64 protein-coding genes are annotated in these 82,051 nt (G+C 62.0%); 19 read left to right on the top strand and 45 right to left on the bottom strand.

The genetic code is table 11. From position 1 onward, the window contains the following. The 5 genes from B5F40_RS09745 to B5F40_RS09725 form a co-directional block, all read left to right on the top strand. Window positions 1–1,175 (top strand): restriction endonuclease subunit S (locus B5F40_RS09745; RefSeq protein WP_140396473.1); only part of this gene is annotated, 1,175 nt, incomplete at its 5' end. Window positions 1,176–1,243: 68 nt separating this feature from the next. Beyond that, window positions 1,244–1,468 carry a DUF3791 domain-containing protein gene (locus B5F40_RS09740; protein WP_087194139.1) on the top strand — a complete coding sequence of 75 codons (225 nt, stop codon included), beginning with the start codon at window positions 1,244–1,246 and terminating at the stop codon, window positions 1,466–1,468. Continuing rightward, window positions 1,465–1,947, top strand: a complete 483-nt coding sequence (locus B5F40_RS09735) for a DUF3990 domain-containing protein (RefSeq protein WP_087194138.1) — start codon at window positions 1,465–1,467, stop codon at window positions 1,945–1,947. The genes B5F40_RS09740 and B5F40_RS09735 overlap by 4 nt, the downstream gene beginning before the upstream one ends. Further along, window positions 1,944–2,222, top strand: coding sequence for a hypothetical protein (locus B5F40_RS09730; protein ID WP_087194137.1), 279 nt, complete (start codon window positions 1,944–1,946; stop codon window positions 2,220–2,222). Before B5F40_RS09735 ends, B5F40_RS09730 begins: the two co-directional genes overlap by 4 nt. A 6-nt stretch (window positions 2,223–2,228) precedes the next feature. After that, window positions 2,229–5,597, top strand: coding sequence for a DEAD/DEAH box helicase family protein (locus B5F40_RS09725; protein WP_087194136.1), 3,369 nt, complete (start codon window positions 2,229–2,231; stop codon window positions 5,595–5,597). Between the two features lie 158 nt (window positions 5,598–5,755). On the opposite strand, the gene leuS is transcribed toward B5F40_RS09725, so the two are convergent. The 9 genes from leuS to B5F40_RS09675 all read right to left on the bottom strand — a co-directional run bounded on the left by leuS (window position 5,756) and on the right by B5F40_RS09675 (window position 15,776). Beyond that, window positions 5,756–8,470, bottom strand: a complete 2,715-nt coding sequence (gene leuS, locus B5F40_RS09720; protein WP_239442989.1) for a leucine--tRNA ligase — start codon at window positions 8,468–8,470, stop codon at window positions 5,756–5,758. Between the two features lie 245 nt (window positions 8,471–8,715). Then, entirely contained in the window at window positions 8,716–9,123 is a 408-nt protein-coding gene (locus B5F40_RS09710) for a type II toxin-antitoxin system VapC family toxin (RefSeq protein WP_140396472.1), read from the bottom strand. Then, window positions 9,120–9,503: a hypothetical protein gene (locus B5F40_RS09705; protein WP_087194135.1), complete on the bottom strand. Its 384-nt coding sequence runs from the start codon at window positions 9,501–9,503 to the stop codon at window positions 9,120–9,122. The genes B5F40_RS09710 and B5F40_RS09705 overlap by 4 nt, the downstream gene beginning before the upstream one ends. Window positions 9,504–9,572: 69 nt before the next feature. Then, window positions 9,573–10,331 carry a peroxide stress protein YaaA gene (gene yaaA / locus B5F40_RS09700; protein ID WP_087194134.1) on the bottom strand — a complete coding sequence of 253 codons (759 nt, stop codon included), beginning with the start codon at window positions 10,329–10,331 and terminating at the stop codon, window positions 9,573–9,575. 71 nt (window positions 10,332–10,402) lie between these two features. After that, the gene (locus B5F40_RS09695) at window positions 10,403–11,272 is read right to left on the bottom strand and encodes a dimethyl sulfoxide reductase anchor subunit family protein (RefSeq protein ID WP_087194133.1); all 870 of its coding nucleotides are present in this window, start codon (window positions 11,270–11,272) and stop codon (window positions 10,403–10,405) included. Between the two features lie 6 nt (window positions 11,273–11,278). Then, window positions 11,279–11,962 (bottom strand): Tat proofreading chaperone DmsD, encoded by a 684-nt coding sequence (gene dmsD / locus B5F40_RS09690; RefSeq protein WP_087194132.1) that lies wholly within the window; start codon window positions 11,960–11,962, stop codon window positions 11,279–11,281. Window positions 11,963–11,973: 11 nt separating this feature from the next. Beyond that, window positions 11,974–12,603: a DMSO/selenate family reductase complex B subunit gene (locus B5F40_RS09685; RefSeq protein ID WP_087194131.1), complete on the bottom strand. Its 630-nt coding sequence runs from the start codon at window positions 12,601–12,603 to the stop codon at window positions 11,974–11,976. A gap of 120 nt (window positions 12,604–12,723) precedes the next feature. Further along, window positions 12,724–13,344, bottom strand: a complete 621-nt coding sequence (locus tag B5F40_RS09680) for a DMSO/selenate family reductase complex B subunit (RefSeq protein ID WP_087194130.1) — start codon at window positions 13,342–13,344, stop codon at window positions 12,724–12,726. 11 nt (window positions 13,345–13,355) lie between these two features. Next, a complete protein-coding gene (locus B5F40_RS09675; protein WP_087194129.1) occupies window positions 13,356–15,776 on the bottom strand; it encodes a DMSO/selenate family reductase complex A subunit in 2,421 nt (806 codons plus the stop codon). A 227-nt stretch (window positions 15,777–16,003) separates the two neighbouring features. Here B5F40_RS09675 and B5F40_RS09670 point away from each other — a divergent pair, with 227 nt between their 5' ends. Beyond that, on the top strand, window positions 16,004–17,584 hold the full coding sequence (locus B5F40_RS09670) for a response regulator transcription factor (RefSeq protein WP_087194128.1): 1,581 nt from the start codon (window positions 16,004–16,006) through the stop codon (window positions 17,582–17,584). 154 nt (window positions 17,585–17,738) lie between these two features. Here the strand turns inward: B5F40_RS09670 and B5F40_RS09665 are convergent, their stop codons facing one another. The 12 genes from B5F40_RS09665 to B5F40_RS09610 all read right to left on the bottom strand — a co-directional run bounded on the left by B5F40_RS09665 (window position 17,739) and on the right by B5F40_RS09610 (window position 28,907). Next, complete coding sequence (locus tag B5F40_RS09665) at window positions 17,739–18,227, bottom strand: ATP-binding protein (RefSeq protein WP_239442988.1); 489 nt, start codon at window positions 18,225–18,227, stop codon at window positions 17,739–17,741. Window positions 18,228–18,305: 78 nt separating this feature from the next. Then, the gene (locus B5F40_RS09660) at window positions 18,306–19,025 is read right to left on the bottom strand and encodes a zeta toxin family protein (protein WP_239442991.1); all 720 of its coding nucleotides are present in this window, start codon (window positions 19,023–19,025) and stop codon (window positions 18,306–18,308) included. A 64-nt stretch (window positions 19,026–19,089) separates the two neighbouring features. Beyond that, a complete protein-coding gene (locus tag B5F40_RS09655; protein WP_087194125.1) occupies window positions 19,090–19,659 on the bottom strand; it encodes a helix-turn-helix domain-containing protein in 570 nt (189 codons plus the stop codon). Between the two features lie 79 nt (window positions 19,660–19,738). Continuing rightward, window positions 19,739–20,038, bottom strand: a complete 300-nt coding sequence (locus B5F40_RS09650; protein WP_446718591.1) for a ferredoxin family protein — start codon at window positions 20,036–20,038, stop codon at window positions 19,739–19,741. After that, on the bottom strand, window positions 20,035–21,324 hold the full coding sequence (locus tag B5F40_RS09645) for an FAD-dependent oxidoreductase (protein WP_087194124.1): 1,290 nt from the start codon (window positions 21,322–21,324) through the stop codon (window positions 20,035–20,037). Before B5F40_RS09645 ends, B5F40_RS09650 begins: the two co-directional genes overlap by 4 nt. A 16-nt stretch (window positions 21,325–21,340) precedes the next feature. Continuing rightward, window positions 21,341–22,876 carry a class I adenylate-forming enzyme family protein gene (locus B5F40_RS09640; RefSeq protein WP_140396471.1) on the bottom strand — a complete coding sequence of 512 codons (1,536 nt, stop codon included), beginning with the start codon at window positions 22,874–22,876 and terminating at the stop codon, window positions 21,341–21,343. Beyond that, window positions 22,876–24,117 carry a CoA transferase gene (locus B5F40_RS09635; RefSeq protein ID WP_087194147.1) on the bottom strand — a complete coding sequence of 414 codons (1,242 nt, stop codon included), beginning with the start codon at window positions 24,115–24,117 and terminating at the stop codon, window positions 22,876–22,878. The genes B5F40_RS09640 and B5F40_RS09635 overlap by 1 nt, the downstream gene beginning before the upstream one ends. Window positions 24,118–24,138: 21 nt before the next feature. After that, window positions 24,139–25,506, bottom strand: coding sequence for a phytoene desaturase family protein (locus B5F40_RS09630; protein WP_087194122.1), 1,368 nt, complete (start codon window positions 25,504–25,506; stop codon window positions 24,139–24,141). A gap of 30 nt (window positions 25,507–25,536) precedes the next feature. Next, the gene (locus B5F40_RS09625; protein WP_087194121.1) at window positions 25,537–25,995 is read right to left on the bottom strand and encodes a PaaI family thioesterase; all 459 of its coding nucleotides are present in this window, start codon (window positions 25,993–25,995) and stop codon (window positions 25,537–25,539) included. A 29-nt stretch (window positions 25,996–26,024) separates the two neighbouring features. Then, complete coding sequence (locus tag B5F40_RS16410) at window positions 26,025–26,969, bottom strand: FAD-binding protein (RefSeq protein WP_087194120.1); 945 nt, start codon at window positions 26,967–26,969, stop codon at window positions 26,025–26,027. 12 nt (window positions 26,970–26,981) lie between these two features. Further along, a complete protein-coding gene (locus B5F40_RS09615) occupies window positions 26,982–27,743 on the bottom strand; it encodes an electron transfer flavoprotein (protein WP_087194119.1) in 762 nt (253 codons plus the stop codon). An 18-nt stretch (window positions 27,744–27,761) separates the two neighbouring features. Beyond that, window positions 27,762–28,907 (bottom strand): acyl-CoA dehydrogenase, encoded by a 1,146-nt coding sequence (locus B5F40_RS09610; protein WP_087194118.1) that lies wholly within the window; start codon window positions 28,905–28,907, stop codon window positions 27,762–27,764. Between the two features lie 461 nt (window positions 28,908–29,368). Between B5F40_RS09610 and B5F40_RS09605 the strand changes: the two genes are divergently transcribed. From B5F40_RS09605 to B5F40_RS09580, 6 genes are all read left to right on the top strand, one after another. Next, the gene (locus B5F40_RS09605) at window positions 29,369–30,331 is read left to right on the top strand and encodes a LysR family transcriptional regulator (protein WP_087194117.1); all 963 of its coding nucleotides are present in this window, start codon (window positions 29,369–29,371) and stop codon (window positions 30,329–30,331) included. Window positions 30,332–30,563: 232 nt separating this feature from the next. Next, window positions 30,564–32,897: a molybdopterin-containing oxidoreductase family protein gene (locus tag B5F40_RS09600; RefSeq protein ID WP_087194146.1), complete on the top strand. Its 2,334-nt coding sequence runs from the start codon at window positions 30,564–30,566 to the stop codon at window positions 32,895–32,897. Next, on the top strand, window positions 32,894–33,520 hold the full coding sequence (locus tag B5F40_RS09595; RefSeq protein ID WP_342395018.1) for a 4Fe-4S dicluster domain-containing protein: 627 nt from the start codon (window positions 32,894–32,896) through the stop codon (window positions 33,518–33,520). The genes B5F40_RS09600 and B5F40_RS09595 overlap by 4 nt, the downstream gene beginning before the upstream one ends. Next, window positions 33,496–34,338, top strand: a complete 843-nt coding sequence (locus tag B5F40_RS09590; protein WP_087194116.1) for a DmsC/YnfH family molybdoenzyme membrane anchor subunit — start codon at window positions 33,496–33,498, stop codon at window positions 34,336–34,338. Before B5F40_RS09595 ends, B5F40_RS09590 begins: the two co-directional genes overlap by 25 nt. A 383-nt stretch (window positions 34,339–34,721) precedes the next feature. Next, window positions 34,722–35,990, top strand: a complete 1,269-nt coding sequence (locus tag B5F40_RS09585) for an MFS transporter (RefSeq protein WP_162610948.1) — start codon at window positions 34,722–34,724, stop codon at window positions 35,988–35,990. A gap of 99 nt (window positions 35,991–36,089) precedes the next feature. Next, window positions 36,090–37,499 carry an SLC13 family permease gene (locus B5F40_RS09580; RefSeq protein ID WP_087194114.1) on the top strand — a complete coding sequence of 470 codons (1,410 nt, stop codon included), beginning with the start codon at window positions 36,090–36,092 and terminating at the stop codon, window positions 37,497–37,499. Window positions 37,500–37,699: 200 nt separating this feature from the next. Here the strand turns inward: B5F40_RS09580 and B5F40_RS09575 are convergent, their stop codons facing one another. Next, window positions 37,700–39,739, bottom strand: a complete 2,040-nt coding sequence (locus B5F40_RS09575; protein ID WP_087194113.1) for a sigma-54 interaction domain-containing protein — start codon at window positions 39,737–39,739, stop codon at window positions 37,700–37,702. A gap of 28 nt (window positions 39,740–39,767) precedes the next feature. Then, a complete protein-coding gene (gene rpoN, locus B5F40_RS09570) occupies window positions 39,768–41,189 on the bottom strand; it encodes an RNA polymerase factor sigma-54 (RefSeq protein WP_087194112.1) in 1,422 nt (473 codons plus the stop codon). A gap of 186 nt (window positions 41,190–41,375) precedes the next feature. Here rpoN and B5F40_RS09565 point away from each other — a divergent pair, with 186 nt between their 5' ends. Next, complete coding sequence (locus B5F40_RS09565) at window positions 41,376–41,804, top strand: GNAT family N-acetyltransferase (RefSeq protein WP_087194111.1); 429 nt, start codon at window positions 41,376–41,378, stop codon at window positions 41,802–41,804. Window positions 41,805–41,971: 167 nt separating this feature from the next. Here the strand turns inward: B5F40_RS09565 and B5F40_RS09560 are convergent, their stop codons facing one another. From B5F40_RS09560 to B5F40_RS09525, 8 genes are all read right to left on the bottom strand, one after another. After that, window positions 41,972–42,769, bottom strand: a complete 798-nt coding sequence (locus B5F40_RS09560) for a TIGR03084 family metal-binding protein (RefSeq protein ID WP_087194110.1) — start codon at window positions 42,767–42,769, stop codon at window positions 41,972–41,974. A gap of 235 nt (window positions 42,770–43,004) precedes the next feature. Then, window positions 43,005–44,186 (bottom strand): acyl-CoA dehydrogenase, encoded by a 1,182-nt coding sequence (locus B5F40_RS09555; RefSeq protein ID WP_087194109.1) that lies wholly within the window; start codon window positions 44,184–44,186, stop codon window positions 43,005–43,007. A 1-nt stretch (window position 44,187) separates the two neighbouring features. Continuing rightward, window positions 44,188–46,836, bottom strand: coding sequence for an AMP-binding protein (locus B5F40_RS09550; RefSeq protein ID WP_087194108.1), 2,649 nt, complete (start codon window positions 46,834–46,836; stop codon window positions 44,188–44,190). 25 nt (window positions 46,837–46,861) lie between these two features. Next, window positions 46,862–47,683, bottom strand: coding sequence for an enoyl-CoA hydratase/isomerase family protein (locus tag B5F40_RS09545; RefSeq protein ID WP_087194107.1), 822 nt, complete (start codon window positions 47,681–47,683; stop codon window positions 46,862–46,864). Window positions 47,684–47,702: 19 nt separating this feature from the next. Then, window positions 47,703–49,799 carry an oxidoreductase gene (locus tag B5F40_RS09540; RefSeq protein ID WP_087194106.1) on the bottom strand — a complete coding sequence of 699 codons (2,097 nt, stop codon included), beginning with the start codon at window positions 49,797–49,799 and terminating at the stop codon, window positions 47,703–47,705. 25 nt (window positions 49,800–49,824) lie between these two features. Beyond that, a complete protein-coding gene (locus B5F40_RS09535; protein ID WP_239442986.1) occupies window positions 49,825–50,112 on the bottom strand; it encodes a 4Fe-4S dicluster domain-containing protein in 288 nt (95 codons plus the stop codon). Next, a complete protein-coding gene (locus B5F40_RS09530; RefSeq protein ID WP_087194105.1) occupies window positions 50,109–51,401 on the bottom strand; it encodes an FAD-dependent oxidoreductase in 1,293 nt (430 codons plus the stop codon). Before B5F40_RS09530 ends, B5F40_RS09535 begins: the two co-directional genes overlap by 4 nt. Window positions 51,402–51,435: 34 nt before the next feature. Next, the gene (locus tag B5F40_RS09525; protein ID WP_087194104.1) at window positions 51,436–52,704 is read right to left on the bottom strand and encodes an MFS transporter; all 1,269 of its coding nucleotides are present in this window, start codon (window positions 52,702–52,704) and stop codon (window positions 51,436–51,438) included. A 111-nt stretch (window positions 52,705–52,815) separates the two neighbouring features. Here B5F40_RS09525 and B5F40_RS09520 point away from each other — a divergent pair, with 111 nt between their 5' ends. Next, on the top strand, window positions 52,816–53,034 hold the full coding sequence (locus B5F40_RS09520) for a hypothetical protein (protein ID WP_087194103.1): 219 nt from the start codon (window positions 52,816–52,818) through the stop codon (window positions 53,032–53,034). Beyond that, window positions 53,034–53,384, top strand: a complete 351-nt coding sequence (locus B5F40_RS09515) for a hypothetical protein (protein WP_087194102.1) — start codon at window positions 53,034–53,036, stop codon at window positions 53,382–53,384. Before B5F40_RS09520 ends, B5F40_RS09515 begins: the two co-directional genes overlap by 1 nt. A 36-nt stretch (window positions 53,385–53,420) precedes the next feature. Here the strand turns inward: B5F40_RS09515 and B5F40_RS09510 are convergent, their stop codons facing one another. The 3 genes from B5F40_RS09510 to B5F40_RS09500 all read right to left on the bottom strand — a co-directional run bounded on the left by B5F40_RS09510 (window position 53,421) and on the right by B5F40_RS09500 (window position 57,459). Next, window positions 53,421–54,662, bottom strand: a complete 1,242-nt coding sequence (locus tag B5F40_RS09510; protein ID WP_087194101.1) for a CaiB/BaiF CoA transferase family protein — start codon at window positions 54,660–54,662, stop codon at window positions 53,421–53,423. Between the two features lie 136 nt (window positions 54,663–54,798). Then, a complete protein-coding gene (locus tag B5F40_RS09505) occupies window positions 54,799–56,058 on the bottom strand; it encodes an MFS transporter (protein ID WP_087194100.1) in 1,260 nt (419 codons plus the stop codon). A gap of 156 nt (window positions 56,059–56,214) precedes the next feature. Further along, the gene (locus B5F40_RS09500; protein WP_087194099.1) at window positions 56,215–57,459 is read right to left on the bottom strand and encodes a CoA transferase; all 1,245 of its coding nucleotides are present in this window, start codon (window positions 57,457–57,459) and stop codon (window positions 56,215–56,217) included. A gap of 283 nt (window positions 57,460–57,742) precedes the next feature. Between B5F40_RS09500 and B5F40_RS09495 the strand changes: the two genes are divergently transcribed. After that, window positions 57,743–58,543 carry a gamma-glutamyl-gamma-aminobutyrate hydrolase family protein gene (locus B5F40_RS09495; protein ID WP_087194098.1) on the top strand — a complete coding sequence of 267 codons (801 nt, stop codon included), beginning with the start codon at window positions 57,743–57,745 and terminating at the stop codon, window positions 58,541–58,543. 301 nt (window positions 58,544–58,844) lie between these two features. Here the strand turns inward: B5F40_RS09495 and B5F40_RS09485 are convergent, their stop codons facing one another. Next, window positions 58,845–63,665, bottom strand: a complete 4,821-nt coding sequence (locus B5F40_RS09485) for an MBG domain-containing protein (protein WP_087194096.1) — start codon at window positions 63,663–63,665, stop codon at window positions 58,845–58,847. A gap of 1,420 nt (window positions 63,666–65,085) precedes the next feature. On the opposite strand from B5F40_RS09485, the gene B5F40_RS09480 reads away from it, so the two are divergent. Beyond that, window positions 65,086–66,198: a beta-ketoacyl-ACP synthase III gene (locus B5F40_RS09480; RefSeq protein ID WP_087194095.1), complete on the top strand. Its 1,113-nt coding sequence runs from the start codon at window positions 65,086–65,088 to the stop codon at window positions 66,196–66,198. Between the two features lie 112 nt (window positions 66,199–66,310). On the opposite strand, the gene B5F40_RS09475 is transcribed toward B5F40_RS09480, so the two are convergent. The 10 genes from B5F40_RS09475 to rlmD all read right to left on the bottom strand — a co-directional run bounded on the left by B5F40_RS09475 (window position 66,311) and on the right by rlmD (window position 79,293). Then, window positions 66,311–66,985 (bottom strand): biotin transporter BioY, encoded by a 675-nt coding sequence (locus B5F40_RS09475; protein ID WP_239442985.1) that lies wholly within the window; start codon window positions 66,983–66,985, stop codon window positions 66,311–66,313. Between the two features lie 355 nt (window positions 66,986–67,340). Continuing rightward, a complete protein-coding gene (locus B5F40_RS09470) occupies window positions 67,341–68,741 on the bottom strand; it encodes an MATE family efflux transporter (RefSeq protein WP_239442984.1) in 1,401 nt (466 codons plus the stop codon). 373 nt (window positions 68,742–69,114) lie between these two features. After that, complete coding sequence (locus B5F40_RS09465; protein ID WP_239442983.1) at window positions 69,115–70,194, bottom strand: biotin--[acetyl-CoA-carboxylase] ligase; 1,080 nt, start codon at window positions 70,192–70,194, stop codon at window positions 69,115–69,117. Next, window positions 70,191–71,504: a dihydropteroate synthase gene (gene folP / locus B5F40_RS09460; protein WP_087194093.1), complete on the bottom strand. Its 1,314-nt coding sequence runs from the start codon at window positions 71,502–71,504 to the stop codon at window positions 70,191–70,193. Before folP ends, B5F40_RS09465 begins: the two co-directional genes overlap by 4 nt. Then, window positions 71,501–73,852: an ATP-dependent zinc metalloprotease FtsH gene (ftsH, locus tag B5F40_RS09455; protein ID WP_087194092.1), complete on the bottom strand. Its 2,352-nt coding sequence runs from the start codon at window positions 73,850–73,852 to the stop codon at window positions 71,501–71,503. Before ftsH ends, folP begins: the two co-directional genes overlap by 4 nt. A 127-nt stretch (window positions 73,853–73,979) precedes the next feature. Beyond that, window positions 73,980–74,522, bottom strand: a complete 543-nt coding sequence (gene hpt / locus B5F40_RS09450; protein ID WP_087194091.1) for a hypoxanthine phosphoribosyltransferase — start codon at window positions 74,520–74,522, stop codon at window positions 73,980–73,982. A 720-nt stretch (window positions 74,523–75,242) separates the two neighbouring features. Then, window positions 75,243–76,073 (bottom strand): Maf family protein, encoded by an 831-nt coding sequence (locus tag B5F40_RS09445; protein WP_087194090.1) that lies wholly within the window; start codon window positions 76,071–76,073, stop codon window positions 75,243–75,245. 137 nt (window positions 76,074–76,210) lie between these two features. Further along, on the bottom strand, window positions 76,211–77,323 hold the full coding sequence (tilS, locus tag B5F40_RS09440; RefSeq protein WP_239442982.1) for a tRNA lysidine(34) synthetase TilS: 1,113 nt from the start codon (window positions 77,321–77,323) through the stop codon (window positions 76,211–76,213). Window positions 77,324–77,626: 303 nt separating this feature from the next. Further along, window positions 77,627–77,815, bottom strand: coding sequence for a hypothetical protein (locus tag B5F40_RS09435; RefSeq protein ID WP_140396470.1), 189 nt, complete (start codon window positions 77,813–77,815; stop codon window positions 77,627–77,629). A gap of 116 nt (window positions 77,816–77,931) precedes the next feature. Then, window positions 77,932–79,293, bottom strand: a complete 1,362-nt coding sequence (gene rlmD, locus B5F40_RS09430; RefSeq protein WP_239442981.1) for a 23S rRNA (uracil(1939)-C(5))-methyltransferase RlmD — start codon at window positions 79,291–79,293, stop codon at window positions 77,932–77,934. Window positions 79,294–79,685: 392 nt separating this feature from the next. Between rlmD and B5F40_RS09425 the strand changes: the two genes are divergently transcribed. Next, entirely contained in the window at window positions 79,686–80,462 is a 777-nt protein-coding gene (locus B5F40_RS09425; RefSeq protein WP_087194087.1) for a dimethylarginine dimethylaminohydrolase family protein, read from the top strand. A 618-nt stretch (window positions 80,463–81,080) separates the two neighbouring features. Further along, on the top strand, window positions 81,081–81,449 hold the full coding sequence (locus tag B5F40_RS09420) for a phage holin family protein (protein ID WP_087194086.1): 369 nt from the start codon (window positions 81,081–81,083) through the stop codon (window positions 81,447–81,449). The last annotated feature ends 602 nt before the right edge of the window (window positions 81,450–82,051 follow it).

Raw genomic sequence — 82,051 nt, 5'->3', positions numbered from 1 at the left:
GCAAACCCGCGTTTAGCGGGGAGCGGGTGAGGCTGGGGGATGTCGCTATCGTCTCAACCGGTAATATCGCTCCGCATAAAAGTGAGTTCTCCAATGAAGGCACGCCATTTGTTCGCGCTGGCAGCCTCTCAAAACTGCAGGAAGGAAGCAGCCTTCGAGAGCTGGAGAAAATCAATGAAGATACAGCGAAGAAGCTGGGCCTTAAACTATTCCCTTCCGGAACGGTTCTGTTTGCAAAAAGCGGAATGTCGTGCACGAAAGGGAATATCTACAATCTCCCTGAGCCATGCTACGTAGTTTCCCACCTTGCCTGCATCACACCCAAAAAGCCAATATCGAAATACCTGGAACACTACTTTCGTTTTCATAAACCTAACGTGCTGATCGAGAATCCTTCGTTTCCATCCATTAGGCTGAGCAGGATATCTCAGATGGAGATAACCCTGCCGAACGATGAGGAGATCGAGAAGCAGATCGCGAATCTAGACGCTTTAGAAAGCATGATCGCGCAAAGCAATGCGCTCATCTCCCACCTCCAATCCCTGGCCAAATCGCGGTTTGTCGAGATGTTCGGGGATCCGGTCGACAACCCACACAACTGGCCCGTGGAAAAGTTATCAACACTCGGAAATTTAAAGAACGGAATTAACTTCAGATCCACTGAATCCGGTCAAGAAATTCCTTGTCTAGGTGTAAGCGATTTCAAAAACAGGTCGCGGATAGACGACATGAGCCTTATTTCTAGAATTCGAATTGATAACGAACTTGGCGATTCGCAGGTCTTGAAAGACGGTGACGTAATCTTCGTCCGCTCCAATGGCAATAAACAGCTTGTAGGAAGATGCTTGGCGATTTTTCCTAAGTCCCAGAAGGTAACATTCAGCGGTTTTTGCATAAGGTTCAGGTCAACATCAAACAAAACCAATCTTGAATATCTTCTTAGCACGCTCAAAACAAGCTCGATGAGATCGGCCATGATGGGTCGGGGTGCGAATATACAAAACCTCAATCAGAAAATACTCGCCAATCTTGAGATACCGATACCGCCTTTGGAGCTCCAACGGGAGTTCGCGGCCTTCGCCCGCCAGGCCGCCAAATTGGAATTTGTCGCTCGGCAGCAAATCGAGAAGTTGCAGCTGCTTTACGACAGCCTCGCCCAAGAGTATTTTGGGTGAACCATGCCGAGCATCGTTGCGCACAGAAACAGGCGATCCGCTACCGCCAAACCGCCCAGGAGGCTAGCATGACCGAACGGACAGCTCGCGAAATAGATTTCAGCGTCTTCCTCATCCACCGCGTTGCCGAAAGCTGGCAAAAAACCCCTTCGGAAACGTTTCGCCTGCTCGATGATGCGAACATCGTCTCCGAATACATCGTGCCGTTCTACGACGTGCTGCACACCCTCGGCGAGGAGCGCCTCGTGAACGACATAACCGAACTCGCCGAAAAGAGGGGCGTGACTCTATGAGGCTTTTCCACGGCTCCAGCATCGCCGTCTCCAAGCCGCGCATCGGCTTCTCACGGGCCAACCTCGATTTTGGCCGAGGATTCTACGCAACCTCGATACGAACCCAAGCCGAACGCTGGGCCAAACGCAAGGCCTTCCTAGATGGCAGCGACACCGCCATCGTCAGCGAATTCGAACTGGGCGATCTCACCTCTTTGAAAACGTTGGAATTCAAAGAGCCCGATGCGGACTGGGTCGATTTCGTCTGTCACTGCAGACGAGGCGGATCTCGATACAAGGACTACGATCTCATCATGGGAGGTGTGGCCGACGACAAAGTGTACGAAGCCGTCAGCATGTATTTCAAAGGACTATGGGACATGGAGACGACGCTCAACGCACTGCGCTTCTATGAGGTGAACGATCAGTACTGCTTCGTGACGCAGGAGGCTATCGACGAAACCCTTGCCTTCGTCGCATCGTACGAGGTGCGCTCATGAACGTAAGCGAGAACGCCGTCAAAAGCCTCGGGAGCTTCTTGATCGAGCGCCAAGAAGCCGACATCGTCGCTATCCTCGCAAAGAAAATGAACGCGACGGCAGACGAAGCGCTGCTGACGTATTACGAAAGCGACCTGGCTTTGAAAATCGAACAGGGAGAGCTGGGCATCCAGTACCTGCCTGCCGAATACCTGGCCGACGAGGTGCTCAAGCGTAAGGGAAATCCTCCGCATTCGCCCGAAAAGAACCCCTCTGCCAACCCTGATCGGAAGTGACGCTCCATGAACTTCGGCTTTCTCGCCTCCAAGCCTGAATACGCGCTGTTCTCAGATGCGTGCATCGAAGCGGAGCGCACGTTCGCCACCAGTCCCGCCATGTGCGTCGTGGGCTGCCGCAAAGCGCTTGAACTGGCGGTGAAATGGGTCTATGCGGCCGACGAAACCATGAAGGAACCCTATCGGGACAACCTGCAATCGCTTTTGCACGAACCGACGTTCCGCTTCGCCGTCAACCGCACGGTTTGGAGCCGGCTTCCCCTTTTGGTGAAGATGGGAAATACCTCCGTCCACACGAACAAGAAGCTGCAACCGCAAGATGCCGTACTCGCATTGAGGATCCTGTTCGATTTCGTGCAGTGGCTCGATTACTGCTACGGATCGGCCTACGAGCAGCGCGCTTTCGACGAGCGAAAAATCCCCGCCGTCAAGCTTGCCCTCGACGTGAAGGCCATCAAGCAGCGAGAATCGCTCCTTGAGCAGAAAGACGACGAGATCCGAAGGCTGGAGGAAGAGGTTCGCCGCCTCCGCTCGCAATTCTCAACTGCGAAAGCGGAAACCGCCGATGCCGAGCCGTTCAACCCCGACGAAATCCCCGAAAGCGAAACGCGCAGACGCTACATCGACTTCGATCTTCAATACGCCGGCTGGACCGAAGACAGCATCGAAACCGAAGTCGAAGTGGTTGGAATGCCCAACAGCGAGGGCAAAGGATACATCGACTACGTCCTCAACGGCAAGAACGGCAAGCCCCTTGCCATCATAGAAGCCAAGCGCACCATGCACGACCCGAAAAAGGGCTTGCAACAGGCACGGCTCTATGCGGAATGCCTCGAAGCGCAGTACGGATACAAGCCGTTCATCTTCCTTTCGAACGGTTTCGAAACATACTTCTGCGACGACGACGAAGCGCCCGAGCGCCCCTGCTCGGGCGTATTCTCCCGCGACGACCTGCAACGCCTGATGAATCGACGCGGCAGCATGCTCCCCCTTGAAAGCATGCGCGTGGACGACAAGATAGCGGGACGCTATTACCAGATAGAGGCCATCAAGGCGATCTGCTCCCATTTCGAAGAGGGACACCGTAAAAGCCTGCTCGTCATGGCAACCGGCACGGGAAAGACCCGCACCGCCGCCGGGCTCGTCAATGTACTCGCGCGCGCCAATCAGATGACGAACGCGCTTTTCTTGGCAGATCGCGTTGCGCTGGTGAGCCAAGCCAAGCACTCTTTCCAAGAGTACTTGCCCCAGATGAGCCTTTGCAACCTCTGCGAGGCGAAGGACAAGCAGGAAAACAAAGACGCGCGCATTGTATTCTCCACCTATCCGACCATCCTCAACGCCATCGACAACTTGCAGAACGACGAGGGCGAGCGCTTGTACACGCCCGCGCATTTCGATCTGATCATCGTCGACGAGGCGCATCGCTCCATCTTCAAGAAGTACCGCGCCATATTCGACTACTTCGACGCGAAAGTGGTGGGCCTCACCGCCACGCCTAAAGACGAGGTCGACAGGAACACCTACGATTTCTTCGAGGTGGAGCGCGGCGTTCCCACCTACGTGTACGACTACCGTACCGCCGTCTACCAAGATCATTACTTGGTGCCCTATTTTAATATCGAGGTCAGCACCAAATTTCTGGAAGAGGGCATAACCTACGACGAACTGTCGGAAAGCGACCGCGAACGCTATGACGACGATTGGGAAGAGGCCTATGGAACCAACGCCCCGGAGTTTACCCCCTCGTCACAGTTGAATTCATGGGTCTTCAACGAGAAAACCGTCGAGATGGTGCTGCAAGACCTTATGGAGAACGGTATCAAGATTCACGGCGGCGAACTCCTTGGCAAAACGATCATCTTCGCTCAGAACAAGCGTCATGCGGACTATATCGTGGAGCGTTTCGGAAAGCTGTATCCGAGGCTGTCTAAAGGCGGGTTCATCAGGCGCGTTGTGCATGGCGACGACTACTCGCATACCGCCATCGACCAGTTCAAGCTCAAAGAACTGCCCGTGATCACCGTTTCCGTCGATATGATGGATACCGGCATCGACGTTCCCGAGATACTCAATCTGGTGTTCTTCAAGCAGGTCCGCTCGAAGACGAAATTCTGGCAGATGATCGGTCGTGGCACACGCCTTTGCCCCGACATCTGGGCCGAAGATCGCCTTGATGGCGAGTACGCCGACAAACGGCGCTTCTTCATATTCGACTACTGCGGCAATTTCGAATTCTTCCGCCAGGGGAAGAACATGGCCGAAGGAGCGAATCCCGAATCCCTTTCGGAGCGCATCTTCAAACGCGAAGTGGAGCTGGTACACGCTCTGCAACACAGCGCGTTCGCCGATGAAGAGCATCAAAAGCGTCGATCCCGCATGGTGTACGAAGTGGTGAGTTTGACCAAAAGCCTGAAGGAGGAGCCCATCAAGGCTTCGGTCAAGCTCAAAATGCACGCCGTGGAGAAGTTCGGATACGAGTACGCGTTCTCGTCCTTGAGCGACACCGACGTCGGAGAGCTCCAAAACGACGTGGCGCCGCTTGTCCGCATCGACGAGGACGACCAGTTCGCCCTGCGTTTCGACGCTTTGATGTACGGGTACATGATTGCGGCGATCCGCGGAGAAAGCACGTCACTGCACCGGCGCAAGCTCGTCAACATCGCCGTCGCGCTTGAAGGGAAGGCGACGGTTCCCCAGGTGAAAGAGAAGCTTCCGACGATCCAGCGAGTGAGTGCCGAGGGCGTCTTGGACAAGGCGGGCATGATCGAACTCGACGATCTGCGCTTAGAGCTGCGCGGCCTCGTGAAGTTCATCGCAGACCAAAACCCGCGCGCCATCGTCACAACCAGTTTGAACGATCCGATCACCTCGCGACAAGAAGGGGAATTGCTCGACCTCGGCGAAGAGTTCGCCGACTACAAGCTCAAAGTCAACCGCTACATCAACGAGAACGGAGACAAGCTTGTCATCCACAAGCTGCACAACAACCTGCCCATGACCCAAGTCGAATTCGACGAACTCGAGCGCATTTTCACCGAAGAGCTGGGCACGAAGAGGGACTATCGAACCGCCTACGAAGACACCCCGTTCGGATTGCTGGTGCGAAAGATCGCCGGGCTCGACCACGAAGCCGTCATGGCCGCATTCGCCGACTTCATCAACGACGAGGCCTTGAATCCGCGGCAGATGGCCTTCGTCCGAAAGGTCGTGGAGTTCGTGGAGGAAAACGGCTCGATGGAGCCCTCTGCCCTCTCCAAAGCCCCGTTCGACAGACCGACCTCGTTCTTCCGACTATTCGACGACGGTAGGCAGAAGCGGCTCGTCCAGATCATACGACAGATACACGCCAACGCGACCGAACCCGCCGCATAAAATATACCCTGCGCAGGTAGCGGTGAGCCACTCAATTCGTGGCACACCGCGTCACGAATTGAAGCGCAAGAAGAATCTGTGCATGTTAAGTAGGCGGTAGTGTGCCCATGCCAATTCAGGACGCAGTGCGTCCTGAATTGGCAAAGCGAGAAAGAATCCTACTTCGCGACGATGTTCACCAGGCGGCCAGGGACCACGACGACCTTCTTCACGTCCTTGCCGGCAAGCGCGGCCTCCACGGCGGCGAGGCCCGCGGCCCGCACGTCGTCCTCGGGCGCGTCGGCGGCCACGGTGATGCGCGCCTTCACCTTGCCGTTCACCTGCACGGCCAACTCCACCTCGTCGGCTTTCGCCTGCTCGGGGTCGAACTGGGGCCACGGCTGCACGTGCACCGAATCCTCGTGACCCAGGGCGCCGTGCCACAGCTCCTCGGCCCAGTGCGGCGCAATGGGGGCCATGAGCTTCACGATGGCCTCTGCCAGGTCGATGTCGAACGCCTGCGCGTGATCGCACGAGCGGCGCATCCCCTGCGGCACCGTGCGCAGGTACTCGCTCGTCGCGTTGCACAGCTCCATGATGGCGGCGATGGCCGTGTTGAAGTTGTTGCGGTCGAAGTCGTCGATCACCTTGCCCACCACGCGATGGCGCTCGCGCAGCGCCGTCTTCGACGCCTTGTGCGCCGCCTCCACGGAAGGCTCGCCGCCCGCGAAGAGCGTGTCCTCGCCAGCGACGCCCGCCAAATCGCACACGATGCGCCACGCGCGGTTCATGAACTTGTAGATGCCGGCCAAGCCGCCCTCGTCCCACAAAAGGTCCTTGTCGGGCGGGGCCATGAACAGGATGTAGGCGCGCACGGCATCGGCGCCGTACTCGGCGATCATGTCCTCGGGCGCAATGACGTTGCCCTTCGACTTGCTCATCGTCTCGCCATGCTCGTCTTTCACCATGCCTTGGCACAAGAGGTTCTTGAAAGGTTCGCCCACCTCGAGCATCCCCATATCGCGCAGCACCTTCGTGAAGAAACGGCTATACAGAAGGTGGAGGATGGCATGCTCGATGCCGCCGATGTATTGGTCTACCGGCATCCAGCGGTTCGCCTTCTCGGACGCGAACGGCGCAGCGTCGTTATGCGGGTCGGTGTAGCGCAGGTAGTACCAGCTGGAGCAGGTGAACGTGTCCATCGTGTCCGTCTCGCGCCGCGCGGGGCCGCCGCACACGGGACAGGTGCATTGCGCGAACGCCTCATGCGTGGCAAGCGTCTCGCCCGCCGCGAGGTCGATGTCCTCCGGCAGCCGCACCGGCAGATCCTCCTCCGGCACCGGCACAAGACCGCATTCCGGGCAGTGAATGGCCGGAATGGGATTGCCCCAGTAGCGCTGGCGGCTGATGAGCCAGTCGCGCAGACGGAACTCCACCTTCTTGCGGCCCGTGCCCGCAGCCTCCAAATCGGCGATGATGGCGTCCACGGCGGGGCTGTGCTTGCCGCCCACGAGGCCGGTGTATTTGCCGGACTGCACCAGCACGCCCTCCGCGTCGTAGGCGCGCTCCCAGTCCACGCTCGTCACGCGGCGCTCCCGCACGCCGGCGAGCTGCGGATACAGCGGGTCGTCCTCGCCCAAGATGATGGGGATGATGGGCAGGTCGTACTTGCGCGCGAACTCGAAGTCGCGCTGGTCGCCGCACGGCACGGCCATCACCGCGCCGGTGCCGTAGTCGCTCACGATGTAGTCGGCCACCCACACGGGCACCTTCTCGCCGTTGATGGGGTTCACCATGTAGCGCCCGGTGAACGCGCCGTGCTTCTCGCGGTCGCCCTGCGCGCGCTCCACGGCGCTCACCTTGGCGGCCCGCTCCACCACCTCGCGCACGGCAGCCTCGTACTCGGTGCCGGCCACGAGGTCCATGAGGCCCGGATACTCGGGCGCCAGCAGGAAGAACGAGCAGCCGAAGAGGGTGTCGGGGCGCGTGGTGAACACGGTGATCTTCTGTTCCGTCGGCTTATCAGCCGACGGACAAGCCGACGCTGCGGCCGCTTCCGAGGGAGAACCTTGCGGCTCCAAGCCTTCCTCACGTGCAGAAGCACGCTTCGTCAGGCTTTCACCGCAATCTTCACCCTCGGAAGCGGCCTCGCTGACGTTACGAACGAACTGCGCGTCTTCACGCGGAACCAACGTGAAGTCCACTTCCGCACCCTCGCTGCGGCCGATCCAGTTCGCCTGCATCTGCTTGACGCGCTCGGGCCAGCCGTCCAGCTGATCCAGGTCGTCGAGCAGCTCCTGCGCGTAGTCGGTGATCTTGAAGTACCATTGCGTGAGGTCGCGCTTCTCCACCTCGCCGTGGCAGCGCCAGCACTCGCCTTCGGTCACCTGCTCGTTCGCCAGCACGGTCTGGCAGTTCGGACACCAGTTCACCGGGCTGTTGCGACGTTCCACCAACCCGCGCTTCCAAAACTGCAGGAAGATCCACTGGCCCCAGCGGTAGTACTCGGGGTCGCACGCCACCACGGTGCGGTCCCAGTCGTAGGAGAAGCCCATGCGCTTGAAGCTGGCCTTCTGCGTGTCGATGTTGGCGTAGGTCCACTTCGCCGGATGGCTGTTGTGCTTGATGGCGGCGTTCTCGGCGGGCAGCCCGAACGCGTCCCAGCCCATCGGGTGCAGCACGTCGAAACCGCGCATCTTCGAGTAGCGCGCAATGACGTCGCCGATGGTGTAGTTGCGCACGTGGCCCATATGGATGTCGCCCGAGGGATACGGGAACATCTCCAGCACGTAGCGCTTCGGCTTGGAGGCGTCCTCGGTCACTTTGTACAGATCGGCATCGGCCCACTCCTTCTGCCAGCGGGGCTCGATCTCATGCGGGTTGTACTGTTTCATGCTCGCTACCTTTTCGCGTCCGTCAACCTGCGCGCCAATGCGCAATGCTTCATTATACATCAGCAAGACCCTCCCGAACCCGGCAGGCCGGATGCGGCGGCGTGGGCTGCCAACCCAGGTGAACGGGCCGATCGGCAGGCCGAACCGAACGTCGGAGGATACGAGCGACTTCGCAAGGCGGCCGCGCAAGCGAACGTAACGCGAGCCCCAACCCCATTCAGAACGCCAAGGCGGATGCGCGGCGGCTAGAATTCCGCCTCGCACACGCAGTTCACGCCCATGCGCCCGCAGAGGGCGACAAGTTTTTTGTCGGCAGTGAACAGGGTTGCCGCATTGCGCCGAGCAAGCGTGGCGTAGAACAGGTCGTACACCGAATGACCCTGCCGCACCGCCTCGGCAAACGATTCCGCAGCGTTCTCCTCGAGGGGAACGAATTCGTCAACGAGGCCGAGAGCCTCCGTTATATGCGCCTCGGCATCCTCAACGGAGAGCAATCCAGCACGTGTGTACTCCCAAAACGCATTACGCACCTCGGCACAAAACAGCTCCGAGGCAATGACGTGTTCGTTCTTCAGCATCAGGCAGCGAAAACCATAGCCGCGCGAGGTGCCCCGCACTATTTCCGCCGCCGCACTGCAATCGAGCACGATCATCGGATGTGGCTCAATTCGGGAACGATGCGGTCATCGTGCTCCTCGCGCATCTGGCGCACGATCTCCGCCGGCTCGGGAAAATCGTCGGGAACCTCGAACTTCGGGAGCGCGTCGATTCGCTCGAACAGTTTCCTGCGTCGCTCCGAACGCTCTTCAGGAGTTTCCGCAGTTCGACTACACGTCCGAGAAACCGCATCGGGCCTTTCGACAGCAGGACGAACGACCCAGCTAGCAGACCCGCCTCCTTGACGATACGCGTGCAGGTACTCTCGCAGCACGTGGACGGTTTGCTGGGAGATGCTGCGGTCTTGCGCCGCCGCGCATTCACGCAGCTGGTCGTACAGATCGCTGGGGAAATCCTTCACCTGCAAAGCGGGCATGCATTCCTCCTATCAGCATCCGTTTTTCATGCCTATTGCATGATATCATGCTCACGTGTCTGAAGGAAGTTACCCTTGCACGAACACCAGCGTGTCGGCATCCGAGCGCTTCTCATCGTACGCGTAGCCGCTCACGTCGAATACGCGCAGGTCGTCAGGGCGTTCAATGCTGCGTTCGGCGCACCAGCGCACCATGGAGCCGCGCGCGGCCTTCGCAGCCGTCGCGCGCTGGACGAAACGACCGCGCGCGTCTATCGTGCCGAACAGGCAGGTGACCACGCGGCAGCCTGCGCGCCGGGCATGCGGCACGACCGCCTTCGCGTACTCGACCGACGCCAGGTTCACAATGACGTTCGTCTCGGCGGCAATCGCCCGGAACAGCGCATCGCCCCAGAACCCGTAGAGGTCGCGCGCGCCGCCCACCGCCAGCTTCGCCTGCATCTCGAGGCGATAGGACGCCACGCCGTCGAAAGGACGCAGCACGCCGTAGAAGCCCGATAGGATGCGCAGGTGCTCCTGCAGGTAGTCCAGCTGATCGGCCGTCATCACGCGCGCAGCCAAGTGCTGGTACTGGATGCCCTCGTACGCAAGCACCGCCGGCGTGAGCGCGGTTGTGTCGCCGCGCACGTCCATCGTGCGGAAACGCTCGAAGTTGAGCTCGGCAAGCGCGTCGCTGCACTGCCAAAGCGCCTTCGCCTCCTCGTAGGAGAGCGCCCGCACCACGTCGGCCAGCCGCGCGGCCTCGTCAGCGAACATCGGCAACTCGCTCCACCCGAACGCATCGTCCACCACGTTCATCTTCTTAGCCGGGGATATGATGATGCGCATGCCTCGTCCTTCCTCGGAAACCGTCCCAGAAACCACCCTGCAAGCGTAGCACATCGCGCGAAGACGAAGCGCTACAGGCTGATCCCGTAAGTCATGTGCATCATGTAGAAGGCGAAGCGCATCACGAAAATGCCGGCGAGCACGAGCGCCGACGCAGCGGCAGACGACGCCTTCGACACGCCACGCCCGCGCAGCAGCCCCGCCATGTCCACCGCGAGCCCAGCCGCCGCCAACGCGCAAAACGCAACCACCATCGCACCGTACGTCGGCACAAGCTGCTCGGCGGACACGAGGTAGTTCCGCAGAGACAGCACGTTCGCGCCCTGGGCGACATACACGCCCGTATTCGCCACAAGCGCCGCCAGCGAGAGCGCGAGCAGCGCCCAACCCGCCTTCCCTTCAAGCGGCCCCCACCGCGCGAACCGCAGACCAGCGATGGCCAGCACCGGGCCGCCGATCAGCGCGTTCAAACACAGCGCGACGGGAACGAAGGGGGTGTCCCACGTGACCACCGTGCGACTGCTATAGGCGAGCGCCACCGAGACCACGAATGCGAACGAGGCGAGGATGGCAATCCCCATCAGCGCATTCAGCACGCGCAGACGCGCATGTTCGGCGAACTGGTAGAGCCAATGCAAACCCGACGCGCTCAGGAACAGCACGGCTGCGAACACCTCGTTCGACAAAGGGCTGCGCCCCACGCGGGAGAACACGTACAACGCGTTGTCGGGATTGCCGAGATGCGTGGCAGAAGCCACCAAGCCCACAAGCGTCACGAGAAAGGGAATGAGCAGCGCGCGGCCCACCCGCTTTCGTTCGTCGCCACGCGCCCACAGCATCGCCGCGCCCATGATGGCGTACGCCGCCGCGCCCGACGGCGCGAGCGTCGTGAACAAAACGAGCGTGATCTCGTTGAAAGCGGTGGCGAAACCGGTCGTCATGCGCGTCTACCGGTAAAAACGCGGATAGGACACCTCGAGGCCGCGCACGTTCTGGATGCCCTCGAGCGTAGCCTTCGCCAGCCGCGCGAGCCCCTCGTAGAAGGGTTGCCGCGCCGCCTCGGCCAGCTGGTCGAGGAAATGCGACGACCAGGTGAGCAGATGCTTCTGCAGATATTCGTCAAGATCGGCGGGTTGGTTGCGTGCGAGGTGGGCCATAAGCGCCAGCATAAGGCCGATATGGTCCTCGGGCTCCCCCTCGCCCCCCAGGCGTTTAACGCCGTGCTCGCGCATCCATCGGCGCAGCTCCAGCGTGGATGCGCCGAACACCACGCATTCGCGATCAGTGTACACCGAGCCCCACGGCGGGGCCGGCTTGGGCGCGGGACCCACGAACAGGCGGCGGTACTCCCACACGAGGCCGTCAGCCTCCCGACCATCTGCGAGGCCGGCGACCATCAGACCGAGGTCAGCACGCGCCTCGTCCTCGGCAACGAAAGGCCACTCCGCAGCGGCAGCCGCAGGGTCGAGCGCGGCAATCGCCCCGAAGGACGCCTCCGCATCCCCCGTCAAGGGGTCCTGCAGGAAGAACGGGGCCAAAGCGTCGCCCGCGAAGGCGACGGCTTCGAGCACCGCCCGACTCTCGTCGGTTTGAAATTCGCCGTCTCTCGGTTCACCGTTCAGGGCTTCCATGGTCACCCCTTTCATACAAGCTCGCGTACATTGCAAACCATGCCTTCCGCAAACACCCGGTCGGCATCTTCCCCCATGCACGCAGGAAGGCTCAGCACCAGGTTGGGAGCCGTTATCGACGAGTCGGGCAGCGGAGGCATGTCGACTGCCCGGCCATAACGGGCTCGCAACTCGACGATGGGGCCGAAGTCGAGCGCGCGCAGCGGACATGCCTCCACGCAGATGGGCTTTCCACCTGCGGCCACCCGCTCGGCACACCCGTCGCATTTCGCGCTGTGTCCCACGGCGCGGTCGACTTTCGGCGCGTGGTAAGGACACGACAGCGCGCAGTATCCGCAGCCGATGCAGCGGCGCTCGTCCACGCTCACCAATCCCAGCTCGTTTTTCCCCATGGCACCCGTCGGACACACCTCCATGCATGCAGGACTCGAACAGTGGTTGCACGCGCAGGACACGTAGAATGCGAAACAATCGTGCGCCCAGCACCCGCGATCATCCTGCGCCCAACTGCCATGCGCCACCTCGTACACCTGGCGAAACGAAACGGACGCGTCAAGATCGCGGTAGTCTTTGCACGCGAGCACGCACGTTTTGCATCCCGTGCACCTCTTCGCATTGAAATAGAAGCCGACTTGCTCCACCGTATCCTCCCCTGCCGCCAACCGCGCGGATGCGCCATCGCCCCCTGCAACGTGCCGAACGCGACATCGGGTGCCGCGCTTCAGATCGCGCGGCACCCGTTTGGCTACGCTCAGAAGATTTTACGCGATCTCGCGCTCGTTGAGCACCGATCCCGTCTCGTCTCCAACCGGCTTTGCGTTCACGGGCTCGGTGATCACGATGTTCGGCTTCGTCTCGTCGGCGCTAGGAAGCGGAGCAATCTCGGCCACCTCGCCGTACTTCTCGCGCAGTTCGGATACCTCTCCGAAATCGAGCGCGCGCAAAGGACATGCCTCCACGCAGATGGGCTGCTCGCCCTGCGCCACGCGGTCGGCGCACAGGTCGCACTTCATGCCCTTCTTGGTCTCTTCGTTCACCTTCGGCGCACCGTACGGACATGCGGCGACGCACGAGCCGCATCCGTTGCACTTCTCGGGATCCACCGTCACGATGCCCGTGTCGACATCCTTAGAGATAGCCCCCTGCGAGCAGTTCGCCAAGCACAACGGGCTGTCGCAATGATTGCACGCGACGGATACGTAATAGGTGAACGTGTCGGTGCTCCAAAGTCCGTCGACCTGCGTCCATGTGCCGCCGCCGTACTCGTACACGTTGCGAAACGACACTTCGGCAGACAGATCCTTGTTGTCCTTGCACGCCAGCACGCAGGTTTTGCACCCCGTGCAGCGCTTGCCGTCAAAATGAAACCCATACTGAGTCATGCTCTACCCCCTTAGGCCTTTTCAATTTGGCCGATGTTGCTATGCTGCGGATTAGCCTTCGCAAGCGGCGACGGGCGATAGATCGTCAACGTGTTGATGTTGCCGCCGTAGTCGATGCGATCGCCGCTCATATCGGCGTCATGCCACATGCCCTGAGGAATGGCGACCGTGCCCGGTATGATGCGCGGCGTCACCCTTGCCTCGATGCGAATATCGCCGCGGTCATTGAACACCCGAATGGTATCGCCATCTTCTATCCCGCGTTTTTCCGCATCCACCGGATTCACCCACGCGACATGCTGAGCCGTCGCCTGGATGATCTCGTTGTTGGCATAGGAGGAATGCGTGTGCGCCTTGTAATGAAAGCCAGTGATAAGCAGAGGGTATTCATCTGTCAGGTTGACATAGCTTTCAAATCCAGGGTCAAACTCGGGAATGGGGCTAATCACCTCGTCATCGGCCAACTCCCATGTATCAGCAAAACCGGCTAACGTTTCGGAGTATATCTCGATCTTTCCGGACGGGGTTTTAAGCGGATTGGCCTCGGGATCGTCGATGAAATCTTTCAGGCTGATTGTTGGTTCGGGAACGCGCTTCCACACGCCTTGGGCCATGCCCGTGTCCCAATCGGGCAGTTCGGGGTATTTTTCACGCGACTCGTCAAGAATCTGACGCAACCAATCCTCGCGCGTCTTGCCCCCGTCGGTGAACTCGTCCTTGATGCCCAACTTGTCGGCGATGTCGACGCACACCTCGTAGATGCCCCGACGTTCGAATTTAGGCTCATACACCGGGCTTCCGTAAATGAGGGCCTCCATGTTGTCAGCGTATCCGTTGGCAGAAAGGCTGTACTGCTCTTGCAGCGTCAAGTCGGGGATGATGATATCCGAGTACTTTGCCGAGTCGGTCATGAACACTTCGCTGGTCACGATGAACTCGCACAACGACTCATCTTGCAGCAAATCGTGCGTGCCGTTGATATCCGAATGCTGGTTCGTCAGCGTGTTGCCCGCATAGTTGAATATGAATTTGATGCTGGACGACAGCTTTTCAGCTTGCTGGACACCCGCGTTGAGGGCGGTCAGCTCTTCGCCTCTGCGTATGGCATCAGGCCACATGAACGTGGGAAGATTCGTTTTCACCGGATTCTCACCCGCAGGGAAGCTGGAAAGGGCAAACGCCGACTTTCCCTCGCGACGCCCGTCAGAAGTACCTGGCAGGCCTATCTGCCCAACCAACTGGGGAAGCACCATGATGGCGCGCGCCGTGATCTCGCCGTTCGCGTGACGTTGGGACCCATAACCCTGGCAGATGTACACGGGCTTCGTCGTGCCAATCTTTTCGGCCAGCTCCCTGATCTTCTCAGCAGGGATAAGCGTGATAGGAGCAGCCCATTCCGGGGTTTTCGGCACCATGTCGTAACCGGTTCCCAAGATATAGTCTTTGAAGGACTTGTTATGCCCCCGAGCGCTCTCGGGCATGGTCTCCTCGTCGTAGCCCACGCAATACGTGTGCAGGAACCCCTCATCGGCCCAACCGTTGTTGATGATCTCGTATGCGAGCGCCGCGCACAGCGCGCCATCGGTTCCGGGGCGAATGGGAATCCATTCGCCGCCCTGCCCGCACACCGTGTCGTTCATGCGGCAATCGATGTTGATGACCTCGAGGTTTTTCTCTTCGCGCATCCAAGCGAAATCGTGCGTGTGCCCCGCGCCGCCCATGCGAGTGTCAGCAGGACTGTTGCCGAACATGACCACCAGCTGGTTATCTTGCAAAGTGAGGAAGCTGCTACCGTACGTACCACCTCCATAGGTGTACGTACCTGCAGCCGAAATATGAGCTGAGCTGTACGAGCCATAGTAGTTCAAGCATCCACCACTTAGATTGATAAGACGATTCACCACCGTGCTACCCATCAGCCCAGATGAAACGCCCGAAGCGTAATGAACTGTGATAGATTCGTCGCCGTACGTCTCGCGTATACGTTTGAGTTCGCTCGCTATGGTATCTATGGCCTCGTCCCAGCTGATCTGCTCGAACTTGCCTTCGCCACGCTTGCCGACGCGCTTCATGGGATAATTCAAGCGATCAGGGCTCTGCAGCCAACGACGGATGGAACGCCCGCGCAGACAGGCACGCAGCTGAGGCTGGTCCATTTCGGAACTGCCCGTGTTGTCAGACTCGATGTACTTGATTTCGCCATCCACCACATGGCACTGGAGCGCGCACGTGCTACCGCAGTTCACCGCGCAATGCGTCCACACCACCTTCTCCTCGACCGTTTTCGCGGCGTCTTGGGCGGCTTCCTTCTCGCTCTTCGGCGCGCAGCCGAACAGGGCTCCGCTTCCGAGAACAGCCGCGCCCAAACCGGCGAGCGCCGAGCCTTTCACGAACGCGCGGCGGGAAACGTCGCGCTTTTTCGTTTTCGTCATGATCCCTCCTTGCTCTCTCGTCTGATCATGCGTTTCGCGTGGCCGAAACACCGCGCATTGTAGGCCTCAAGCGCTACCCGCGTGTTACATGAAATATGTACATTTTTCGTTTCGCCTGTTCAGACAATCGGCTTGCATTCGGGTAGCCACTCCTTGCGCCCGCTTAATGCCGTTATACTGAACAGGGGAAATCCTGTCGACCGACGGTTTTCTTGGGAGGGATCATCGTGAACGCGGCGAACATACTGCGCGCCTTCAAGCCGAACGCCACATCGTTCGGGTACGCGTCGTTCCTCGCCGTGAACGCTGCGGGAGCCTGGGGCGGCGTGTTTCCCTTCCTACCGATAAAACTGCAAGAGCCGCACATGCTGTTCTGGTTCTTCCTGGTCGAATCGCTCGTGTTCGCCGCGTGCTTCTTCCTCAGCATCGTGGGTTCCTATCGCATGCCAGGCCCTACGAGGCTGTTCATCGTGCGCCTGTCCGCAGTACCGTACCTGCTGGGATGGTTCTGCCTCATCGGGTCGATGTACCTCGATAGCTGGACGCTGCCGCTCGTCATCGCAGGAGGAGGCTTCATCGGCGTTGGATCAGCCGGATTCTACATGCTGTGGCAGCGCCTGTTCGCCAGCGAGGACTCCGACGCCGGCAACCACGACCTCATTCTGGGCACGGCGTACGCCTCGGTGCTGTACTTCGCGCTGCACCTCATTCCCCGCGCCGTCACCGTCTACCTCATCCCCCTGATCATCATGCCGTTTTTCGCGCTGGCCATTTCGCTGAGAAGCCGCGAGATCGACTTCAGCCAGCCCATGTTCGAAGACGTGCCGAAGAAGAACGCGGGCGTCTACCGCCAGGCCATCATCAACTTGGCCCGACCCGCGCTGTGCATCGGATCGCTCGGACTGTGCGCAGGCCTCATGCGGGCGCTCGCCATAGACGACCCCTCCATCGGCTCGTTCGTGAACGCGCTTTCCATGGGCGCGTCGCTGGTCACCGCCGTCACGTTCTTGGTGCTCTGGCAATTCAAGAGCGTGCGGCTGAACGTGGTTGCTCTGTTCCGCATCGTGTTCCCGGTCGTCATAACCGGGTTCGTCCTGCTGCCGTTTTTGGGAGACCGATACGCCCAGTGGCTGGCAGCCGCGCTGCATGCGGCGTACAGCGTCGCCATCATGCTCATGATGATCCAATGCGCGCAAGCCTCGCGCGACCATGGCACGAACCCCGTGTTCGTGTACGGATTCTTCGGCGGCGTGGTGTACGCGCTGCACGATGCGGGGTTCATCGGCGGAACGCTGGCCGCGCAAACGTCCATCCCCGGCCTTTCGCCACATGCAGTGGTCGCTCTCGGAGCGGGATACTTGCTGGGATTCATGCATTTCTTCGGACAAGGAGGTTTCCGCACCGCCGTGAGCGCCCTTCCTCCCGTCATTCCCGATGTTGAACTCGTGTCGCGTACGCAACCGCATGCAGCATGGCCCGGACGGCAGAGTGCCGGCAAAGCCAGATCGCCCCAGAGCATCCCCAACGACGAAGAACCCGTCTACCAAGACCGCATCTCCAAGCAAGTGGCGCGCATCCGCGAAGAGTACCGGCTGAGCGCCCGAGAAACCGAAGTCATGGAGCACATCGTGCGCGGAAAGACCGTGGTGCGCATCGCCGAAGAGCTGGTGATCTCCGAGAACACCGTGCGCATGCATTCGAAGCGCATCTACGCGAAGCTCAACGTGCACAAGAAGCAGGAGCTTATCGACCTCGTCAACTCGTTCGCACCGGTGGTGAGTGACGAGGGGTCCTCCCAAAGATGCTGACCGAAACGGACGGCAAGACGCGCAAGCGGGCATCTTCGCCGCAAGCAAACGCTCCCACCGCGAGCGAGCATCTTCGCCAAATGCCAGGCCGAGAGTGGCGAAGACCAGCCGCTCGCAGACCGAGCGAAGCGAGCGACGCGTCTTGCCCCGCGATTCAGTCTGCCGTCGGCAACCGATACGCGCGGGCGCGTCCCGTCCCCTCGGAAACGACAATACCCTTGGCGACCATGCCAGAAAGAACCTCCCTCGTCCGCGACAACCCGAGATCGAGCGCAGCCGCCACCTCGCCTGTTTTCGCCGATCCCTCGCTCGCAAGGAAGCCGATGACGGCCTGCTCTTTCTCATGCGTTATTCGACCGGTTTTTGCCGCCGGTTTTTGCCGCCGGGTTTCAAGCGGCAACACCAAAACCGTGCGATCGGGGCCGAACGACTCCGTGATGATGGGCTGCGGCAAACCGCACGCCCTCCATCCATCGACGATTTTCGGAAGACCGCTACCCGCACGCTCCCCTATCTCGACGAGGGAGAACATCTTCGCCATCGTCGCATTGCGTGGATCGGAGACGCCCCCTGCAAGGGCCTTGTCCACATCGACTCGGAACCCGCCGGGGTTCGCAAGCTCAATGCACTCTGGTGTTTTCAAGACGACCAATCCACACCGACCATAGTAATCTGCATTCACCAGGCAGTTCGCAAGCGCCTCTCGCAACCCTGCCCTACGCTACCCTTCAACAGGATCGCAACAGCGCAGAGCCTGCAGACGTTGATCCAGATAGGCAAGATGGGCGCGCTCCTCCTCCGTCCATTCCCCGAAAAGGATGCGCTCAAGGGCTTCGCTCGCCCGTCCCTCGCCGCCGGCGCTATCGAACAGGCACTGCTCGCTGCGAGAATAGAGGCCCACGTTGTCGAACAGGCCCGAATCCTCAAGCGTTTTCAAGTTCCCGACGATGGCCTTGACGATGGCGAGGTGGTGCGCGGGATCCACCGCGCGCGGCTCGGTGCCCGCAAGGCGCATCTGCTCGTAGCGCAGCTGACAGCTGATAAGCGATATCTCCGGTTTCACGGCCATGAGCGCGAGAGAAACCGCATAGCCGCGCTCGCGCAAGAGCGCGGCCGTTTTAAGCGGCACCTCGGACGTGCGCAGCGTCCCCTCGATCACAAGGTTGTAGCTCATCACGGACAGCGCGTCCACAACGGCTTCGACCATACGCCCCGCCCACGCCGCCGTATGCGCAGGACCATCGACGCCGTAGCGCGCGGCGATCTCGCGGAACCGAGGATGCCGCGAGCGGTATTCGTCGCCGTTGACGACGATCGCGTTGCCGTTGAAAGAGTCCTGAAGCATTCGATGCAGCGTTGTTTTTCCTGCGCCGCTCTGCCCGCCAAGCAGAAATGCGCGAGGATGGTCAGCCGGAACGCACGATACATCCGCAAGAAGCATGCTTACAATTAATTGGAACCGCGCACGGAATTCATCATCTGAATAGTCTTCAAGCTTCCCCATATTAAGCCGCTTTCGCCTCGCGCCTTTCGGCGATGCTCTTCAAACATGCAATTTGACCCCTGATTTCGGACAATTTGGGAGCATTCGAATTCTCCCGCCGGATGATGTTCGGCCGAATCAAAGCGAGTTGCTTAAGCACATCCTCGTAAATCGCCTCCGCAATCGCATCCCCATTGTCACGTGCGGCAATGAGCAGGTTCGACACCTTTCCCGCAAGATCGGCAATCTGCTCGATCAGCACTTCCTGCTGCAGCGTGATCTCGTACATCTCATTGATGTCCATAATGCCCCCATCCTCGTCGAAGGAAACCAGCGCGTACACGATCTTTTCTGTCTTCTCACGCTGGCCGGCGGAAAGCAGCTCGCCGTCGCGCTCGAGGCAGCCCTTCATGAAAGCGGGGTCGTCCGCCGCGCGTATGAGGTTCGCGTTCGCCTTGCTCGGCTTCTGCCCGTTCTCGTAACGCACCACGCTCGCCTCGCCGAGCCCCAGCAGGCGGGCGAACCCCTGTTGCGTCAACCCGTACTTCTCCCGAATGCGCTTCACGTCCTGCGCGGTAAGATCGTGCGGCATAGCAAACTCCTCTCAATCATGTGATTGAGAGGAGTTTATCATATGATCGAATTTAATACCAGAGATGGCCGAGGATTCTTTAGCCGTATCGATACGACACGCCCATGCCTCCCTGCGGAAACGTCCACTTTTCCAAAATAGTGTCGCCGCACAATATACGGCACGTGCCGCATTCAAGGCATCCCGCATAGTCAAACTCGGTCTCGCCTTCGGGAGTGCGCTTGTACAAACCCGCCGGACAGCACAGCACCAACTTATCGAATTCCGCTTCGCTGGGACGGGAGCGCACCACAATATGCGCGTTCTCCTCGTCGACGTTGAACTTGTCGACGGCCAACTTCTCATCCACATTGACCGTCCAAGAAGCCGCATCAATCACAGCGCCCTCATCCCCCTTCGAACATCCTTGAGCAACGTGAGCACGCCCATTCTCTTCACCGGCTCCATCGCGATGCGCTTCATCGGCCTCACCGGCGAACCGTCGACCGCGAACATGCCCCGCATGATATCAGCCGCCATCTCGGGATAGCCCTTGAATATGCGCGGAGTCCCTTCCATAAACGCCGGGAAATCGCGATGCGCCTGCATATCCTTCAGCACGAAGCTCTCGGAAAGCTTTAGCTTGTATGCCGACAAACGATTCGCCGACGTGTCGCCCGCATCAAGCGCTTCAGCGGCCACTTCGGCGGCGATGCGCCCCGACGCGATGGCATAGTCCATCCCTCGCACCTGGTATCCCAGGTTAATGCACAGCATTGCCGCATCTCCCGCCACAAGGCACCCATCGCGGCAAAGCTCGGGCACCATCGCCAAACCCCCTTCTGGAATCAGGTGGCCAGAATACTCCGCAAGCGAACCGCCTCGCAAAAGAGGGGCGATGGAAGGATGCGCCTTGAAGTCCTCCATCATCTGGTAGATCGGCACCGCCGATGTGCACAAATCAGACAAGGTGGCCACGAGTCCTATAGATATGGAATCGCGATTTGTGTAAAGGAAGCCGCCTCCCACATGCCCCTGCGTGGCGGCACCGGCAAAAAGCCATGCAGACCCCTCGCCGTCAGCTGCGCAAAACCGATCACTGATGACGCGCTCGGACAAGGCGATGGTCTCTTTCACGCCAACGGCAATCTGATGCGGCCGAGGACGCGACGCCAATTTCGCCTTCTCGGTCAGCAGCGAATTCACGCCATCGGCTATGATGACCACCTCGGCAGTCAGAGCATCGCCACCCGCCACTATGCCGGCGATGCGATCCTCATCCCACAGCACGTCCTCGACAGCGATGCCGAACACGCACTCGGCACCAGCATCTTCAGCCTGAGAAGCAAGCCAGCGGTCGAATGGGCCGCGCAGCACCGCATACGAATCACAGGCAGCCTCGCCCAAACGAGGCGAGGCGAACGACACCGTCGTGCACTCATCCTGAGTGATAAGAGAGATGCGCTCGGTTGTTATCTTGCGCTCGAGAGGGGCGTTGTCCTCAAAATGCGGCAGCACCTCGCGAAGCGCATGGGCATACAGCCTCCCACCCGTCATGTTCTTCGAACCGGCATCCTCGCCGCGCTCCACAAGCAGCACGCTCTTCCCCTTGGCTGCCAGCACATAAGCCGCAACCGAGCCCGCGCAGCCAGCGCCCACCACGATTGCGTCGAAATCAGCTGCCATAAACTTCAGCCTCCCTCTATCGGCCAATCAATTCGTCGAGAAATGCCTTGGACACCTTCCCCGACGCACCGCGCTCAATCCTCTGCGCGAATATCACCTTTCGCGGTTTCTTGTACCCGCCCAGACAGTGCGCGCAATGAGCCACCACGTCTCGCTCCGTCAGGGACGATCCATCAACACGCACGACGCACGCCACGATGGACTCGCCCCAGTACGCGTCGGGCACGCCCGCAACCGCAACATCCGCGACATCGTCGAGCATGCGAATGCATCGCTCCACTTCAAGCGGATACACGTTCTCGCCGCCCGTGATGACCATGTTGCTCTTGCGATCAATCAAAACAAGGAATCCCCGATCATCGAGCATGCCTATATCGCCCGTAAGGTACCACCCGTCGCGAACCACTTGGCGTGTGCGCTCCTCGTCGCACGCATAGCCTTTCATAAGCGTGTCGGTTTTGACCGTCACCTCCCCCGCGACACCCTGCGGAAGCTCTTCGCCGCCGTCGTCGATGATCCTCACCTCCACGCCCGGCAGCGGCATGCCAGCCGTGAGAAGATTTTCAGCATGCCGATGATGCTCGGGCAGCAACATGGTCACCGCTCCCAATGTCTCGGTCATCCCGTAGCCCTGCATGAACTTGCATGAGAATAGCTCCTGGCAACAGGCGAGCAACCCCTCGTCAACCGGCTCCCCACCGTAAATAACAAAGCGAAGCGTGTCGATGCACGCTCTCTCTCGCTGCACTTGCGCCACAATAAGCCTGAGCAAAAAGGGCACTACGCACAGATGCGTCACGCCGAAGTCTTTGATGGCGGCAAGCAGGTCGGTCGCCTTGCGCGAGCTCGCCATGACCAGCTCGCCGCCCACAAGCAACGTGATGAGCGCCGACACGAACGTCACGTGGAACAAAGGGAGCACGCACAGCGTGACGCAACCCTCTTCGAATGCCATGGTCCGCTGATCGGCGGCAACACGCCTCGCAAGCGCCTCGTGCGTATGCAGGACACCGCGTGGCAGACCAGTCGTGCCGCTCGTGTGCAAAAGCAACACAACGTCGGAAGAGGCAACGCGAACGCTCGAATCGCAAGGAGACGACCCCTCGACGAGCCTCTCGTAGTCGATCGCGCCATCGTGCGCCTCATCCGGCGATGCCCCCGTCACCACCACACGAACCGGATGCGCGACCTCCTCAAAGAGCTCGCGCATCGCAGGATACAGTTCCCCGGACACCACCGCCACGCTTGCGCCCGACCGCTCGATCACGCGTTTGGTAACCGACGGGGCGAGCCTGACGTTGCACGGCTCGTACACCGCGCCCACGCGCAGACAAGCAAGCAAACATTCCATGCAAGCAGGCTGATTCGCGCTGATCATGACAACGCGATCCCCCGAGCGAACACCAAGCGCCGCAAGCCCTCCGGCCAGCTTCTTGACCCGTGCCCCAAGATCGCGGTACGTGAGCTCCCTGCCCTTGAAGCGCACAGCAACTTTGTCGCAATGGCTCAAGACCGACGCGTCGAAAGCTTCGGAAAGCGACCGCGGCGCCATCAAAGCCCGCCAACGTAGTCCGACTTGCGCAGCACGCCCTTGTCGTAGAGCGCTGCGATATCGTCTTCGTCGAAGCCCGCCTCGGCCAGAATGTCTTCGTTGTCCATGCCTTGGGAAGGACACCCGCGCCAAATCTTCGAGGGACGGTTGGAGAAACGCGGCACCGACGTCACGCCTTTCACGCGCTTGCCATCGACGGTATCCCATTCAACCCACGTGCCGCGAGCAAGGTAGTGCGGATGGCTCTCCATCATCTCGTAATTCATGACCACCGAGCACGGGATGCCGATCTCGGCCATAGCTTCGGCGAATTCGGCCGCGGTATGCTCAGCTGCATACGATTCGATGGCCGCGTCGAACACCGGCGCCCCTTCGGAGTTGATGCCCACCGACGGCATGCCCTCGGGAAACAAGTCGCTTCCGTATTCGAGCCCGAAGAACTCCACGGCCTTCTTCACCGTAGACGCGCCTGCCGTGAACAGGTACACGCCTTCGCCATCCCCGCATTCGTAGTACCCCGCACCAGCCGAGATGTTGTCGCGAGGAGCGCCGGCACCGCGCTCTTCTTGGATACGCTTCTCGAACCATTTCCCGAACAGACCTGCTTGGCAGCGCACAGCCGCCTCGTACTGAGCGAGGTCGAAGCTTTCCCCCTTCCCCGAACGCAAGGCGCTCACGTATCCGGCAAGCGCCGAGCCATACGCAAACAATCCCGCATAGTAATCCGTCACGAATTTCTGGATCATATAAGGAGGGCCATCTTTGTACCCGTTCAAGTACATGAGACCCGAAAATGCGTTCACCGTGAAGTCGTACCCGGGTAAATTCACGTAAGCAGGGTCGCCCGTAAGCCCGTAACCCGACATATGGCCGATCACCAAACGGGGATTGCGTTCCCACAAGAGTTCGTCGGAATAACCCCACTTTTCCCATTGCCCTCCACGGGAAGCCTCAATGAATATGTCGACATCCTCGATGACCTTCAAAAACACGTCGCGCCCTTCGGGCGAAACCACATCGAGCATGAGGTTGCGCATGTTGCGATGCTCGTTCTGCACACCCCATCCATCCTGCGTCCATCGATACGGATCAAGACCCTTCGGTGGCTCGAGCCAAATGACGTCGGCACCGTTTTCGGCAAACAACTCCCCCGCAAAAGGCCCGGCCGTCGACACGGCCGACACCACAACCTTGACCCCCTGGAGGTTTCCGAATGCAGGTATATCGCTTCGCTTCGCCATGTTCTCCACGCCCCCTTCGCGTTACGCCACGTACGTGTCGAAGAACTCGATAGCACTGTTGGCTGCGAGTTCGGTGCCTACACCGGCACCGCCGGCCTCGGCCCCGACGATGTACAGGCCTTCGACCGGAGTTTTGATGGCCGGACGGTCTTTGCCAGCCTGACCCGCCTGCTGGGCGATGCCGATGCCCGCGCCGTCTTCCCCCATGATCCGAGCGGCGTCGGAAGGGAAGACCTTTTCGACAAAAAGCGCATGCTCGCGCAACCCCGGGAAATGGGTCTCAGCCAAATCGATGAGCGCTTCTAGGATCGCCGGGCAGTATTCGTCTTTGATGCCCGCAGGAACAGCCGTCGTCATCATGACGAGCTGCTTGCCCTCGGGCGCCACCGACGAATCGAAGCTCGACGGCACGACGATGAACGAGTTCAACTCCTCGGGCACCTCGCCCGCCATCAGCTTGTCGTTGTACTCCTTGACGGGCACCGACGAGAAGCCCGACAGCATCTTGATCTCAGGGCTGATGACCGTGTCGAGCGCAAAGCGCGCGATGATGGACACGAACGATATCTCGAGGCTTTTCACGTAGTCGACGTAAGCCGCGTCGAAGTGCTCCGCACCCACCAGATCGGAGACGGTCTCCTGGATGCCGGCATTCGACACGATCATGTCGGCACGATATTCCTCCCTGCCGGCAAGCACGCCGACGGCTTTCCCGCCTTCGACGACGACCTTGTCGACCGGCGTGCCGAAATACGTATCGACGCCATACTGCTCCAAACCGTTCATATACGCGTTCAGAATGGCGATGCAGCCTCCGGAGGGATACCCCGACGCATGGGCCTCGGCCTCCCACTTCAAGCATCGTGCGAACTCGCCCGCCGACAAGCGATACTCAGGAATGCAGCAATAGATGAAGCCGATCTGGCTCACGCACGCATGCACGAACGGATCGGTTGTGTACCCATCGAGAAACTCCTCAAGCGTTTGACTGTCGAACTCGTGCGTCTCTTCGTCGCTCATGCCCTTCACATCCGTCACCATTTTGATGACGGCGTCAAAATCCTTATCGGGCACACGGCCTTTGAGATCCTGCGGGAACTTGAAATTCTCGCCGCCGGTCGACTGTATGGGGCGCACCTTCGTGAACTCGATGCCGTGGTCGACGCCGCAGCGGTCGAGCAGCTGAATGAGGGGACCTTTCTCTCCCCGGGAAATAAGGTGCACTCCGAAATCGACCGTGAAGCCGTCGCGCTTCGACGACCCGATGCGCCCGCCGGGCCACGCACGCTTCTCGAACAAGGCCACGCGCTTGCCCGCGCTCGCCATGAGCAAGGCGGCACCCAAGCCACCGACACCCGCACCAATGACGATCGCATCATAGCGTTTCATATCGAATCCTCCTTCTCGAGCAACCGATTGCTACTTCTGGGCGGGGAGGGCGTAGTAGTTGAAGTCGAAAGCCGCAACCACGTCGTCGTCCGCATCACGCACTTCAACGGCCAGGAAATAATCGCCGCGTCCGCGCTCGCGCACCGGCCCGATCTTCTCTTCGGCCTCCTTCTCGGTCAAAGCAAGTTCAACATGAAGGTCTTTCGTTCCCGGCTTCAAGAACTTGATATCGACGCCTTTGAGAATGGGCACGAACTCGTCGTCGCCATAGGTGGCCATGAACAAGGTGCCACCCGCTATCTCGGCCAAAACGAACTCGCTTCCCGCATACGCGATTCCCACATGGTTCATATGAAGTCCTTGAATCGGAAGGCCCAGGCGCACATGGCGCTCCTCGACGATTTCCGGTTGGAGCTTCGCGAGATTGACGAAGGGGGTCGGCCCCTCGTTGACGTTCCTCGCCAAACCGCCCAAATACGCTTGATCCATTGCGCTTCCTCCTTGCATTGCTTTGACCGCTACGCCTTCAGCTCTGCCACCAACTGCGGGACCACCTCGTATAGATCGCCGACGATTCCATAATCGGCCTGCTTGAACACCGGAGCACTCTTGTCTTTGTTGATAGCCACGATGGTTTTGGCCCGATTCGCTCCCACCATATGCTGAACCTGGCCCGACACCCCTACAGCCACGAACAATTCGGGCTTGATCATGGCGCCCGACACGCCGATATAACGCTCGCGAGCCAGCCAATTCGAGCCTTCCGCAAGCGGCCGCGTGCAGCCCACCTCGGCCTCGAGGGCCTCGGCAAGCTGCTCGATCAGACAGAGATCGCCCCGCTCGGCGATGCCGCGGCCCGCGCTCACCACGCGCTTCGCTGCAGCGAGGTTGACCGACTCCGCACTACGTGGCTTACGCTCCACCAGCGAAAACCCGCTCGGCATCGCCCCTGCCTTCGCTTCGCTCACGGACGGCTCCTCGCAGAGGGCGTCGGCAGGCGGCTCGTTCAGCAGCAATCCCTCGCTCAGCAATACAACAGCCGCGCCCGGATTCGCGCGCTCGACGCTGAAAGCGCTGCCGCCATACGCCATATGCTCGGCCTCAAGCGCTCCGCCCTCAATGTCCACGCGGATCGTATCGTTGATCACCCGCGTCCCCATCGCGGCGGCGATGCATGCCGCCGCCAACCGCATGCGCTTGCTCGTGGAAAGCAGCACGGCGTCCGGACGCCTCTCGGCAGCGCTCGCGGCAACGGACCCGATGCAGTCTTCGAACAACGCGCCCTCTTCCATCGGCACTACGCGAACGGCGCACGCCCCTCGCACCCGCTCTAGGGGCATCTCGTCAGGGGAGCCGATCCAGACGGCTTCCACCTTCTCGCCCAGCCGCTTCGCCACCGCGCACAGCGGCGCATAGCTTTCGGGGTCTTCCCCCACAACCCAAATCGCACTGAATGCGCTCATGTCCTCACCGCCCTACCGCAAAGCTCGAATATCGGAGGCCAAGGCGCGAATGCTCTCGGCCGAAGCGTCTTCGTACACAACCATCTTGCGCTCGATGCTTGCCGGAGCAAGCACCGACACCGTTTCAACCGACGACGCCGGCAAACCGCCAACCTCGTCGAGCGACCACACGGTCATCGGCTTCTTGCCCGCCGCCAAAATGTCCTTCAACTGGGGAATGCGAGGGACATTGATATCGGCCGTCGTCGAAAGAACAACCGGCGACACAGCCTCGAGCACCTCCACCTCGCGCTCTAAGGTGCGCTCGATGGCGATCTTGCCATCGCTCACCTCGATGCGGCTCACCGCGTTGAGGACGGGAGCCCCCAGCAGGAATCCGACGAGCGATCCAACCTGCTGCGCATACAAGTCGGACGAGCCCTCGCCGAACAACGCCACGTCAAACTTCATTTTTCTCAACGCGGCGGCAAGCACGGCGGCCGTTTGAAACGCGTCAGCCGACGCCAACGCCGGATCGACAACGGCGTACAGCTCCGCGGCACCGCGCGAGAGGGCCGCTTTGACCAGCTTGGAGTCGGTTACCCTCTCGTCTCCCGCAGTCAAAAGCACGGCCCGACCGCCCGTCGCATCGGCGATGCTCACCACCTCCTCGATGGCCATAAGATCGTACTCGCCGATAACGGACTTGGCGCGATCCATGTTCAGCGTGTTGTCGAAGTTGACGACGATGTCCTGCTCGTCAGGCACTACTTTGTAACATGCAACCGTATCCATGGCGAACCCCCCGATGCCCTACTGGGCTTCCTTGATGAGCGCGCGCCCCGCCGTATGCACCATGATCTCCTCGGTACCGGCCATGATGCGGTAGACGCGCTGATCGCGCCACAGGCGGGAAATGCGGCAGTCGTGCGTGTACCCGATGCCGCCCATGATCTGCATGGCGTCGTCGATGACCTGGAACGCGGCCTGCCCGGTGTAGCGCTTCACAAGCGAGGAATCGATGGAGATGGACTCGCCGTTCATCTTCTTCCAAGCGGCCTTGTACAGCATGTTCTGCATGTTCTCGATCTTGATCTTCATGTCGACAATCTTTTCCTGGATGAGCTGGAAGGAGCCGATCGTCTTGCCAAACTGCTCGCGTTGGCCGGCGTACTTCACGGCCTCATCGTACGCGCAGCGAGCCATGCCCACGTTGGCGGCGCAGATGGTCAGACGCTCCACTTCGAAGTTCTTCATCAGCTGATAAAAGCCCCTGCCCTCGACTCCGACGAGATCGCTCTCGTCGCACTCGACGTTGTCGAGGTGCACCTCGTAGGTGCCGCACATGTTGTTGCCGATCTTGTCGAGCTTCTCGATGGTGATGCCAGGACGATCCATCGGAAACAGGTACATGCTGAAATCCTTGTACGGATTCTCGTTGATGCCGCTGCGGCACACGCACAGCATGTACGGCGCGCGGTCAGCGCTCGTGTTGAACGTCTTGTTTCCGTTGACGTACACCTTGCCTTCGCGCTTGGTGGCGGTGGTCGCCATGGCGGCGCTATCGGAACCGGCTTGAGGTTCTGTGAAGCCCAATGTAAAGGGCTTGATGCCTTGAAGCGCGTACTTCAGAATCTCTTTCTGCTGGGCTTCGTTGCCGAAGGCGAGGATGTCGTCCACCTCAGTGGAGAAGTTGATCCAGCACAGCGACGGATACCCAAGCGCATGCGCCTCTTCAGCCACCATGATCTGGGTCATGATGTCGGTCGGAGTGCCACCGAACTCCTCGGGAATGCCGAGCGCGGAGAACCCGGCTTCCACCAAGCTGTCGACAGCTTTCTGAGGATATTCATGGTTTTGATCGCATTCCTTGAAATAAGTGTCGAAATCCCCCCGCTCGTAGACGGTTTTCAGGCTTTCGAGCAGCAACTCCTGCTCCTCGGTCTTTCCGAAATCCATCGCAGCACTCCCTTTCTCGTCGCAGAGTGGCGAACGCCCCCACGTCTCTCAACGTTGGCGCTCCACCTTCTGGGCGGACAGTATAAAGAGCCGTGCAGGTATGGAATAAATACGTATGTTGCAGTCGCCTCAACACACCCCCAACGTTTCCCTATGCAATGTTCGAGGGCACGATATTCAAAACTCGCATAAAGCGAGATAGCGCCGGTGCTCGCTGCAACCAACGGACTCGCGCCGGAAAAAGCTTTTTGCATGTCTGAAAAACAAGCCGTATGATCTGCGGTTTTAGAATAGCTATAAGAAATCGGGGTTTGATCGGCCTCTGCAACCGCCCACACGTCCGAAGCGATCCCGAGCCCGCTACCCAGGGGCCGTTGTACAATATCATGCGCGCCAACACAAAGCGACAAGCGATGAGGCCGACGCCCCAAACAAGCGCACGAAAGGCGAGGTGATGCTTGATGGATATCGATATCTACCGGGAGTTCACTGCACTTGCAACTCACCGCAGCTTCGTGTCGGCAGCTCGCGACCTCAACATGTCGCAGCCCTCGCTCAGTCGTCACATGACCGCTTTTGCGCGGGAACTCGGATGCCAGCTGTTTTACGAAACGCGACCCCTCAGCCTCACCGCAGCGGGAGAGGTGGTGCTCAAATACGCGGGAAAAATCATACGCGACCAGGAAAACATGCTTGCCGAGCTGAATAAACTTCCTGCCCGCTCAGAGAGCCGCATTCTCATCATCGACCTGTTTCCCACCAACGCGCTGTACGTTGGCATCAACGAGACCGCGGCGCTTGCAAAGCAGCAATTTCCCGGCCTTCGCGTCGAATTTATCAATATGGACAGCAGCGGCATGAACGCACGGCAGATGGTCGAAATGGGGAAAATCGACATATCCATAGAGACCACTATCTCGAGCAGCCAGGAGCCGCTGGAACCGAACGTATCGGACAAGTTGCAAACCATCTGGATTCCCGAATTCCACGGAGAGCTCGTGGTGGGCATCGCTAAAGAATCCCCTCTCGCATCGCGCCCGGACCTTCAACTGACCGACCTGGCGCAATCGCGATTCATCCTGCAGGCGAACCGGCACAGCGAGCGTTTTCGAGAAGACTTCGTCAACATCTGCACCGAAAGAGGGTTCTACCCCAATATAACCCTGGTGCCCACAGACAGCCAGCTGGAGTTTTACGGAAGCCACCCCGCTGACGGAATACATCTGCTCACCAAAGTCGACCGCAAGTACAACCCCTTGATCTCAAGTCTTCTGAAAGAACACGTCAGGATTCGCACGCTCAAAGACGATTGTTGGGTCAACTCATACGCGCTCATGAGCAGCTGCCCCGACAAACCGGAACTGAGGTTTTTCGCCGAACATCTCAGGCAGCACGCAGATCGCATGCGCAACGAAATGCAGTAACCTCCCCTTATATCGCTTATCAGGCATTATGCGCTTCTCGCATTGCCACTTGCACGCAAACGGCAATGCGGCTCGCAACATAAGCATTTACCCCATACCGGCCCGGCTCCTTATACTGTCGCCGCGAACAGCGCGCGCAACGTGAACCGAAACGCACGCCGTTCGCAATCAAAGGAGTGCGCTCTTTGGCATCATGCCGTCGCGCACGTCGATAGGCGAAGGAGGAGGGCGCATGCCATCGATCATTCCCCTTCCCGATGGAGGGAAGATCGTCAAAACCAACTGCTTCGAATGCCATGCGAAATGCGGGGTTCTCTGCGAAGTGGACAAGAACGGAACCCTCGTCGGCGTAAAGGGCAATCCCGACGACCCGCGAAACGAAGGGCGCATGTGCGCCAAGGGATTGTCAGCTCCTAAAATCCTTTACGATCCCGAGCGCTTGCGTGTGCCGCTGAGACGCATCGGCGAGCGCGGCTGCGGACAATGGGAGGAAATCTCATGGGACGAGGCGCTCGACTGGCTCGTCGAGCGCATCCAGACGCTCACGGAAACATATGGGGCCGAAACCATCGCCTACGGGCAGGGAACGGGACGCGGAACCAACCAGTGGACGAAAAGAGCGGGGAACTCCGGCGGGCGCGTTCATCACAGCTTGGCGCCGGGCAACATCTGCCTCGGCCCCATGATGGTGCAATCGATGATACAGTTCGGGATGCTGCCCATCTATGACGGCTGCGATTTCGACCATGCCGATTGCATTGTGTTCTGGGGATGCAATTCCATGTGGACGGAAGCCACGTACACCTCCGGGCAGATCGGCCGCAGCCGCGATCGCGGCGCCAAGCTCATCGTCATCGATCCGCTGTTCGAACATCCGCTCGCCGCAAAGGCCGACCACTTCGTCGGCGTTCGACCAGGGTCGGATACGTACCTGGCCTACGCATGGATCAACGTCATCATAAACGAGCGCCTTTACGACCGTGATTTCGTCGCCCACCACACCAACGCCCCCATGCTCATCATCGAAGGGTCGAACGCTCCCCTGACCGAGGCCCACGTGACGCCCGGCGGAAACAAGCGGACCATGCTCGTCTGGGATCGAAAGACAAACGGCTTCGCCCCCCTCAACGAACGGGGCGCAGACGAAGACCTTGAGTATCGGGGCACGCTCACCTTGGCAGACGGAAGCAGCGTGAAGGTGAAGACGGTGTGGCTCGAGCTGAAAGAGCGCGCCGACGCATGGACTCCCGAAGCGGCATCGGAGCGCTGCTGGGTGAGCCCTGAGCGAATCCGCGAATCGGCTCGCACGTACGCAAGCGCGCCGTCGGCCACCATAAACGTGTTCCAAGGCGTGGAAGAGCAGACGAATTGCCGAGACACGCTGCAGCTCATCAACATCATCATCGCCATCACTGGCAATTTGGAGCGGGTCGGCGGAAACCTCAGCATGCCGTTTTGGAACCACATGATGCCCCTCGGCGGACGCGATCCGAAGACCCAGAAGGAACTCGTCCTCGTCGACGAACGCGCCTCGGGCGACCTCATCGGAACCTCGAACCCCAGCGTCGTGTTCGAAGCCATGAGGACGGGCAAGCCCTACCCCGTGAAAGGATACATCTCGGTGCAGGGCAACCCTTTGTCCTGGTCCGAGAACACCGCGCTTGTCAAAGAGTCGCTCATGCACCTCGATCTGCTCGTGGTCATGGACTACTACCTGTCGCCCACCTGCGAGCTTGCCGACCTCGTGCTGCCCTCCGCTCACTGGACCGAACGAGATTACATCGCCGACGAAGTGTGCTGCGAGTGGGTGTTCGGCCAGCAGAAAGCAGTGGAGCCTTTGTACGAACGCAAAAGCGACGTGTGGTTTTGGCGCACGCTGGGACACCGCCTCAATCCCGAATGGTGGCCATGGGAGACCGACGAGGAACTGTTCGATTGGCAGCTCGCTCAAACCCACGCGGGCGTCACGTGGGCAGAGCTCAAGGACAAGTGGATACACCAGTTGCCGCGTCCGGCATCGCGGAACTTCGAGGAAAACGGCTTTCTCACTCAATCGGGACGCGTCGAGCTGTACACGCCCGTGAGCTTCTTCAAGCATCGCGACCCCCTTCCAACGGCCAGCGAGCCGAAGGAAAGCGTCTACTCGACGCCCGATATAGCCAAAGAGTATCCGCTCACCGGCGTGACGGGGCGTCGCTACCCCATCTATTATCACTCGGCGTATCGGGGGATCCCGCACCTGCGCGAGATCGTCCCCGAGCCCCAAGTGATCTTCCATACGTCTTTGGCCAAGAAGCTGGGGATCGAGCGCGACGAGTGGGTGTGGATCGAATCTCCGACCGGTCGCATCACCATGAAGGCTCGGCCGAGCGACGGGGTCGACCCGCGCGTGTGCTTCATTCCACACGGATGGTGGCAATCCTGCCCTGCCTTGGGGCTCCCTGGATACCCCGACGGATGCGCGAACGCCAACATGCTGACCAGTGATCGCGCCTACAACGAAGAGTTTCTCACGCCCGGTCTGCGCAGCACCCTCTGCCGCATTGTGAAGAAAGAAGGCGAATGAGCATGGCAAGCGACGAAAAACCCTCGGAAAAACGCTATGGAATGGTCATTGACCTGGATAAATGCTCTGGATGCCAAGCATGCGCAGTCGCATGCAAAATGGAAAACGACGTGGATCTCGGCGTGTTCCGCAGCCGCGTGTACCGCATGGGGCCCATCGGCGAGTTTCCCGACAACTTGGAAATGTTCTATTTCCCCACCATGTGCATGCAATGCGAGCATCCCAGCTGCATCGAAGTGTGCCCGACGAAGGCGACCTACCGCACGGAAGACGGCGTGGTGCTCGTATCGGCGAATCGCTGTTTCGGTTGCCAGTACTGCATATGGGCATGCCCGTACGAAGCCCGGACCCTCAACCCGAACACCAAGACGGTTGAGAAATGCACGCTGTGCATTCACAAGCTTCGGCGGGGCGAACAGCCTCCCTGCGCCTACACATGCACCACGGGTTGCCGCGTGGCGGGCGATATGAACGACCCCGCAAGCGAGATCTCCAAGGTGCTCGCCGCAAACGAAGACCGCCAGTACCGCATCCATCCCGAATTCGGAAACAACCCGTCCGTTGTGTACCTCATCCCGAGAAAAGGAGCTGAAACGCTATGCAGATCCATTGGCCGCTCGTAATATCGACGACTTGCCAGCGCGTAGGGCTGGGCATGTACCTATGCGCGCTCCTGATCAACTGGACGAGCGGGACGGCCCTGCCTATGAACGTCGTCTCTCTCGCCGCCATCGTTTTCTTAGGGATAGGGGGCGTCGCCTCGGTCTTCCACCTGCAATCGCCCTCACGGTTCTTCAACGCGTTTTCGAACCTCGGATCGCATCTCACGCAAGAGGCCTTGATCACGCCGTTTCTGGGCATCGCGCTTCTGGCATGCGGGCTGAACGGCTTCCTCTTCGATATCGGCGCAGCGTCTTTCGCGCTTGAGGCTGCAGCCGGCGCGCTTGCGCTCGCGTTCCTCGTGTGCACCGGGCTCGCCTACCAAATGCGCTCGCGCCCCGCCTGGAACACGAAGTTCATCATCGTTCTCTTTTTGCTCACGGCGGCGGAAGCGGGAAGCGTCGCCACCATGGCAGCCTGCCTCGGCCTTGGCATCGCCATCCCCGACACGCTTGCCGCCACGACGATCACGTGCTTCGTCCTGTGCGCACTCACGCAGATAGCCTACACGCGCCGCATGCGCTCTGTCGGCTACGGCGTGAACGTGCATGCCGCCGAACGCCCATACCGCACCCCGTACATCGCCTGGATCGCGAGCGGGATCGTCGGCACGGGAGCAGGCATCTCCCTGGCCTTGCTCCTCTCCTCGTTCGAGGGGGCGGCGTTCGCGCTGGCGGCCTCGGCTTTGGGAATCGCCTCTTGGACGGTGCTCTTCTTCAAGGGGGCTCTGAAAGCGAAGATGCTTCCCATGTACCCCGTCGACCTCAACCTCGACATATGAGAGCGAGCCCCCTTTCGCTTCTCCTCCGGAGGCTATCCCTCGCTCGAACGACGGCAGGTTGCCTCCGAACCTGGAATTTCGAAGCCCACCATGCACAACGTGCATAGATGGGCTTCGAAATTAGCAAGGACGACCAACCGTTTGAAGGCGGGCAACCTGCGACATCCGTATTTGTTCCATACCGATGCAGGTTCCTATACTTCAAAGAAGACGAGGCCGATTCGAAAAAGGAGGTGGAATTCCAATCGGCCAACCATGACCGCGCCCTTCGTTTGCTCGTACGCGCTCGGCTCTCCCGCTAAACCAGTGATCCAAACGCGTTTGTGCAGAATCCGAAGTTCAGCGGCCACATGCAGAGGCGCATCAACATCAAGGAGGAAACCATGGAAAAGAAGTCGTTCTTCGGATGGCCGTTGGTCATCGTGCTCGGCCTCATGTACTTCATGTCATCGGGCTTCGTCTTGTCCACCGCCCAGATCGTCAACCCCATGATGCTGCAGGATCCCTCGATGGGGATGACCGGCACCGCACTGGGCGCAGGATTCTCGCTCTTCGTCTTGATGCAAGGCTTGCCGTCGCCCCTCGTCGGCCAAATGGTCGCCAAAAAAGGCGCTCGATTCACCATGGCCATCGGCGGCATCATCATGCTCATCGCCGCCCTCGCAATGGTGTTTCTCGTGAAGAGCGATATCCTGTACTTCGTCTTTTTCGGCATCATTCTCAGCGTCAGCACCATCATGGTCGGACAGATCTCCGTGCAAAGCACGGTGGGAGAATGGTTCGTCGCCAAACGAGGCGTGGCCATGGCGGTGACCATGGGCATCGGCGGACTCGCATCGTTCGCCGCCCCCCTCGTGGTTAACAGCATCGTTGGCGCATCCGGCGGAGCGTGGCAAAGCGGCTGGTATCTCATCACCGTGTTCGCCCTCATCTCCATCCCCCTGGCCCTGCTCGTCGTCAAAAACAAGCCTTCCGACATCGGACAGACGCCCGACGGCGCAACGCCCGACGCCTCCAACGGCAAAGCAAAGAGGGTTCTCAAGGTGTACAAGAACACCGACAAGATCGAGTACCGTCAAGCAATCCGTTCGCCGTTCTTCTGGCTTATCGCAATAGGAGGAGCGGGTGGATTCTGCGCATTCAGTTTGGCCACATCGCAAGGCGTCATCCATTTCACCTCGCTTGGGTTCGACAACGGAGCCATCGTCGGCGCTGCCGCCGCCATGGGCATCGCCAGCATGATCGGAAAACTGGCCATCGGTCTTCTGGCAGACATTATCGAGCCTATCCGCATCATCGGCGCAGCACTCGTGCTCGTCGTCGTTGGAATCCTGTGCGCAGCAATGGCCTCAAACGTCGCCATGATTTACGTCTACTATGTCTGCACGGGGCTCGGATTCGGCGCGATAGCCACGAATCTGCCCACCACTGTTGCGAACTATTTCGGCCTGACCGCATATCCGAAGAATCTCAGTACCACGATGCTGACCACGACCATCCTCTCCTCGATCATACCGGTTATGGCTGGCGCCCTATACGACGCAACAGGATTCGCCACGACGGCGTTCTACGTGACGGCCGCCATCGTGGCCGTGTGCGCCGTATGCGCCTTCCTTGTCCGCATTCCTGAGAAAGCCCGAAACATGCAGTAGTCCCCTACGCCGCAAAGCTGCCGCCTCCGGCGTACGGACGCAGCAGCTTTGCGGCACTCGCTCACGCAAGCGCATCTTGCATTCTAAGGGAGATCCATCATGGACACGTCCAACCCCACCCTTCCGAAGCGCCTCGTCGGCATCGCAATCGCTCTTGCCTGCGTTGCGATATCGTTCATCGTCCCTGAGTCGGAAACCCTTCCACGAGAAGGGGCTGTGGCCCTCGGCCTCACAGCGGCATTGGCCTCGCTTTGGGCAACATCCGCGTTCCCCATCGGCGCAACCGCGCTGCTCGTGGCGGCCCTGCTGCCCATACTTGGAGTAGTGGACGTAGGACAGGCGTTCGCAGGATTCGCCAGCTCCGCCTTGTTCTTCATCATAGCAGTGTTCGCGCTACCTGTTGTCATGTTGAAAACGAAATGGGGAGCGCGCCTCCTGTCTGCGCTGCTCGCAAAAACGGGGACGGATTCGCGCAAATTGATCTTGGGTTTCATGACGGCAACCGCTCTCGTGTCCACAGTGATGTCCGACGTGCCCTGCACGGTTCTTTTCCTTGGGTTCGCGCTTGCCATCCTGAAAGCGGCCGATGCGAAGCCCGGATCGTCGAACCTTGGAAAGTGCCTTATGATCGCCATTCCCGTCGCATCGGTCACGGGAGGGGTCGCCACGCCAGCTGGAAGCTCGTTTAATGTGGTGGCCATGGGCGTGATGCAACAAATAACAGGAAGCACCATCAGTTTCTTTGACTGGATGATTGTCGGATTCCCCGTAGCCATCATTATGACGCCTATTCTTTGGCTATCCATTACCACCATCATCAAACCTGAACCCATCACTGAAGCGTGCCTGAAGAGCATTCGTGATGAAGCGGAACAGGCTACGAGCGTTGAGCCGTACGAGGTGAAAGCGCTCGCCATCGTCGGCCTTCTCGTCATGCTCTGGATCCTCGGAAACTGGATTCCCGCGCTCAACGTAACCGTTGTCGCGCTTGTCGGACTCGTCGCCATGTTTGCACCGGGCATGAACCTGCTTTCATGGAAAGAGTTCCAAGATGCCGTCCCCTGGGGTATCGTCCTTATGTGCGGCACCGTCATGACCATCGGCGGCGTTGTTCAAAACACTGGCGGAGCTGAGTTTTTAGCCAGCCTTTTCATGAACAGCGGAGTCACCGCTCTCGGATTTTTCGGCTCCATGGCCGTACTCATGACGCTCGTGTACGTGCTCCACACCGTCTGCCCCATCGGCGCAGCCATTCTTAGCGTCTTCATCCCCATTTTCATCACGCTCTGCGAGGGATTCGGCGTCTCTGCCGCAGCGCCCACCATATCGCTCGCCATCGTGGTTGCCGGCAACGTGCTGCTCCCCGTCAACCCAACGGTCATGCTCACGTACGGAGAGGGGTACTACACGTTCGGCGACATGTTCAAAGCCGGAGCGATCCCCGCCGCCGCATTGATCGCGCTCATCACGTTCTGGGTGCCGTTTGCCGTAGGGTCATTGGGGATATAGCTTCTCCCCAAGAGCTCTACCCCACACCTTACCGTACCGCGAAAGCCCTGACCGCAGCTCTTTTCATGATCGCATTGCCCCGACAATGCCCCTCCCGGGCTCCTCGCGGCGCCTCCGTCCATGCAGCATCGCAGATGCCGCGGGCCGCTCGGCCTCGAGCGGCCCGCCGACGTCCTTTAGGAAGAAGCGGCCGCGCGACGTCAGAGCGCGTCATCGCTTTCGAGCACCACGCGCACACGCAGATGGAGGCGGTCGAGCAAGTCGGCCAGCTCGTCATGCGCAAGGCCGAGCTGGCGTCCCACCGCCGCAAGGTCGCCTTCGTGCTGCGCGAGCAGCGCCCGCATGAGCTGACGCTCTTCGGACAGCGCATCCTCCTCGAAGCTCGACCGCATCGGCATCGGCCTGCGTCGTCCACCAGAGACCGCATGGGCGACCGGGCCGTCCGGCATCGCGTTGGCCGCGTTCGCTATATGAGGCGGCAGCGAGTCCGGAGTGACGTTTGCCCCTTCCCCCTGCATGATCAGGCAGCGCTCGACGATGTTGCGCAGCTCGCGGACGTTGCCCGGCCAGCTGTAGGCTTGCAGCGCTTCCACCGTTTCGGCGGGAAACGGCGTGCACGGCACTTCGAGCATCGAAGATAGCTGGCCGTTGAAGTAGTCCACGAGCAAGGGGATGTCGGCGGCGCGCCGGCGCAGTTGCGGAAGCCGCACCTCCACGAGGCTCAGGCGGTAATAGAGGTCGCTGCGAAACTTCTTCTCGGCCACGAGCCGCTCGATGTTCTGGTTCGTCGCGGCTATCACGCGCACGTCCAGGGTTTTTTCGGTGTTCGATCCCAGCTTCGTCACGCTTTGCTCCTGCAGCACGCGCAACAGGCTCACCTGCATGTCCACCGGCATCTCGCCAATCTCGTCGAGAAACAGCGTGCCGCCGTCGGCGTACTCGAACTTGCCCACCGCGCCCGTCTCGCGTGCGCCGGTGAACGCCCCGCCCTCGTAACCGAACAGTTCGGTTGCCAGAAGGTCGCGTGGAAAAGCGCCACAGTTTACGGCCACGAACTTGCCGGCGCGCCCGCTGCGCCGATGCAGCGCACGCGCCACCACCTCCTTGCCGGTGCCGGTCTCTCCCAGCAGCAGCACGTTCGTCTTGATGGGTGCCACCTTCTGCACCATGCGGTCGATCTTCTTCCATTCCTCGGTCTCGCCGATATAGTCCACCTCGCCTCCCGTGGGCATGACCGTCGCATCGCTGCGTCGACCGGCGGCGCTCTTGGCGTTGCGCTCGGCCTCGCCGCCGTCCTCGAACACGAGCATGACGAACGGCTCCTGCCCTTCGATGTCCACCGTAGCGCGACGCACGAGGTTGAGCTCGTGCGTCGCACGTGAGCGGCCTTTCTTGAATCGTATGGGCAGCGGGGCCTCCAGCTTCTCCGGCAAATCGAGCACGTCCTGTACGGAGAAGCCCTTCCCCAGGTAGGCCCCGAGCGACTGCGACCCGTAGGAGTACTGCTCCCAACCGGGACAGTACGGTCGCATGCCCGCGTTGCCGCCGAGGATGCGTCCGCTGGAATCGATCAGCAAGACAGGATGCTCGTAGGCCAGCATGAGCGGTTTGAAGAAGTCCACCGTCGAGAGCAGCGCGCCTTTCTTCGCTCCCGCACGATACAGGTCGTTCGTCAACGACACGCCGATGCGGCAGAGTTCCAGCGCGCTTTGCGGGAGCACGGCGAAGGGGCTGTTGATGTTCATGGCGCCGTAGTACTTGCCGGCCCCGTCAAGGTAGGGCACCGACACGCCGGAGTACGTCTGCACGATGGCGCGGTAGTGCTCGAACCCGTCCACGCGCACCGGACGCTTTTCGTACGCGACCAAGGTCGCGTTGCCCGTGCCCACGTCCTCTTCGCGCATGAAGGTGCCGAATGTGCGCGGATACGCCGTCAGAGGCGACAACAGCTCGAACACGAAGTTCTCTCCGTCCATGAGCGACACGTTGCAGCCGAGCATCTCCTTGATGAACTCCATCACCGGAACGGTTGCCTTGAGCGAGGCGGCGAAGCGCTCCCGCTTCTCCTCGAGCAGCGGGACATTCTGCTCGGCGAAATCGCTCGACCACGGATTCACGCCCGCCGCGCGGCATCGAATCCATGAGCGAGCGATTTCGGGGCGCACCTTGTCCTCGAGCACGGTGCCGGTGCCGACGAACGTCTTCCAAGCCTCTATCGCGTGTTCTTTTCGATATACCACGTGCGTTCCCCTCCGTCCGATCGATGCCTCAGCGTCTTCGCTGCGATTGCCGCCCGATGCCCAGCGCTTCGCGGTACTTCGCCACGGTACGCCGCTTGATGTCCACGCCCTCGCCGTTCAAGATGGCGGTGATCGAGGCGTCGCTCAGCGGCGTGCGACGGTCCTCGTGGGCGACCAGGTCCTTGATGCGGTCTTTGATGGCCAGCGACGACAGCGCGTGACGCCGTTCCTCCGCCGAACATGCAAGCGAGCTCGAGAAGAAATGCTTGAGCGGATACACGCCCCATGGGGTGAGCACACGCTTGTCCTGAACCGTGCGACTGATGGTGGACACGTGCACGCCAAGCGCGTCGGCCGCCTGCTGCATGGTGAGCGGGCGCATGCGTGCATCACCGCCGACGAAGAAGTCGTACTGGGCTTCCACCAGGTACACGCCGAAACGGTGAAGCGTCTTCTTCCGCTGATCGATGTTCGCAAGCGCCGCGTCGGCCTCGGCCCGCTTCTCGCATACCCATTCCAGCGTATCTCTATCCAAAGCGCCTTGGCGAATCAAACGGTCATAGGCGCCGTTGAGCACGAGCGTTTCCGACAACTCGCCAGTCACTCTCACCGAGAACCCGACGCCGTCGCGCCGGATAGCGAGATCGGGGATGACGTAGACGGTTCCTTTGCGCTGCGAGAACGAAGCGCCCGGTCGCGGATTGAGCGAGCAGATGGCCTCGCGCAAAGCCGAAAGGTCATCGATGGTCAGATGATACGTTCGCATGAGCTTCGTCGTGCGGTTCTCGGCCAGATCCTCGAGACCGGAACGCAGTATATCGCGGATGACCTCCGCATATGCGACATCATCGTCAAGCTGCAGCATCAGGCATTCGGCAAGATCACGTGCGCCAACTCCTCGAGGAGAGAGCTGCTGCACGCGCGACAGCAAACGCAACCCGTCCTCCACCGACCGACTCGTTTCCGCGCACACCGCCGCCATGCTGCCAGCGAAGTACCCGTTATCGTCTATGTTCTCAATCAGGGCGTCCATAAGCTCGCGATCATCCTCGTCGATGCGCGCGCTCGCAAGCTGCATGCGCAGATGGCTGTGAAGCGTCTCAGTCTGGGAGCATTCGTCGCGCAGGCGAGCCAGGTCGAACCCCTGGGCACCCCACGCGACAGCCGATGGCGCGCAAGCGCCAAAGTCGTCGGTCGGCGTATCGAGGTCGTCGGACACCTCAGGGCATTCCTCCGGGAACTGCTCGAACGAAAGATCTCCTCGGGCGTAATCGAGCTCAAGCAGAGGATTGCGCTCCACCAAGTCGCGCACGTACGCGTCTAGCCGCGCAACGGGCAACGCCAGCACCTCGAGACCTTGAATGGCAGTAGGGGCAAGGTGTTGCCGCGCCCGCAGCGAAACGCTCGAACGGGCCTTCACGCCCACGGTTTGGCTCGGACGCTCAGACATGTAACCCCCTTGCTCCGCCGCGCCAATGCCGACTCCTTCGGCAGAGCACAGCCTTGCCGGCAAACGGCAGTTTTCATTTTAAGATTATTATATGAATTTTTCAACTAAATATGCATTTTTATAAACATTAGCATGATTTTTGCTAATTACAAAATATAGATAACCATCGATTTTGAAGAGGCCCCCATGACGCACGACGCAGTCGATCTCCACATCCGTCCGGCATCGAAGAGCGACGCCGACGCGATAGCGCGCTTAGCCGAGGAAGCCGGCATGGGCGTCCTCGCTCCGCGCGGAACGTCGTACGTCGCGATATCCGAGAAACGCATCGCGGGCTTCATCCGCATCGTCGAAGCCGAGGGAAACCGCTACGTCAATCCCATCGTGGTAGACGCCCATGCGCGGAGACAAGGCGTCGGACGGGCGCTCATGGAAGACGCTCGGGCGCGCTATGGAACCCTGCTACTCGTCGCGCGCGGGTCGGCAGTTCCCTTCTACACGGCACTGGGATGCGAGCGCGTAAGCAGCGAACGCATCTCCCCCGCTCTTGGCGAGGACTGCGACACATGCCCTGACCTCGCCGTCTGCGAGCCCGTTCCCATGATCTACCGGTAGCGCCTCAAAGGAAAGCGTCCGAAAACACCAGCATCGAACGCGAACCATCGCACTTGCTCGGAGGAGGGGGGGGGGCGAACCGTATCGCAGCCCCCTCTCCCAAAACAGCCTGGAGCACGCTTTGGACGAAAAGCGCCAAAGCGCCTTCGAAACGCCCTTCGAGCGCCCTACCGCGGGTTCTTCGCCTCTGGAGCAGGATCGGCGGGGCCGGCGTAGGTCTGCACGATGCCGGCGTAGGTGCGCGCCTCGTCGCCGACCACCTCGAGCCCGGTGTCCATCCAGTTGCGACGGCGGATGGCCACGAGCGCCCAATCCTTCGCCGAGCCCTTGATGTAGTTCTGGTCGTTCGGCTCGCCCTTCGCCCACACCTCGCCCGACGGCAGCGTCAACTCGAGACGCAGGGGAATCTCGGGGTCGAACGCCAGCCCGTTCACGTTGTACATGTTCGGACGGCCCTGCCACGAGAGGAACAACGTGGAGGTGATGCGCTCTTTCACCACGGGATCGATGCCCAGCGCATCGTAGATATCCACGCTGTGCGCCCACAGCTCCATGAGGCGCGCCGACGCAAGAGAGCGCACGGACATGGGAGGAATGCCCGCCGCCCACGGCACGCGGCCCTTCGGCCCCAGTTCCATGAAGGCAGCCGTCATGAGGGTGCGCTGCTCGCGCCACCAATTCAGGATGTCGGCGCCGCTCTGATCGCGATAGGCCAAAACATGGAAGTGCTCGTCTTGCTCGGACGCGGCATCGGCCACGGCGTTCACGCTCTCGCCGCGCCCGTTCAAGAGCTCCACCGCGCAGTAGTCGAAGAACGCGATATGGCAGATGACGTCCTTGAACGTCCACGTGGTGCAGTACGACGCCATGCGGTTCCAGTCATCTTCGGCGAAATCGGCAACGAGCGAGTCGACGAGGGATTGCTCGGCAATGAGATCGTCGACGGGATTGAATATTTGGGACATGAGGATATCCTTTCTCAACACACCAGGTTCGGCAAAGTCGGCGAGGGCTTTCGTGGTGACCCGAATTCGAGGGGCCGGACAAGCGGTCGGTCATCGGACAAAGCCAGCAAGGACTTTCGCGGTGGCCCGAATCGGCGTGAAAGGTTGAGGAAGCGTACTTCAGTACGCGACGAAACCTTGGAGCGCCAAGGCGGGGTGCCGCGAAAGGCCGCAGCGTCGAGCGATCCGGCAGCCATCAGGCCGACGGAACAAACTGCTTCTGGATGGCACGGCCGGCGATGTGGATCATGATCTCGTCGGTGCCGGCACCGATGCGGTAGACGCGCTGGTCGCGCCACAGGCGCGAGACGCGGCAGTCCTTCGTGTAGCCGATGCCGCCCATCACCTGCAGCGCGGTGTCGCACACCTCGAACGCAGCGCGGCCGCAGTACAGCTTGGCCACGGCGGAATCGATCTGCACCGACTCGCCGTTGTCGATCTTCCAAGCCGTCTTGTACACCCAGTTGCGCATGTTCTCGATCTTCATGTACATGTCGGTGATGTGCTCCTGGATGAGCTGGTTCTTGCCGATAGGCTTGCCGAACTGGACGCGCTGCGTGGCGTAGCGCACGGCGTCCTCGTAGGCGCACTCCGCGGCGCCGAGCGACTGGGCGCATGCCAGCAGGCGCTCCACCTCGAAGTTCACCATGGCCTGCATGAAGCCGTTGCCCTCGACGCCCACGAGATCCTTCTCCTCAAGTTCCACGTCCTGCATGTGCAGCTCGCAGGTGTTGCCCATGTTCCAGCCGATCTTCTCGAGCGGGTCGATGGAGATGCCGGGCGTCAGGTTGCCCTCGTCGTCGCGCAGCGGCACCCACCACATGGAGAAGCGCGAGCGGTTGGCGCGCTCCTCAGGATCGTCGTCGGCGTCGCGGGCCACGCACAGCATGTACTTCGAGTTCACGGCGTTCGTCATGAACGACTTGCTGCCGTTGAGGTACACCTTGCCGTCGCGCCTCTTGTAGGTGCTGGCCAGCGCCGAGCTGTCGCTGCCCGCGCCCGGTTCGGTGAAGCCCAGCACGAAGCCGGGACGGCCCGCCATCACCTCGGCGAAGCACTGCTCCTGCTGCTCGGGCGTGCCGTACTCGGTCATGTCCTTGAGCGCGCACAGGTTGCCGTACACGTAGATGGGCGCGCCGTTTTTGCACACGCGCTCGGCCACCAGCATGAGCGTGATCACGTCCACGGGCGTGCCGCCGAACTTCTCGTCCACGCCCAGCATCTGAAATCCGTTCTCCAACAGCGCATCGGTGAACTCGTGCGGCCACTCGTGCTTCTCGTCGCACTCCTTCATGTACTGCTCGGTGCAGTAACGCTCCATGAGCTCGTCGAGGCTTTCGAGCAAAAGCTGCTGCTCGTCGGTCAAACTGAAATCCATCCTACCGTTCCTTTCCTTCGATTCTCCGTATGCCTTGTCCCATGAAATACCGGTACGTATCCCCCGTGCGCTCCCTGCGCACCCGTCCTTCGCCCCTGAGGTGATCGAGGTGGGCCAGCGTTTCGCACACGATGATCCACCGCTGGATGATGGGGATCTCCTCCCAAGCGCCATGCGGAATGTTCCACGTGATGGACTGAGCAAGTTCCGTGCCAGTCATGCCGGGGCGCTCTGCGATTCGCGCGAGAATCTCGTCGAGCCGCTGTCGATGATGCTCGCGCAGCCACGCGATGCGCGCGGGCATGTCTTCGGCTTGCCGTCGCGCATCGACGAGCCCATGGCCCATGCAGGCGAACGTCACCGGAAGCCGCGCCACCTTGTCCAAGCTGCGTAGGTAATCACCCAGGGAATCCGCTTCGTCGGGAAACGGCGCCATGTTGGGCGAACTGTTCATGAGCACGTGATCGCCGTAGAACATGATTCTCTGGTCGGGCAGGTACAGGCATTGATGCCCCGGCGTGTGGCCCGGCGTGTCCACGGCCCGCATCCGGTAGGGGCCGTAGCGCACCTCGTCCCCGTCGGCCAGGTTCACGAAGCTCTCGGGCATGGGCCATTCCACACGCGGGATGAGGCTGGCATCGGTGCGCTCAAGCTCGTCCAGCTCGTCCGGAGGGAAGCCCTCGCACGCGAGGCGCGCCTTCACCGTGCCGCGATACGAGCGCGCGCCCCGGCGACGGAACAGCTCCTCGTCGCGCGCGCTCAGGTACACGCACGCGTCCCTACGCGCGATCGCCGCCGCCAAACCAAGGTGATCGATGTGGAAATGGGTGAGGAACACGTCGGTGCGCGCCCGTTCCACCTGCAAATCCTCCAACGCCGACCGCAGAACCTCGTACGACGCCTCATGGCTCACGCCGGTGTCCACCAACAGGTTGCGCTCGCCGCATGCAACGAGGTAGGCGTTCGTGTACCCGATGGGCGTGCCACCGGAATAGGGCACCTGTATGAGGTAAATGGGCGGATCGTCGCAGATCTTCTCATGGTGACGGGGCGCGGCCTGCTCCTTGCGCGCATCGAAGTACGCGACGACGTCCGCCTTGCGCACCTTGCCCGCGTCGTCGCGGCCAAGATCGTCCATGAACACGACGTAGCGCGGTTTCTTGTAGCTGGCGATGAAGCGCTTGCAGTGCGACTGCACCTCGGCAGCCGTGAGGTTCGACCCCGGCAGCGGCTGGATAACCGCCGCCACGGCCTCCCCCATCACCGGGTCGTCCGTGCCGAACACGAGGCAGTCGTCGATGGCGGGATGCGCGCGCAGCACGTTTTCCACCTCGGCCACGAACACGTTCTCACCGCCGGACTTGATCATGTCCTTCTTGCGCGAGCGCACGTAGTAGTAGCCCTGCTCGTCGCGCATCATGAGGTCGCCCGTGCGCAGCCATCCGCCGGGCGCGAACGCCCCCTCGGTCAGGTCGGGCTGGCCGAAGTAGCCTTGCATCGCCGAGGCCGAGCGGAACAGCGCCTCGCCCACCTGGCCGTCGGGCACCTCGTTGCCCTTCTCGTCCACCACCTTCATCTCGACGTGCTTCATCGGCTTGCCCACGCTTTCCAGCAGCGGCGAGTCGGCCGCCAGCATCTCCCGGGTGATCTTCATGCTGGTGCCCGCGCCGCTTTCCGACTGGCCCCAGCCGTAGTTCAGCACCGCGTTGGGGAACTTGTCGTAGATGGCCTGGATAATAGGCTTCGTGGCGGCGCCCGCCGCGCTCTGCACGAGGCGCACCGAGCTCAAATCGTACCGGTCGATAGTGGGACAGCGCAGCAGGCGCAAATACGTGGTGGGCGGCAGCAGGATCATATGCGTCACGCGATAGCGGTCGATGCAATGCAGTATCCGCTCCGCGTTGAACGCCTCGCAGATAACGAGCGTCGCGCCAACCGCCAAGACGAGCGAGAACCAGCTGTGTCCGCCGTGATGCTCGAGCGGACACTGGATGAGCACGACGGCATCTGGCTCATCGCCGATGCCGTTGGAGTCCATGATGGCATCGAGCTCCACAAGGTCGGCGGCATGCGTGCGCGCGGCCCCTTTCGGCACGCCGGTGGAGCCGCCTGTGTACTGGATGCGCGACAGAGCGTCTTGGTCGCGGAACAACAAAGGCTCGTCGGCGCTTTTGCATGCGCACGCTCGATCAAGAGAGACGAGGGGCGCGTCGAAGCAAGCGGCGACGTCGCACTGCGCCCTTCGCCCCGCATCCACGCTGACAAGCGTCACCTTGTCCGAAAACGAGCGCGACGCCTCGGCCACGGACGCGGCGAACTGCGATGCGAACAGGAGCGTTCCCGCTCCGCTCGCATCCACAAGATAGCCGATCTCGCGCGAAATGAGCTTGTAGTTCAGCGGAACGGCCACGGCCCCGATCTTCTGGACGGCGTAATACACCTCCAAAATCTCGGGGCAGTTCGGCAGCAAATATGCCACGCGGTCGCCGGGCTGCACGCCCGCGTCGTCCGCAAGCAGGTGCGCGATCTGGTTGACGCGGGCGTTCAGCTCGCCGTAGGTTATCTCGTCGCCGTCGAAGATCACCGCGACCTTGTCGGGATGCGCGCGCACGCTTTCCAGAAACGGCTCGGCAACGTTGCCGTATCCCATGCAAACCCCCTTCGCAACCTCGGCGCTAACGGGCGAACCGCTCCATGGCGGCAGCGTAAGCCCCTGTTGTGGTGCAAAACGGCGATGCCGTCGATTCCGCTTGCAGACACGCCTCCAAGTTGCCGTCGGCAAGCGCGTTCACGAGGCCCTTCGTGATCTGGATGGACGCGTCGGGCATCGCGGCCAGCTCGCGCGCGAACGAAAGCGTCTCCTCCTCGAGCGCCGCCGCCGGGAACACGCGGTTCACGAGGCCCCAGTCGCACAGGCGCTGCGCAGATACCTTCCCACCGAAGAACAGCAGCTCCTTGGCGCGCTGGGCGCCCACCAACTCCGGCAAGAACTTGCACATGCCCATCTCGGGCATGATGCCTATCTGGCAGAACGCAGGCACGAACAGCGCACGGTCGGAGGCGCACACAAGGTCGGACGCGAGCGCCAGCGCGAACGCGCCCCCCACGGCGTACCCGTCCACCATGGCGATCACCGGCTTGGCCATCGAGCGCACCGTGCGCACCACGCCCAGGTAGCGTCGCAGCGTGAGGCGAGCGCCCTCCGGCCCGGGTACGGCTGCGGGACCTTGGCTCAAGTCTCCACCGCTCGAGAAGTTCTCGCCCGCGCCCCGCAGCACCACCACGCGCACCGCAGGGTCTTCGTCAGCCCGAGACAACAGGGCGTTCAGCTTGTCCATCATCGGTGCCGACAGGGCGTTTTTCTTCTGCGGCTGGTTGAGGAACACCACCTCGATGCCGCCTTCGAGCCGCTCGGCGTACACCACGTCGCGCGCCGAAGGCCCTTCGACCTCGGCGAACTCGCCGCCTTCGCTCAAAACGACAGGCTGATCTGCCATCGCATTTCCTCCCCTTCTCTTACAGCGCGCACGCCGCGCGATAGCCCATCTTGGTCGCGTCGGCGATGCGCCCCGGCGTCTCGCAGTCGCCCACGAGGTACACCTCTTTCACGAGCGGCTTCAACGCCTCGCCCAGATCGTGGTTCTCGGCAAGGCCCAGCGTGACGGCCACGGTCTTGGCGGGGATGAACAGTTCCCTGTCGCCCTCCGGCGTGGTCTGCACGGCCTTCACGCCCTCCTCGGTGATGGCCGCAACGCGCGTGAGCGGGTACAGCTCGACGTTCTCGGCCTTTTTGAATCCGCTGATCAGCCCGAAACGGTCCGAACCGCCCACGTCGAAGCCCACCTTCTTGCGCTCCTCGACGATTGTCGTGGTGCGGCCCGTCTCCATGCACAGGTGGCCGAACTCGCAGCCCGGCAGGCCGCCGCCGATGATGGCGACGCTGCGCCCGATCGGCCACGGCGATTTCTCGGTCATCGTGCGCGCGAACGACGGCGTGTAGTAATGCTTGAGGAACATCGACCCCGCGCCCCACATGAAGCTGTTGAGCGCGCCTTTCTTCCCCGCAGGCTTATGGCCGTTGATCATCTCGAGGAAATCGTGCGACGACACGACGTTCTTGCCGTCGGCGCCCGGCACGTCCAGCCCCACGGGCTTGCCGCCCACCGCGACGATGGCCGCGTCGGGCTTGACCTGCCGCACCGTCTCGGGCGTGACCTTCGTCTTGAGGTGCACGGTGATCTCGGGATGCTGCTTCACCTGCGCGAGGAGGTAATCCAGGTAGCGTTCGTGATAGGGGCTGAATATGCTGCTCATCTTCACGCATCCGCCGAGGCGCGGACCCTCCTCGTACAGGTCCACGGCATGGCCGCGCTGCGCCGCCGTCAGCGCCGCGTTGATGCCAGCCGGCCCCGAACCCACCACCATCACCCTCTTGCGCTTCGCCGCTTTCGGGAAGGCCTCGTGGTCGAGCTCCTCGCCCAAACGCGGGTTCACGCCGCAATAGTCGAGCGGTTTGCCCTGGCTCACCACGTCGTCCAGGCAGCGGCAGCACACGATGCACAGGCGCATGTCGCGAGTGCGGTCCTCCATCACCTTGCGGGGCAGCGCCGGGTCGGCGATGCTGTAGCGCAGCCCGGCCACCACGTCCATCTTGCCGTCCTGCAGGTTCCGCTCCATCACGCGCGGGTCGGTGTTGCGATACCCCTGAGCCACCGGCTTCTTCGCCACGGTCTTGATCTGCTGCGAGATGAACGCCCAGTGACCGTCCTCGATGACCTTCGTGGTGAGCGGCTCACTCGTCTCGTGCCATCCCACGGCCAGATCGTGCAGGTCGCATCCCGCCTCTTCCAGCATCGGCGCGATGCGCAGCGCCTCTTCCATGGACAGGCCCGGGCCCGCAGGGCTCTTGATGAAGTCGACGGGCGACCAGCGCACCACGATGGGGAACTCCGGCCCCACCGCTTCGCGCACCCCGCGGATCACCTCGAGCGTCAGCTTCACGCGGTTCTCCAGGCTGCCGCCGTATTCGTCGGTGCGGTTGTTGGTGGCGCGCGCCATGAAGCGGCTCAGGATGCCGCCCACGCCGGCCATGACCTCGATGGCGTCGAACCCGGCCGCCTTGCACACGCGCGCCACGTTGAAGAACTGCCGCTTGAACGCCTCGATCTGCTCGAGCGTCATGGCGCGGAAGCCGCCCATGAACTTGAGGATGGCGATGTCGGAGGGGCCGTAGGGGCCTTCCGGTGTTTCAGCGTCGGGCTTCCAGTCATGCACGTAGTACGGCTGCGCGCAGATGAGGCCGCCATGCTTGTGCACCGGCTCGATCATATAGCGCTGCAAATCGGGAATGCAGCTTTCGTCGTAGCAGCTGGGCAGCTCGTGGATGTGGCCGGGGTCGACCTCGTTGCGCTTCCACGGGCAGACGGTTTGGATGATGAGGGCCGTCTGCCCTTCGGCGCGCTCCTCCAGGTAGTTCGCCAAACGCTGCGTGGGGCGGTTGTCCTTCGTCACGTAGCCCGCGCCCGGCGACATGGACGTGGTGATCATGCGGTTCTTCAAGGTGACGCCGTTCACCCGCAACGGCGATCCCAAGATGGGGTACTGCGTGCTCATAGCCTCAAATCCTCTCTCGGTGTTCCTAGCCCAGGCGAAACTCCACGCCCATGCCGCCGCGCGGATAGTTCCACGACGTGACCACCGTGCCCTTGGCGGCCACGAGGCACGTGCCGCACTCCAGGCATCCGGCGTAGTCGAAGCTCAAGCTCCCCTGCTCGTCGATCACGTACAGGCCGGCCGGACACAGCTTCGCCAACCGTTCGATGTCTTTTTTGCTGGCCGCCTTGTCCACTTCGATATGGGCGCACTCCTCGTCCACGTGGAACTTGTCCGCGGCAAGCTTCTCCTCAACCGTCATCTGCTCGATCACAGCGCCTTCAACCCCTTTCGCGCATCCTTCGCCAGCGTCATGAGGCCCACGCCTTTCGCTGCTGCCAGGGCCTTCTTCGTCAGCTTCTTCGGCGGCGCGCCGTCCACGCGGAACATGCCCAGCATCAGGTCCTCCAACATGACGGGATACTCGGCGAACATGCGCCTCGTCTGTTCCATGAAGGAGGGGAAGCCGCGATAGAACTTCAGATCCCGCATCACGAAGCTCTCATCGAGCAGCGTGCGGTACACGCCCAGACTGGCGGCGCGGTAGTCGTCGGCTTCGCGCGCCTTGAGGATGGCCTCGGCAGCCAAGCGCCCCGACTCGATGGCGAAGTCCATGCCGCGCACGCAGTAGCCGGTGTTCAGCCCGAAGCCCGCGGCGTCGCCCGCGATGAGCACGCCGTCGCGCACAAGCTCGGGAACGGCGGCGATGCCTCCCTCGAGGATCATGCGGCCCGTGTACTCGCGCAGGGTGCCGCCTTCGATGAGCGGAGCCACCACGGGATGGCGCTCCAAGCGCTTGAGCATCTCGGGCACCGAAGTGTCGCTGTGGTCGATGTCGCCGATGGTGGTGACCACGCCGAGCGAGATGCTGTCGCGGTTCGTGTACAGAAAACCGCCGCCGATATGCCCGTCGGTGCACGACCCGTCGAACAGCCAGGCGCAGCCCTCGCCCGGCGCGCAGCCGAACCGATCCGACACGGTCTTCTCGTCTAGCTGGATGACCTCTTTGGCCGACACCGCCATGGCGTGCGGGTCGAGCGGCGACACCATGCCCAGCTTCTGGCCCAAAAGCGACACTGCGCCATCGGCCAAAAGCACCACCTTCGCCTCCATGTCGTCCTCGCCCGCACGCACGCCGCACACGCGTCCGTCGCGCACGATAAGGTCGTCCACGCGAATCTCATTGACGAACATCGCCCCCTCGTTCTCCGCCTGCTCGGCCAGCCACTGGTCGAACGGAGCGCGCAGCACCGCGTACGAAGCGCACGCCGGCGCGCCTAGGGACGTGCTCGCGAAGTCCATCGTGGTGGCGCTGTCGTTGGTGAGAAACGACAGGCGCTCTCGCGTGATCAGCCGCTCCACCGGAGCAGACGCCGCAAAGCCCGGCATGAGCTTTTCAAGGCTGTGGCCGTACAGACGGCCGCCCGTCATGTTCTTGGAGCCGCTGAACGCCCCGCGCTCCACCACGACCACCTCCACGCCGGCCTTCGCCAACGCGTACGCCGCCGCGCAGCCGGCCAGGCCGCCGCCGACGATCACAACATCGAATACTTCTTCGTCCACCGGGTAGTTCTCCTCTTTCTCTCGATTGCGCGATTTACCGACCGCTGCGCTTCCACGACTTCCGGGACAGCGCAAGCGTGATGGGAACCAAGACGACGGCCAGCACGTACAAAGCGATGACCAGGATGAAGCACAGGTCGAACGAGCCCGTCGTGTCGTATATCGTGCCGTACACCAAAAACGAGATGGCGGTGGCGATGAAGATGCCCGTGGACACCCAGGAGTAGATCTGCGAGTAGTTGAGCGAGCCGAAGGCCGCGCGCGCCAGCATGGGGGCGATGACCGTAAGGCCCGCGTAGCCGCCGCCGAACACGACCATACCCGCGTAGAACAGGGCCACGTTCTCGCCGGCGATGTAAGCGAGCAGGATGCCGATGGCTCCGCACGACGCGGCGATGATGCCCGTGCACTTGACGCCGATTTTGTCGTTGAGCGCGCCCAGCACCAGCTTGAACACCACGCCGCCCACCATGATGATGGACACGGCCATAGCGCCCGCGCTCGCGCCGAGCGCTCCGTGCGAGCAGAACGCGGGAATCTGCTGGAAGAACGCAGCGCACATGACGAAGATGCACGCCACGAGGATGAGCAGGTAGAGGCCGGGCGACTTGATGGCCTGGGCCACCGTGGCGCCCTCGTCGGCCTCGGAGGCTGCAGCGAGCTTGCTGTCGGACGCGTCCATCTCGTTCGCGCCGAACGGCATGAGGCCCATCGCCGACGGGCTCTTGCGCACGAACGCCACCGTCAGCGCCACCGACAGCACCGTGGTGAAGAGGGAGAGCGCGACGCGGGCCGTCTGCCATCCGAACTGATTGATCAACTCCTGCCCGATGGGGCTTGCAACAGCTGCCAAGATGGACAGCACCGCCGCCGTGATGCTGACGGCCATGCCCGCGCCCTTTTTGAACCACGCGTTGATGAGCACGGGCGCCGCCAGATACATGAAGAACGCCGAAGTCACGCCGAACACCACGCCGTAGAGGTTCCACTGCCACAGTTCAGTGGCCCAGGCGCTCGCCCACGACGCCAAGCCGAACGTCGCCGACACCGCCGCGAGGATCCAGCGCGGGTTGTACCTCTCCATCAGCTTGCCGGCGATAGGCGCGCACACCGCCGCGACGAGCGGCTGGATGGTGCGATACATGGTGGTGTCGGTTTGGGTCCATCCGAACTGATCCATCACCGGAGCCACGAAAATGCCCGACGTGTTGCCGATGACGCCCGTCGGGATGGAGTAGAAGCCGATGCAGCCGATCACGACGAGCCACGCCCACACAGTTCCTTTGGTTCGAGCAGTGCCCATGTCCTCATCTCCTTGTCTCGAACCCCTGAAAACTACGATGAGAGACACGAAGCAAATACCGTGCCAAGTTGGATGGAGGCGAGGTGAAGGACAGGCCCTGCCGCATTCCCTTTGTGCCGCAAGACGCGCCAGCCTATCTACATCACGCGCAACGGCGGGGTGGACCTCGTTGTCATGGACGCCCAAGCGTTCGACGAGGCCATGGAGCTGCGCGATTTGGCCTACAAGCGCGAAATGCGCACGTTGGAAGGTATCAAGCAGGGCCGCGACGAGATCCGGCAAGTGCTCGGCAGGCCCTATCGCGAAGTGCGCGAGAAGATGGGTCTTTGATGGACGAGCCGCGAGAGGAAGATAACCCGACAACCTACGAGGTGATCGTCTCCCCCATCGTCCTCGAAGCGATGACGAACATCGCTTCGAGGACCGACCGGACGAGGATCGACAGGGTTCTCTGCATCCTCGACACGGTTCCCGGTATTGGCCGCACCTACGATCCCCTGTACGAAGCAGCGAAACCCGAGGAGCCTGTGATGGTCGCCTACGCCGGGCACTACGGCATCTATTACGAAGTATCCGACGAGCGCGAAGAGGTGTACGTCTACTACATCGAAGACCAGGGTCGCGACCCTTTGTCGCGGTTCAGACCGCGCAACCAGAATGACGGGGCCTTCGCTTCCTGAACGGGGGGCGCGACCGCCATCGCGCCCCCGTCGCGCTTACCCGAAGGGGCCGTTCTCCTTCTTGAGCAGCTGGTCGCCGTACAGTGCGGCGATGTCGTCGGGCGTGGCGCCCAGCTCCTCCAAGATGTCCTCGTTGTCGGCGCCCACGAGCGGCATGCCGCGCCAGATCTGCCCAGGATTGTTCTTCATCCGCGGCACCACGTTCACCCCGCGCACCACGCCGTCATCGTACGAGCTCTGCCACTGCGTGAAGCTCTCACGCGCGATGTAGTGGGGATCGCGCTCTGCCATCTCGAACGTGTAGATGCGGCTGCACGGCACGCCCGCGTCCAGCATGATGCGCTCGGCCTCCTCGGCGGTGTGCTGCTTGAAGAACGCCTCCATGGCCTCTTCCAGCACGATGCCCGCCTCGCTGCCGAACGGGATAACGGACGCGCCCTCGGGGAACAGCTCGCCGCCGTACTCCAGGCCGAACACGGGCAGCGCCGCGCGCACCACGCCGGGGCCGAGGATGAGCGTATAAATTGGCACGCCGTCCTTGCAGATGTAGGTGCCGTAGCCGGCGCTCGACGTGCTGTGCGACCCCTCGCGCACGGGCAGCGCGCCCGTGTTCAGGTAGTTCAGCGCGTAGAAGCCCTCGCAGCGCAGCATGGCCTCGTACTGGGCCACGTCCACGCTGTCGCCCTTGCCCGTGCGCTGCGCGTTGATGTAGCCGGCCAGCGCGCCGATGCTGGCCATGAAGCCCGCATAATAGTCCGACACCTGGGGAAACGCGAGCACCGGCAACCGGTCGGGATAGCCGTTCATCTCCATGAAGCACCCGTAGGCTTGCCCGATGCCGTCGAACGAGGCGCGCGATACGTACGCCGGGTCGCCCGTCTGGCCGAAGCCCGAGATATGCGCGATGGTCAGCTTCGGGTTGATCTCCCACAGCGCTTCGTCCGACATGCCCCACTTCGCCATCTGACCCCCGCGGAAGCCGTCGACGAGGATATCGGCCTGCTTGAGCAGTTCGAAGAACCATTCGCGCCCGGCGCCGTCCTTCACGTTCATGCACAGCGAGCGCGTGTTGCGCCGCTCCATCTGCGTGCCCCAGCCTTGCAGCGCCTGGCTCGTGGGACGCGAGGTGTCGCGGCCGCGCGGGCTTTCCACGCCGATGACCTCCGCACCCAGGTCGGCCAGCAGGCTGCAGGCGAACGGACCCGCGATGGCCATGGCGAGGTTCACCACCTTCACCCCTTGCAACGGGCCGAACTTCGGGCAATCTTGAGCTTTCATACGGTTCCTCCTTTGCGGCGATGCCGTCCTACGATGGATGGACCACTTGCAAAATCGATGCCAACCTGGCACATCGCGCGCAAAAGAGAACGGACCGCCCGAAGGCGGCCCGCAACGCGCGAACAGACGGACAGGCCTATTTCTTCGCCCAGGAGCGACGGCCCATCGGCACGATGAACAAGCTCATGACCACGATGAGCACATAGAACACGATGATCATCCAGAACGCGCCGTTGTAGCTTCCGGTGATATCGAAGATCTGCGCGTAGATGAGCGCCGCAAAACCGGAGAACACGTTCAATGCCGTAGCCACCATCGAATAGATGTCGGTGAAGCTCTTCTGGCCGAACGCGTCGCTGCACAGCATGGGAGGAACGGTGGACAACGCCGAGTACCCCACGCCGAACAGCGCGACGCCCACATAGAACAACATAGCGTTGCCTCCAGCGAAAAAGCAGATCAGAACGCCGATAGCGCCAAGCGCGCCCGCCGTGACTCCCGCGATACGCGAGCCGAAGCGGTCGCACATCCAACCCAGGCCGAACTTGCCGACGATGCCGCCCACCATAGCGATGGACACGGCCATGGCGCCTACCGCGGCGCCCAGTTCGGGCATCGTTGAGCAGTAGCGGGACAACTGCTGCACGAACGACGCCGAGATCACGAAGAACCCGGCGACGACCATCAGCATGTACAGCGCGGGGTTCTTGCGCGCCTCGGCGGGCGTGCAACCGGTCTTCTTGCTGGGATCGGCAACGGCAGACTCGGACGCATTCGGGTCGTAGCCGAACGGCTTCAAACCCATGGATTCCGGGCTGGGGCGCAACAGGGCGGCCGTCAGCACGACGGAGATCACGGTGCAGGCGACGCTGATGATGATGCGCGCCTGCTGCCAGCCCATCGAGGATATCCACGTTTGGATGACCGGGCTCATGATGGCGGCCAAAATGGAGATGAACGCGCCACAGAAGCCGATCACGAACCCGTTGTGCTTCACGAACCAACGGTTCACCATGGTGGGAACCGCGATGTACATGAAGAACGCGGCGCTGATGCCGTAGATCACACCGTAGCAGTGCCACATCCACGGTTCGGTGAACCACGCGCACGCCAAAGACGACAGGCCGAACGCAAGCGAGCTAAGGGTGAGCACCCAGCGGGGATTGCACCTGCTCAAAACCTTGCCCGCAAGCGGTGTGAACAGAGCCGCCACCCATGGCTGAATGGACATGTACAGCGTGGCCTCCGTCTGAGACCATCCGAACTGCTCCATCACCGGCGTGGTGAACAGCCCGGCCTGGTTTCCGACCAAACCCACGGGAACGGCGTAGAACGCGATGCAGGCGATCGCCGTCGCGATCGCGTACGTGCTTCCTTTCGCCTGAGTGTTTGTCATAGTGCCTCCTTCATCGAACGCAGAATCCCCAACGTCTTCACGATGAGCAAAATGCATGCCATCGTGAAGATGCCCGAAGATTCCCTGCCTTGCCCTCGACGACAGGGAGACGACCCCGAAGCGGGCGCTCCGAAGCCGACCCCGGCGCCCTGCACGCTACTCGCCTTCGCGCAACACCCCCTTCTCGTACAAAAGATCGACCTCCTCCTCCGAATAGCCGAACTCCTCCATGATGTCCTTGGTGTCGGCATCGTACTTCGCCCCGCCGCGCACGATCTGCCCCGGATGCTTCTTGAAGCGGGGAATCATGTTCACCTGCTTGATCGTCTTCTGCGTGATTTCGTCGTAGCAGTCGATAAACACCTCGCGCGCCTGGTAGTGTGGGTCGGAAAGCATCATCTCGTAGGTCATGTGAGGGCTCACCGCCACGCCCATCTGGCCGAATATTTCGTTGACCTCGGAAACCGTATGCTCCTCGCACCAGCTGTCCAGAGCGGCGCGGAACTTCGCGGCGCGGTCGGGCAGCGGCTCGTCGAGGCTCTTGCAGCCGGGTTTGCGCGTGATCGACGGGTAGGTGCCGAGCGGCTGGAAGTCGGGATCGTCGGCGAACCCGAAGAACTCGACCAGCTTCTTCACCGGGCCGGCGCCGCCCACGGCCACCTGGCAGTAGCCGTCCTTGCACTTCTGCGCGCCGGCGCAGGCGCCCACCAAGTCCTCGTTGCCCAGACGCGGCGGCTGGATGCCATGGTTGATGCCGTCGGACAGCGTGGCGCCCTGCAAGCGAACGAGCGCCTCGAACTGGCAGCAGTCGATGGACTCGCCCTCGCCCGTCTCGCGCGCGCGGATGACGGCGGCCAGCGTGGCCCACGCGCCCATGAGGCCCGTCATGAAGTCGCCTGTGAAGGGCTTCGTCACGCTGGGCGGGCTGTCCGGGAAGCCGTTGAGGTTCGAGTAGCCCGAGAACGCCTGACCGATGGGGTCGAACGACGCGCGGCTCACGTAGGAGGGATCCCCCCAGTTGCCGAAGCCGGAGATATGCAGGATGACGAGCGCCGGATTCGCCTCCCACAGCACCTCGTCGGTGAGCCCCCACTTCTCCCAGGTGCCGCCCTTCGACGACTCGACCAGCACGTCGGCCCACTTCACCATCCGCAGCAGGATCTCCTTGCCCTCGGGCGAGGGAATGTTGAGCGTCATCATGCGCTGGTTGCGGCGATCCACCGACCAGGCGTCGCCGTACATGCGATACATGTCGGGAGCGACCGTACTCTCCAACTCGATGACGTCCGCGCCCTGCTCGGCGAACAGCTCGCACACGAACGGCGCAGCGATGACAGCGCCGGCGTTGAGCACCTTCAAGTTCTGCAAATTGCCGAACTTGGGACGGTCCGATGACTTCATATGCCTACCTCCTCGCATCTTGATCCCTTGTGTCGCGCGTCGCCCGCTCCTTCCGCGAAACGACAACGTCCTCGCCCTCCCCTTTAGCAACTACCGTGCCAGCCTTTCGGCCGAAAGCGCCCGACGCCTTCGCAGCGCCCTCGCCCACCGCCCGCCCCGTATCCGCACCAACCCCAATCGAGCACGCTTCTGTTGATTCCCTGCGCACGCTGCAAACGCAGACGTTTTTCCGTATGCTGCACCCGAGAGGATCGGAGACGGACAGAGGTCGGAGGCGGGTCGCATGATCATCGGGATCACTACCACGCATTCGGTGGAGGAGCAGAAGGACGAACGCGTGACCGTGGAGCGCGTCACGGTGGAGTACGTGCGCTGCGTAGCCGCAGCCGGAGGCACGCCGGTGCTGCTTCCCCCGATCGACGGCGGCGACGAGGCGAACGAAGCCGCAGCGCGCGAGATGATCGAGCGGGTGGACGCGCTCGTGCTTTCGGGCGGCGGCGACGTGGATCCTCGGCGCTACGGCGACGCGGCGCGCCTTCCCGAAACCGTCCAGGTGTCGGCAAACCGCGACGCACTCGAGCTGGAGCTCGTTCGCACGGCGCACGAGCACGACCTGCCCGTACTGGGCATTTGCCGAGGCATGCAGGTGATGAACGTCGCGCTGGGCGGCACGCTCTATCAAGACGTTCGCGCCTGCGGGATCACCGCGATCGACCATCGGCAGAGGCCGCCCTACGATATGGCGCACCAGCGCATCGACGTCGCGTCCGGCACCCTGCTCGAACGCGTGCTGTGCGGTGGAACAGGCGACGGGGCAACTCCAGGCTGCAAGGTCGGATGGCCAGCTGATCTCGAAACAGGACGCGAAACGGCCGATGATCGCTCGCTGCTCGCGAACTCGATGCATCACCAAGCGGTGGCTGCGATAGCGCCCGGATTGCTCGCGTCAGCGGTAAGTGACGACGGGCTCGTGGAAGCGCTCGAGGATCCGACCCGTCGCTTCTTCCTCGGCGTGCAATGGCACCCTGAGTATCTCGCCGATCACGTGCCGCTGTTCCGCGCCCTGATCGACGCCGCGCGATAGCGCGCCCACGCGCCACGAAAACGCCGCCGGAAAGGCGCCGCAGCGAGAAGGGTGAGAAACGCGCAATCGACGGCAGAAACGGCAAAGGCGGCAAAGAACACCACGCTCTTCCGAATCGTGCGCGGACTCGCAACGCGCGGAGCGCAGAACCCCACCGCCGCTCTCCGCGTGCGTCCGGTGACGACCTCTGCCTGCAACGACAAGTGCCCCGCCCCTCGAAAAGGGGCGGGGCACTTTTCCTAGCGCGTCCGCCCATCGAACGGACGGACGCGCCAAAACCGCAGGCACAGGAGCGAAGCGGCTACTTGCGCGAGAATTTGCGCCGCAGGGATGCGAACATGACCGCCAAGCCGCCTGCCGCACCGAGGGCTGCGGCTCCGGCCACGGCACCGGCCGCATCCCCAGTGGGTGCCAAAGCCGTCGAACCGTCATCGTCGGAAGGTAGCGGGATGGCCTCGCCTTGCCCAGGGTAGATGATGGTGCCGTCGGGCAGCACTTTGGAGCCAGCCGGAACCTCGAAGGTGCCGTCGGGGCGCACCACAGTGCCACCGCCGGAAAGCGTCACCGAGCCGTCAGGGTTCAGTCGGGAGGCCTCCCCTTCGGGCAGCAGCACCGCCACATCGTCGTTTCCGCCAAGCTGGCCGTCCTGGCCCGGCAAGTCGATCCGCCCGCCGGCCGGGATGTCAGCCGAACCGTCGGGATGCACCACCGTGCCTCCGGACACGAGAGCCCCGCCGCTGTGCGGGCCGTCCACCGTGCCGCCGCCGGGCAGGGTCACCGAGCCGTCGGGGCCGACGGTCGCACCGCCCTCGCCGGGAATCACCGTCACATCGTCGACGTCGCCCAGCTGACCGTTCTCGCCAGGTAGCGAGATCTGCCCGCTTTCGGGCACCGAAACCGAGCCGTCGGGACCGATATGCGAGCCCCCGGGAAGCGTCACCTTTGCGTCGTCGCCACCACCAATCTGTCCATCCCCTCCAGGAAGCGTCACCTCGCCTCCGCCGGGCAGATCGATGCCTCCGTCAGATGCCGCCTGGGAATCATCGGGCACGATCACCTCCACATCGTCTTCCGTGCCGAGCTGACCGTCATCGCCGGGAAGCGTGATCGGCCCGTCAGGCAGCACGACGGTAAGCGTGCCGGTCATATACTTGATGCTGTAGTTGCTGTTGGCCGCGCCGCTCGGAGCGATCTCGAACGTCTGTCCCGCTTTGGCGGTGTCTTTGCTGTACGCGTCTTCCACCGCGCATACGATGGACTCGCCCAAAGACTCCCCTTCGAGTAGCCCCTCGTCACCCATCGCTCCTTGAATGGTGTAGCCAAGTTCGGGCAGATCGCCGCCCGCCGCCACCTCGGCATCGTCGGCCGTCACCGTGACAGGACGCTTGGCTATCCCACCTTGCACTTCGCCCGAAACGGCAGTCATGCCGTCGGGCAGCTGGTACCATTGTGCGTCGGCACCGGAAAACGCCAGATCGGCGACATTGACAGTTTTGGTTCCCGCATTCTTGTCGGAGAACGAGAACGTGCCGCCGAGGGAGACCTCGTCACCTTGCAGCGCGCCCCCGAACGAGAGCGCCAACGTGCCCCCATCCAGCACATCAGTCGTACCGTCATACACTTTCGAAGCATCGCCTGTAAGCGCCACATCGCTCACGACCTGGGGATTCACCGTGATGACGAGGCTCTGCTCGGCCTCCGCCATGTCGTCATCGCCCGCCAGCACCACCTTCAGCGTGTTCTTGCCCGGGGATAGCATCTGCTTCACATCTTGGGTGTCGAAGGAGAACGTACTCTCGACGCCGCGACGCACCTCAGTAGAGGAGCACAGCGCCTCGCCCTCTGCATTGCAGATGGTCATCGTAAGCGACTCGCCATCGTCGTCGGCAGCCCGCGCACCCGGCAGGGACGGCTCTTCGCCCGCAGCAACCTCGCCCGTGGCGTTCGCCGTCGCCTTGATGACAATGGTGTCACCATAAGTGAACTCGCTACGCGGGCTCCCGTCTTCATCGTAAGCCTTCGCCTCGATGGCCGATTGCGACTGCACCACGGTCAGCGTGCCGTCCTCGATGGGCTCCTTCACCGTGTAGTCGGGGTTCACCTCATCGGGGTGCTCCACTCTCGCGACAATGGGGATGGCGCCCACGCCGGACGTCTCCTTGTCGTAGGCGCACGTAACCGTTATGGGGCTGGTGGTGCCTTTGGCCAGCTTATCCCCGTTGAACAGCCCCTCGACATCGTATTGCAACATGGGTAGGTCGGCGCCCACGGCAATCGTCGCATCTTCCAGCATCACCGTTGCCTCAGCGGGATTGATGGTGAAGGGGACTTCCACCTCGCCCGTGTAAAAGCCGCCCTCTTGGGACTTCACCGTAACGAAGGGGTGAACCTCAGCGCCCTTGTCGGCCGCATGGAGGTTGTTCTGGTAGCCATCAGCCTCAATGATGCAGTCTTTTGCGATATCGAGCAAAGGATCAGCGTTTTCAGCCTTGGCCACGGCAGGCGTCTGCCCAGCACCGTTGTAAGTCACGTCGGCAATAGAGAACATGCCAGCATCCAGCGTGCGCGCAGAAAGCCTGAACGAATTCGTCTCGCTCTCCACGTCGGCAACGCTGCCGTTCGACGCGTAGTGGACGGTGATCCGATCTTCCTCTCCAACCGGAACAATGCGCTTCGAGGTGTCGTATTCCAGCTCGCATGTGCCGTCGTCAGCCATCTGCACGGGATCGGAGATCGGCGTGGAGTTGTAATACAGTGTCATCGTGCCAGGAGTGGCCTCTTCGACCGCAAGAGCGGCGCTCGCCTGCTGCCCCTCGTCGGCCTGCCCGTCGTTCGCCAGCGCGAGTTTCGCCTTCACCGTGATGACATCGCCGAACGTAAACTCAGTCGACTCCGCACCGCTATCGTTGTAGGTGCCGATGGACTCGAACTCCGCCCTACCCTCAACAACGGTCAGCATGCCCTGTTGCGGGGTGATGTCGTAGTTGTCAGCCTTGGCCGATACCGTGATGGGGAGCTCTTGGCCGGCAGCGGTTTCGCCCGGCCGGTAATCGACGGCGCCGATCTGCACTTCCTTCAGCACGCTCTCATTGTCGGAGCCTTTGAAGCCCATTCCCGAGTACGTGTATGCAGGCTCGTCGCCAAAAGCGACCGAGACGTCGTTGGCTGCAAGCGTGAGCGGAGCCTTGGCGATGGTGAAGGGAACTTCCACCGGGACGGACACGACCGGATCGCCATCTTCGCCCGAACCCGTGGTGGGCGTGGCGTAGTTGCGCTTGCCGCTGATAACGGCGGTGGCCGTGCCAGCATTCACGTTGTTTCTATATTCGACCGTGAAGTCGTCGGTGGTCAGAAAAGGCTCGTCCTCCGAAGGGGAAACCACAGGCTCTTGCCCCTCGGCATCGTATATGACGCTCTCGATGTCGCTGAACATGTCGGCAGTCAACGTTTTTGGCTTGAATGTAACCTTGCAATCAATCCATGTGGGCGCGTACACGCTCTCCGTATTGTCATCATTATTCTGCTGCTCGACCAGAGCGCGGAACTCGTACACCCCGCCGGAAGCCACATCAAGGACGGTGTTCTCTTCGACCTTCTTCCAATTTTCACCCCAATACGAGCTTTGCTTGCCGGGATCGCGATACCACAGCTCTACCATGGGACTCGACTGGTCGGGTTGAATGGCCTCGGCCCCTTCGATCAAGCTTAAAAGCTGGTCGCCATAGGTCAACTGCATGGAGTCGCCATGTTCGAATTGAGGGCACGTGACCGTACCGCGCGGCTTGATGATGAACCCGTATTCTTCCTTATCGGCTTCAACGTTGGCAGCCACGCCATAACCATCGGCGACATTGCTCCTGTACACCTGCCTATATCCTATGCAACTAAAATTATTTTCGTCTTTGCAGGCGAACTTGCCGCCTTTCAGGCCATTTGCCGGGGCTATCTTGCCGACGCTGTTAAATTTGAAGCGGCCTCCCGTGATCTCGACGCTTTCAGATGCACTGCCTTTACCAGGGTGCCCGCCGCCGATCGCCGACCCACCGCCGATGTCCTTCACGCTCACATCTAAATCGCCACCGGTGATGGTGATGTTGTTTCCACCCCCCTGCCCGCCGCCGCCGATAGCAGCCGCCTTGCCTGTGGCCGATGCCTTGATGGTGCCGCCGGTGATGGTGATGTTGCGCGCACTAGAAAACGCCCCGGCGCCTCCGATGCCGGCACCAGTATGCCCTCCGATGGCGTTGACGGTGCCGCCAGTGATGGTGATGTTTTCTCCTGTAGGGAAGGACGGACTACCATCTCTTTCCTTGCCCGCGCCAATGCCAGCTCCAACGCCGTTCGAATAGCTCGGGCCGCCACCGTTGCCGGTAGACTGCGCCGTGACGGTGCCGCCGTTGATGGTGATGTTCTTGCCGCTAGCGTTCGAGCCACCGCCAATGCCCGCGCCACCATTCTTGCCGTTCGCCACGATAGTGCCGCCATTGATGGTGATGTTCTTGCCCTCGGCGTCTGAGCTTCCGCCGATGCCTGCACCGCCCTTGCCATCCGTACCGGACGTGAAACCACCCGTCGCCTCAAGCGAGCCGCCTCCATCGATCTCAAGGACTCCCGTCGGCTCAACCTGCAAACCCGCTTGGCCACGGCCATTCCACACGCCGCCCTTGAGGAAGTTCGAGCCCACCAGCGTGACCTTGCCCGTGCCATCCTGCACTTTCAGACCGGGCAGCTGGGCCCCGCTCTGGTCGATGCTCACATCGCTCAATGTAAGCTCTACGTTGCCCTTCGCAACAAGAGAGCACGTGGTTGTGCTGGAGACACCCTGCTTCATGGAGACGGTGAACTTCTTGAACTCATCCGTTGTCGAGCCCACATGCCCGATGTAAAGAGTGTTGCTCTCGAATCTGTAATCAACGCCCTCAACCGGTTGCGCGTCGGCGCCCGTCAGCACGAAGTCGCCCACCGTAACGGAGTTCGCCGCACGAGCAGCCTGCGCCGCAGGAGAGGAAGCAGCGACCTCCGCCCACGCGTTTTCCACCCCCGCTCCGATGGCAGGGACAGCAGTCAAAGCCACCGTCGTGGCAACCGCTATCGCGGGAATGCGCGCAGGAACGTGCTTCATTTAAACTCTCCCATCTCCTGTAATCCCACTCTCTCGCAAAACAAAATAAGCACTCATCTACTAACAATACCCCCCCCCCAGCCAAAAATTCAAGTCCAACTTTTGCGAACGTGCGATTTCTCCACGTCATCGCCAACGAAAACAAGGCCCTGACCACCACGCAACAGGAGAACGGGGCATGAAAGGGGAAGCTTTGCCGCACGCACGAGGCAGAGCGTTCGACCGCATCCGCACTCTCCCTAAAGAAGAAGCGCCGCCGGCAAGGTCGAAGGCACCCCCTTTTTTCGGACGAGAGGCACATGCCTCGCATGAAGCAAATCGCAAGGGGAAGCGAAACGTTCTCGCCCAACACGTCCGCCCATCAGCCGGCCACATGCCTCTCGCTCATCCTCCGATGCCCTTTGCATGCGCTACCCGCAGCCTCCAAAGGCCAGCATCTCGCTGCGTCCGCCTACAAGACACTCGTTGTTTAGCGAACGCCTTCCGCAAACACCCTTCCCACGCCCTCGCAACCAAAGACGACCGCGAGGCCGAGCTGCGCAGGGTTTCGGAAAATAACCGCGCGAGCAAGCCCTCGCGAATGACGCTGTAGGGGTGCCGGCAAGACGGGCTCCTCCATGGATGCGCCGGACGTGCCGGCGGGCAATCGTCTTTTTCCTGCAGGGGCATCCACAAGACCCCCTCCCCGTTGAGGCGTCGGGAGAGCCCTATCAAAAAAACCCGATCATGTATCGAAAATGACCACGATGCGCTGCGCTCCTCGACACGGATGAAACCTCTCAGCGAGAAACGCCTCTTCATCGGATCACGAACGAATGTTTCACGTGAAACATTTCGGCGACGCTCGTGCGGCGCACCTTCTCTTTGACGAGACGAAACAGCACGCCCTTATTTCAACGGAAAGAGAGCCTTGCGTTTACGCGCGTTGGGCGAGGGCTTTTTTCGCCCAACGCGTCCGATGCCGAGCGCGCGGCACTTCGCCGCCCTGTGCGCCTCGCATCCGCACCCCGTACCGCCGCATGCAGAGCCCTCCTTCGCCCCACGCACGCACGATGCTGAGCGGCGACGTGCTGTCGTCTGCCTGGCAGTCGCCCGCCCCTCGCCCCACGCGCATCCAATACCGAGCGAACCGAGGAGGCGGCGACACGCGAGGTGGCCGAGCTTTCGCCCTGCGCGCCCGATGCCGAGCGCTTCACACGCCAGCACAGGGCGCCTCGGCGGCCACGTGCTCCGCCGTCTCGGCGGCGACCGAGCGCTTCACACACCAGCGCAGGGCGCCTCCGTAGCCGACCCTTCGTCCACCGCGCCCGATGCCGAGCGCCCCACTTTGTGGAAGTCGCAGCCACGCCCTCTCTCGCAGGACGGGCGGTGCTATAATCAAATTAGTTTGACTATCTAATCATTTGCAGGACGGAGCAATATGGGCAGCACGATCATCGGATGCGGGAAATGTCTCCCTGCGCTGGAGGTCAAAAACGACGAGCTCAAAGCACTCGTCGATACGAATGACGAATGGATCAGCACGCGCACAGGCATCAAATCCCGCCGTATCGCCGTCGCCGAGACGAACTCCGACCTAGCCGAGACCGCAGCCCGCCAAGCCTTGGGCTGGATCGACGGAGGCCACGCCGAGCGACGCATCGACCCCGACGAGATCGACCTCGTCATCTGCGCCACCATCACACCCGACGTCGTATCGCCTTCCGAAGCCGGCATTCTACGCCGCCGCCTTGGCCTTTCAAACGCCATCGCCTTCGACTTGAACGCAGCATGTTCGGGTTTCGTCTACGGCCTCGCAATGGCCGAGTCGATGATGGCCGCTGCGGCACCTTCCGTCGTTGGCGCCGCCGGGCGCAGCCCCGTGCGCCACGCCCTCGTGGTGGGAGCCGAACGCCTCACCCGCCTCACCGATTGGTCCGATCGCAACACCTGCGTGCTGTTCGGAGACGGCGCGGGTGCGGCCGTGCTAGAATGGAGCGAAGAACGCCGCGGCATTCTGAGCAGCTTCATCGTCAACGAAGACGACGAATCCAACGCCCTTACCTGTGCAAACGCCTACGACGCTTCACAGCCCTTCGACGCGCACGGCGTCTCTCTCGACGCGGCGGCCGCAGGAGATCCGGGCCTCGCGCGCATCGACGAGGAGCTTGCCATCGACGAAGCCGTCGCCGAAGGCAGGCCGCGCCAAGTGCTGCGCATGAACGGCCCCAAAGTGTTCAAGTTCGCCTCGGAGGCCATGACCGTAGCCATCCGCACCGCGCTTCAACGCGCGAACCTCACTCTCGACGACGTGGCCTGCATCGTTCCCCATCAGGCCAACGAGCGCATCATCAAATACGCTGCGAAGAAGCTCGAATGCCCCCTCGACCTCTTCCAACTCTCCATCGCGAACGCCGGCAATTCATCGGCCGCAAGCGTTCCCATGGCTCTTGCCGATGCTTACGCAAGCGGTCGCATCCGTCGCGGCGACAAGGTCGTGCTCGTCGCGTTCGGCGGCGGCTTCACCTCCGGTGCCGTGGTGTACGAGGCCTAACGAGCCTGCATCTTTCATACGTCGGGCTCAGATTGGCGAACCGAAGAACCGTCAATCCGAGCCCACGCTGATCGCAGCATTGCCCTCGCGCATCGCCAATAGCAAGCGCGTTTTACCGTCTTGGAAGCGCGCGTTTGACAGCACGTGCGCACACAACCGCCGCCACTGCCTTCATGACATCGGGAATCGCAAAAGGCGCAATGGTCACAGCGAATGCGGCAGCTAGATCGACGCCCACCACTGCCGCGTATTGCACGCACCCGCACAGGTACGACACCGCGATAAACACGAGGCACGCGCACAGATCAACGGCAAACGCTCGCGTTCCCGCCATGCGCGCGAGCGCAGCACGCAGCGCAAGCGCCGCACCCACTCCAAGAAGATAGCCCCACAAATAGCCCCCTGTCGGGCCGAGAAGCATCCCTATCCCCCCGCGCATGCCCGAGAACAACGGCAGCCCCAGCGTGCCCAGCAGCACGTATCCCGTTATCGCGACCATGCATTCGCGCGGAGAGAGCACGAGGATGGCAAACGAGATCGCGAACATCTGCAAGGTGAGCAGAACCGGCCCCAGCGGCACGGATACCCACGCCGAAACGCCCATGATCGCAATCGTCAAGCCTACGAACGCAATCGAGCGAGTCCGCGATGCCGAGCCCGTCCGTCTTGCCCTCCCACGCATCTCCCGAGCCGCCGCGTTCGCGCCTGCAGCAGACGCCTGCGCACCCACCTCGCTCGCGCCCGCCGCCGCTTCGGCGCCAGTTGCCTTCATCGGCCCCTCGCCCATGCGCACCCCTTTCCACAATGGCCGTCAAACAGCCTCGCAGTATAGAGAAGTCCGTGGATTCACGTAACCCGCGGACTTCTCATAGGGTGACAATGTATGCGATGAGCGCGGGGAACGCCTTCGGGAAGAGCCGCCGAAGCCTTCGCTCCCACTCGCATCCGCGCACCGAAAGCGAGCGACCGCGCAGCGCGTCCTACGCGCGACACAACCCCACACGGCACTCTCCGGCGACGAAGGCTCGCACCACCGCCCCGCTCCCCAAGCCGCGACCCGCGCCGTAAGGCTCCGCGACCGCGCCCGGCGGCCTCGCAGAAAGCCTGGGACATCCCAACCCCGACCGAGGACGGCGGCTGCGCTAGAACCGCGCCTTCAACTCTCCTTGCTCGAGTTTGCGCAAGCGCCCCACCTCCACCACCACGAACACTGCCGTGGTGAAAATGGCCAGGAAGTCGGCTGCCGGCGTGGCAAAATACAGCGCATCAAGGCTGGTGAACTGAGGAAACCAGCCGGGAAGCAGCATCGGCAGCACCAACAGCAACGGAATGAGGAACAGTATCTGGCGCGTCAGCGACAGGAAGACGGACTTCAACGGCTGTCCTGTAGCCTGGAAATAGTTCGAGCCCACTATCTGGAAGCCCACGAGCGGCAGCATGAACAGCTGCACCTTGAGCGCGAACACCGTGAAATCGCGCAATGAATCGCTCGTGATGCCGAAGAACCCGACAATCTGGTTGGGAAACAGGTGCACGAGCGACCACAGCACCACCGCGATGCCGGTCGCTCCCAGGCTGCCGCACCACAGCGTCTTCTTCACGCGCCCGAACAAATGCGCGCCGTAATTGAAACCAAGCAGCGGCTGGATGGCGATCGACACGCCGATGAGCGGCAGCACGGTGAACATAGCCACGCGCTGCACCACACCGATGGACGCAAGCGCTCCCTCGGCGCCCAACGCGCTTTCCGCACCGTACATGTTCAGCAGGTTGTTCAACACGAAGTTCACCACGGCCATGCCCGCCTGCACGGCGAAGCTGGCAAGGCCGAGCGAGAGGATGAGCCTCACCGTGCGCGCATGCAAGCGCAAAAAGCGCGCGTGCAGCTTCATGGGCACGTTTTTCGTAACGGTGAAGTACCACAGAACCGTAGCGCACGAAAGGGCTTGACCGCACACCGTCGCCAACGCGCTGCCTTGCACGCCCCACCCCAGAACCATCACGAACAGGAAGTTGAACACGGTGCACGACACGGCGCCTATCACCATGGTGCCGAGCGCGCGGTTCGGCGCACCGGACGTTCGGATAAAGTTGTTCACGCCCATGCCGATGCACTGAAACACGAAGCCCAAAGAGATGATCTGGATGAACGCTTGCGCATACTCCCAGTCTTCAGGCGTTGCCCCCGAAACGCTCAGCAGCATGTCGATACATGCGGGAATGTGCGCAACCACGGCTACGATCACCGCGAACACGATAGCCAGGCACACGGTGTTGCCCAGGCTGCGCTCGGCCTCCTCGCGATTGCCCTCGCCCATGCGCAACGCGGCCAACGCGTTGCCGCCGTTGCCAACGAGCATGGCGATGGCCATGAACACCGTCATGATGGGCATCGCCACCGTGGCAGTGGCCAGGCCGATCTCGCCCATGGCCTGACCGAGGAACACGGAGTCGATAACGTTGTACGCACCGTTCACCAGCATGCCGAGAATGGACGGTATGGCGAACTCCACGATGAGGCGCGGAATAGACGCCGTGCCCATCCGGCCCACCTTGTCATCGCGCCCAGGATGCTGCGAACCTCCCCCGGCAGGAGCCTGCGCACGAGAGGCTGCTTCTGTCGGCACCGAAGCGCAATTCTTACGTTCTCCCAGTTCATGTGTATGATTCGTAGTCGTTGCTGCCATACCTTCGCCGCTGCCTTTCCTCTTATGCCTTTTTGCGGAACGATATATTGTAACCCCCAATTCCCCCGATACCACCCATTTTTAGCATATTCACCACATATGGAAAGAATCTGGGCGAACGATGCGGCACGCCGCCGCATGGAGTGTCAGGGCATCGCGCGAAGACCAGCCGCGCTCGAACCACATCACGTTTGCGAAGGGGAGCAATAGGGAGAGCCTATCGAGCACCCTACCGAGAAGGACTCGCCCAGCGCACGTGAGCTTCTCCAGAGGACACGGAAAACTCGGCACCGCCTGGCGAACGCAGAACCAAGCGGCCGCAGGCGTCGACGCGAGCGACCGTGCCGGAGGCGAGTAGAGTGCCGCTGCGATCCTCGATAGTCACATCGGAGCCGATCAGGTGAGACCGAGCATTGTATTCCTCGACAAAGGGAGCGAATCCGTCGCGCTGCCATCGAGCGTAGAGCGCAGAGAACGCGACCAGAAAGGCGTCGAAAACGTGATCGACGGTCACAGCCCCTTTTGCGAACTCTGCCACGTAGGCGGCCTCGTTCTTGCCGCCCACGTCGGGCCGCTCGGCGGGCGGCACCACGTTTACGCCGACACCCACGCACACGCCGCCGCCGTGCGCCTCGCATGAGATGCCGCACAGCTTCTGAAAGGGGGCGGGCGCATCGGGCGAGGCATCGTCTGCGTCATCACATGCACAAAAATGCGGTTGTGAACGATTTTTCAACGACGCCGAGAAAGGCGAACTGGGCTTTTGCAGAAAAGCAGAGGGATTCGAACCGGAAAATCGTTCATAATCGCGATTTTGCGCTGCGAAGTCGAAACCAGAGACGCGCGCATACGCGCCGCACAGGACGCCGCGATCCACCACCACGTCGTTCGGCCACTTGATACGAACAGCCTCCGCGGCCGGCGCATCGGTCAGCGCGGCCACGGCGTTCCGAACGGCCATGCCGACGACGAGGCTCAACGTAGGCAGAACGGAAGGCGCCACCCGAGGGCGTAGCAGCAACGAGCAGTACAGACCGCCCTCGGGGCTCGCCCATGCACGTCCCTGCCGACCATAACCACCGGTTTGGCGAAGCGCGCGCACTACAAGCCCTTCGGCCTCGCCCGCGCCAAGGGCACGCTTGACCTCGTCGTTGGTGGAGGAGACCTCATCGAGCAGAATGCTGCGGATCGAGAGGGCAAACGAAGCGGCATCATCCCCTTCAGCATCGCGAGCGCAACACGTCGGCGACCAAGCGCCGCCCTGCGCCCCTCGAACGTAGGAGGCAGAGCCTCCACCGGCTCCGCTCACAACCGCACGCTCTTCCCCACGCTCACAGATGCGTCGGTTACCGGCACGCCGTTCGCCAGCACGTGGCGAGGACGCAGCTCCAGCAACGGCCTCACCACGAAATCACGCTCCAACAAACGCGGGTGCGGCAATGCAAGGTCATCGGAATCCGCAACGTAAAGCTGGTAGTCAAGAATGTCGAGGTCGCACGTGCGCGGTCCGTTGGCTACCTCGCGCACGCGTCCAAGACTGTTCTCGATGGCGTGCAAATAGCCCAAAAGTTCCCTTGGCGGTATGCCGGTGCGCAGCAGCACCACGGCATTCACGAACATGTCCTGATCGAGATAGTACGCAGGCTCGCTCTCGTAAAAACTCGAGATGTCGACGATCTGGGAGTCTGGCAGCGCGCACAGCTCGGTGACAGCCTGGTTGAGCATGGCGATCTTGCCCTCGCGCTCCTCCCCCGGCTCGGCTACGAGCGGCACGTTGCAGCCCAGCCCCAAAAACGCGTACGGGCGCATGCCTTCGAGGGCTGCCACCGTGGCGGCCACATTGTGCGTGCGCACCACGCTGGCCCCCAGTTCGCACGCCATGAGCGCTTCAGCCGCCGACACCTCGTCGCGTTCGGCCGGACGCTCGATGCCATAGGCGAATCCCAGGTAGCTTTTGCGCGAGAGTGCCGCCATCACCGGATAGCCCAGCCGTGCGAACTCCTGAAAGTTACGCACCACCTCGAGCGTCTGTTGAGCGGTCTTACCGAAACCAGGGCCGGGATCGAGGCAGATGCGCTCACGCGCGATGCCCGCCGCCTCAAGCGCGGCCGCGCGGTCGGCCAGCCAGTCGCGCACCTCGGCGACCACGTCACCGTAAGAAGGCGCGTCCTGCATCGTGGCAGGCTCGCCCTGCATGTGCATGGCCACAAGACCGCAGTCGACGCCCGATTCGCGCACGACCTGCACCATGGCGGGATCGCGAAAACCCGACACGTCGTTCACGATAGACGCGCCCGCCTCAAGGCATGCGCGCGCCACCCCGGCATGCCGAGTGTCGATGCTCACGCATATGCCGCGAGTCGCCAATTCGCTCACCACGGGCAGCACGCGGGCAAGCTCCTCCCCTTCGCTCACCGGCACAGCTCCGGGCCGCATGGACTCGCCGCCCACGTCGATGATGCGGGCGCCCTCCTCCGCCATGTTCTCGGCGTGCGCGAGCGCGGCATCGAGTCCTTCGTGTTGGCCTCCATCGGAAAAGGAATCAGGGGTAACGTTGAGGATGCCCATCACGATGGGCATCCTCGTATCGAATTCGTAAGTTGAGCAGCGCCAGATCATCGCTCGGTCATGCCGCCCTCCGCTTCGTGGCCCGCGACCGCATCCGCACCGGAAGCGCCCGTTGCGCCTCCGGTCGTCGGCGCATCTTCCGCGACCGGCGCCTTCGGAGCGGGAGCTTCGACGGGAGCTGCCGGTCGACCTGCGGGCACCTCGTCGGCCTTGGTCGGCTCAACGCGACCGGAGGCGTCCGCCTCGCCCGACGAGCCGCCAGCTGCAGCCCGATACGGCGGATTCGGATCCTGATCGCCCGGCCCCACCGGCTCCTCCCGCCAATTGGGATCGGCCATCTTCTCGTCGCGAGCACGGGCGGCGGCCTCCTCAGCCTCCTTGGCTGCGATGATCTCATCCTCGTGCTTGAGGTACTCGTCCCATTCGTTGTCGAGCAACGCCTGGCACGCCTCGCCCTCCACCGTCTCACGCTCCAGGAGCACGCTGGCCATGAGGTCCATCTGCTCGCGATGGCTCACGAGGATCTCGTAGGCGCGGTCGTGCGCGTCCTTCATGATGCGGGCCACCTCGTCGTCGATGCGCTTGGCCGTCTCCTCCGAGTAGTCCTGCGTGTTGCCGTAGTCGCGGCCCAGGAACACCTCGTGGTTCGGCTGGCCGAACACCTGCGTGCCCAGCTCGGCGCTCATGCCGTACTGCGTGACGATGGCGCGGGCCATCTTCGTGGCGCGCTCGAGGTCGTTGCTGGCGCCCGTGGTGATGTCGTCGCAGAAGATCTCCTCGGCCACGCGGCCGCCCATGAACACGGCCAGCTCGTCGCGCATCTCGCCGAGCGAGTTCAAGACCTTGTCCTCCTTGGGGATGGACAGCGTGTAGCCGAGCGCGCGGCCGCGCGAGATGATGCTGATCTTGTGCACGGGGTCGGCATGCGGCAGCAGATGCCCCACCAGGGCGTGGCCGCTCTCGTGGTAGGCGATGGTGTTCTTCGTCTGCTCGTCCATCACGCGGCCCTTGCGCTCCGGGCCGGCGATGACGCGCTCCATCGACTCCGACACCTCCTGCTGCGTGATGATCTTCTTGCCGCGACGCGCCGTGAGCAGCGCGCTCTCGTTCATGAGGTTGGCCAGATCGGCGCCTGTGAAGCCCGGCGTGAGCTTGGCCACCTTCGCCAGGTCAACGTCGCTTCCGAGCGGCTTGTCCTTGGAATGCACCTGGAGGATCTTCTCGCGACCCTTCACGTCCGGTGCGTCAACCACGATCTGGCGGTCGAAGCGGCCGGGACGCAGCAGCGCCGGATCGAGCACGTCGGCACGGTTCGTTGCCGCGATGAGCACCACCGAGTCGCTCGCCTCGAAACCGTCCATCTCAACGAGCAGCTGGTTGAGCGTCTGCTCGCGCTCGTCATGGCCGCCGCCGAGCCCTGTGCCGCGCTGACGGCCCACCGCGTCGATCTCGTCGATGAAGATGATGGAAGGCGAGGCCTCCTTGGCCTGCTGGAACAGGTCGCGCACGCGGCTCGCGCCCACGCCCACGAACATCTCCACGAAGTCGGAACCCGAAATGCTGAAGAACGGCACGCCCGCCTCGCCAGCCACGGCTTTCGCCAAAAGCGTCTTGCCGGTGCCGGGAGGGCCCACGAGCAAGCAGCCGCGAGGGATCTTCGCGCCCATGGACTGGTACTTCGCCGGGTTCGCGAGGAAGTCCTTGATCTCCTGCATCTCCTCGACAGCCTCGTCCACGCCCGCCACGTCGGAGAACTTCACATCCGGGCGCTCTTCGATGTTCTTCTTGGCCTTCGCCTTGCCGAAACTCATCTGCGAGTTGTTCGCCTTCTGCATCTGCGAGAAGAAGAAGAACAACACGAGCGCGATCAAGGCGATGGGCAGGAGGGTGCTGAGTATGCTTAAGAAGGGACTGGGCAGCTGCACCTCGTAAGGAACGTTTGGATGCGCAGCCATGAGGTTGCTGATGGAGTCGCCGTAGTACGTGGACGTGTAGTTTCGCGGCTCGCTGAGCGTCTGCGCGTCCACGGTAGTCGTGCTCACGCCGGCAAGCGCCTTGCCCGTATCGGGATTCTTGACGGTGGCCATGCGCGCATTGAGCGACTCGAACGCTCCGTTGAACGCATCCGAGGCGGCAGAACCCGCTGTGATGGCCGGATAGTACGAGCCGGACACCGTGTAGTCCCCGGCGCTGTACACCACCTTCGTCACCCGATTCTGCTCGACAGCCTGCACGAACTCGGACGTGATCAGGCGGTCGGTCGGCGTTGCGCCCGTCGACGACATGCTCATGAACTGCTGCCCCACAAAAAAGGCAACGATCATGAAGAGGATGACCGAAATGATGGTCGTCCGAGGGTTCGGCTGCTGAAATTGAGACTGTTTGTTTTGCTGTGCCATAAAAGCCTTACTTCCTCTTCCGCAGGGGTTTGCGGTGTCGGCGAACCGCCACGTCGCGCCCTTCGCCAGACATCGCGCCCCGCCCTCGAGCACCGTCCGGTCCGCGCGCCCGCATCGGGCCGCCGTGCTAGTACATTTCCGGCCTCAAGACGCCGATATAGGGCAGATTGCGGTAACGCTCCGCAAAGTCCAATCCGTAGCCCACGATGAACTCGTCAGGGCACTCGAAGCCAACGTATGCGCAATCGATCTTCGCCTGGGCGCGCGTCCGCTTGCGCAGGAGCGTGGCCACTTTAAGGGAGGCCGGACGACGCGAAGCCAGGTTCTTCAGCAAGTACGTCAAGGTGAGGCCTGAATCGAGGATGTCCTCGGCAACGATGACATGGCGGCCCTCTATCTGGGAGGTAAGATCCTTCAGTATGCGCACAACCCCGGAGCTTTTCGCCCCATTGCCGTACGACGAGATGGCCATGTAGTCCATCTCCACCGGAAGGTCGATCTTCCGCGCAAGGTCCGCCATGAAGATAGCCGCGCCGCGCAGTACCGAAACGAGGACGATTCCCTCTTCGGCATAGTCCGCATAGTCCCTCGTTATCGCAGCGCCGATCTCGTTCACGCGCCGAGCGATGTCCTCTTCGGTGAACAATATCTCCGCAATGTCGTCGTGCACGATCGCAGCCTCTTTGTCGCTTCCTCACTGCTCCGGCTCCATACCAACCCGAAGTCGACCGGAGCGCAGGGCATTGCACCTACCTTGAATTTGGTAAGTGTACCATTGCCACTTCGGGAAAAGGAGACGATACGGTAACGCCGCGCCACATGCCACGATTTTTACATTTCGACCTGGGAACTGGGACGATAAGGCGAAAACCGAGAGGCCGCCCGACGTAATGGCAGAGAGCAGGCAGCAGTTGACGAACGGTGGGACATGAACGCGAGAAAGCACGGCATCCCTGGAACCGCGAGCTAACGAGAGGAGCAGGACGAGACGAGCCGGTGCGCCGGACCCGAAAGGCGAAAGACAGGGCAGGGGCCTCGGAAGCGGGCGCGCCAGCCTCGAAACGGGCCGTGAACAAAGGAGGCGAGGTAGGGCGGAACGCGGGCAAAAGAACGAAAGCAGGGAAGAGACGGGGCGCAGAGCTGGCGCAACAAGCCGGAAAGGCCCGAAAGCGCAGCGCACGAGTCGAAACGGAGAGAAACCGGTTCGAGAAGCAAGCGCAAGGATGCCCGTCCCGCCTTGCCGCGACAACGCCCTGGTCCGAAGAAAAAGGGAAACCGCGCCGAAAGCACCGCATCGAGGACGAGACATCCGCGAAAGCGGGAGAAGCGCAACGAACGCGAAGCGGGGCGTCGAAAAGCCGGAGAGCCCGCAATCGGCGGGCACCACCCGTCAGCGCGACGAACACGCGAGGTCGGGGAACTCGCGCAGGAGCCTGCCCACCGGCAGCCCAATGACGGTGTCGAGATCGCCCTCGACCCGTGACACGAGATCGGCCCCGGCCCCTTGGACGGCGTAGGCGCCCGCCTTGTCGAACGACTCACCCTTGCGCAGGTAGTCCGCAATCTCTTCGTCTGAAAGTTCCCGAAATGTCACCCGCGCAACATCGACGAACGTGCGGAAACCGAGCGACACCTGCTCCGGCTCGGGCGCCGCCACCATCCACACCGATACGGCGGTGAGCACCTCGTGAGCACGACCCGACAGACGGCGCAACATATGCTTAGCGTGCGAGAGGCTGGCGGGTTTGCCGAATATCTCGCCGTCGAGGACCACCATCGTGTCGGCACCGAGAACGGCCGCCACGCCGATGTAGTCCTCAGCAAGCACCTCCTGCACGACCGCGCCCGCTTTGCGTTCGGCCAGCTTCTTGACGGCCTCGCGAGGATCGGCCAGCAGGTCGGCGTCGAGCGTCTCATCTACATCCGACACGCGCACCGTGAACTTGACGCCGGCGTCCGCAAGCAGTTGCCTGCGACGTGGAGAGGCGCTCGCAAGGACAACGTCGAGGGAAGGAGCGGCATCGCCGGTCGCAGCGGGCGCGGCGGAGGCAGGGGGTTCGGGAGCGGCACCGGCAGACGCGACACCGGAAACGCCGTCAACAGGCGCTCCGAGCGAGGCGGCATCGGAAACGACGTTCCCGGACGCTGCGTTGGAAACGGACGCAGGACCGCTTGCGACGAAAGCAGGGTCGCTGGGATCGGCGCCGGCGTCCGACAGCATGTTCCGTTCGTTTTCCATACGCGCTATTGTAGCGCAGTTGCCGCCTGTCCCCCGCCGAAAATGTCGCGCGAGACGCCGCTCGTCGGCACTGCGGGAAACCGGTCGTCGAAGCCGCCCGCCCCTCCGCGCCTCGGCCCCTACCCGCGCTTGCGGCGGGCGCGGTAGGCGGCCATAGGCTCGAGGCGCACGCCCCGCTTGTTAGCGCTCACCGCCAGATCGCCTTGCACGTTCGCCACGTAGCCGCCGATGGGACGACCTCCATCGGAGCGATCAAAGGCGGCCAGCACGGCCTCGACCGACGCCGCCTCCACCCGCGCGTCGGCCCCGAGGAGCCGCTGCAGCACGCGCACCGTCACGCGCCGAGCAAGGGGCAGCGGCTCCGCACCCAGATCGGGAGCGAGCACGCATCCTGCAGAGGGATCCTCCGGATCGAGCGCCGACACGCAGCGAAGCTCCACCTCGGCCGCCATGCCGTCGAGCAGATCGTCCTCGTCAGCGACGAGGTTCATGGTGCGCACGAGCACCTCAAGCAGCTGCGGATTGCGTTTTTTAGCGCGCGGCACGATCTCGTGACGCACATAAGCGCGAAAACGGTCGGTATGGGCGTTCGTCGCATCCTCGCGCCAGAGCGCCCCCGCCCCGTCGCGCACCATTGGCAGCCCCACGCGCTCGCGTTCAGCCAGATAAGCCCGCAGCTCTTCGCGGCTCACGTCAAGCAGCGGTCGCACTACGGACCCGTTTCGATAGCGCATGGCGCGGAATCCTCCCGGACCCGTGCCCACGATGGAGCGCATGTAGAAGCTCTCAACGCGATCATCGGCCGTATGCGCCGTCAGGATGCGCCCGTCCGCAAGCGGCGCCGCAGCATCCAGGCACAGGCTCTCGAGCGCTTCCTGGGCAGCGAGGTAGCGTTCGTGCCGCGCGACGGCCTCCAAGTTCTCGCCCGTGCGCTCAACTTCGGCCGCAACGTTGACACAGCGCAGAAACAGAGGAATGTCGAGCAAATCGGACAAGCGCGCGACAAAGCGCGCGTCTTCGTCGGAATCCTCGCCTCGCAGCAAATGGTTCACATGCAGGATGGCCAACTTGCCGAGCACGCCGCGCTCGCGCAGCTCGCACGCCACGTACGCAAGCGCCGTGGAGTCCGAGCCGCCCGACACCATGAGCAGCGCTGGCGTTTCCGCACTCGCAAGATCGCGCCCGACAAGCGTCGCCACTGCGCGATCGGCGATCGAAACGATTTCAGACACGGAGTACCTCCTCTCATCGGAAGCGGACGCACAAGAGCAGACAACGGAACGGATGAAACCAGCAGCGAAGCGCCATGTGCGGAAGCTCGCCCCTCGTTGCCGGCATTGACCTCTCGTGCAAACAGGATGTCCAACGCCCCTGCGCGCCGGGCGATATCCCAATTCGAGCCATCCCGGCCCTTAGCGTCTTGCCGATTCTCCTTCCTCGGACGAAGTCGCACCGCCCCTGCCAGAGCCTCTCGGACATCGACACCGAATACCATGCGCTTTCCAAGGGGGCCGAACACCACAGCGACAGCCCCATCAAGGCACATCCCATGAACAACCGCACGACTGGCACACGGCGCAGTTGCGCGTTCGGGTCTTTTCGCCCCGCAGAACGATCCAGAGGATCATCAGCGGAATGCCGATGATCGTAAGCGCAAGAAGGACCATCAGGCAGCTAGACAGGCATCCGCGCCTCTCCACCTCGCTCACCACCTGAACATTCACGACCGCGCTTCCGCAACGCGGACAGCGAATCCGATACGGGCCGACCTCGAACGGCTGATGCATTGCCATGCTCTGATACCGACTCGGATCTTCACGCACAGGCTCCGTGCCCCATCTCATCCTCTACCCCCTCCGCTCTCGTTACCCGCATGCGGCGAGGACGCCTTCGAGACGTCAACACCGACGGAACGCGCCTGATCCTGCCCGCATGCCGGCCTCTTCGCCGCATCGCCCGGACCAAGCTCTGACGACGCGACATCCGCGCCGACGTCTCCGCGCGACGAGCCTTCCGCAGATCCATCCCGGGTCAGCAGCGCCACCGTCTCTATATGATCGGTGTGCGGGAACATGTCGACAGGCTGCACGACGCGCACAGCATAGCCTCTACCTTTCAAGAACCTCAGGTCGCGCACTTGGGTTTCGGGATTGCAGGAGATGTAGACGATGCGCGCGGGCGCAAGCTCGGCTGCCGCCTCCAGAAACGCCTCGCTCGCTCCGGCACGCGGCGGATCCATGAGCAGCACGTCGGCACGCTCGCCCACACGAGACAGCCCGCGCATGAAGTCACCTGCGTCCCCCACCACGAAGCGCGCGTTCTCCACACCGTTGTGCCGAGCGTTCTCGCGCGCATCGCGAATGGCCGACGCCACCGTGTCCACACCCGTCACCTGCGCCGCACCGCGTTTGGCAGCGACCAGGCCAATGGTCCCCGTGCCACAGTAGGCGTCGATGACGCGCTCCACGCCCGTAAGCCCCGCAAGGAACACGGCCGTTTCGTACAGAACTTCGGTCTGAACCGCATTCACCTGGTAAAACGATTGCGACGAGATGCGAAAACTCAGACCGCACAGCGTGTCCAGAATGAAACCGGGTCCGTAGAGGCGCTGCTCTCGCTGCCCGAGGATGACGTTCGTCCGACGCTCGTTAACGTTCTGCACGATGGTGGTGACGGCAGGACAGCGACGCACGAGTTCGCGACAGAACGCACGGGACGCGGGAAACTCCCTCCCATTCGTCACGAGCGTGACCAGCACCTCTCCGCTCTCATGCCCCACACGCACCACGGCATGCCGCAGAAAGCCCGCATGCGCATCCTCGTCGTAGGGCGTAAGGCCGAAGCGGCCCATGAGGTCACGAATGGCGCGAATAATGCGCTTGGCCTCCTCGTTCTCGATCAAGCAGCCGTCGGTGGGCACGATGCGATGGGATCCGGAGGCGTACATGCCGCACAGCACCTCGCGTCGCGGCGCTTCGGCGCGCCCACGGCGCCGATCATGCCCCTTCACGCCCGCGCGCCCGCGACCAGAAGCGCTCCGCATATCGCGCGCACCTCCCCGACCGCGCTCTGCGCCATCGGACAATCGACGCCCGGGGGCATACGGCGAAACCACTTTGTTACGGTAATGATAGGGCTCCTCCATGCCGAGAATGGGCCTCATCGCTCCCTCCGCAGCCACATCGTCGAACAGCGCGGCCACGCGCGCGTCCTTCTCCGTCAGTTGCTCGGCATAAGGCCGCCCCACATGCTGGCACGCTCCGCATTCCCTCTCGACGGGACATCGGCGCGCATCGTCCGCTCCGCATGATGCGCTCCGCAAAGCGACCCCCGCACGCCCCGCAGCCTCTTCCTCAGCCTCGCAGCCCCTCCCCTCCGCACGCGCCTCGTCCATCGCATTCATCCGAGGAAGCACCGGGCGATCCGCGCGCCCTGCTGCAGCCCTTGCACGCGCATAGCTCGCCGCCGGGCGACGCCCTTTCCCGTTCCGCTGTTTTCGATTCGCCATGAAATCCTGCTCACCGTTCGGACCAAAACTGAACTATAGTATACGCACCGAGCATGTTCCTGCGTCGAGGAAAGAAGGATTCCATCATGACCAAGTTCACCAATGTCATCGTCCGCCGTCCTGCCAAGTCCATGGTGGATGGCATCACCTCGGCTCCCGAATTGGGAAAACCCGACTACGAGCTGGCGTGCAAGCAGCACGACGACTACATCGCGGCCCTCAAGGAGTGCGGCGTGGAGGTGACGGTGCTGCCTGCGCTCGAAGAGTTCCCCGACTCCTGCTTCGTGGAGGACCCGGCCGTCATCACGCGCTGCGGCGCCATCATCACCAACCCCGGCGCGGCCAGCCGCAACGGCGAGAAGGACGAGATCGAACCCGCCGTGCGCCAGTTCTTCGACGACGAGCACGTGGCGCACATCGTTTCGCCCGGCACGCTGGACGGCGGCGACGTGATGATGGTGGGCGACCATTTCTACGTGGGCCGCTCGGCCCGCACGAACGAGGAGGGCATCCGCCAGTTCTTCGAGATCCTGGAAGGCTGGGGCCTCGAGGGCTCCGAGGTGCCGCTCGAGCACGTGCTGCATCTGAAGACCGGCGTGAACTACCTGGAGAACGGCAACATGCTGGTGTCCGGCGAGTTCGTGACCAAGCCCGACTTCGAGCAGTACCACCGCATCGAGATCCCCGAGGACGAGGCCTACGCCGCCAACTGCATCTGGGTGAACGGCACCGTCATCGTGCCCGAAGGCTACCCCACCGTTCTCGCGGCCGTGCAGGACGCCGGCTACAAGACCATCACCGTGGACACGTCCGAGTACCGCAAACTCGACGGCGGCTTGAGCTGCCTCTCCTTGCGCTTCTAACGAGCGACGGAAAGTTGGCGGAGGATTCGCCCGCCGCCAACTTTCCGCCCTCTTCATCGCGCGCGGGAATATCACTTGCCCGGAGTTCGCCTAAAGCCCGGAATCGTTCGCAACGCGCATCTCTCGCCGCAAGCCAGCGATCCTTCGGACCGTGCCTCTCAAACAAAAGCCCTTTTCGAAGGATAGGCGGGAAGATCGGATTGCGGACTGCTTTCCGTGTTCTATTCTCACCGCGCATTCCCATCCCTTTTCACGTTCTTCGCCGCACTGCCAGCGCTCTTCCACGCTCTCTCATGCCTTTCAGCGATCTCCGTCGCGCCTGTCCACGTTTTCCGACCCCTTCCATGTACCCAGCCCACTCCATTCGCGCCGCACCGACGACTCGACGCTCGCAAGCATTCGCTCCCTCAATGCACCAGCTCACGCCTTTCGCCCTCACAGCACCAGGCCGCGCCATTCCTCGCTCCCTTCCTCCCACCCGCGCCTTTCCGCCCCCTTCCCGCACCTTTGCACACTCCTATTCGGCGCTCGAAGCGGTAACGGATTCATGACTTTTGCGCCTCGCAACACGCCACACGGTATAGTGGCTTTGGCAAGAATCACACGAAAGGCTCGCCCATGAACTTCATCATTCGCTGGCTCGTAACCGCCATCGCCGTGGGCGTGGCCGTGTGGCTAGTGCCCGGCATCGAGATCATCGGCGGCACGGAGGCGTGGGCGGCCATCGCCGTCTTCGGGCTCATCCTATCGCTCATCAACATCAGCGTGAAGCCCGTCATGCAGGTGCTCAGCCTGCCCATCACCGTGATCACACTCGGCATTTTTTACCTGGTGGTGAATACCTTTATGCTGTACGTGGCCGCATGGCTGGCAAACGGCATCTTCCAAGTGGGCATCGTCATCGCCACATTCGGCAGCGCCTTCATAGCATCCATCGTCATCAGCATCGTTTCGGGCATCATGAACGCCATCGTGGGCAAAGACTGACAACGCTCCTAGACGCGTCGCACGCATCTTCTTTTTTTGCAAAGGCATTCATTCTCGGCGGGCTGCGCCCAGACGAACATGCAGCCCTTATGACATTTGAAACACCGCTTCGACACGATTGGCCCGTGCCCGCACGAGCCGTACACAGACTGCCGTCAAAGCGAGGACGACGCAAACGGCAGAACAGCACCCACACTCACACGAATCCCCTGTGGCCTTCCCGCAAACCGAAACGAGAGCGAAACAGCTTGCGCCGTCCACCGCAGCCGAGTCGGGATGCGCCGCTCACCGCAGCCGAGCCGGGATGCGCCGTCCACGACGATTGAGCGGGAACAAACGGCCGCCCGGCTGATCGACGAAGCGCTGTCTCATCACTCCTCCCTCACATGTTTCACGTGAAACATTTATCGCAATGTAGTGCGATATAAGAACAAATGTTTCACGTGAAACATTTGGGAGGGCGATTCGCCGAAAAAGACATCGTTGCAAACGGCGCCTTCGACAACGGCTTCGACGATGTTGTCGAAGGCGCACTCCCTCAGACCCCCTGCTCCTCGTCGCCCCACGCCCTCGCTCAAGCACAGAAGAGGGAGGGAGGGAGG

The organism is Gordonibacter sp. An230 (assembly GCF_002159915.1).
In the GTDB taxonomy this organism is placed as follows: domain Bacteria; phylum Actinomycetota; class Coriobacteriia; order Coriobacteriales; family Eggerthellaceae; genus Rubneribacter.
Note: the sequence above shows the minus strand (reverse complement) of the source record. Positions and strands in the feature narration are given on the sequence as shown.

What these genes read in the sequence shown, in the direction of transcription:
- B5F40_RS09740 (WP_087194139.1), top strand. Translation starts at nt 1,244, where the DNA reads ATGACCGAACGGACAGCTCGCGAAATAGATTTCAGCGTCTTCCTCATC.
- B5F40_RS09735 (WP_087194138.1), top strand. Translation starts at nt 1,465, where the DNA reads ATGAGGCTTTTCCACGGCTCCAGCATCGCCGTCTCCAAGCCGCGCATC.
- B5F40_RS09730 (WP_087194137.1), top strand. Translation starts at nt 1,944, where the DNA reads ATGAACGTAAGCGAGAACGCCGTCAAAAGCCTCGGGAGCTTCTTGATC.
- B5F40_RS09725 (WP_087194136.1), top strand. Translation starts at nt 2,229, where the DNA reads ATGAACTTCGGCTTTCTCGCCTCCAAGCCTGAATACGCGCTGTTCTCA.
- leuS (WP_239442989.1), bottom strand. Translation starts at nt 8,470, where the DNA reads ATGAAACAGTACAACCCGCATGAGATCGAGCCCCGCTGGCAGAAGGAG.
- B5F40_RS09710 (WP_140396472.1), bottom strand. Translation starts at nt 9,123, where the DNA reads ATGATCGTGCTCGATTGCAGTGCGGCGGCGGAAATAGTGCGGGGCACC.
- B5F40_RS09705 (WP_087194135.1), bottom strand. Translation starts at nt 9,503, where the DNA reads ATGCCCGCTTTGCAGGTGAAGGATTTCCCCAGCGATCTGTACGACCAG.
- yaaA (WP_087194134.1), bottom strand. Translation starts at nt 10,331, where the DNA reads ATGCGCATCATCATATCCCCGGCTAAGAAGATGAACGTGGTGGACGAT.
- B5F40_RS09695 (WP_087194133.1), bottom strand. Translation starts at nt 11,272, where the DNA reads ATGACGACCGGTTTCGCCACCGCTTTCAACGAGATCACGCTCGTTTTG.
- dmsD (WP_087194132.1), bottom strand. Translation starts at nt 11,962, where the DNA reads ATGGAAGCCCTGAACGGTGAACCGAGAGACGGCGAATTTCAAACCGAC.
- B5F40_RS09680 (WP_087194130.1), bottom strand. Translation starts at nt 13,344, where the DNA reads ATGACTCAGTATGGGTTTCATTTTGACGGCAAGCGCTGCACGGGGTGC.
- B5F40_RS09675 (WP_087194129.1), bottom strand. Translation starts at nt 15,776, where the DNA reads ATGACGAAAACGAAAAAGCGCGACGTTTCCCGCCGCGCGTTCGTGAAA.
- B5F40_RS09660 (WP_239442991.1), bottom strand. Translation starts at nt 19,025, where the DNA reads ATGCTTCTTGCGGATGTATCGTGCGTTCCGGCTGACCATCCTCGCGCA.
- B5F40_RS09655 (WP_087194125.1), bottom strand. Translation starts at nt 19,659, where the DNA reads ATGCCGCACGATCTTACCGCGCAGGACGTGAAGCGCATTCGGGAGAAG.
- B5F40_RS09645 (WP_087194124.1), bottom strand. Translation starts at nt 21,324, where the DNA reads ATGGCAGCTGATTTCGACGCAATCGTGGTGGGCGCTGGCTGCGCGGGC.
- B5F40_RS09640 (WP_140396471.1), bottom strand. Translation starts at nt 22,876, where the DNA reads ATGGCGCCGCGGTCGCTTTCCGAAGCTTTCGACGCGTCGGTCTTGAGC.
- B5F40_RS09635 (WP_087194147.1), bottom strand. Translation starts at nt 24,117, where the DNA reads ATGGCGAAGCGAAGCGATATACCTGCATTCGGAAACCTCCAGGGGGTC.
- B5F40_RS09630 (WP_087194122.1), bottom strand. Translation starts at nt 25,506, where the DNA reads ATGAAACGCTATGATGCGATCGTCATTGGTGCGGGTGTCGGTGGCTTG.
- B5F40_RS09625 (WP_087194121.1), bottom strand. Translation starts at nt 25,995, where the DNA reads ATGGATCAAGCGTATTTGGGCGGTTTGGCGAGGAACGTCAACGAGGGG.
- B5F40_RS16410 (WP_087194120.1), bottom strand. Translation starts at nt 26,969, where the DNA reads ATGAGCGCATTCAGTGCGATTTGGGTTGTGGGGGAAGACCCCGAAAGC.
- B5F40_RS09615 (WP_087194119.1), bottom strand. Translation starts at nt 27,743, where the DNA reads ATGGATACGGTTGCATGTTACAAAGTAGTGCCTGACGAGCAGGACATC.
- B5F40_RS09610 (WP_087194118.1), bottom strand. Translation starts at nt 28,907, where the DNA reads ATGGATTTCGGAAAGACCGAGGAGCAGGAGTTGCTGCTCGAAAGCCTG.
- B5F40_RS09605 (WP_087194117.1), top strand. Translation starts at nt 29,369, where the DNA reads ATGGATATCGATATCTACCGGGAGTTCACTGCACTTGCAACTCACCGC.
- B5F40_RS09600 (WP_087194146.1), top strand. Translation starts at nt 30,564, where the DNA reads ATGCCATCGATCATTCCCCTTCCCGATGGAGGGAAGATCGTCAAAACC.
- B5F40_RS09595 (WP_342395018.1), top strand. Translation starts at nt 32,894, where the DNA reads ATGAGCATGGCAAGCGACGAAAAACCCTCGGAAAAACGCTATGGAATG.
- B5F40_RS09590 (WP_087194116.1), top strand. Translation starts at nt 33,496, where the DNA reads ATGCAGATCCATTGGCCGCTCGTAATATCGACGACTTGCCAGCGCGTA.
- B5F40_RS09585 (WP_162610948.1), top strand. Translation starts at nt 34,722, where the DNA reads ATGGAAAAGAAGTCGTTCTTCGGATGGCCGTTGGTCATCGTGCTCGGC.
- B5F40_RS09580 (WP_087194114.1), top strand. Translation starts at nt 36,090, where the DNA reads ATGGACACGTCCAACCCCACCCTTCCGAAGCGCCTCGTCGGCATCGCA.
- rpoN (WP_087194112.1), bottom strand. Translation starts at nt 41,189, where the DNA reads ATGTCTGAGCGTCCGAGCCAAACCGTGGGCGTGAAGGCCCGTTCGAGC.
- B5F40_RS09565 (WP_087194111.1), top strand. Translation starts at nt 41,376, where the DNA reads ATGACGCACGACGCAGTCGATCTCCACATCCGTCCGGCATCGAAGAGC.
- B5F40_RS09560 (WP_087194110.1), bottom strand. Translation starts at nt 42,769, where the DNA reads ATGTCCCAAATATTCAATCCCGTCGACGATCTCATTGCCGAGCAATCC.
- B5F40_RS09555 (WP_087194109.1), bottom strand. Translation starts at nt 44,186, where the DNA reads ATGGATTTCAGTTTGACCGACGAGCAGCAGCTTTTGCTCGAAAGCCTC.
- B5F40_RS09550 (WP_087194108.1), bottom strand. Translation starts at nt 46,836, where the DNA reads ATGGGATACGGCAACGTTGCCGAGCCGTTTCTGGAAAGCGTGCGCGCG.
- B5F40_RS09545 (WP_087194107.1), bottom strand. Translation starts at nt 47,683, where the DNA reads ATGGCAGATCAGCCTGTCGTTTTGAGCGAAGGCGGCGAGTTCGCCGAG.
- B5F40_RS09540 (WP_087194106.1), bottom strand. Translation starts at nt 49,799, where the DNA reads ATGAGCACGCAGTACCCCATCTTGGGATCGCCGTTGCGGGTGAACGGC.
- B5F40_RS09525 (WP_087194104.1), bottom strand. Translation starts at nt 52,704, where the DNA reads ATGGGCACTGCTCGAACCAAAGGAACTGTGTGGGCGTGGCTCGTCGTG.
- B5F40_RS09515 (WP_087194102.1), top strand. Translation starts at nt 53,034, where the DNA reads ATGGACGAGCCGCGAGAGGAAGATAACCCGACAACCTACGAGGTGATC.
- B5F40_RS09510 (WP_087194101.1), bottom strand. Translation starts at nt 54,662, where the DNA reads ATGAAAGCTCAAGATTGCCCGAAGTTCGGCCCGTTGCAAGGGGTGAAG.
- B5F40_RS09505 (WP_087194100.1), bottom strand. Translation starts at nt 56,058, where the DNA reads ATGACAAACACTCAGGCGAAAGGAAGCACGTACGCGATCGCGACGGCG.
- B5F40_RS09500 (WP_087194099.1), bottom strand. Translation starts at nt 57,459, where the DNA reads ATGAAGTCATCGGACCGTCCCAAGTTCGGCAATTTGCAGAACTTGAAG.
- B5F40_RS09495 (WP_087194098.1), top strand. Translation starts at nt 57,743, where the DNA reads ATGATCATCGGGATCACTACCACGCATTCGGTGGAGGAGCAGAAGGAC.
- B5F40_RS09485 (WP_087194096.1), bottom strand. Translation starts at nt 63,665, where the DNA reads ATGAAGCACGTTCCTGCGCGCATTCCCGCGATAGCGGTTGCCACGACG.
- B5F40_RS09480 (WP_087194095.1), top strand. Translation starts at nt 65,086, where the DNA reads ATGGGCAGCACGATCATCGGATGCGGGAAATGTCTCCCTGCGCTGGAG.
- B5F40_RS09475 (WP_239442985.1), bottom strand. Translation starts at nt 66,985, where the DNA reads ATGGGCGAGGGGCCGATGAAGGCAACTGGCGCCGAAGCGGCGGCGGGC.
- B5F40_RS09470 (WP_239442984.1), bottom strand. Translation starts at nt 68,741, where the DNA reads ATGGGCACGGCGTCTATTCCGCGCCTCATCGTGGAGTTCGCCATACCG.
- folP (WP_087194093.1), bottom strand. Translation starts at nt 71,504, where the DNA reads ATGATCTGGCGCTGCTCAACTTACGAATTCGATACGAGGATGCCCATC.
- ftsH (WP_087194092.1), bottom strand. Translation starts at nt 73,852, where the DNA reads ATGGCACAGCAAAACAAACAGTCTCAATTTCAGCAGCCGAACCCTCGG.
- B5F40_RS09445 (WP_087194090.1), bottom strand. Translation starts at nt 76,073, where the DNA reads ATGCTGTCGGACGCCGGCGCCGATCCCAGCGACCCTGCTTTCGTCGCA.
- B5F40_RS09425 (WP_087194087.1), top strand. Translation starts at nt 79,686, where the DNA reads ATGACCAAGTTCACCAATGTCATCGTCCGCCGTCCTGCCAAGTCCATG.
- B5F40_RS09420 (WP_087194086.1), top strand. Translation starts at nt 81,081, where the DNA reads ATGAACTTCATCATTCGCTGGCTCGTAACCGCCATCGCCGTGGGCGTG.